Origin of the sequence: Frigoribacterium sp. PhB24 (genome assembly GCF_003755185.1) — a bacterium.
Classification (GTDB): Bacteria; Actinomycetota; Actinomycetes; order Actinomycetales; family Microbacteriaceae; genus Frigoribacterium.
The window spans coordinates 55149-169807 of record NZ_RKIC01000014.1 but is presented as its reverse complement, the minus strand read 5'-3'; the positions used below and the strand labels follow the sequence as shown (position 1 = coordinate 169807).

99 protein-coding genes, 3 tRNA genes and 1 pseudogene (1 of these 103 only partly in view) are annotated in these 114659 nt (G+C 70.4%); 57 read left to right on the top strand and 46 right to left on the bottom strand.

All coding sequences use genetic code 11. From position 1 onward, the window contains the following. Positions 1 to 185 precede the first annotated feature (185 nt). Positions 186 to 455 (bottom strand): GlsB/YeaQ/YmgE family stress response membrane protein, encoded by a 270-nt coding sequence (locus EDF50_RS13845; protein ID WP_123520097.1) that lies wholly within the window; start codon positions 453 to 455, stop codon positions 186 to 188. A gap of 148 nt (positions 456 to 603) precedes the next feature. Further along, positions 604 to 816: a hypothetical protein gene (locus EDF50_RS13840; protein WP_056049364.1), complete on the bottom strand. Its 213-nt coding sequence runs from the start codon at positions 814 to 816 to the stop codon at positions 604 to 606. Positions 817 to 1048: 232 nt separating this feature from the next. Between EDF50_RS13840 and EDF50_RS13835 the strand changes: the two are divergent. The 3 genes and pseudogenes from EDF50_RS13835 (at position 1049) to EDF50_RS13825 (ending at position 4575) form a co-directional block, all read left to right on the top strand. Further along, positions 1049 to 2813, top strand: a pseudogene (locus tag EDF50_RS13835) (circularly permuted type 2 ATP-grasp protein). Further along, positions 2807 to 3733, top strand: coding sequence for an alpha-E domain-containing protein (locus tag EDF50_RS13830; RefSeq protein ID WP_123520096.1), 927 nt, complete (start codon positions 2807 to 2809; stop codon positions 3731 to 3733). Before EDF50_RS13835 ends, EDF50_RS13830 begins: the two are co-directional and overlap by 7 nt. Beyond that, the gene (locus EDF50_RS13825; protein WP_123520171.1) at positions 3730 to 4575 is read left to right on the top strand and encodes a transglutaminase family protein; all 846 of its coding nucleotides are present in this window, start codon (positions 3730 to 3732) and stop codon (positions 4573 to 4575) included. The genes EDF50_RS13830 and EDF50_RS13825 overlap by 4 nt, the downstream gene beginning before the upstream one ends. 96 nt (positions 4576 to 4671) lie before the next feature. Here the strand turns inward: EDF50_RS13825 and EDF50_RS13820 are convergent, their stop codons facing one another. Together EDF50_RS13820 and EDF50_RS17075 are read right to left on the bottom strand one after the other, a co-directional pair. Beyond that, positions 4672 to 5550 carry an endo alpha-1,4 polygalactosaminidase gene (locus EDF50_RS13820; RefSeq protein ID WP_123520095.1) on the bottom strand — a complete coding sequence of 293 codons (879 nt, stop codon included), beginning with the start codon at positions 5548 to 5550 and terminating at the stop codon, positions 4672 to 4674. A 38-nt stretch (positions 5551 to 5588) separates the two neighbouring features. After that, positions 5589 to 6653 carry a hypothetical protein gene (locus tag EDF50_RS17075; protein WP_123520094.1) on the bottom strand — a complete coding sequence of 355 codons (1065 nt, stop codon included), beginning with the start codon at positions 6651 to 6653 and terminating at the stop codon, positions 5589 to 5591. A gap of 176 nt (positions 6654 to 6829) precedes the next feature. Here EDF50_RS17075 and EDF50_RS13810 point away from each other — a divergent pair, with 176 nt between their 5' ends. Next, positions 6830 to 7717, top strand: coding sequence for a cation-transporting ATPase (locus tag EDF50_RS13810; RefSeq protein WP_123520093.1), 888 nt, complete (start codon positions 6830 to 6832; stop codon positions 7715 to 7717). A gap of 103 nt (positions 7718 to 7820) precedes the next feature. Next, complete coding sequence (locus tag EDF50_RS13805; protein ID WP_123520092.1) at positions 7821 to 8855, top strand: YdcF family protein; 1035 nt, start codon at positions 7821 to 7823, stop codon at positions 8853 to 8855. Positions 8856 to 8892: 37 nt separating this feature from the next. Here EDF50_RS13805 and EDF50_RS13800 read toward each other — a convergent pair whose 3' ends face one another. Both EDF50_RS13800 and EDF50_RS13795 read right to left on the bottom strand, forming a co-directional pair. Beyond that, positions 8893 to 10275, bottom strand: a complete 1383-nt coding sequence (locus EDF50_RS13800; protein WP_123520091.1) for an MFS transporter — start codon at positions 10273 to 10275, stop codon at positions 8893 to 8895. Continuing rightward, positions 10272 to 10733: a MarR family winged helix-turn-helix transcriptional regulator gene (locus EDF50_RS13795; RefSeq protein WP_123520090.1), complete on the bottom strand. Its 462-nt coding sequence runs from the start codon at positions 10731 to 10733 to the stop codon at positions 10272 to 10274. Before EDF50_RS13795 ends, EDF50_RS13800 begins: the two co-directional genes overlap by 4 nt. Positions 10734 to 10840: 107 nt before the next feature. Between EDF50_RS13795 and EDF50_RS13790 the strand changes: the two genes are divergently transcribed. The 8 genes from EDF50_RS13790 to EDF50_RS13755 all read left to right on the top strand — a co-directional run bounded on the left by EDF50_RS13790 (position 10841) and on the right by EDF50_RS13755 (position 19024). Continuing rightward, the gene (locus EDF50_RS13790; protein ID WP_123520089.1) at positions 10841 to 12067 is read left to right on the top strand and encodes a multidrug effflux MFS transporter; all 1227 of its coding nucleotides are present in this window, start codon (positions 10841 to 10843) and stop codon (positions 12065 to 12067) included. A gap of 112 nt (positions 12068 to 12179) precedes the next feature. Continuing rightward, a complete protein-coding gene (locus tag EDF50_RS13785) occupies positions 12180 to 12599 on the top strand; it encodes a glyoxalase/bleomycin resistance/extradiol dioxygenase family protein (protein WP_123520088.1) in 420 nt (139 codons plus the stop codon). 219 nt (positions 12600 to 12818) lie between these two features. Further along, positions 12819 to 13571 carry an SDR family NAD(P)-dependent oxidoreductase gene (locus tag EDF50_RS13780; protein ID WP_123520087.1) on the top strand — a complete coding sequence of 251 codons (753 nt, stop codon included), beginning with the start codon at positions 12819 to 12821 and terminating at the stop codon, positions 13569 to 13571. A 206-nt stretch (positions 13572 to 13777) separates the two neighbouring features. Beyond that, on the top strand, positions 13778 to 14455 hold the full coding sequence (locus EDF50_RS13775; protein ID WP_123520086.1) for a response regulator transcription factor: 678 nt from the start codon (positions 13778 to 13780) through the stop codon (positions 14453 to 14455). Then, positions 14448 to 16070 carry a cell wall metabolism sensor histidine kinase WalK gene (locus EDF50_RS13770; RefSeq protein WP_148076845.1) on the top strand — a complete coding sequence of 541 codons (1623 nt, stop codon included), beginning with the start codon at positions 14448 to 14450 and terminating at the stop codon, positions 16068 to 16070. Before EDF50_RS13775 ends, EDF50_RS13770 begins: the two co-directional genes overlap by 8 nt. 229 nt (positions 16071 to 16299) lie before the next feature. Then, entirely contained in the window at positions 16300 to 16962 is a 663-nt protein-coding gene (locus EDF50_RS13765) for a PepSY domain-containing protein (protein ID WP_123520084.1), read from the top strand. 127 nt (positions 16963 to 17089) lie between these two features. After that, entirely contained in the window at positions 17090 to 17965 is an 876-nt protein-coding gene (locus EDF50_RS13760; protein WP_123520083.1) for an alpha/beta fold hydrolase, read from the top strand. Between the two features lie 9 nt (positions 17966 to 17974). Then, positions 17975 to 19024 carry a biotin/lipoate A/B protein ligase family protein gene (locus EDF50_RS13755; RefSeq protein WP_123520082.1) on the top strand — a complete coding sequence of 350 codons (1050 nt, stop codon included), beginning with the start codon at positions 17975 to 17977 and terminating at the stop codon, positions 19022 to 19024. 69 nt (positions 19025 to 19093) lie between these two features. On the opposite strand, the gene EDF50_RS13750 is transcribed toward EDF50_RS13755, so the two are convergent. Further along, positions 19094 to 19378, bottom strand: a complete 285-nt coding sequence (locus EDF50_RS13750; protein ID WP_123520081.1) for a GNAT family N-acetyltransferase — start codon at positions 19376 to 19378, stop codon at positions 19094 to 19096. A 71-nt stretch (positions 19379 to 19449) separates the two neighbouring features. Here EDF50_RS13750 and EDF50_RS13745 point away from each other — a divergent pair, with 71 nt between their 5' ends. After that, positions 19450 to 20310: a site-specific DNA-methyltransferase gene (locus EDF50_RS13745; protein WP_123520080.1), complete on the top strand. Its 861-nt coding sequence runs from the start codon at positions 19450 to 19452 to the stop codon at positions 20308 to 20310. A gap of 114 nt (positions 20311 to 20424) precedes the next feature. Here EDF50_RS13745 and EDF50_RS16715 read toward each other — a convergent pair whose 3' ends face one another. The 3 genes from EDF50_RS16715 to EDF50_RS13735 form a co-directional block, all read right to left on the bottom strand. After that, positions 20425 to 20598: a hypothetical protein gene (locus EDF50_RS16715; protein WP_158612730.1), complete on the bottom strand. Its 174-nt coding sequence runs from the start codon at positions 20596 to 20598 to the stop codon at positions 20425 to 20427. A gap of 191 nt (positions 20599 to 20789) precedes the next feature. After that, positions 20790 to 21347 carry a MarR family winged helix-turn-helix transcriptional regulator gene (locus tag EDF50_RS13740; protein WP_123520079.1) on the bottom strand — a complete coding sequence of 186 codons (558 nt, stop codon included), beginning with the start codon at positions 21345 to 21347 and terminating at the stop codon, positions 20790 to 20792. A gap of 388 nt (positions 21348 to 21735) precedes the next feature. After that, positions 21736 to 23577, bottom strand: coding sequence for an MDR family MFS transporter (locus tag EDF50_RS13735; RefSeq protein WP_233570644.1), 1842 nt, complete (start codon positions 23575 to 23577; stop codon positions 21736 to 21738). A 161-nt stretch (positions 23578 to 23738) separates the two neighbouring features. Between EDF50_RS13735 and EDF50_RS13730 the strand changes: the two genes are divergently transcribed. Further along, the gene (locus EDF50_RS13730; RefSeq protein ID WP_123520078.1) at positions 23739 to 24548 is read left to right on the top strand and encodes a M15 family metallopeptidase; all 810 of its coding nucleotides are present in this window, start codon (positions 23739 to 23741) and stop codon (positions 24546 to 24548) included. A 172-nt stretch (positions 24549 to 24720) separates the two neighbouring features. Here the strand turns inward: EDF50_RS13730 and pgm are convergent, their stop codons facing one another. Next, positions 24721 to 26340: a phosphoglucomutase (alpha-D-glucose-1,6-bisphosphate-dependent) gene (pgm, locus tag EDF50_RS13725; RefSeq protein WP_123520077.1), complete on the bottom strand. Its 1620-nt coding sequence runs from the start codon at positions 26338 to 26340 to the stop codon at positions 24721 to 24723. A gap of 69 nt (positions 26341 to 26409) precedes the next feature. On the opposite strand from pgm, the gene pheA reads away from it, so the two are divergent. Beyond that, positions 26410 to 27363: a prephenate dehydratase gene (gene pheA, locus EDF50_RS13720; RefSeq protein WP_123520076.1), complete on the top strand. Its 954-nt coding sequence runs from the start codon at positions 26410 to 26412 to the stop codon at positions 27361 to 27363. Here the strand turns inward: pheA and EDF50_RS13715 are convergent, their stop codons facing one another. Next, the gene (locus EDF50_RS13715) at positions 27364 to 28389 is read right to left on the bottom strand and encodes a diacylglycerol kinase family protein (RefSeq protein WP_123520075.1); all 1026 of its coding nucleotides are present in this window, start codon (positions 28387 to 28389) and stop codon (positions 27364 to 27366) included. It abuts the gene before it with no gap. Between the two features lie 98 nt (positions 28390 to 28487). On the opposite strand from EDF50_RS13715, the gene serS reads away from it, so the two are divergent. The 3 genes from serS to EDF50_RS13700 all read left to right on the top strand — a co-directional run bounded on the left by serS (position 28488) and on the right by EDF50_RS13700 (position 30825). Further along, positions 28488 to 29753 carry a serine--tRNA ligase gene (gene serS / locus EDF50_RS13710; protein ID WP_123520074.1) on the top strand — a complete coding sequence of 422 codons (1266 nt, stop codon included), beginning with the start codon at positions 28488 to 28490 and terminating at the stop codon, positions 29751 to 29753. Further along, positions 29750 to 30604: an HAD family hydrolase gene (locus tag EDF50_RS13705; RefSeq protein WP_199738796.1), complete on the top strand. Its 855-nt coding sequence runs from the start codon at positions 29750 to 29752 to the stop codon at positions 30602 to 30604. Before serS ends, EDF50_RS13705 begins: the two co-directional genes overlap by 4 nt. Before the next feature lie 133 nt (positions 30605 to 30737). Further along, positions 30738 to 30825 (top strand) — tRNA-Ser (locus tag EDF50_RS13700). Positions 30826 to 30895: 70 nt separating this feature from the next. On the opposite strand, the gene EDF50_RS13695 is transcribed toward EDF50_RS13700, so the two are convergent. Then, positions 30896 to 31195, bottom strand: coding sequence for a hypothetical protein (locus EDF50_RS13695; protein WP_148076844.1), 300 nt, complete (start codon positions 31193 to 31195; stop codon positions 30896 to 30898). Between the two features lie 248 nt (positions 31196 to 31443). On the opposite strand from EDF50_RS13695, the gene EDF50_RS13690 reads away from it, so the two are divergent. From EDF50_RS13690 to EDF50_RS13660, 7 genes are all read left to right on the top strand, one after another. Beyond that, positions 31444 to 32646: a glycoside hydrolase family 6 protein gene (locus tag EDF50_RS13690; protein WP_123520072.1), complete on the top strand. Its 1203-nt coding sequence runs from the start codon at positions 31444 to 31446 to the stop codon at positions 32644 to 32646. Positions 32647 to 32787: 141 nt separating this feature from the next. Then, positions 32788 to 34152 carry an LCP family protein gene (locus EDF50_RS13685; RefSeq protein ID WP_123520071.1) on the top strand — a complete coding sequence of 455 codons (1365 nt, stop codon included), beginning with the start codon at positions 32788 to 32790 and terminating at the stop codon, positions 34150 to 34152. Positions 34153 to 34677: 525 nt separating this feature from the next. Then, positions 34678 to 34767 (top strand) — tRNA-Ser (locus EDF50_RS13680). 165 nt (positions 34768 to 34932) lie between these two features. Continuing rightward, positions 34933 to 35265 (top strand): hypothetical protein, encoded by a 333-nt coding sequence (locus tag EDF50_RS13675; RefSeq protein WP_148076843.1) that lies wholly within the window; start codon positions 34933 to 34935, stop codon positions 35263 to 35265. Positions 35266 to 35348: 83 nt separating this feature from the next. Continuing rightward, a complete protein-coding gene (locus EDF50_RS13670) occupies positions 35349 to 36533 on the top strand; it encodes an acyl-CoA dehydrogenase family protein (RefSeq protein WP_123520069.1) in 1185 nt (394 codons plus the stop codon). Then, positions 36527 to 37900: a PIG-L family deacetylase gene (locus tag EDF50_RS13665; protein ID WP_123520068.1), complete on the top strand. Its 1374-nt coding sequence runs from the start codon at positions 36527 to 36529 to the stop codon at positions 37898 to 37900. Before EDF50_RS13670 ends, EDF50_RS13665 begins: the two co-directional genes overlap by 7 nt. Beyond that, positions 37897 to 38640: a glycosyltransferase family 2 protein gene (locus EDF50_RS13660; protein ID WP_123520067.1), complete on the top strand. Its 744-nt coding sequence runs from the start codon at positions 37897 to 37899 to the stop codon at positions 38638 to 38640. Before EDF50_RS13665 ends, EDF50_RS13660 begins: the two co-directional genes overlap by 4 nt. Positions 38641 to 38754: 114 nt before the next feature. Here the strand turns inward: EDF50_RS13660 and EDF50_RS13655 are convergent, their stop codons facing one another. Beyond that, positions 38755 to 39420 carry a TetR family transcriptional regulator gene (locus EDF50_RS13655; protein ID WP_158612729.1) on the bottom strand — a complete coding sequence of 222 codons (666 nt, stop codon included), beginning with the start codon at positions 39418 to 39420 and terminating at the stop codon, positions 38755 to 38757. A gap of 563 nt (positions 39421 to 39983) precedes the next feature. Between EDF50_RS13655 and kdpF the strand changes: the two genes are divergently transcribed. From kdpF to EDF50_RS13620, 7 genes are all read left to right on the top strand, one after another. Next, positions 39984 to 40073 carry a K(+)-transporting ATPase subunit F gene (kdpF, locus tag EDF50_RS13650; RefSeq protein ID WP_123520065.1) on the top strand — a complete coding sequence of 30 codons (90 nt, stop codon included), beginning with the start codon at positions 39984 to 39986 and terminating at the stop codon, positions 40071 to 40073. Beyond that, a complete protein-coding gene (gene kdpA, locus EDF50_RS13645; RefSeq protein ID WP_123520064.1) occupies positions 40073 to 41749 on the top strand; it encodes a potassium-transporting ATPase subunit KdpA in 1677 nt (558 codons plus the stop codon). Before kdpF ends, kdpA begins: the two co-directional genes overlap by 1 nt. 2 nt (positions 41750 to 41751) lie before the next feature. After that, positions 41752 to 43929, top strand: coding sequence for a potassium-transporting ATPase subunit KdpB (gene kdpB, locus EDF50_RS13640; protein ID WP_123520063.1), 2178 nt, complete (start codon positions 41752 to 41754; stop codon positions 43927 to 43929). Positions 43930 to 44068: 139 nt separating this feature from the next. Further along, positions 44069 to 44674 carry a potassium-transporting ATPase subunit KdpC gene (kdpC, locus tag EDF50_RS13635; protein ID WP_123520062.1) on the top strand — a complete coding sequence of 202 codons (606 nt, stop codon included), beginning with the start codon at positions 44069 to 44071 and terminating at the stop codon, positions 44672 to 44674. 12 nt (positions 44675 to 44686) lie between these two features. Then, positions 44687 to 47293, top strand: a complete 2607-nt coding sequence (locus EDF50_RS13630; protein ID WP_123520061.1) for an ATP-binding protein — start codon at positions 44687 to 44689, stop codon at positions 47291 to 47293. 5 nt (positions 47294 to 47298) lie between these two features. After that, positions 47299 to 48012 (top strand): response regulator, encoded by a 714-nt coding sequence (locus EDF50_RS13625; RefSeq protein WP_123520168.1) that lies wholly within the window; start codon positions 47299 to 47301, stop codon positions 48010 to 48012. A 296-nt stretch (positions 48013 to 48308) separates the two neighbouring features. Further along, positions 48309 to 50123 (top strand): amino acid transporter, encoded by a 1815-nt coding sequence (locus EDF50_RS13620; protein ID WP_233570654.1) that lies wholly within the window; start codon positions 48309 to 48311, stop codon positions 50121 to 50123. A 152-nt stretch (positions 50124 to 50275) separates the two neighbouring features. Here EDF50_RS13620 and EDF50_RS13615 read toward each other — a convergent pair whose 3' ends face one another. Further along, a complete protein-coding gene (locus tag EDF50_RS13615) occupies positions 50276 to 51322 on the bottom strand; it encodes a hypothetical protein (RefSeq protein ID WP_123520059.1) in 1047 nt (348 codons plus the stop codon). A 305-nt stretch (positions 51323 to 51627) separates the two neighbouring features. Here EDF50_RS13615 and glgX point away from each other — a divergent pair, with 305 nt between their 5' ends. Further along, a complete protein-coding gene (gene glgX / locus EDF50_RS13610) occupies positions 51628 to 53703 on the top strand; it encodes a glycogen debranching protein GlgX (protein WP_123520058.1) in 2076 nt (691 codons plus the stop codon). Between the two features lie 138 nt (positions 53704 to 53841). Here the strand turns inward: glgX and EDF50_RS13605 are convergent, their stop codons facing one another. From EDF50_RS13605 to EDF50_RS13595, 3 genes are all read right to left on the bottom strand, one after another. Continuing rightward, positions 53842 to 54111, bottom strand: a complete 270-nt coding sequence (locus EDF50_RS13605) for a hypothetical protein (RefSeq protein ID WP_123520057.1) — start codon at positions 54109 to 54111, stop codon at positions 53842 to 53844. Between the two features lie 304 nt (positions 54112 to 54415). Then, on the bottom strand, positions 54416 to 55348 hold the full coding sequence (locus tag EDF50_RS13600; protein WP_233570643.1) for an aminotransferase class IV: 933 nt from the start codon (positions 55346 to 55348) through the stop codon (positions 54416 to 54418). A gap of 374 nt (positions 55349 to 55722) precedes the next feature. After that, positions 55723 to 56040: a hypothetical protein gene (locus tag EDF50_RS13595; protein WP_123520055.1), complete on the bottom strand. Its 318-nt coding sequence runs from the start codon at positions 56038 to 56040 to the stop codon at positions 55723 to 55725. A gap of 58 nt (positions 56041 to 56098) precedes the next feature. On the opposite strand from EDF50_RS13595, the gene EDF50_RS13590 reads away from it, so the two are divergent. Further along, the gene (locus tag EDF50_RS13590; RefSeq protein ID WP_123520054.1) at positions 56099 to 56752 is read left to right on the top strand and encodes an HAD-IA family hydrolase; all 654 of its coding nucleotides are present in this window, start codon (positions 56099 to 56101) and stop codon (positions 56750 to 56752) included. 21 nt (positions 56753 to 56773) lie between these two features. On the opposite strand, the gene EDF50_RS13585 is transcribed toward EDF50_RS13590, so the two are convergent. From EDF50_RS13585 to EDF50_RS13575, 3 genes are all read right to left on the bottom strand, one after another. Beyond that, complete coding sequence (locus EDF50_RS13585) at positions 56774 to 57790, bottom strand: NAD-dependent epimerase/dehydratase family protein (RefSeq protein WP_123520053.1); 1017 nt, start codon at positions 57788 to 57790, stop codon at positions 56774 to 56776. 95 nt (positions 57791 to 57885) lie between these two features. Next, positions 57886 to 58752 (bottom strand): metallophosphoesterase, encoded by an 867-nt coding sequence (locus EDF50_RS13580; protein WP_123520052.1) that lies wholly within the window; start codon positions 58750 to 58752, stop codon positions 57886 to 57888. 190 nt (positions 58753 to 58942) lie between these two features. Next, positions 58943 to 59338: a hypothetical protein gene (locus EDF50_RS13575; RefSeq protein WP_123520051.1), complete on the bottom strand. Its 396-nt coding sequence runs from the start codon at positions 59336 to 59338 to the stop codon at positions 58943 to 58945. Positions 59339 to 59760: 422 nt separating this feature from the next. Here EDF50_RS13575 and EDF50_RS13570 point away from each other — a divergent pair, with 422 nt between their 5' ends. Then, positions 59761 to 60219 carry a YchJ family protein gene (locus tag EDF50_RS13570; RefSeq protein WP_158612728.1) on the top strand — a complete coding sequence of 153 codons (459 nt, stop codon included), beginning with the start codon at positions 59761 to 59763 and terminating at the stop codon, positions 60217 to 60219. A 281-nt stretch (positions 60220 to 60500) separates the two neighbouring features. Here EDF50_RS13570 and EDF50_RS13565 read toward each other — a convergent pair whose 3' ends face one another. From EDF50_RS13565 to EDF50_RS13555, 3 genes are all read right to left on the bottom strand, one after another. Beyond that, positions 60501 to 60860, bottom strand: coding sequence for a hypothetical protein (locus tag EDF50_RS13565; protein ID WP_123520050.1), 360 nt, complete (start codon positions 60858 to 60860; stop codon positions 60501 to 60503). A 15-nt stretch (positions 60861 to 60875) separates the two neighbouring features. Then, entirely contained in the window at positions 60876 to 61388 is a 513-nt protein-coding gene (locus EDF50_RS13560; RefSeq protein ID WP_123520166.1) for a GNAT family N-acetyltransferase, read from the bottom strand. An 87-nt stretch (positions 61389 to 61475) separates the two neighbouring features. Beyond that, entirely contained in the window at positions 61476 to 62348 is an 873-nt protein-coding gene (locus EDF50_RS13555) for a DUF429 domain-containing protein (RefSeq protein ID WP_123520049.1), read from the bottom strand. 33 nt (positions 62349 to 62381) lie between these two features. Between EDF50_RS13555 and EDF50_RS13550 the strand changes: the two genes are divergently transcribed. Further along, the gene (locus EDF50_RS13550) at positions 62382 to 63545 is read left to right on the top strand and encodes a VIT1/CCC1 family protein (protein ID WP_123520048.1); all 1164 of its coding nucleotides are present in this window, start codon (positions 62382 to 62384) and stop codon (positions 63543 to 63545) included. Positions 63546 to 63648: 103 nt separating this feature from the next. Here EDF50_RS13550 and EDF50_RS13545 read toward each other — a convergent pair whose 3' ends face one another. The 3 genes from EDF50_RS13545 to EDF50_RS13535 all read right to left on the bottom strand — a co-directional run bounded on the left by EDF50_RS13545 (position 63649) and on the right by EDF50_RS13535 (position 66566). Continuing rightward, positions 63649 to 64509, bottom strand: a complete 861-nt coding sequence (locus tag EDF50_RS13545; protein WP_123520047.1) for a phosphatase PAP2 family protein — start codon at positions 64507 to 64509, stop codon at positions 63649 to 63651. Between the two features lie 72 nt (positions 64510 to 64581). Further along, entirely contained in the window at positions 64582 to 65970 is a 1389-nt protein-coding gene (locus EDF50_RS13540; RefSeq protein WP_123520046.1) for an MFS transporter, read from the bottom strand. A gap of 8 nt (positions 65971 to 65978) precedes the next feature. Then, positions 65979 to 66566: a helix-turn-helix domain-containing protein gene (locus EDF50_RS13535; RefSeq protein WP_158612727.1), complete on the bottom strand. Its 588-nt coding sequence runs from the start codon at positions 66564 to 66566 to the stop codon at positions 65979 to 65981. 195 nt (positions 66567 to 66761) lie between these two features. On the opposite strand from EDF50_RS13535, the gene EDF50_RS13530 reads away from it, so the two are divergent. Together EDF50_RS13530 and EDF50_RS13525 are read left to right on the top strand one after the other, a co-directional pair. Further along, positions 66762 to 67052 (top strand): hypothetical protein, encoded by a 291-nt coding sequence (locus EDF50_RS13530; RefSeq protein WP_123520044.1) that lies wholly within the window; start codon positions 66762 to 66764, stop codon positions 67050 to 67052. A gap of 88 nt (positions 67053 to 67140) precedes the next feature. Beyond that, positions 67141 to 67213 (top strand) — tRNA-Arg (locus tag EDF50_RS13525). Positions 67214 to 67477: 264 nt separating this feature from the next. On the opposite strand, the gene EDF50_RS13520 is transcribed toward EDF50_RS13525, so the two are convergent. The 3 genes from EDF50_RS13520 to EDF50_RS13510 all read right to left on the bottom strand — a co-directional run bounded on the left by EDF50_RS13520 (position 67478) and on the right by EDF50_RS13510 (position 71657). Further along, entirely contained in the window at positions 67478 to 68620 is a 1143-nt protein-coding gene (locus EDF50_RS13520; protein WP_123520043.1) for a UvrD-helicase domain-containing protein, read from the bottom strand. Continuing rightward, positions 68610 to 70229 (bottom strand): ATP-dependent endonuclease, encoded by a 1620-nt coding sequence (locus EDF50_RS13515; RefSeq protein WP_123520042.1) that lies wholly within the window; start codon positions 70227 to 70229, stop codon positions 68610 to 68612. The genes EDF50_RS13520 and EDF50_RS13515 overlap by 11 nt, the downstream gene beginning before the upstream one ends. 243 nt (positions 70230 to 70472) lie before the next feature. Then, the gene (locus EDF50_RS13510) at positions 70473 to 71657 is read right to left on the bottom strand and encodes a site-specific integrase (protein ID WP_158612726.1); all 1185 of its coding nucleotides are present in this window, start codon (positions 71655 to 71657) and stop codon (positions 70473 to 70475) included. Positions 71658 to 72064: 407 nt separating this feature from the next. Here EDF50_RS13510 and EDF50_RS13500 point away from each other — a divergent pair, with 407 nt between their 5' ends. Beyond that, the gene (locus tag EDF50_RS13500) at positions 72065 to 72511 is read left to right on the top strand and encodes a hypothetical protein (protein WP_123520039.1); all 447 of its coding nucleotides are present in this window, start codon (positions 72065 to 72067) and stop codon (positions 72509 to 72511) included. A 19-nt stretch (positions 72512 to 72530) separates the two neighbouring features. Here the strand turns inward: EDF50_RS13500 and EDF50_RS13495 are convergent, their stop codons facing one another. After that, positions 72531 to 72803, bottom strand: coding sequence for a hypothetical protein (locus tag EDF50_RS13495; protein WP_123520038.1), 273 nt, complete (start codon positions 72801 to 72803; stop codon positions 72531 to 72533). A gap of 490 nt (positions 72804 to 73293) precedes the next feature. Between EDF50_RS13495 and EDF50_RS13490 the strand changes: the two genes are divergently transcribed. The 4 genes from EDF50_RS13490 to EDF50_RS13475 all read left to right on the top strand — a co-directional run bounded on the left by EDF50_RS13490 (position 73294) and on the right by EDF50_RS13475 (position 78178). Further along, positions 73294 to 76608 (top strand): hypothetical protein, encoded by a 3315-nt coding sequence (locus EDF50_RS13490; RefSeq protein WP_123520037.1) that lies wholly within the window; start codon positions 73294 to 73296, stop codon positions 76606 to 76608. Positions 76609 to 76833: 225 nt separating this feature from the next. Continuing rightward, positions 76834 to 77520 carry a sigma-70 family RNA polymerase sigma factor gene (locus tag EDF50_RS13485; RefSeq protein WP_123520036.1) on the top strand — a complete coding sequence of 229 codons (687 nt, stop codon included), beginning with the start codon at positions 76834 to 76836 and terminating at the stop codon, positions 77518 to 77520. A 95-nt stretch (positions 77521 to 77615) separates the two neighbouring features. Next, on the top strand, positions 77616 to 77834 hold the full coding sequence (locus tag EDF50_RS13480; protein WP_123520035.1) for a hypothetical protein: 219 nt from the start codon (positions 77616 to 77618) through the stop codon (positions 77832 to 77834). A 128-nt stretch (positions 77835 to 77962) separates the two neighbouring features. Continuing rightward, positions 77963 to 78178 (top strand): hypothetical protein, encoded by a 216-nt coding sequence (locus EDF50_RS13475; protein ID WP_123520034.1) that lies wholly within the window; start codon positions 77963 to 77965, stop codon positions 78176 to 78178. Positions 78179 to 78444: 266 nt separating this feature from the next. Here EDF50_RS13475 and EDF50_RS13470 read toward each other — a convergent pair whose 3' ends face one another. Then, positions 78445 to 78936, bottom strand: a complete 492-nt coding sequence (locus EDF50_RS13470; protein WP_148076842.1) for a hypothetical protein — start codon at positions 78934 to 78936, stop codon at positions 78445 to 78447. A gap of 564 nt (positions 78937 to 79500) precedes the next feature. Here EDF50_RS13470 and EDF50_RS13460 point away from each other — a divergent pair. The 5 genes from EDF50_RS13460 (at position 79501) to EDF50_RS13440 (ending at position 84969) form a co-directional block, all read left to right on the top strand. Next, positions 79501 to 79788 (top strand): hypothetical protein, encoded by a 288-nt coding sequence (locus tag EDF50_RS13460; protein ID WP_148050059.1) that lies wholly within the window; start codon positions 79501 to 79503, stop codon positions 79786 to 79788. A gap of 2 nt (positions 79789 to 79790) precedes the next feature. Continuing rightward, positions 79791 to 80306 (top strand): response regulator, encoded by a 516-nt coding sequence (locus EDF50_RS13455; protein ID WP_123520031.1) that lies wholly within the window; start codon positions 79791 to 79793, stop codon positions 80304 to 80306. Between the two features lie 468 nt (positions 80307 to 80774). Next, positions 80775 to 82997, top strand: a complete 2223-nt coding sequence (locus tag EDF50_RS13450) for an MMPL family transporter (protein ID WP_123520030.1) — start codon at positions 80775 to 80777, stop codon at positions 82995 to 82997. A 101-nt stretch (positions 82998 to 83098) separates the two neighbouring features. Next, a complete protein-coding gene (locus tag EDF50_RS13445; protein WP_233570653.1) occupies positions 83099 to 84277 on the top strand; it encodes a sensor histidine kinase in 1179 nt (392 codons plus the stop codon). After that, positions 84274 to 84969 carry a response regulator transcription factor gene (locus tag EDF50_RS13440; RefSeq protein WP_233569020.1) on the top strand — a complete coding sequence of 232 codons (696 nt, stop codon included), beginning with the start codon at positions 84274 to 84276 and terminating at the stop codon, positions 84967 to 84969. The genes EDF50_RS13445 and EDF50_RS13440 overlap by 4 nt, the downstream gene beginning before the upstream one ends. Before the next feature lie 85 nt (positions 84970 to 85054). Here EDF50_RS13440 and EDF50_RS13435 read toward each other — a convergent pair whose 3' ends face one another. Continuing rightward, entirely contained in the window at positions 85055 to 86017 is a 963-nt protein-coding gene (locus EDF50_RS13435; protein WP_123520028.1) for a LacI family DNA-binding transcriptional regulator, read from the bottom strand. Positions 86018 to 86145: 128 nt separating this feature from the next. Between EDF50_RS13435 and EDF50_RS13430 the strand changes: the two genes are divergently transcribed. The 5 genes from EDF50_RS13430 (at position 86146) to EDF50_RS13410 (ending at position 95952) form a co-directional block, all read left to right on the top strand. Then, on the top strand, positions 86146 to 88587 hold the full coding sequence (locus tag EDF50_RS13430) for a glycoside hydrolase family 2 TIM barrel-domain containing protein (RefSeq protein ID WP_123520027.1): 2442 nt from the start codon (positions 86146 to 86148) through the stop codon (positions 88585 to 88587). Positions 88588 to 88619: 32 nt separating this feature from the next. Beyond that, positions 88620 to 91106 carry an alpha-L-rhamnosidase gene (locus EDF50_RS13425; RefSeq protein ID WP_123520164.1) on the top strand — a complete coding sequence of 829 codons (2487 nt, stop codon included), beginning with the start codon at positions 88620 to 88622 and terminating at the stop codon, positions 91104 to 91106. 170 nt (positions 91107 to 91276) lie between these two features. Next, positions 91277 to 92674 (top strand): MFS transporter, encoded by a 1398-nt coding sequence (locus EDF50_RS13420; protein WP_123353552.1) that lies wholly within the window; start codon positions 91277 to 91279, stop codon positions 92672 to 92674. A 27-nt stretch (positions 92675 to 92701) separates the two neighbouring features. After that, on the top strand, positions 92702 to 94705 hold the full coding sequence (locus EDF50_RS13415; RefSeq protein WP_123520163.1) for a hypothetical protein: 2004 nt from the start codon (positions 92702 to 92704) through the stop codon (positions 94703 to 94705). Continuing rightward, on the top strand, positions 94702 to 95952 hold the full coding sequence (locus tag EDF50_RS13410) for a glycoside hydrolase family 1 protein (RefSeq protein WP_123520026.1): 1251 nt from the start codon (positions 94702 to 94704) through the stop codon (positions 95950 to 95952). The genes EDF50_RS13415 and EDF50_RS13410 overlap by 4 nt, the downstream gene beginning before the upstream one ends. A gap of 16 nt (positions 95953 to 95968) precedes the next feature. On the opposite strand, the gene EDF50_RS13405 is transcribed toward EDF50_RS13410, so the two are convergent. Both EDF50_RS13405 and EDF50_RS13400 read right to left on the bottom strand, forming a co-directional pair. Next, a complete protein-coding gene (locus EDF50_RS13405; protein WP_123520025.1) occupies positions 95969 to 98275 on the bottom strand; it encodes a glycoside hydrolase family 3 C-terminal domain-containing protein in 2307 nt (768 codons plus the stop codon). Positions 98276 to 98325: 50 nt separating this feature from the next. Continuing rightward, positions 98326 to 99639, bottom strand: coding sequence for an MFS transporter (locus EDF50_RS13400; RefSeq protein WP_123520024.1), 1314 nt, complete (start codon positions 99637 to 99639; stop codon positions 98326 to 98328). Positions 99640 to 99754: 115 nt separating this feature from the next. On the opposite strand from EDF50_RS13400, the gene EDF50_RS13395 reads away from it, so the two are divergent. Continuing rightward, positions 99755 to 100435, top strand: coding sequence for a TetR/AcrR family transcriptional regulator C-terminal domain-containing protein (locus EDF50_RS13395; RefSeq protein WP_158612724.1), 681 nt, complete (start codon positions 99755 to 99757; stop codon positions 100433 to 100435). A 3-nt stretch (positions 100436 to 100438) separates the two neighbouring features. On the opposite strand, the gene EDF50_RS16710 is transcribed toward EDF50_RS13395, so the two are convergent. The 6 genes from EDF50_RS16710 to EDF50_RS13370 form a co-directional block, all read right to left on the bottom strand. After that, positions 100439 to 100585 (bottom strand): hypothetical protein, encoded by a 147-nt coding sequence (locus EDF50_RS16710; RefSeq protein WP_158612723.1) that lies wholly within the window; start codon positions 100583 to 100585, stop codon positions 100439 to 100441. Positions 100586 to 100749: 164 nt separating this feature from the next. After that, positions 100750 to 101259: a DUF1269 domain-containing protein gene (locus EDF50_RS13390; protein WP_123520023.1), complete on the bottom strand. Its 510-nt coding sequence runs from the start codon at positions 101257 to 101259 to the stop codon at positions 100750 to 100752. A gap of 146 nt (positions 101260 to 101405) precedes the next feature. Beyond that, positions 101406 to 102707: an MFS transporter gene (locus EDF50_RS13385; RefSeq protein WP_148076841.1), complete on the bottom strand. Its 1302-nt coding sequence runs from the start codon at positions 102705 to 102707 to the stop codon at positions 101406 to 101408. Between the two features lie 158 nt (positions 102708 to 102865). After that, the gene (gene fbaA / locus EDF50_RS13380; protein WP_123353555.1) at positions 102866 to 103894 is read right to left on the bottom strand and encodes a class II fructose-bisphosphate aldolase; all 1029 of its coding nucleotides are present in this window, start codon (positions 103892 to 103894) and stop codon (positions 102866 to 102868) included. Positions 103895 to 103967: 73 nt separating this feature from the next. After that, complete coding sequence (glpX, locus tag EDF50_RS13375; RefSeq protein WP_123353556.1) at positions 103968 to 104912, bottom strand: class II fructose-bisphosphatase; 945 nt, start codon at positions 104910 to 104912, stop codon at positions 103968 to 103970. A 44-nt stretch (positions 104913 to 104956) separates the two neighbouring features. Continuing rightward, positions 104957 to 105970: a zinc-binding dehydrogenase gene (locus tag EDF50_RS13370; protein ID WP_158612722.1), complete on the bottom strand. Its 1014-nt coding sequence runs from the start codon at positions 105968 to 105970 to the stop codon at positions 104957 to 104959. A 263-nt stretch (positions 105971 to 106233) separates the two neighbouring features. Here EDF50_RS13370 and EDF50_RS13365 point away from each other — a divergent pair, with 263 nt between their 5' ends. After that, positions 106234 to 106980, top strand: coding sequence for a GntR family transcriptional regulator (locus EDF50_RS13365; RefSeq protein ID WP_158612721.1), 747 nt, complete (start codon positions 106234 to 106236; stop codon positions 106978 to 106980). Here the strand turns inward: EDF50_RS13365 and EDF50_RS13360 are convergent. The 5 genes from EDF50_RS13360 to EDF50_RS13340 all read right to left on the bottom strand — a co-directional run bounded on the left by EDF50_RS13360 (position 106977) and on the right by EDF50_RS13340 (position 113888). Then, complete coding sequence (locus EDF50_RS13360; RefSeq protein WP_123520021.1) at positions 106977 to 108344, bottom strand: FGGY family carbohydrate kinase; 1368 nt, start codon at positions 108342 to 108344, stop codon at positions 106977 to 106979. The two genes, EDF50_RS13365 and EDF50_RS13360, sit on opposite strands and share 4 nt — an antisense overlap. Positions 108345 to 108480: 136 nt before the next feature. Beyond that, positions 108481 to 109896, bottom strand: coding sequence for an FGGY family carbohydrate kinase (locus EDF50_RS13355; protein ID WP_123353560.1), 1416 nt, complete (start codon positions 109894 to 109896; stop codon positions 108481 to 108483). Between the two features lie 61 nt (positions 109897 to 109957). Continuing rightward, positions 109958 to 111403, bottom strand: a complete 1446-nt coding sequence (locus tag EDF50_RS13350; RefSeq protein ID WP_123520020.1) for an L-fuculokinase — start codon at positions 111401 to 111403, stop codon at positions 109958 to 109960. Between the two features lie 14 nt (positions 111404 to 111417). Then, on the bottom strand, positions 111418 to 112257 hold the full coding sequence (locus EDF50_RS13345; RefSeq protein WP_123520019.1) for a class II fructose-bisphosphate aldolase: 840 nt from the start codon (positions 112255 to 112257) through the stop codon (positions 111418 to 111420). A gap of 269 nt (positions 112258 to 112526) precedes the next feature. Continuing rightward, complete coding sequence (locus EDF50_RS13340) at positions 112527 to 113888, bottom strand: MFS transporter (RefSeq protein ID WP_123520018.1); 1362 nt, start codon at positions 113886 to 113888, stop codon at positions 112527 to 112529. 307 nt (positions 113889 to 114195) lie between these two features. Here EDF50_RS13340 and EDF50_RS13335 point away from each other — a divergent pair, with 307 nt between their 5' ends. Beyond that, positions 114196 to 114659 carry the 5' end (the start) of an NADP-dependent oxidoreductase gene (locus EDF50_RS13335; RefSeq protein ID WP_123520161.1) on the top strand. Its footprint extends 532 nt past the window's final position, so 464 of the gene's 996 nt are visible here — the first part of the coding sequence; its start codon is at positions 114196 to 114198; its stop codon lies off the right edge, out of view.

The following is a 114659-nucleotide window of genomic DNA, read 5'->3' as shown; positions in this document are numbered from 1 at the left end:
CGGGTCGGGTTCGGTACGCGGGGTGCGGGGCGCGGAGGTGCGGGTCGGGTTCGGCACGCGGGGTGCGGGGCGCGGAGGTGCGGGTCGGGTTCGGCACGCCGGTAACGGCAGGGCGACATGTCGGGAACGACGGAACGGGCCGCCCCCGGAGGGACGGCCCGCTCTGTCGTGCTGTGGGGAGCTGCTTACGCGCGGCTGCCCTTGCGGCCGGTGATGAAGCCCCAGATGACGAGGACGACGAGCGCGCCGAGGATCGCGATGATCCAGCTCTGGATGCTGAAGAAGCCGTCGTAGCCGACGTTGAAGACGGCTCCGCCGATCCAGCCACCGATGAGGGCGCCGATGACACCGAGGATCAGGGTGGCGATCCAGCCGCCGCCCTGCTTGCCGGGGAGGATGAGCTTGGCGATGGCGCCGGCGATGAGGCCGAGGAGGATGAAGGCGAGGAAGCCCATGATGTGTTCCTTTTCGTTTGGTGCGCTGTGTGCGCTGGTGCTGCTGAGACGGTCGGGATCGGGTGCGTGCCAGCGGGGTCTGTGTGACGGCCGCATGCGAAGAGGCCCGTGAGAAGGTCGTCCTCTCGGGCCCCTGCGGCTGAGAGGGCTAGTGCGCGGCCTTGCGGGCCTTCTTCACCGCGGCCTTGCGGGCCTTGGTGACGTCCTTCTTGGCCTGGGCACGCGCCTTCTTCACCTTGGGGTCGTTCCAGAACGAGCCGAAGAAGTTGCTGATCTCCTTGTAGCGGCCCTTTCCGGCCTTGGCGCCGTAGGTGTACGCGAGGAACGCGATGAGGGCGATGACGAGGTACTTGAAGCGCATGTGGTGGTCCTCCCAGTGGGACGTTCTTGTCGTTCAGGGATCACGCTATTCCTCCTGGGAGTTCTCTGTTACAAACCGGATTCGCGGGAAGCACTCGGTGTTCGCTTCTGTCCTCTCGCCCCGCGGGTGTTTCCCTGGGCGACAGGTGTCGGACAGCCTCGTCCGAGACCCCGACACACCCCCGCCGCACGGCCGAAACACCCCGGCAACACCCCCTGGCTAGCGTCGAGCCATGGGAGAGCTCTTCGAGGGATACGCGACCGTCACGGCTGGCGCGACCCGACGGCCCGGGCCGGGCGGAGCCCGCGCGTCGGCCGCGGCGTGGGACGAGATGTTCGAGCCCGACGGCACACCCCGTCGGGCGTACCACGAGATCCACGCGACCCTCGAGGGCATGACGCAGGACGACCTGCGCGGCCGCACCGCGGCGCTGGCCGACTCGTACCTGGCGCAGGGCGTCACCTTCGACTTCGCCGGCGAGGAGCGGCCGTTCCCGCTCGACGCCGTGCCTCGCGTCGTCGAACACGCCGAGTGGACGACCGTCGAGCGGGGCGTGAAGCAGCGCGTCAAGGCGCTCGAGGCGTTCCTCGCCGACGTCTACGGGCCGCAGACCGCCATCGCCGACGGAGTCATCCCGGCGAGCCTGATCACGAGTTCGAGCCATTTCCACCGGCAGGCGAGCGGCATCGACCCCGCGAACGGCGTGCGCATCCAGGTGAGCGGCATCGACCTGATCCGTGACGAGGCCGGAGCCTGGCGTGTGCTCGAGGACAACGTGCGGGTGCCGAGCGGCGTCAGCTACGTCATCTCGAACCGCCGCGTGATGGCGCAGACGCTGCCCGAGCTGTTCGTCTCGATGCGGGTGCGCCCGGTCGGCGACTACCCGAACCGCCTGCTCGCCGCCCTGAAGAAGAGCGCTCCGTCGGGCGTCGACGAGCCGACCGTCGTCGTCCTGACCCCCGGGGTGTTCAACTCGGCCTACTACGAGAACACCCTGCTGGCCCGCTTGATGGGTGTCGAGCTGGTCGAGGGGTCGCGACCTCTACTGCTCGGGCGGTCGCGTCTTCATGCGGACCACCGGCGGGCCCGAACGCGTCGACGTGATCTACCGTCGCGTCGACGACGAGTTCCTCGACCCGCTGCAGTTCCGCGCCGACTCGGTGCTCGGTTCGCCCGGCCTGCTGATGGCCGCCCGTCTCGGGACGGTGACGATCGCCAACGCGGTGGGCAACGGCGTCGCCGACGACAAGCTCGTCTACACCTACCTGCCCGAGCTGATCCGCTACTACCTGGGCGAGGAGGCGCTGCTGGCGAACGTGCGCACGTGGCGTCTCGAGGACCCCGGCGCCCTCGACGAGGTGCTCGACCGCCTCGACGAGCTCGTCGTGAAGCCGGTCGACGGCTCGGGAGGCAAGGGCCTCGTCGTCGGCCCGGCCGCCAGCCGACGCGAGCTCGACGAGCTGCGCACGCAGCTGCGACGTGACCCACGCGGGTGGATCGCGCAGCCCGTCGTGCAGCTCAGCACGATCCCGACCCTGGTCGACGACGGCCTGCGCCCGAGGCACGCCGACCTGAGGCCGTTCGCCGTGCACGACGGCGACGACGTGTGGGTGCTGCCCGGCGGTCTCACCCGGGTCGCGCTGCCCGAGGGGCAGCTCGTCGTCAACAGCAGTCAGGGCGGCGGTTCGAAGGACACCTGGATCGTCGGCGGCGACGTCAACGCCTGGGCCGGTCACGACGTGAGCGCGCTGATCGCCGAGCAGACGACCCCGACCGAGTCGATCCCGGTGATCACCCCCGAGCAGGCCGCCGAGGCCGCGGCCGCCGCGTCCGACCACAGCCCCGACCACGCGCCCCAGGACGACCCCCGCAACGACCAGCAGGCGCAACAGCAACAGACGAAGGAGGCGCGGGCCGGGGCACGAAGCCGACCCGCGCCTCCTGCGTCCCCGGTCCACGACCACGGAGCCACCCCGACCGAAGGGCCATCATGCTGAGCCGCATCGCCGAGAGCCTGTTCTGGATCGGGCGCTACATCGAGCGGTCGGACGGCACGGCGCGCATCCTCGACGTGCACCTGCAGCTGCTGCTCGAGGACCCCTGGATCGAGGAGGACGTCGCCTGCCGCAGCCTGCTCGCCGTGATGGGCAGCGACGCCCCCGAGGGCGACCTGGCCCGCGGGGACGTGCTGTCGATGCTCGCGGTCGACCGGCACAACCCGGCCTCGATCGCCTACTCGCTCGGCGCCGCGCGCGAGAACGCCCGCAGGGCCCGCGAGATCGTCTCGACCGAGCTCTGGGAATGCCTGAACACCACGCGGGCCCGCATGCCGCGGAAGGTCGCCGACGACAAGGTGCACGAGTTCTTTGCCTGGGTGCGGGAGCGCAGCGCGCTGGCCGTCGGCATCATCGAGAGCGCGACGAGCCGCGACGAGGTGTGGCAGTTCTTCACCCTCGGCCGGTCGATCGAGCGGGCCGACATGACGGCGCGCCTGCTCGCGACCCGCACGCTGACCGAGGCGTCGGGCCCGTCGTGGACGACGATCCTGCGGTCGTGCGGCGCGTACGAGGCCTACCTGCGCACCTACCGGGGCGTGCCGAGCGCCCGCAACGCCGCCGAGTTCCTGCTGCTCGACCGGCTGTTCCCGCGCAGTGTGCTCTTCGCGATCAGCCGGGCCGAGGCCTGTCTGCGCGAGGTCGAGCCGACCACGCACCGGGTCGCGGCGTCCGACAGCGGGGTGCGCATCCTCGGGCAGATGCGCAGCGAGCTCGAGTTCCGGCCGATCGGCGACATCCTCGACGACCTGCCCGGGCAGATGGACACCGTGCAGGCCGCGACGAGCGCCGCGTCCGAGGCGATCCGCCAGCGGTACTTCCCGACGAGCGCGGCGCCGACGTGGGTGGGGGAGCGGTCGTGAGCCGGCTGCGGATCCGGCACGTGACGGGCTTCTCGTACCAGGGCGAGGCGGTCGCCAGCTACAACGAGGCGCGCATGCTGCCCGCGCACACCGAAGGCCAGTTCGTGCTCTCGTCGCACCTGCGCATCGAGCCGGTGGCCGCCTCGCACGAGTACGTGGACTACTGGGGCACGCGGGTGTCGTCGTTCGAGGTGCTGCTGCCGCACCGGCAGCTCTCGCTGACCGCGACCTCGCTCGTCGAGGTGCGCCCACAGGCGCATCCGTCCGAGACGATCTCGTGGGCCGACCTGGCCTCGGTCGCCGGGGCCAGCACGTCGTTCGTCGAGCACCTCGAGCAGACGCTCCTCACCGCGCCTCCGGCCGACCTGGCCGCGGTCGGCGCCGAGGCTCGGGCGACGCACGCCGACCCGTGCGCCGCGGCGATGGCGATCTGCGAGACGGTCGGAGGCGCGGTGCAGTACCTGCCCGGCGTCACGAACGTCAAGACCACGGCCGCCGAGTCGTGGGCCGCGCGGGCCGGCGTCTGCCAGGACATCGCCCACGTCACGGTCGGCGCCCTGCGGGCGGCGGGCATCCCGGCGCGCTACGTCAGCGGCTACCTGCACCCGAAGCCTTCGGCCGAGCTGCGCGAGACCGTCACGGGCGAGTCACACGCCTGGGTCGAGTTCTTCTGCGGCACCTGGCACGGCTACGACCCGACCAACCTGATCGACATCGGTGAACGGCACGTGGTGGTCGGTCAGGGGCGCGACTACCGCGACGTGCCGCCGCTGCGCGGGGTCTACGCCGGCTCGTCGAACAGCGAGCTCTTCGTCACCGTCGAGATCACCCGCGAGGCCTAGGCCCGCCCGGCCGAGATGTCACGACGTGCCGCTCACCTCCGAAAGTGAGCGGCACGTCGTGACATCTCGCCACAGCGTGGGATGAGGAGGCGCGGGTCAGCAGGCCGTGTAGGCGTGGGCCGGGTCGTCGGCCGGCACCAGGTCGTGATCGCGCACGATGGTCGAGGGGGCCGGGTCGAGCCCGGTGACGCGGGCGCACACCTCGGCGACCGAGCCGCGCAGGTCGTCGGTGTACTCGACGTCGAACACGAGCCCGCCGTACACGCCTGTGTAGGCGTCGCACTCGTCGTAGCGGTCGCACTCCTCGGTGACGACGAAGTCGTAGCCGACCTCGTCGCGGCCCCGGGTGCCGAGGTCGGCGGTGTTCTTCTGCGCCGTCGCCAGCCCGGCGGCATGGGCCCGGGCCACGAGCAGGGTCGCGAAGGCGACCGCGTCGTCCTCGCCGAAGGCACCGTCCGAGCGCGTCCACGAGTCGAGGTTGTCGAACTCGACCGCCTGGTAGCCCGAGGCGGCGCAGCCGTCGATCGTCGAGGCCTCACGCTCGGCCACGGCCCGTCGGTTCGCCTCGGTGGACAGGTCGAACAGGTGCTCGTCGGGCCACCCCGGGTCGACCAGCGGTTCGCCGTCGGCGCTCCGCACGAGCAGCTCGTCCGGCCACTCGACGCCCGGTTGGGTCTGGAACCCGTTCACGTAGCAGATGCCGTAGGCGCCCTCGGCGGGGTCGTCGGTGCTGTCGCGGGCGACGACGGTCGCTCCGTCGGGGACCGGCGACGCGCCTCCCAATTGGTAGTCGAAGCGGGCACCCTCGGGTGGCAGCACGATGCCGTCGGCGGTCGCGGCCCCGGCCGCCACCGCCGACGAGGAGGGGCGCTCCGGGCGTCCACCGGCCCCGCCGTCGACGGTCGTGCAGCCGGTCACGGTGAGGGCGACGACGACGAGTCCGACGAGTCCGACGAGTCCGAGCGGTGCGCGCATGCGGCGAGCCTAGGGGAGTCGAGCGGCGGGGCCGACCGTCAGGCGGTGTGCGAGAGCGGCGCGGACTCGCGCTCGCCGACCGCGGCCTCTGCGGGGGTGGCCCCAGAGGTGACCGCCGTGGCAGTGGCCGGCGTGGCCGGCGTGGCAGGCGTGGCCGGGGTGCGGCGCGAGGTCAGGAAGTCGAGGCGCGCCGCTTCGCGGGCCAGTTCGCGGTCGTGCTCGGCCTGTCGGGCGGCGGCGCGGGCGTCCGCCAGGCTGCGCGCGTTCTCGCGGGCCCTGGCTGCGGCGGCGGAGGAGGCGCGGCGTGCGGTCGCCCCCGTGGCCCGGGCGGCGACGACGGCTCCGGCCGCCGTGGCCCGGCTGCCGTGACGCACGCCGTCCCAGGTCGAGCGGGCGGCCGGTCGGGTGCGCGTCGCGACGGTGCCGCCGGTCGTGCGGAACCAGGTGACGACGACCGGCGTGGTGCGCCGGACCCAGGCCACCACGGCCTGCGCGGCTCGGCGGGTGCCCCGGGCGGTGGCGCGACCGGCCCGGGCGAGGGCGTCGCCGGTGGCGCGGACGGCCGCGACGACATGGGTGGCGGCGGACGAGAGGACGGGACGCAGGCGATCGGCGAGGGCCGGCCCGGCGGGAGCCGGTTCGGGCGCGACCGGGGGCGCGGTCGCGGTCGCGACGGGCGTGCCCGCGGCGGGGGCGACGGCCGGGGTCCGCGTGGCGGCGACCACGGGGGCGGACGCGAGCGCGGCGGCGGCCGCCGGTCGTCCTGCGGACAGGACCCGCGCCTCCTGGACCGTCGAGGGAACGGTGACCGGTGCCGTCGCGCGGACGGTCGGGCCCTCGAGCGCAGGGTCTGCCTCGTCGCGCGGCAGGGCACCGAGCACCCGGTCGGCCAGCCCGACGAGTGCGAGGGCGACGCCACCGACGGCGAGGGCGGCGCCCAGCAGCCAGATGGCGATGGTGACGAAGTCGAGGTCGCCGAGGGGCATGAAGCCGCCCGCGAAGAGCCCCACGCTGGCCAGGCGGAAGGTGGCCGCCATGACGAGCGCCGCGCCCGAGACGAGCATCGCCAACGCGACCCAGCCCGTGACTGCTGCCTTGCCCATGCGACACCTCCCTGGTGGTGGGGCGCGCGTCGCGGGTCGGGCCCGCGCGGACGTCCCCTGCGAATGTAACCCGGACCAGGGCTCGACCGTAACCCGGGGTGTCGGACGCGCCGCTCCCGGACGATGCTCGGCTTCTGCGGGGGCTTCTCGCATCCGGGGCCGGGAGGATCGGGGACATGGCCAACTTCGACCGTCTCCTGGGTGCCGCCGCGCGTGCGCTCGGCAACTCCTCTTCTTCGTCAGCCGCCGGGCGCGGTGGTGCGTCCGGCGGCTCGACCGACTGGCGCGACATGGTGCGCAAGGTCTCCGACAAGGTCACCGGCGACGACCGGCAGGACGCCCCGCAGCACGGCGCCCGACAGCACGGCACCCGGCAGCCGCAGCACGGCGGGTACGGGGCGCCTCGGCAGGGCGTCGGACGGCCGACCTCCGGCGGCCACGCCCCGCAGGGCTCCGCCGCCGACCGCGCCGCCCTCGCCAAGTACGACTACCTGCTGCAGACGGCGCCGCCGCAGCAGCTCGAGCAGGTGCACCGCGACGCGTTCGAGCGGCTCACGCCCGAGCAGCGCCAGCAGGTGCTGGCGCGCCTCAGCGCCGAGGTGCCCGTGGGCGAGCGCCCGGCGTCGAGCGCTCCGGCCGATCTCGCCCGGGCGGCGACCCGGGGCGAGACCGCGCACCCTGGCCTGATGAAGCGGGTGCTGGGCAGCACGGGGGGCAAGGTGGCGGCGGGCGCCGCGGTCGGCGCGGGCGTGGCCGGGGTCGCGGGTCTCGCGGTGGCCGTCGCCGGGGCGGCCGCCGTCAGCAGCGTCGCCCTGCCCCTGCTGTCCGACGCCGTGACCTCGGGCATCGACTTCGACCAGCTGACGAACGGGTTCGGCTTCGAGGGCCTCGGCGGCCTGACCGCCGGCGGCGAGGAGTACCTCGGTGGCTTGGGCGACCAGGTCGGCGGTCTGGGTGACCAGGTCGGCGGTCTGGGCGACCAGGTCGGTGGGTTCGGCGAACAGCTCGGCAACCTCGGTGAGGGCTTCCAGATCCCCGGTCTGGGCAACCTCTTCGACCGCTGACCCCGCGGCTCGCCTCGTGAGACCCCACGTCGTCGCCGAGGCCACCCTGCGCGCGCAGGGGGCCGGGCGATTTCCTGGGGTCTCACGCTTGTAACCTCGGGGCATGACCGTGATCTCGGCCGGCATCGCCGTCGTCTTCCTGCTCCTCTTCGCCGCCTCGCGCCGGCGCGACGCCCGTCGCTTCCGCAACGGGGTGTTCCTCTTGACGGCCGGCGGGTTCGGGTTCGTCGCCCTGTCGGACGTCCTGGTCACCGCGTTCCCCCCGCTCTTCTTCGTGTTCGTCCTCGCGGGGGTCCTGGTCCCGGTGCTGGTGCTCGCGCTCGCCGTCTTCGCGATCGCGAACGGGGTCACGATGCTGAGGTCCGAAGGGCGCAGCCTGGGCAACCTGCTGTCGTTGCTCGTCGGCATCGCCTTGATCGGCGTGCCCGTCGTCGTGGTGTTCCTGGTCGAGGCGGGCCGACGCTCGGACGTCGCCGCCCTGCAGGACGTGACCTTCGGCCTCGGCGTCGTGGTCGTCTTCGTCACCGGATACGCCGCGCTCACCTTCGCCGCGTTCACCCTGTGGTCGCTCGTCTACGCACGCCCCCGGGTGCGCCCGCAACCCGACGCCCTGATCGTGCTCGGCTCGGGGCTGATCCGTGGTGAGGTGCCGCCACTCCTCCGCAGCCGGCTCGACCGGGCGCTGGCGATCTACCGGTCGACCCCCGAGAGGGTGCGTCGGCCCGTGCTCGTGCCGTCGGGTGGCCAGGGCGCCGACGAGCCGCGGCCCGAGGGCGAGGCGATGGCCGAGTACCTCGTCGCCCAGGGGGCCGACCCCGCCGACGTGCTGCCCGAGACGGCGTCGCGGTCCACCCGCGAGAACCTCGTGCTGTCGGGGCGGGTGCTCGCCGACGCCGGACGCACCGGCTCGACCCTCGTCGTCACCAACAACTACCACGTGCTGCGGGCCGCGCTGCTGGCGCGAGACACCGGCAGCAGCGCCGACGTCGTCGGGTCGCCCACCGCCGCGTACTACGTGCCGAGCGCCTTCCTGCGCGAGTGGGTGGCCGTCATGGTCGAGCACAAGGTGCTGAACCTGCTGCTGATCGCCCCGTTCGTGGTGCTGCTGGCGTCGCTGTTGGTCTACACGCGCTTCTGATCAGGTGAGCGGCGGGCGGGCCGGCGCCGCCCGGCAGCTAGGACGGCCGCGAGGCCGTCCCCTCGTCGACGGCGAGCTCGGTCGCGGCCTCGTCGCGCGCGGCGTCCGCCGCCCCGTCGCCGTCGTGCTGCAGGCGGTAGTGGAACCGCCCCGCACCGAGCACGGGCAGTGCGCCCGTCACGGGGTCGGGTTCGCCCACCCGGACGCGACGGACCCGCAGGTGCTGCCCGCGCACCAGCCAGGCGATCGCGACGCCGGCCGCCACGAATCCCGACGCGGCCGCGACGCCGATCGCCCAGCGCGGCCCCGCCACGTTCGCGACCCAGCCGACCACGGGGGCGCCGAGTGGCGTGCCGCCGGTGAAGACGGCCATGTAGAGCGCCATCACGCGGCCGCGCATGCGGGGTGCGGTGGTCAGCTGCACGGTGGCGTTCGCCGTCGTCATCAGGGTGATCGACGCGAGTCCCACGGTGACGAGGACGGCGGCGAAGCTCCAGTAGGTCGGCATGACGGCGGCGACGAGGCAGGTCACGCCGAAGGCCAGGGCCGCCGTGACGAGCACCCGCCAGCGGGGCTTCTCGCGTCGGGCGGACAGCAGGGCGCCGACCAGGGACCCCACGGCGATGGCGGAGGACAGCAGGCCGAAGCCGCTGGCGTCGACGCCGAACTCGACGCTGGCCATGGTCGAGGTGAAGATGGCGAAGTTCAGGCCGAAGGTGCCGATGACGAAGACCATGACGAACACGACGACGAGGTCGGGTCGTTCGCGCACGTACCGGAACCCCTCGCGGATCTGCCCCTTGGCCCGTGACACGGCGGGTTTCAGTTCGAGCTGGGCGACCCGGATGAACCGCAGCGACAACAGGACGGCGGCGAACGAGCCGGCGTTGATCAAGAACACCCAGCCGGTGCCGATCGTCGCGATGAGCACGCCGGCGACCGCGGGACCGATCAGCCGGGCGCCGTTGAAGGACGCCGAGTTGAGGCTCACGGCGTTCGTCAGGTGGCCGGGGGGCACGAGCTCGGAGACGAAGCTCTGTCGCACCGGGGCGTCGATCGCGGCCACGACACCCAGCAACAGGGCGAAGAGGTAGACCATCCAGAGCTGCACGCTGTCGGTCAGCACGAGCACGCCCAGCCCGAGTCCGAGCAGGCCCATGCCCAGCTGGGTCACCATCAACAGTCGTCGCCGGTCGAACCGGTCGGCGATGAGCCCGGTGATCGGCACCATCAGGATCGGCGGCGCGAACTGCAGCGCCATGGTGATGCCGAGCGCCGTGGCGTCGTTGTCGGTCAGGTCGGTGAGGACGAGCCAGTCCTGCGCCGTGCGCTGCATCCAGGTGCCGACGTTCGACACGAGGGCGCCGGCGAACCAGAGGCGGTAGTTGAACAGCGAGAGGCTGCGGAACATCGCGTTCACGAGCGGGTCAGCTTGCGGAGGATCTCGGTGGCCTCGGCCAGGGTGCGACGCTCGTCGGCGGTCAGCGCCGAGAGGCGGGGCACGAGCCACTCGTCGCGACGTCGACGGGTCTCGAAGACGAACGCGGCCCCGGCCTCGGTCGTCTCGAGCAGCACGCGACGCTTGTCGTCGTCGTCGACCGTGCGACGCAGCAGCCCGGCCTCGACGAGTTTGCCGACGGTGCGGTTCATCGACGGGGGAGTGACGCCCTCGTGCGCCGTCAGCGCCCCGATGGTCAGCGGCTGGTTCTGCACGACGTAGCCGAGGGCGGCCATCTGGGCGTCGGTCACGTCGGCGTCGGCCTTCTGCTGGCGCAGTCGACGGGCGAGCCGCAGCACGGAGCCGCGCACGTCGGTCGCGAGGTGCGCGTGCGGCACGGCCCGGGTGGCGGAGGGGGCGGGAGGCGCGGAGTCGGTCATCGCCGAGCCACGATACTCGTTTAGTTCGGCTAAGTAAATGTCTGGACGGCAGCGCGGGCGCGCGGGAGCGCGGGAGCGCGGGGAAGCGTGCGCCTAGGCTCGGGCCGATGAGAGACGACGACGTCCCGGGCGACGCGAGCCGCCCCTCCTGGTTGTCCGGGCGCGGGGCCGTGCTGACGGTGGCTCTCATCGTGGGCATCTCGCCGTTCGCGACCGACATGTACATCCCGGCGTTGCCGGCCATCGCGCGCGACCTCGGGGCGACGACGGCCGAGGTGCAGCTGAGCCTGACGGCGTTCCTCGTCGCGTTCGCGGTCGGCCAGATCGTGATCGGGCCGATCAGCGACGGTCGGGGCAGGAGGCGCGTCCTGCTGGGCGGGACCCTCCTGTTCGCCCTCGCCTCGATCGCCTGCGCCGTGGCCCCCGACGCCGCCACCCTCGTCGTCGCGCGCGTCGCGCAGGGCCTCGGCGGCGCCGCGGGCTCGGTCGCCGCCCGGGCCATGGTCGGGGACTCGACGACGGGTCTCGTGCGCAGCAGGCTGTTCGCGACGCTCGCCGCGATCAACGCCGTCGGCCCGGTCGTGGCACCGCTCGTCGGCGGCGTGGTGCTCTCGGTGTCGAGCTGGCGGGCGACCTTCGTCGTGCTGGCCGTGCTCGGGATCGCGTTGACCTGGGCGGCCGCGCGTCGCCTGCCCGAGACGCTCGTCGACCCCGAGCCCGGTGCGGGGTCGCTGCTCGCGTCCCTGCGGCGGATGGGCACGCTGCTCGCGATGCCGCGCTTCCGCTGGTACCTCGTGACGGGCTGTGCCGCGACGATCGGATTCTTCTCGTACATCGCCACGTCGTCGTTCGTCTTCCAGGAGCAGTACGGCTTCGGCGAGGGCCTCTACACGCTCGTCTTCGCCTCGAACGCGTCGTGCATGATCGCGTCGACCCTGGTGTTCCGTCGCCTGGTCGGGCGCTTCTCCGAAGACCACCTCTTCACCGTGGGGCTCGTCACCTGCACCGTGGGCTCGGCTCTCGTGCTGGTCGGTGCGCTGAGCGGTCTCGGCCCGGTGATGATCTGGCCGGCGCTGGCGCTCGTCACGGCGGGCTGGGGCTGGGTCATCCCCGGGTCGATCACGCTGACGCAGGCGCTGGGGCATCGTGCGCCCGGCACGGCCGCCGCGCTCGCGGGCGGCCTGCAGTTCGGGCTCGGCGGGGCGGCGACGCCGCTCGCCGGCGCGCTCGGCGGCACGGCGGTCGTGATGGGCGCGCTGATGCTGGGATTCATCGCGGCCGGCCTCGCCGTGCAGGTGTGGGCGTCGTCGCGAGGCGGCACCCCGGCGACCTGACCCCGGGGGCGCGACCCGCGCCTCCTGCCGTCGATCCGGGGCTGGTGCGCGGTGCCCGGCGGTGTCACCCTGGGCTCGACGCCGTCCGGCGCCGCGACCCGAGGAGGACATCGTGACCGTACAGCTCACCCCGTACCTGGCGTTCCGAGACGAGACGCGCGAGGCGTTCGACTTCTACGCCTCCGTCTTCGGCGGCAGCCCCACCTTCAGCACGTTCGGCGAGTTCGGCGTGGGCTCGCCCAACGAGGCCGAGAAGGTCATGCACGGCCAGTTGCGGACCCCGTCGGGGCTGCTGCTGATGGGCGCCGACCGTCCCGACTCGTACCCGCTCGAGGGGGCGAGCAGCGTGTCGCTCTCTCTCTTCGGCGGGCCCAACGACGCCGACGCCCTGACGGGGTGGTTCGAGGCGCTCGCCGAGGGCGGCACCGTGCACGAGGCCCTGTCCCAGGCGCCGTGGGGCGATTCGTTCGGCATGCTCGACGACCGGTACGGCCAGCACTGGATGGTCAACATCGGCGGCGCGGCGGCCTGAGCCCGGTGCGTACCGCCGTCGGACCAGGAGGCGCGGTGTCCGTCGGCGAGGACGCCGCCCCCGACCCGCCCCCGGCTCAGTCGCGCCCGAGCCGCCCGAGCCGCTGAATCAAAGCGACACCCGTTGCCTGCATGTCCATGCAGGCGTATGTTCGCACTGGGCTCGTCGACGAGCCCGACCGGCCCCGGCGGTCGGCCCCGATCGAGAAAGGCACGCACCATGGCACGATTCAGCGACAAGACGGCCCTCGTCACCGGCGGGGGGAGCGGCATCGGCGCCGCGATCTCGCGCTCCCTCGCGGCCGAGGGAGCCTCGGTGGTCGCCACCGACATCAAGCTCGAGTCGGCGCAGGCCGTCGTCGACCAGATCGTCGCCGCGGGTGGTACGGCCGTGGCGTTCGAGCAGAACACCGCGAAGCCCGAGCAGTCCGAGGCGGCCGTCGAGTTCGCGAAGGCCACTTACGGCGCGCTGCACCTCGCCGTCAACAACGCGGGCATCGGCGCCCCGGCCGCCGACATCGGCGAGTACGACATCGCCGCCTGGGATCGCGTCCGCTCGGTCGACCTCGACGGCGTCTTCTACGGGCTGCGCTACCAGCTGCCCGCCATGGTCGAGGCCGGAGGCGGTTCGATCGTGAACATGAGCTCGGTGCTCGGCTCGGTCGGCATCGCCCAGAACGCGGCCTACGTCGCGAGCAAGCACGCCCTGGTCGGCCTGACCAAGGTCGCCGCCCTCGAGTACTCGAAGCGCGGCGTCCGCACGAACGCGGTCGGCCCCGGCTTCATCGACACGCCCCTCGTGCGCGCCTCCCTCGACGGCGACGCGCTCTCGTACCTCGAGTCGCAGCACGCCACCGGCCGCCTCGGCACCGACGCCGAGGTGTCGGCGCTCGTGCTGTTCCTGCTGAGCGACGAGGCGTCGTTCGTCACGGGCAGCTACCACCTGGTCGACGGCGGCTACTCGGCGCACTGACCCGCGCCTCCTCGGCCCCGCCCCCTCGGCCCGCCCCCTCGGCCCCGCCCCCTCGGCCCGCCGAGATGTCACGACGTGCCGCTCGTCTCCGGACGTGAGCGGCACGTCGTGACTTCTCGTCCGGGCCGCACGCGCTTCAGCCCCGCTTCAGCGCGCGCCCGCCATGATGGGCACGACGCGCACCCGGCGCGACCGAGGGAGGCCCCGTGCGCGTGCTCGTCGTCGAGGACCAGGCGACGCTCGCCGATGGCCTGCGGCTCGGGCTCGAGGCCGAGGGCATCGCGGTCGACGTCGCCCCCACCGGGACCGACGGCCTCTGGCGCACCCGCGAGGGCCGCTACGACGTGGTCGTCCTCGACATCATGCTGCCCGGCATGAGCGGCTACGCCGTCTGCCGGGCCATGCGTGAAGGGGGCGACTGGACGCCCGTCATCATGCTGACCGCCAAGGACGGCGAATGGGACCAGGTCGAGGCCCTCGACACCGGGGCCGACGACTACCTGACCAAGCCGTTCTCGTTCGCCGTGCTGCTCGCCCGGCTGCGCGCCCTCGTCCGCCGGGGGGCCCGCGAACGACCGGTCGTGCTCGAGGCGGGCGACCTCCGCGTCGACCCGGCGTCGCGCAGCGTCCACCGGGGCGACGTCGCGGTCGAGCTCACCAGCCGCGAGTTCGCGGTGCTCGAGTTCCTCATGCGCCACGCCGGCAGCGTCGTCACCAAGCGCGAGGTGCTCGACGGCGTCTGGAACGACGACTTCGAGGGCGACCCCAACATCGTCGAGGTCTACGTGCGACACCTGCGCAACAAGGTGGACCGGCCCTTCGGCCGCGAAGCCATCGTCACACTGCGCGGAGCGGGCTACCGGCTGGAGGCGCGGGGTGGCTGAGCGGGCCCCTCGCGTACCCGTCGCCGGGCGCGTCCCGTCCGCCGGCGCCGGGTCGGGCCGGCCCCGACGGGCGTCGCTGCGGTCCCGCATCACCGTGGCCGCCGTGCTCGCCGTCGCGCTGACCCTCGGGGTGTTCACGCTCGTCTTCGCGCTCGTGCAACAGGCCGTGCTGGCCGACGCCCCCCGCCAGGCCGCCTCGGCCGACGTGGACCGCGCCGTGTCGGCCCTGGCGATCGGTTCGACGCCCGACGTCGCCGTCGCGGGCGAGGCGGACGGTGCCCTGGTCGTGGTGACCGACGCGTCGGGGAGGGTGCTCGCCTCGGGCGGTGACGACGACCTCGTCGACCTCGCCTCGTCGATCGCGTCGTCCGGCTCGGGCGACCGTGTCAGGCTCGACGGCGACGAGTTCGTCGTCGAACGCCAGGACGTCGGGGTCGAGAGCACGCCGACGCCGACGCCCACCGAGTCGGCGTCGGGCGCGACGCCGACGCCGACGCCGACGCCACCGGCCTCGGGGGAGGACGACGACGACTCCGGCGGAGGCTCGGGCTCGGACGACCCGTCGGGCTCCGACGACGACGACGCGGGCGACGACGTCTCGTCCTCCGACGACGCCACGCCCGCGCCCCTCGAGATCGTCTCGACCGAGTACGGCGTCGTGGCCGCGCGCTCCCTCGACGAAGCGAGCGCCGCCTCCTCGGCCAGTCTCGTGACGCTGGGCATCGCGATCCCCGTCGCGTTGCTGGTGCTCGGTGTGACCACCTGGCTCGTCGTGGGCCGTGCCCTGCGACCGGTCGAGTCGATGCGCCGCGAGGTCGACTCGGTCACGGCGCAGAGCCTGTCGCACCGGCTGCCCGACCCCGGCGGCAGCGACGAGATCGCCCGCCTCGCCCGCACGCTGAACGGCATGCTCGACCGGCTCGACTCGTCGGCGACGGCCCAACGGCGCTTCGTCGGCGACGCCTCGCACGAGCTGAAGACGCCGCTCGCGACGATCCGCCAGCACGCCGAGGTCGCCCTGCTGCACCCCGGCAGCATCGACGGCGCCGCCCTGGCCGGCACCGTCCTCGGCGAGGAGGCACGACTGACGGCGCTCGTCCAGGGCCTGCTGGTCCTCGCCCGGGCGGACGAGGGCGCCCTCGGCGTGACGCGGCGCCCGGTCGACCTCGACGACCTCGTGGTGGCCGAGACCGCCCGGCTGCGTGGCCTCGCCCGACCCGACGGTCACGCCCCGTTGTCCGTCGACGCCACGGCCGTCGGACCCGCGCGCGTCGACGGTGACGAGGGGCTGCTCGGTCAGGTCGTGCACAACCTCGTGGCGAACGCGGCCCGGCACGCCGACGCCCGCGTCGCCGTCGCCCTCGACGAGCGTGACGGAGGCGTCGTGCTCACCGTCGACGACGACGGGGCCGGCGTCGCCGAGGCCGACCGCGAGCGGGTGTTCGACCGGTTCGTGCGGCTGGACGAGGCCCGCGCCCGCGACTCGGGCGGCAGCGGCCTGGGGCTCGCCATCGTGCGCGAGATCGTCCGCGTCCACGGAGGCGCGGTGTCGGTCACCACGTCGCCGCTCGGCGGTGCCCGATTCGTGGTCGACCTCCCCGCCGGCCCCGACTGACCCGCGCGCCGCACCGGGTGTGCGGCGGGTTCCCGTCCCTCTCGGCGGGTGAGCGCTGACCCGCCGAGAGGGACGGGAACCCGCCCTGCTCGGGTGACGCGAGCCGCGCCTCCTGAACGGTTCTTCAGCGGACTTCAGCACGGCTTCAGTGCCCGCTCGCGAGAGTGGGGTCCATCAGCTCGAGAGAGCGACAGACCCGGCCGACACGGCCTCACGAACGGAGCGGATCATGCTGAAGAACACCCTCACCACGAAGAAGTCCCTGCTCATCGCCGGCGGCATCGCCGGGGTGCTCGTCCTCGGTGGCGGAGGGGTCGCCCTCGCGTCGGGTCTCGACGACGACGGCGTGCCCGCGCAGACCCGCGACCGGGCCCAGGAGGCGGCGCTCGCCGAGACCGGCGGCGGCACCGTCACCGAGGTGGACACCCTCGACGACGGGCTCGTCGGCTACGAGGTCGAGGTCGTCCTGCCGGACGGGCGCGAGGCCAAGGTGATGCTCGACGGCGACTACGCCGTGACCTCGAGCCGCGTCGACGACGACTCACGAGGGTCCGGTGCCACCCCGACGCCCGTCGCGGGTTCGGGGCGAGACGACTCGGTCGACGACTCGACCCGCGACGACGACTCGACCCGCGACGACGACTCGACCCGCGACGACGACTCGACCCGCGACGACTCGACCCGCGCCGACCTGACCGGCGCCGACTACGACCGGGCCGCGGCCGCCGCCCTCGCCGCCGCCGGTGGGGGCACGGTGACCGATGCCGACCGCAGCGACGACGCCGGCGTGGCCTACGAGGTCGACGTGCGCCTCGACGACGGCACCGAGGTCGACGTCGACCTGGACCAGGCGTTCGGTGTCGTGCGCACCGACGTCGACGCCCGCCGCTGACGGCACTGCCCCGTCCTGCCCCGCCCCAGTACGCCGAGATGACACGACGTGCCGCTCACGCCAGGAGGTGAGCGGCACGTCGTGACGTCTCGACCCGGGGGCGGGCCGGTGATGGGAGACTGGTTCCGTGCCCACCTTCTCCGCCGCCCGAGGCGATTACGAGTTCACCGACGCCCACGGCGTGACCGTGCACTACTACGTCTGGAAGGCCGCGGCGCCCAAGGCCGTGGTGCAGATCGCGCACGGCCTGGGCGAGTACGCCCTGCGCTACGACGACCTCGCGCAAGACCTCGTGCGAGCCGGCTACACGGTCTACGCGAACGACCACCTCGGCCACGGCGAGACCGGCCTCGGCCAGTGGGGCGGCGACCACACGAAGCTCGGCCGCCTCGGCCCGTCGGGGCTGCGCGGGGCGATGGAGGCGGTGGTCCGGTTGACGGGCATCGCGCGCTCCGAGAACCCCGGCTCGCCGCTCGTGCTGCTCGGGCACTCGTGGGGTTCGTTGATGGCGCAGAAGCTCGTCGACGAGGGGTCGAACCGGTTCGACGCCGTCGTGCTGAGCGGCACGGCGTACCGCATGCCCGGCAGCATGAACGCGGGCGACCTGAACGCCCGGCACGCCCGCCTCGGCGACACCGGCTACGAGTGGCTCAGCCGTGACCAGGCCGTGGTGGACGCCATGGCCGCCGATCCCCTGTCGGTGCAGGCGACGGCCCGGCAGCTGTTCGGCACGGCCGACACGCTGCGCCTGATGGGCCGCCCGTCGACCCGGCTCGCGAGCGACCTGCCCGTGCTCGTCCTCGTCGGCGACGACGACCCGCTCGGCGGCGAGGCCAGCGCCCGCAAGCTCGCCGACGCGTACGTCAACCGCAGCCGGCTCAGCGACGTCGAGCTCGTGGTCTACCGGGGCGCCCGGCACGAGGTGTTCCGCGAGACCAACCGCGACGAGGTGGTGGCCGACCTGGTGCGGTGGCTCGACGACCGTGTGGGGCACCAGGCATAGGCTGCGTCCATGCACGGTGAGTACAAGGTCCCAGGCGGAAAGCTCGTGGTCGTCGACCTCGACGTCAGAGAGGGGCGCATCGCCGGGTTCCGGCTCGCCGGCGACTTCTTCCTCGAGCCCGACACCGCCCTCGACGCCATCGACCGGGCCGTGAACGGTCTGCCGGTCGAGTCCGACGCGTCGACGATCGCGTCGACGATCCGGCAGGGGCTGCCGCCCGACGCCGTGCTGCTGGGCTTCTCGCCCGAGGCGATCGCCGTGGCGATCCGGCGCAGCCTCTCGAAGGCGACGGACTGGCGTGACTACGACTGGCAGATCATCCACGACGCCCCGGTGTCGCCCAACGTGCACCTCGCCCTCGACCAGGTGCTCACCGAAGAGGTGGGTGCGGGTCGTCGCGGGCCGACGCTGCGCTTCTGGGAGTGGGACCAGCCGGCCGTGGTCATCGGCAGCTTCCAGTCGCTGAAGAACGAGGTCGACCTCGAGAACGCATCCCGGTACGGCTTCGAGGTCGTCCGGCGGATCAGCGGCGGCGGTGCCATGTTCATGGACGCCCAGTCGATCGTCACCTACTCGCTCTACGCCCCGGGTGAGCTCGTGCAGGGCATGAGCTTCGCCGACTCGTACGCGTACCTCGACGAATGGGTCATCACCGCCCTCAAGTCGCTCGGCATCGACGCGTTCTACCAACCGCTGAACGACATCACGAGTGCCAAGGGCAAGATCGGCGGGGCAGCGCAGAAGCGACTCGGCAACGGGGCCCTGCTGCACCACGCCACCATGTCGTACGACATGGACGGCGACAAGATGGTGCAGGTCCTGCGCATCGGCCGCGAGAAGATGAGCGACAAGGGCACCACCAGCGCCGCCAAGCGGGTCGACCCGTTGCGCAGCCAGACCGGCCTGGCGCGATCCGAGATCATCGAGCGACTCAAGCAGACGTTCACCGGGCTCTACGGCGCGACCGAGGGCCACGTCACCGAGGCCGAGCTCGACAAGGCCGAGCAGCTCGTCACCTCGAAGTTCGCCACGCCCGAGTGGCTGGCACGCGTGCCCTGAGCACGCGACGGGCGTCGTCGAAGCGACCCGCGCCTCCTGCCCGGCGTCCACCTCGGCGGGCGGGTCGTGTCAGCGGTCGAGCAGCTCGCGGTAGTCGACGTGGTCCTCGACGAAGTCGACCACGAACGGGCAGAGCGGCACGACGCGCAGGTCGGTGTTCGCCCGGACGTCGTCGAGGGCGCCCTGGACGAGCCGGGCGCCGAGACCCGTGGAGCGCCGGCTGGGCTCGATCTCGGTGTGGGTGAAGCGGATGTCGTGGCCGACGACGTCGTAGGCCGCGAAGCCGACGGTCTCGCCGTCCTCGACGAGGGCGTACTGGTTCTGGGTGGGGCGGTTCTCTACCTCGATGGTCATCCCGACACGCTACGCGCCCTCGGCCGGGAGTCGGGCACCGGTCGACGCCCGGCAGGCAGCAGAATGGTCGGATGCCTCTCGACTGGACCACCGCCTCCCCGAGCCTCGTGGTCCACGGCGACAACCTCGACGTCACGGCGCAGCTGCCCGACGGCGGCTTCACGATCGTCTACCTCGACCCTCCGTTCAACACGGGACGGCAGCAACGACGCCGGTCGACGACGTCGGTGCGCAGCGCCGAGGACTCGGTCACCTCGGTCACGGGCTTCAAGGGCGTGCGGTACGAACGCATCCGCGGCGACCTGATGGGGTACGACGACCGGTTCGAGGACTACTGGTCGTTCCTCGAGCCGCGCCTGGCCGAGGCCTGGCGACTGCTCGCCCGGGACGGCACGCTCTACCTGCACCTGGACTACCGCGAGGCGCACTACGCGAAGGTGCTGCTCGACGCTCTCTTCGGGCGCGACTGCTTCCTCAACGAGATCATCTGGGCCTACGACTACGGCGCCAAGAGCCGCAACCGGTGGCCGACCAAGCACGACACGATCCTGGTCTACGTCAAGGACCCCACGAGGTACCACTTCGACTCCACCGCCGTCGACCGCGAGCCCTACATGGCGCCGGGTCTGGTGACGCCCGAGAAGGTTGCGCGCGGAAAGCTGCCGACCGACGTCTGGTGGCACACCATCGTGTCGCCGACGGGCCGGGAGAAGACCGGCTACCCGACGCAGAAGCCCGAAGGCGTGCTGCGGCGCATCGTCCAGGCCTCGAGCCGAGAGGGCGACTGGGTCCTCGACTTCTTCGCCGGCAGCGGCACGACCGGTGCCGTGGCCGAGGCCCTCGGTCGACGCTACCTGCTCGTCGACAGCAACGAGGAGGCGGTGGCCGTCATGCGCAAGCGGCTCCCGACGGCACGGGTCGCGACGGCCTGAGCTCGCGCAGTTCGGTCGTCGGGACGGCCGTCGTCACCGATCCCCGGACGAACGACACGAGCCGCTCGTGGGTGAGGCCCTGCATCCGCCGGGTGGAGAGAACCGACGAGTCGGTCATCGGATCACGCCGAGCGCGAGCAGCAGGGCGGCGACGAGGCTGGCGCTCGCCCCGGTGGCGGCCGTCGCGATGACGGCGAGCGTGCGCTGTCGGGCCGTGTCGCGCACCTCCGAGAAGGCACTGCGGGCGGAGGCGGAACGGTCGCTGCGAGCGACGTCGATCGTGGTCATGTTCGGCTCGTCTCTGGCACCCCTGCGATGCCTGGCGGAACGACGGGATTTCTTCGGACTGTCGCGACACCGCCGTGAATCGGTGCCGTTCCGTGAGCATGTCACGGTGGTGACTAGTCCATCTAGTCAGTTCACCAGCTGTTCGCACAGCGGCTAGGAGAGGCCTGCGGGGTGGGCGCGGGTGTCGAGCGTCAGGAGGCCGGGTCGACGGTGGCGGCGGAGCTGGGCCCGCCGTCGACGTGGTGGTCGTCGATCTCGATCGCCGCGGTCATCCGCTGCAGGAACCCCACGACCACGGCGGCCTGGTCGGCGTCAAGCGACTCGGCGGTCGAGATCATGCGGGCGTGCATGGCGGCCATGGTGTCGCGCACCTCGGAGTTCGAGTCGCCCGTGGCGGTCAGCAGGACCGCGCGCTTGTCGGACGGGTGCGAGTGTCGCAGCATGTGCCCGCTCGCGACGAGTCGGTTGATGAGGACCGAGGTCGAGGCCGAGGTGATCTTCAGCTGGGCGGCGAGTTCTTTCGCGCTGACGGGCTCGCCACGGCGTTGGGCCCGCAACAGGAAGCGCAGGGCGGCGAGGTCGGTGTCGTTCATCTTCATCGACTTGCGGGTGCGGGCCCGCATCGCGACCTCGGCGGCGCGGTACGCACGCAGCGTGTTCAGCACGGTGACACCACGCTCTTCGGTGCTGCTGCTGTACCAATAGCCGGACGCGTCGAAGGGCGCGGCGGTGGCGTGCTGATCGGGCATGATCGGAGTCTAGCCCCCATTGCTAGGTCGTCTAGCTAAAAAGTGGTGGGTGACCAGGCGTTTCCTCCGTTGTCAACCCCTGTGCCGCTCGGCACGCCCGTTCTAGGTTGGAGGAGTCCGCCTCGAGTGGGCAGAGGCGTCCCGCCGTGTCGACCAGAGCTTCACGCAGGGAATCGATCCGGTGGGGCGTCCCGTGACGGAGAAAGGCCGCACACCCGAGGGGCGTGCGGCCTTCGGTCGTCTCGCCTCCCGCGTGAGCTTCACGGGCAGGGAACGCCGGACACGTGACGAACCGTTCGGCACCGAAGCGCCGTCGAGGGAACGTTACCCGACACGTGCCGTGTCGCGACACCAGCTCGGGCGCATCCGGTGGTCCGCCCGCCCCGGGTCAGGGGCGGGGTGACTCGTCCCCGCGTCGCTCGTCCGCGCGTCGCTCGTCCGCCGGCACGACACCGACCGCTCCCGTGTCGGGTGCGACGAGCGAACCGGTCCGAGCCGCGGCGGCCTGGGCCGAGAGCGCGGCGTCGGCGGCGACGGCCCGGGCGTCGTCGGCCGCCTCGTCGATGGCCGACTTCTGGCGCAGGGGCGTGGCCTTGAGGAAGAAGCTCAGCGCGAAGGCCACGAGCACGACCGCGAGGGCGACCCAGAACACGGTCACGGCCGCGTTCGCGAATCCGTCGAGGAACGGCGCGGCGAGGCGGCGGTCGGCCGTGTTCAGGAAGGACGTGTTGCCGTCGAGCGCACCGCCGACCTGCGACGTGTCACCGCTGCCGGCCGCTTGGTAGAGCTTGAGGATCGCCGCGTTGGCGGGGTCGGTCAGCACCGACTGGTCGGCGAGGGCGGCTTGGGCTCGGCCCTGCAGGCTCGAGTCGGTGAACGCGGCGGCGATCGTCTGCGGGATGCGGCTGAAGAGCACGGAGAACAGCACGGCCGTGCCGAGGGTGCCGCCGATCTGGCGGAAGAACGTCGACGCCGAGGTCGCCACGCCGATGTCGCGGGCGCCGACCGAGTTCTGCGACGCGATGGTCAGGGTCTGCATCAGCTGCCCGAGACCCAGGCCGACGAGCAGCATGCCGACCATCATGAACCAGTACGGCTTGTCGAACGAGAGGTTCGTGAACCAGAAGAACCCGGCGGCCATGAACGCCGTGCCCGTGATCGGGAAGATCTTGTACTTGCCCGTGCGGGAGATGAGCTGGCCGGCGACGATGGACGAGATCATCAGGCCCGCGATCATCGGCAGCATCTGGAAGCCGCTCTCGGTCGGCGTCGCGCCGTTCACGAGCTGGAGGTAGAGCGGCACCGTCAGCAGGGCGCCGAACATGCCGAAGCCGACCAGCACGCCGAGCACGGTCGCCATCGAGAAGGTGGGGTTGCGGAACAGCTTGAGCGGGATCAGCGCGTCGTCGCCCATCGACCGCTCGATCACGACGAAGGCGACGATGCCGACGGCCCCGATCGCGTAGCAGGCGAAGGCCCCGGGTGAACTCCACCCCCAGGTGCGGCCCTGCTCGGCCACCAGCAGCAGCGGCACGGCGGCGACGATGACGGCCGCGGCGCCGAACCAGTCGATGCGCACGTTCTCGCGTCGTTTCTGGCCCGGGATGTGCAGGAAGCGCACGACGATGAACAGCGCCACGATGCCGATGGGGACGTTGATCAGGAAGACCCAGCGCCACCCGGTGACGAAGAGGATCTGGTCGGCTCCGGCGAACAGCCCGCCGACGAGCGGGCCGATGACGCTCGAGATGCCGAACACGGCCAGGAAGTAGCCCTGGTACTTGGCGCGCTCGCGCGGGGCGAGGATGTCACCCATGATCGTGAGCGGCAGGGCCATGAGGCCACCGGCGCCCATGCCCTGGATCGCGCGGAAGATGGCGAGCTGGTACATGCTCTCGGAGAACCCCGCCGCGATCGACCCCAGCAGGAAGATCGTGATGGCGATCAAGAACAACGGCCGACGCCCGAAGATGTCGCTGAGCTTGCCGTAGATCGGCGTCGAGATGGTCGACACGATCAGGTACGCGGTCGTCACCCAGGCCTGCAGGCTGAGCCCGTCGAGGTCGTCGGCGATCGTCCGCATCGAGGTGCCCACGATCGTCTGGTCGAGGGCCGAGAGGAACATGCCCGCCATGAGGCCGAAGATCACGTACAGGATCTGGCGGTGGGTCATCAGGCCCTCGCGCTCGGCGGGGGCCGTGGTCGTGGGGGCGGGGGCAGCGCTCGACATGGTGTCTCTTCTGTCTGGTGGGGGAGGCGCGACGGGACCTTGCGCGGTACGCAAAGTTACTTCACGGGCAAGATTTCGACAACACGAAGGATCGGGGCGTTCTCGACGTTCCCGCGCCGCCCGACGATGCCCGGCCGACGCTCGTGACTAGGCTCGACGCGATGTCCCGACGCCGCCCTCCGCCCCGCCCCGCGACGACCGTCCTGGCCGTCGTCCTGACGACCGGTCTGCTGGCCGCGTGCTCGGGGGGCGCGCCCGAGCCGAGCCCGAGCACGTCGGCCGCGACCGTCTCGCCGACGCTCACGCCCACCCCGACCCCGACCGAGGAGGCGCCTCCTACGTCCCCCACGACACCCGCGTTCGACAAGGCGGCCATGTCGGTCGACGACCCCGCCAGCCTCTGGGTGGTCAGCGACAAGCTGCGGCCGCTGGACCCGGTCGACTACGTCCCCGCCGACCTCGTCACGCCCGACGTGACCCACCAGAACCCGCCGACCCTGCGGGCCGAGGCCGCCGCCGCGGTCGTCGCGATGTTCCAGGCGGGCGAGGCCGAGGGGGCCGGGTCGTTCCAGGTGCAGAGCGCGTACCGCTCGTACGACACCCAGGTCAGCGTGTACGCCGGCTGGGTGCAGCGCCTCGGGCAGGCACAGGCCGACGCCCAGAGCGCCCGCCCCGGCTTCAGCGAGCACCAGACCGGGCTCGCCCTCGACATCAGCCCCGTGCCGCTGAGCTGCGCGCTGCAGGCCTGCTTCGGCGACACGCCCCAGGGGAAGTGGCTGGCGGCCAACGCGTGGCGCTTCGGATTCTTGCTGCGCTACCCGGCCGACAAGGTCGCCGTGACCGGCTTCACGTTCGAGCCGTGGCACTTCCGGTACGTCGGCGTGCCGCTCGCCACCGAGATGCACGACACGGGCGTCACCACGCTCGAGGAGTTCTTCGGCCTGCCCGCCGCCCCCGACTACGCCGGCTGACGCCCGTGTTCGTCCGACGCCCGCCCACCGACGAGAAGCCCGCCACGGGCTGGCAGCTCGTCGTCATCGGCCTGGTCTGCGGACAGCAGAACGGGCGTGTTCGTGGAGAACGGGCGACCCTGATCGCCCGCTCTCCACGAACACGCCCGTCGGGCGATGCAGGAGGCGCGGGTCAGGCGCCGAGCGCGGCGTCGACGATCGTCTTGGCCTCGGCCTGCACCCGGGCGAGGTGCTCAGGGCCCTCGAACGACTCGGCGTAGATCTTGTAGACGTCCTCGGTGCCGCTCGGGCGGGCCGCGAACCAGGCCTTGTCGGTGACCACCTTGACGCCGCCGACCGCCGCGTCGTTGCCCGGAGCCTTGCTGAGTTTCGCCGTGATGGGGTCGCCGGCGAGCTCGGTGGCCTCGATGGCGTCGCCGTCGAGCTTGCCCAGGCGGGTCTTCTGCTCTTTGGTCGCCGCCGCGTCGACCCGCTGGTAGACCGGGTCGCCGAACTTCTCGACGAGCTCGGCGTAGAGCTGCGAGGGGGTCTTGCCGGTGACGGCGATGATCTCGCTGGCGAGCAGGGCGAGCAGGATGCCGTCCTTGTCGGTCGTCCAGACGGTGCCGTCCTTACGGAGGAACGACGCCCCGGCGCTCTCTTCCCCGCCGAAGGCGACCGAGCCGTCGACCAGGCCGGGCACGAACCACTTGAACCCGACCGGGACCTCCCACAGGCGACGACCGTGCGACTCGGCGACCTTGTCGATGATGCTCGACGAGACGAGGGTCTTGCCGATCGCGGCGTCGTCGCGCCACTCGGGGCGGTGCGTGTAGAGGTAGTCGATGGCCACGGCGAGGTAGTGGTTCGGGTTCATCAGGCCGCCGTCGGGCGTGACGATGCCGTGGCGGTCGGCGTCCGCGTCGTTGCCGGTCAGCACGTCGAACTCGTCCTTGCGGTGCACGACGCTGGCCATGGCCGAGGGGCTCGACGGGTCCATGCGGATCTTGCCGTCCCAGTCGAGCGTCATGAAGCGCCAGGTGGGGTCGACGCCCGGGTTCGTGACGGTCAGGTCGAGGCCGTACACGTCGCGGATCGCGCCCCAGTACTCGACGCTGGCGCCGCCGAGCGGGTCGGCGCCGATCTTCACGCCGGCCTTCTTGATGGCGTCGATGTCGATGATGTTGACGAGGTCGCCCACGTAGCCGCGGAGGAAGTCGTGGCGGCCGGGGGTGCCGACGCCGCGCTTCACGTCGACGTTGCCGGCGGCGATGATCTCGTTGGCGCGGTTCGCGATCCAGTTCGTGGCGTCGCTGTCGGCCGGTCCACCGTGCGGCGGGTTGTACTTGAAGCCGCCGTCGCGGGGCGGGTTGTGGCTGGGGGTGACGACGATGCCGTCGGCCTTGTCGGTGTTCGCCGGGTCGTTGTTGTAGACCAGGATCGCGTGGCTGAGCGCGGGCGTCGGGACGTAGCCGCCCTCGGCGTCGGCCAGCACCGTCACGTCGTTGCCGGTGAGCACCTCGACCGCGGTGCGCTCGGCCGGGCCGCTGAGGATGTGCGTGTCGCGCCCGATGAACAGCGGGCCGGTGATGCCCTGGCCCGCGCGGTACTCGACGATCGCCTGCGTGATGGCGGCGATGTGGGTCTCGTTGAACGCGGCGTCGAGGGACGAGCCGCGGTGGCCCGACGTGCCGAAGACGACCTTCTGCTCGACCTTGCTGACGTCGGGCACGAGCTCGTAGTACGCGGCCGACACCTCTTCGGGGTCGATCAGGTCACTGGCTTCTGCGGGGGTTCCGGCACGGTCGGTCATGGGGACATCCTGGCACCCGGCGCCGACCTTCGTCGCGGTGCCCGGGCGGCTCTCAGTAGGCTCCTCGTCATGCCGACCCGCGCCTCCTCGACGACCTACAGCTACCTCGGGCCCGCGGGCACCTTCACCGAGGCGGCGCTCAAGCAGGTGCCCGAGGCCGTCGGCGCCGACTGGAAGAGCGTCAACAACGTCGGCGAGGCCCTGGCCGACGTCGTCTCGGGCGTCAGCACCGCCGCGATGATCGCCATCGAGAACAGCGTCGAGGGCGGCGTCAGCGCCACGCAGGACGCCCTCGCGACCGTGCCCGGTCTGCGCATCGTCGGCGAGTACCTCGTGCGGGTCAACTTCGTGCTCGTCGCCCGGCCGGGCACCCGCGTCGAGGAGGTGCGGGTCGTCAACGCGCACCCGGTCGCCTACGCCCAGACCCACCGCTGGCTCGAACGGAACCTGCCGGGCCACGGGCACCTGCCTGCGTCGTCGAACGTGGCCGCCGCCGCGTCGCTGCTCGAGTCGGGCGGGGCCGGGGGCTCCGCGGACGCCGCGGTCGCGCCTCCCGGGATCACCGACCACCACGACCTCGAGGTGCTGGCCCGCGACATCGGCGACAACGACCAGGCCGTCACCCGGTTCGTGCTGGTCAGCCGCACGGTGCCCGTGCCGCCCGCGACCGGGGCCGACAAGACCAGCCTGATCGTCGAGCTGCCGACCGACGGCTCGGGGGCCCTGGTCGACATGCTCGAGCAGTTCGCCACCCGCGGCATCAACCTCAGCCTCATCCAGTCGAGGCCGATCGGCGACTCCCTCGGCCGCTACCGGTTCGTGATCGACCTCGAGGGGCACGTGCTCGACGAACGCGTCGCCGACGCCCTGCTCGGGCTCAAACGGTTCAGCCCGAACGTGACGTTCCTCGGGTCGTACCCGCGCGCCGACGGGGCCTCGGCCGAGGTGTCGCCGCGCCACGACGACGAGGCGTTCGTCGACGCCCGCGACTGGTTGCGCGGATTGATCAGCGGCCTCCGCTGATCAGGAGTCGGCGGGCACGCGGACGGTCAGGCCGCCCGGGTCGACGACCGCGCGCAGGGCGACGGCCTTGCCGACCGAGTCGCCGTCGATTTCGAAGTCCTGGGGGGAGTCGAGTCGCACGACGAGCTTCTTGCCCTTGTTGTAGCGCAGGGTGCGCACTTCGCGGCTGTTCGCGGCGAGGATGCGGCGACCGACCTGGGTGCGGCGCAGCACGCCGTTCTCCCACACGATCTTGACCCAGATCTGCACCCAGCCGAAGAACCCTTCGGGGCGCAGCGCCACGATGTCGAAGATGCCGTCGTCGATCGCGGCGTCGGGCAGCAGCATGATGTTCGCGGGCAGCAGGCCGCAGTTGCCGACGATGATCGTGTGGGCGCGCATGGTCTTGCGGCCGCCGTCGTCGAGCTCGTAGCGGACGTCGATCTTGTTGTCGTCGCGCAGCGCCCGGGCGATGGCGTCGACGTAGGCGAGCCAGCCGACGCGCTTCTTCAGCTCGTCGTTGGTGTTCGCGAGCATCTTCGCGTCGAGCCCGACGCCGGCCATGACGACGAACGCCTTGGTCTCGCGCGAGCCGTCCTCACGCTCGATGTCGACCACGCCGAGGTCGATGTCGCGGTCGCGACCGCTGAACGCCGTGGCGATCGAGTCGTCGAGGTTGTCGAGCGAGAGCTCGAGGTTGCGGGCCAGCAGGTTGCCCGTGCCCGAGGGCAGCAGCGCGAGCGAGGCGTCGGTGCCCTGCAGGGCCTCGGCCACCGCACGCACGGTGCCGTCGCCGCCCGCGGCGATGACCATGTCGACGCCCTCGGCCAGGGCCTGCTTGGTGACCTCGCCGCCCGGGTCCTCTTTGCTGGTCTCGTAGAACTTCGTGGGAGCCCAGCCGTTCGAGAACTCGTGGCGCTCGACGGCCGTCTTGATGGCGTCGAGGTCGACCTTGATCGGGTTGTAGACGACCGCGGCGGTCTGGCGAGCCGTCTCGGGCTCGGGCGCCGAGGCGCGCTCGGCGGGGGCGGGGGAGGTTGCGGTCATGGGGCGAGCGTATTGGACGCGCCGCGGCGAGGTAACGAGAAGGCGAAGGCTCTGTGCGGAACGTCGGCCGAGCACGTGCCGTTGCCTAGGATGGGCGGGTGATCGATCCCCAGTTGCTTCGTGAATCCCCCGACCTCGTCAAGCAGAGCCAGCGGGCCCGGGGCGACTCCGAGTCGCTGGTCGACGACGCGGTGGCGGCCGACCAGGCCCGCCGTGCCGCGATCGCCGCCTTCGAAGACCTGCGCGCCGAGCAGAACGCCTTCGGCAAGACGGTGGCCAAGGCCCCGAAAGACGAGAAGAAGGCCCTCGTCGCGCAGGCCCAGCAGCTCGCCGCCCGCGTGAAGGAGGCGCAGGTCGCCTCGAACGAGGCCGACGCGGTCTACGACACGGCCGCGCGCGGCATCGGCAACCTGATCGTCGAGGGCGTGCCCTCGGGCGGCGAAGAGAACTTCGTGACGCTCCGCGAGCACGGCACCCGCCCCTCCTTCGATTTCGAACCGCTCGACCACGCCGACCTCGGCGAGAAGCTCGGCGCCATCGACATCAAGCGCGGCACCAAGGTCTCGGGCTCGCGCTTCTACTTCTTGCGGGGCATCGGCGCCCGCCTCGAGCTCGGCCTGATGAACATGGCCCTCGACCTCGCGCTGAAGAACGACTTCACACCGCTGATCACGCCGACGCTCGTGCGGCCCGAGGTCATGGCGGGCACGGGATTCCTGGGCTCGCACGCCGACGAGGTCTACCACCTGCCCGCCGACGACCTGTACCTGACCGGCACGAGCGAGGTCGCGCTCGCCGGGTACCACTCGGACGAGATCCTCGACGTCGAGGCGGGCCCGATCCGCTACGCCGGCTGGTCGACCTGCTACCGCCGCGAGGCCGGGGCCGCCGGCAAAGACAACCGTGGCATCCTGCGCGTCCACCAGTTCAACAAGCTCGAGATGTTCAGCTACGTGCACCCCGACCAGGCCGAGGCGGAGCACGACGCGCTCGTGGGCTTCCAAGAGAGCATGCTGCAGGCGCTGGGCCTGACCTACCGCGTCATCGACGTCGCGGCCGGCGACCTCGGCTCGAGCGCCGCCCGCAAGTTCGACATCGAGGCCTGGGTGCCGACCCAGGGCACCTACCGCGAGCTGAGCAGCACCTCGAACTGCACCACGTTCCAGGCGCGTCGACTCGACACCCGGTACCGCACCGAGAGCGGCAAGACCGCACCGGTCGCGACCCTCAACGGCACCCTGGCGACCACGCGGTGGCTGGTCGCGATCCTCGAGACGCACCAGCAGGCCGACGGCTCGGTGGTCGTGCCCGAGGCGTTGCGCGGCTACCTCGGCGGCCTCGAGGTCATCGAGCCGGTCGCATGAGCCAGGCCTCCGCCGTACCCCGGCCCGACGACGAGCCCGTGGCCGCCGCCGACCGGTGGCTCGTCGCGCTCGACGTCGACGGCACGATCATGCCCGAGGACGGCACGATCTCCGAGGCCGTCCTGGGTGAGATCACGCGCCTCCACGACCAGGGGCACCAGGTCATGATCGCGACCGGGCGCTCGGTGTCGATGACGCTGCCGGTGATGGAGCGTCTCGGTCTCGTCTCGGACTACGTCGTCTGCGCGAACGGGGCGATCACGTTGGGCCGCGACGAGTCGGCCCCGACCGGGTACCGCCGCGTGCACGTCGAGGAGTTCGACCCGACCCAGGTGCTGTCGACGATCCGCGAGGCACTGGCCGACGCCGGAGCCGGCTACGCCGTCGAAGACCAGGAGGGACTGCTGCGGTACTGCGGGTCGTTCCCGGCCGCGGCCGCCGCCCTGAACGCCGAGAAGGTCGACTTCGACGACCTCGTCGGCCGGCCGGCCACCCGCGTGGTCGTCGTCTCGCCCGACCACGACACCGAGGACTTCCTCACGGTCGTCGAGCGCATGGGCCTGCAGCACGTCAACTACAACGTCGGCTGGACGGCCTGGCTCGACATCGCCCCGGACGGCGTCACCAAGGCGACCGCGCTCGAACGGGTGCGACGGTGGCTCGACGTGCCGCGGTCGCAGGTGCTGGCCGCCGGCGACGGACGCAACGACATCGACATGCTGCGCTGGGCAGCAGGCGAGGGCCGAGGGGTCGCCATGGGACAGGCGCCCGACGACGTCGCCGCGGTGGCCAACGAACGGACGTCCAGCGATCTCGACGACGGGCTCGCCGAGGTGCTCGCCACGCTCTGAGCCGACGGCGCTGCTGAGTTGCTAGGCTCGTGCCCGGTTGCCGGGTGCGCATCCCGCCACGAAATGGACACGACGCCACGTTTAAACGTGGCGGGTTGTCCACATCGTGGCGGCGTAGCTCGCCGGGCCACCGGGAGGGCTGTCCGAGCGGCCGATGGAGCTTGTCTTGAAAACAAGTGGGCAGAGATGTCTCGTGGGTTCGAATCCCACGCCCTCCGCCACACGGGTCACGCCCTCCGCCAGGTGAGGCGAGGCCGGTGACGCGGCCCGCGCCTCCTCGGGGGGACGGGGCTAGTGCTTGGCGGCGGCGTAGGTCGCGAAGGCCTCGCCGATCAGGGTGCTGAGCTCGCGCCAGGTGGTGTCGTCGACCGAGACCGCGGAGTCGCCGTCGACGAACCCGGCGTGCTTGTGCAGCACGTCCGAGCCGACGGCGGGCAGCACGAAGAAGTCGCGGGTCCAGTCGTCGGTGTCGGCCATCACGGGGGCGCGGTACCAGTCGAGGTAGCCGTCGAAGACGTCGTTGCGCTCGTCGCCCTTGAGCCAGGTCTCGACCGAGTCCCGCCACGCGTCTCGGTTGGTCTCGCCGTTCATGTGGTCCTCCGGGGCCTGGTGCGTGCGGGAGCGTCCGCGACCGCCGGTCCAGTGTCCCAGGTCGGTCGACGCGAGGGCCGTCACGGCGGCTGCCCCCCGAAGTGGAACGCCCCGTCCCCCCGAACAGGGACTGAACGCCGCCGTGCCTCCGTGTTGCACTGTTCGAGCCTCCCGCTGCGGCCCCGCACCGACCGGCACCCGGGCGGGCCGAACACCGCCCGGGCCCCCGACCCCCAGGACCGACACCCATGACCCACCTGACCCCGACGACCCGCGCCGCCGTCGTCATCGGCGTCGCCGTCGCCCTGGCGGCAGGCCTCGTGGTCGCGCCTGCTCGGGCTGACGCCGTCCCCGTCGAGCCGCGCTCCGCCTCGGCCACGGCATCACCCCCGACCTCGGCCACGACCGCGTCCGGCCCGACCGTCCGGCCGACGAAGTCGGCCGAGCGCGCCATCGCCGCGTTCACCTCGCGCGGTGAGCGCGGAGCGACCGGGTCGCCCGACCCTGCCTCGTCGACGGTCCCGACGGCGACGACGCCGGCCGCCGCCCCCCAGAGCATCCGCACCGCCCCCAGCACGACCCTCTACCGGGGCGGGCTCTACGTCGACCCCAGCGGTGAGGCGGCTCGTGCCGCGAACGCCCTGTCGTCCCAGGGTCGGACGGCCGAGGCGGCGGCGGCGCGCACGATCGCACAGCAGTCCGTCGCGACCTGGCTCGGGGGCTGGTTCACCGACGCCCAGCTCGTGAAGAAGATCGACGGCACGGTCGCCGCCGCCGAGAAGGTCGGAGCGACGCCCGTCTTCGTCACGTACAACATCCCCAATCGCGACTGCGGCAGCCACTCGGCCGGTGGTTCCGCCGACAACGCGGCCTACCTCCGCTGGAACCAGCTCGTCGCCTCACGCCTGGCCGGCCACCGTGCGTCCGTGATCGTCGAACCCGACGCCCTCGCCCTCATCAGCACCTGCCCCACCCAGACGAACGGCCGGGAGGCGACCATCGCCGCGGCCGTGGCGGCACTCGCCGACGCCGGGGTGCCCGCGTACATCGACGCCGGCAACTCGAACTGGGTGCCGCCGCAGACCATGGCCGCCCGCCTCGAGGCCGCGGGCGTCGACCGCGCCCGTGGCTTCGCGACCAACGTCTCGAACTACTACCCGGTCGAGAACGAACGTGCCTACGCCGAGAAGGTCTCGCAGGCGACGGGAGGCGCGCGCTACGTGATCGACACGTCGCGCAACGGTCGCGGCTGGAAGGGCACGTGGTGCAACGCCCCCGGGGCCGGCCTGGGGTCGGTGCCCGCCGTGCAGGCCGGCACGACGAAGCTCGACGCCCTGCTCTGGATCAAGACGCCCGGGGCCAGCGACGGGCAGTGCAACGGGGGACCGGCGGCCGGCCAGTGGCATGCGTCGTACGCCGTGCAGCTCGTCGCGAACCGCGCGGTCGGCTGAGTCCCGGCGGCGGCTCAGGGCCGCCTGCGTAGAATCTCCATCTGCCCGTACACCGAACGGCGCCCGTCTGCCCGCTCGATCCGCGAGACATCTCGAGGCCGAGTGACCGACGACCGTCGTCGATGACCGAGAGGACACCGCGTGAGCGACCTTCGCGACCGATCCGGCCGTGGCCGCCGAGCTGCCCGACCCGAGACGACCGGTTCCGGCCGTCGTTCCGCCCCGGCGTCGACGGGAGTCGCCCGTCACGGCCGACTCAAGAGCGGAGGCGCGGTGCGGGCCGTCACGAAGATGGTCGCGGGCACGGTGGCCGTGTTGCTCGTCAGCGGCGCCTCGGTCGGCGCGATCGCGGCGTACCAGGTGCGCAGCGACCTCGGCACGGGGGTCGAGCTGCAGGCGGCGCAGGGCCAGACCACCAAGCCCGCGCCTCCGTCGATCAGCGAATACGAGGGCGGCTTCAACATCCTGGTCGTCGGGACGGACAACGACGCCAGCCAAGACCAGGGAGCCTTCGGCGAACGCGACGCCACCCTGAACGACGTCAACATCCTGCTGCACGTCTCGGCCGACCACACCAACGCGACGGCCGTCAGCATCCCGCGAGACATGGTCGTGCCCATCCCGTCGTGCGCGAAAGAGGACGGCTCGGGGTACTACTCGGCGATGTCGGCCCGGCCCATCAACGAGGCCTACTCGTACGGCGGTCTGAGCTGCGTCGCCTCGACCGTGTCGAGCCTGACCGGTCTCGACATCCCCTTCGCGGGCATGATCTCGTTCAACGGCGTCATCGAGATGTCGAACGCCATCGGCGGGGTGCCCGTCTGCGCCGCCACCCCCATCAAGGACCGCTACACGGGTCTCGACATCCCGGCCGGCGAGACCGTGCTGTCCGGGGCCGACGCCCTGGCCTTCCTGCGCACCCGCCACGGCGTGGGCGACGGGTCGGACCTCGGCCGCATCAGCAGCCAGCAGGTCTACCTCTCGTCGTTGTTGCGGACGGTGAAGAGCGCCGACACGCTCAGCAACCCCACCAAGCTCTACTCGCTGGCCCGCGCCGCGGCCAGCAACATGACCCTCTCCGACCAGCTGACGAAGATCGACACCATGGTGCAGATCGGCCTCGCCCTGCGTGACCTGCCGCTCGACGACGTCAACTTCGTGCAGTACCCCGGCACGACCGGCGGCTCGGGAGTGTACGAGGGCAAGGTGCAGCCGGACAAGGCCGTCGCGACCCGCCTGTTCGACGCGATCGCCGCCGACGTGCCGTTCTCGATCCCCGAGGGAAGCACCGGCATCGGCTCGCAGAGCACGGCCACGGGTGACGGCTCCGCGGCGGGCCAGGCACCGGGCGCTCCGGCCGACACGACCGCTCCGGCCGACACGGCGGCGCCCACCGACCCGGGCGCGGGAGCGGCGACCACGGCGCCGACGACCGAGGTGATCGAGGGCCTCACCGGCCAGACGGCCGCCGACCAGACCTGCTCGGTGGCGTTCGGCTCGAACTAGCGGCAGGCGTTCGGCTCGAACCAGCGGCGGACGGCCGAAGAGCCGTCCCGGCGAGTAACCAGCTCGCCGGGACGACCGGTGACCTCAAGCGGCGGCCCGAACCGGCACGCATGAGAACCCCGCGGTGCCGGGATCAGGGGTGCGGCACCGAGGGGGGTGTGGGAGCCGGCGTCGGTGCCGGCGGCGAACCCCTCGGACGCAGCCGTTCGGGTGCGGCGCTCGATGATGGGGTACGTGACGGAGCGACTGTCGGGGGGCGTGTTCGGCAAGGGTGAACGGGCTCGTGCTGTCGGGCCCCGGCCCCTCGGTCGTCGTCGGCGTCAGGGGTACTCTATGTGTCCGCACAAATGCCGACAAGCCGACGGTGCCCCCCAGAGCGGGTGGCGCACGGGTGGTTCTGTGCACGCCCCTGCATGCCCCTGCACGCCCCTCCGTGCGCGACGTCCGACCGACCCCGGGGCCCGTTTCGGCATCTGGCCCTCGGGCAGCTATGCTTGTCCCTGCGCGTTCGCTCGCGAGCCGCATGGAGCCGTCGCATAGTTCGGCCTAGTGCACCACCCTGCTAAGGTGGAGTTCCCTTTGTGGGAACCGTGGGTTCAAATCCCACCGGCTCCGCGGAAAGCCACGTCGGTTCTCTCTCTCGCCAGAGATGTTCCGGGGTGGCTTTTCTTCTGCCCGCTTCCGGCGCGCGGACGTCCCCCGACGACGTGTTCTCCCAGATGCCTGCGGCGTAGCGTGATCCGCGACGACGAGTCGTCTCGACTGCAGGGAGAACCACCGGTGAAACGCATCCACTACGCCGACGAATACCTGGTCACCGGTGACGGCATCGCGGCCGCCATCGTCGAGTACGCGCGGGCGCTGGCGCTGCAGAACAAGTCCGACATGGTCGACCTGCCGGGCATGGATCGCGGTGGAGTCCGCCAGCGGTTCCAGATCCTGCTCGGCCCGGCGAGCCAGATGCTCGTCTCCGAAGAGCAGACCGACGAGGCCGAGATCGCCGACGACCGCCTGGTCGACGAGATCGAGGCCCGCATCGACCGGCTGCGGGGCGTCGAACCCCAGGCCGGCGAGCCGGCCGAGGGCATCCCCCTCGACGCCGACGAGTTCTGACGCTCCGACGATCCGCGACACCTGTCGACCGGTTCGGTGTCAAGGCCCCGCGCCTGCACCGCTGACCGACTAGCGTCAGCAGGATGACCCCCACCGCGCCTCCGCAACCGACCGAGGCCGTGACCGCGGTCGGCCTGGGAGGCGCGGGTCCGGTCGTCGGCACGGCCACCGCTCTCGTCGTCGAGCGGCTGCGAGCCCGGCCGGCACCGTCGGTCGGCGAGGCCCTCGAGCTGGCGGTCGAACTCGGTCGTCACGGCGCCCTGCCCGGGCTGGGATCGACGGCCGACCTCTGGCAGGCCCTGGCCACGCTCGCCGCCCACGACGTCGGCGCGGCCCGAGCCGCCGAGCCGCACCTCGACGCCCTCGCGATCCTCGATCAGCACGCCGAGGAGCTCGCCGCGAACTCGTCCGAGACCCTGCCGGACGAGGACGGTGCCGACCGCTCCGCGCTCCCCGCCCGTGCCCGGTCCGACCGGTCGTTCACCTGGGGCGTGTTCGCCGCCGAAGGCCCCGGCGTCCGCTTGAGCGGTGCCCGTCGCCCGGACGCGGCGAACTCCTGGTCGCTCAGCGGAACCAAGCCCTGGTGCTCGCTCGCGGGCACCGTCGACGGTGCCCTCGTCACCGCCTGGGTCGGCGACGAGCGGCGGTTGTTCTCGGTCGACCTCCGTCAGGACGGTGTCGCGGTCACGGCCGACGCCTGGCACGCCCGAGGACTCGTCGAGATCCCGTCGGGTCCGGTGGAGTTCGACGAGGTCGAGGCGCACGAGGTCGGTGCGCCGGGTTGGTACCTCGAACGTCCCGGCTTCTCGTGGGGCGGCATCGGCGTCGCGGCGTGCTGGTACGGCGGCGCGGTCGGGGTGGCCCGCACGCTGCTCGCCGCGGCGGTGACCGCCTCGTCGCGCGCGCCGGAGCGCCCTGCCGACCCGCACCTCCTGCAGGCCCTCGGCCTCGTGGACACGCGACTGGCCGACGCCCGCCGTGCGCTGGTCGAGGCCGCCGACCTCGTCGACGCCGGAGAGGCGACCGGTGAGGCCGGGCGCCTGCTGGCCAAGCGCGTCCGCGGCACGGTCGCGCACGCCTGCGACGAGGTCGTCGCACGGGCGTCCCGTGCGCTCGGTCCCGCCCCGCTGGCCACCGACCCGGAGCACGCCAAGCGTGTCGCCGACCTCGGGCTCTACCTGCGTCAGCACCACGGCGAACGCGACGACGCCTCGCTCGGCCAGACGCTCCTCCGTGACGCCGTGGCCGAGGGGCGCCCCGCGTGGTGAGCTTCGACGGTCGCGCGCCGGGGACCCCGGTCGAGACCTGGGAGGCCGACCCGCGCCTCCTCGCCCTGCCGCCGCTGACCGACTCGGTCGACCCGACCGGCGTGACGCGGCTGGTCGTGCTGGCCGCGCACCCGGACGACGAGACCCTCGGCGCCGGTGGCCTGATCGCCGACGCCGCCGCCCGCGGCGTGCCCGTCACGGTGGTCGTCGTCACCGACGGGGCCGCCTCCCACCCCGGTTCGACCACGAGCGCCGAGAGCCTCGTCGCGACGAGGGCCGAGGAGGCGCGGGTCGCGGTCGACCTGCTGGGTCACGACGTCGAGCTGGTGCGGTGGGGCATCCCCGACGGGACGGTGCGCGAGGCCCGGGCCGAGATCACCGAGCGAGTGCGGCCTCTGCTGCCCGGGCCCGGTGGCCTGCTCGTCGCGCCCTGGCGTGGGGACGGCCATCGCGACCACCGCGTGCTCGGCGAGATCGCCGCCCAGCTGCTCGGCGAGGCGGAGCAGGCCGGCACCACGATGCTCGAGTACCCGATCTGGCTGTGGCACTGGGGGTCGCCCGACCACCCGGACGTCCCGTGGCCGTCCCTGCGGCTGTCACCCCTGGACGCCGTCGCCGACGCGGCCAAACGCTCGGCCCTCGCGGCCTACGTCTCGCAGCGTCGACCGCTCTCGTCCGCACCCGAGGACACCCCCGTGTTGCACCCGGTGTTCGAGCGGCACTTCGCCCGCGGTCGCGAGGTGTTCGTGGTCGGCGACGCCGGGACGATCGTCGCGACCGAGGCCACGTTCGACCGGACGCACGCTCGCCGGGCGGACCCCTGGCGGGTCACGACGCGCTGGTACGAACGGCGCAAACGGGCCCTCACCGTCGCGTCGCTGCCGCGTGAGCGCTACGGCCGCGTGCTCGAGGTGGGCTGCTCGATCGGCGTGCTGACCGGCGACCTGGCCCCCGCGGCCGACCGTCTGCTTGCCCTCGACGTGTCGTCGGTCGCCGTCCAGGCCGCCCGCGAACGACTGGCCCACCTGCCGCATGTCACGGTCGAGCAGGCCGACGCCGCCGCCGACTACCCGTCGGGCACGTTCGACCTCGTCGTCCTCAGCGAGGTCGGCTACTACCTGGCCCCCGACGCGTTCGGTCGGCTCGTGGACGCGATCGTCGACGGGCTCGCCGACGACGGCGACGTGGTCGCCTGCCACTGGACCCAGCCCGAGGGTGACTTCCGCCAGGACGCGGTCGACGTCCATGCCCGGCTGGGGGCCGACCCGCGCCTCCACCGGGTCTCGCACCACGTCGAGGACGACTTCGTGCTCGACGTGTTCTCGCGTGACCCCCGGTCGGTCGCCCGACGGACGGGACTGCGATGACCCCGGCACCCGAGCGCCCGACATCGACGCTCCCCGTGCGGGCCGTCGCGGTCGTCGTGCCCGCACACGACGAGGAAGAGCTCGTCTCGCGCGCCCTGGACGGCCTCGACGTGGCGCGGCGGCACACGGCCCGGACCCACCCGGAGGTGCGGGTCGTCGTCGTCTTCGTGGCCGACGCCTGCACCGACGGCACTGTCGCGGCCGCTCGTGCGCACCCGCGCGTCACCGTCGTCGAGATCGACGCCCGCGGCGTCGGCGTCGCCCGGGCCGTCGGCGTCGACGTCGCCCTCGACGAGCTCGCCGCCCCGTCGGACGACCTGCCGCTCGACGCCGTGTGGCTCGCCTGCACCGACGCCGACTCGGTCGTGCCGCCGGGCTGGATCGACGACCAGCTCGACCGCGCCACGGCCGGGGCCGACGTCGTGATCGGCACCGTGCGACCCGACTTCGCCGACCTCACACCGCGCCAGATCGCGGCCTGGACCGCCCGGCACACGCCCGGACGCCCGAACGGCCACGTGCACGGCGCCAACCTCGGCGTGCGGGCCTCGTCGTACCGGGCGGTCGGCGGGTTCGCCCCGGTCGACCTGCACGAGGACAACGTCCTCGTCGACCGGTTGCGGGACGCGGGCGCGACGCTCGTCGCCTCGGACGTCGGCGAGGTGCTGACCTCGGGACGACGGGACGGACGCACGTCGGGCGGCTACGCGGGCTACCTCGCCGTCGACCTGCTCGCCTGACGGAGCCGACCCGCGCCTCCTGGCCTCGTGCTCACCGCGTCTCGTGCACCGCACCCCGTCTCGACCCGGTGCCGTGCACGAAAGGCGGTGCGGTGCGGACCGGACCGGACCGGGTCAGGCCACGGGGCCGAAGCCCGTGCGGAAGCGGTCGAAGGTCGTCGCCCAGTAGGCCCGCAGGGCGTCGACCCGGTCGTCGTCGGTGGTCGAGTCGACCCACGGATCGTAGACGCCGCGCAGCACGGCGATGACGGCACCCCAGGTCGAGTGGATCAGCAGGGAGGTGGTCAAGGGGTCGCGCGAGGGCCCGACCGCGAGGGCGATGACGTCGCCGACGCGTTCGGTCATGGGGACGCCGACCGCGAGCACGTAGGGCAGCAGGGGCTCGTGCGTGCGCAGCAGGTGGCGGAGGCTGGTCATGTAGTCGACGAGCTGGATGTCGACCGCCGAGAGCAACAGCAGCTCGAGCAGGTCGATGTCGGTGCCCTCGAAGGACGCCAGCACCGACAGGTCGGAGGCGTCGACCGCCGCGCCCGCCTTGTTGAGCAGGACCGAGGCCACGGCGTCTTCTTTGCACGAGTAGTGGTTGGCGAACGTGCGACGGGAGTAACCGGCGAGGGCGGTGACGTCCTCGACCACGAAGCCGTCGAAACCCTTCTCGGTCGCCAGTCGGAAGGCCGCGTCCGCGAGTCCGCGGCTCGTCGCCCGGCGCTTCTCGTCGCGTCCGCCCACGGCCTCGGTGAGGAATCGAGGCTGTCCGCCGCCTGCCGAGGTCTGGTGCATCCGCCCATGGTGCCGAAACTTCCTGAGAATTTGCATGCCCATTAGGCAACGGTGCGTCAGGATCGCGTACCCTCAAGGAGTCCGATTCGGGTCGGACGGCCTCGAGAGACACCAGGCACACAACCCTTGCGAGATCGCGCAGGGTCGCGTCGGGTGCGACCCTCCAGCTGAACCGCGGTGGGGGCCCGGTCCTCTCGAGACATACGCCTCGTGGCCCCCGTGGTCACGGGGCGTTCCCGCGTGCCCCGACGGACGCCCGGCATCCGCGCCGTTCCCGCACCGCGTGAGGCCGCCGTTCCCGCACCGCGTGAGCCCGCCCGCGCCCGCCGTGAGGAATCCGTGAGCATGCGGCCCCGCGCCGTAGGGAGTCCGTGAGGACGCCCGGCCGAGACGTGCGAGAGGTGTCTACTGACTCGCTGTGCCGCACCCGGCACGGCGACCGGCGAGGCCGGCCGCACCGCACCTCCCGATCCTGGAGTCATCGTGCTCGACATCCTCTCCGTCGCCCTCGCGGCGGCCGCCTTCGCGGTCGTCGCCCTGATCGCCCGGGGGGTCGAGAAGCTGTGATCGTGTTCGACGTGATCGCCGCGGCGCTCGCCGTGGCCGCCCTGGTCTACCTCGTGGTGGCCCTCGTGAAACCCGAGCGGTTCTGATGGGCGACACCGCGGCCGGTCTGCTGCAGATCGGCACCGTCGTCGTCGTGCTCGTGGTGCTCCACCGCCCCCTCGGCGACCACATGGCCCGTGTCTTCACCAGCCCCCGCCACCTGGCCGTCGAACGCGGCCTCTACCGCGTGATCGGCGTCGACGGTTCGGCCGAACAGACCTGGCGGGCCTACCTGCGCGGGGTGCTGGCCTTCTCGCTGGTCGGCTTCGCGTTCGTCTACCTGCTGCAGCGGACGCAGGCGCTGCTGCCCGCCAGCCTGGGATTCCCCGCCGTGCCGCCCGGACTGGCCTTCAACACGGCCGCCAGCTTCGTGACGAACACGAACTGGCAGTCGTACTCGCCCGACGTGACGCTCGGTTACGCCGTGCAGCTGGGCGGCCTGGTCGTGCAGAACTTCGTCTCGGCCGCCGTCGGCAGCGCCATCGCGATCGCCCTGGTGCGGGGCCTCGCCCGCAGCCGCACGACGACCCTGGGCAACTTCTGGGTCGACCTGACTCGTTCGCTGACCCGCATCCTGCTGCCCGGCGCCGTGGTCGCCGCGGTCGTGCTGCTGCTCGGCGGAGTGATACAGAACGTCGCCGGATTCACCGACGTCACCACCCTCACCGGCGGCAGCGCCACGATCCCCGGCGGACCGGTCGCCTCGCAGGAGGCGATCAAGCTGCTCGGCACGAACGGCGGCGGATTCTTCAACGCGAACTCGGCGCATCCGTTCGAGAACCCGACGGCGTGGACCAACCTCGTCGAGGTCGTGCTGATGCTCGCGATCCCGTTCTCGCTCCCGCGCACCTTCGGTCGGATGGTCGGCTCGACGAAGCAAGGGGTCGCCATCGCCTCGGTCATGGCGATCTTCTTCGCCGTCTCGCTGACGGCGATGACCTGGTTCGAGCTGCGCGGCGCCGGCACGGCGACGCAGCTCGCCGGCGGCGCCCTCGAGGGCAAGGAGGCGCGGTTCGGCATCTGGGGGTCCACCCTGTTCGGAACGACCTCGACCCTGACGTCGACGGGGGCCGTCAACTCGATGCACGATTCGTACACGGCGCTCGGCGGCATGATGGCGATGATCAACATGATGCTCGGCGAGATCGCCCCCGGCGGGGTCGGCTCGGGGCTGTACGGCATGCTCGTGCTGGCCGTCATCACCGTGTTCGTCGCCGGCCTGCTCGTGGGGCGCACGCCCGAGTACCTGGGCAAGAAGGTGGGGCCGCGCGAGATCAAGCTCGCCAGCCTGTACATCCTCGTCACGCCGACCATCGTGCTCGCGGGCACGGCGCTGAGCTTCGCGATCCCGGCGGTGCGCGCCGACGTCGAGGGCACGTCGATCTGGAACGCCGGGCTGCACGGGTTCAGCGAGGTGCTCTACGCGTTCACCTCGGCCGCCAACAACAACGGCTCGGCGTTCGCCGGCCTGACCGCGAACACGCCCTGGTTCAACACGGCGTTGGGCGTCGCGATGCTGTTCGGCCGGTTCGTGCCGATCGTGCTCGTGCTCGCCCTCGCCGGCTCGTTCGCCGGCCAGGTGCAGACCCCCTCGACCTCGGGCACCCTGCCCACCCACCGGCCGCAGTTCGTGGGCCTGCTCACGAGCGTGGCCTTCATCATCTCGGCACTGACCTACTTCCCGGTGCTCGCACTGGGCCCGCTCGCTGAAGGGCTGAACTGACCATGTCCACACCGACCATCACCCCGACCACCCCGTCCGGGTCACCCGCCCCGACGACCGCGTCGTCCGTCGACGCCGGTCGTGCCGGTGCCTTCGGGCCGGCCCAGGTGGTCGCCGCCCTCCCCGGCGCCGTGCGCAAGCTCGACCCTCGCGAGATGTGGCGCAACCCCGTCATGTTCATCGTCGAGGTCGGCGCGGCCTACACGACGGTGCTCGCCGTGGCCGGCCTGTTCACCGGCCCCCAGACCTCGGGCGGCTCGATCGTCCCCGGGTCGTTCACCTGGGCCATCGCGATCTGGCTCTGGCTGACGGTCGTCTTCGCGAACCTGGCCGAGTCCGTCGCCGAAGGGCGCGGCAAGGCACAGGCCGAGACGCTCCGCGCGACCCGCACGAGCACGACGGCCCGACGTGTGGTGTCGTACGACGCGACGGGCGACGCGTCGGCCGAGCGCGCCTCCTTCGAGGACGTGTCGTCGGCCGACCTGGCCCTCGGCGACGTCGTCGTCGTGGTCGCCGGCGGGCTGGTCCCGGGCGACGGCGACATCGTCCAGGGCATCGCCTCGGTCGACGAGTCGGCCATCACGGGCGAGTCCGCCCCGGTGATCCGCGAGTCGGGCGGCGACCGCAGCGCGGTGACGGGTGGCACGCGCGTCCTGTCGGACCGCATCGTCGTCCGCATCACGAGCAAGCCGGGCGAGACCTTCGTCGATCGGATGATCGCGCTCGTCGAGGGTGCCTCTCGGCAGAAGACCCCGAACGAGATCGCGCTGAACATCCTGCTGGCCAGCTTGTCGATCGTCTTCGTCGTCGTCACGCTGACCCTGAACCCGATCGCGGGCTACAGCGACGCCGCGGTCAGCGTGCCCGTGTTGATCGCCCTGCTGGTCTGCCTGATCCCGACCACCATCGGGGCCCTGCTGAGCGCGATCGGCATCGCCGGCATGGACCGCCTGGTCCAGCGCAACGTGCTCGCCATGTCGGGCCGTGCGGTCGAGGCCGCCGGCGACGTGACGACGCTGCTGCTCGACAAGACCGGCACGATCACCTACGGCAACCGTCAGGCCGCCGAGTTCACCCCGCTCGACGGGGTGGCCGAGGCCGAGCTGGTCGACGCCGCCGCGGCGTCCTCGCTCAGCGACCCCACCCCCGAGGGCACGTCGATCGTCGACCTCGCCCTCACGAAGGGCTGGCACCAGGCCGCCGAGCAGCGTGGCGAGATCGTCCCGTTCACCGCGCAGACGCGCATGAGCGGCCTCGACCTGCCCGACGGCACGCGCATCCGCAAGGGCGCCGGCGGTTCGGTGATCGCCTGGATCGAGCAGGACCGCCGCCTCGCGTCGAGCGAGCACGACGAACTGCGGGCCCGCATCGACGAGATCTCGACCGCCGGCGGCACGCCGCTCGTCGTCGCGGTGAAGACGGGCGACTCGGCGGCCGCGGCTCGCGTGCTCGGCGTCGTGTACCTGAAGGACGTCGTGAAGACCGGCCTGCGCGAACGCTTCGCCGAGCTGCGCAGCATGGGCATCCGCACGGTGATGGTGACGGGCGACAACCCGCTCACCGCCGCGGCGATCGCGGACGAGGCGGGCGTCGACGACTTCCTGGCCGAGGCGACCCCCGAGGACAAGCTCGCGCTGATCCGTCGCGAACAGGAAGGAGGCGCGCTCGTCGCGATGACCGGCGACGGCACGAACGACGCCCCGGCCCTCGCGCAGGCCGACGTGGGCATGGCCATGAACACGGGCACGTCGGCCGCGAAGGAGGCCGGCAACATGGTCGACCTCGACAGCGATCCGACCAAGCTGATCGACGTGGTGCGCATCGGCAAGCAGCTGTTGATCACCCGCGGTGCCCTGACGACGTTCTCGATCGCCAACGACGTCGCGAAGTACTTCGCGATCATCCCCGCCATGTTCGCCGGGGTGTTCCCCGGGCTGGGGCTGCTCAACGTCATGCAGTTGCACTCGCCCGCCTCGGCGATCCTGTCGGCGATCGTCTTCAACGCGCTCGTCATCGTCGTGCTGATCCCGTTGGCCCTCCGCGGGGTGCGGTACCGCCCGGCGTCGGCGTCGCAGATCCTGTCGCGCAACCTGCTGGTCTACGGCCTCGGCGGCGTCGTCGCGCCCTTCGTCGGCATCAAGCTCATCGACCTCGTCGTCAGTCTGCTGCCCGGCTTCTGACCCGTCCCCGCCCGGTCGGCGGGTTCCCGTCCGCGGCGGCGGGTCAGCGCTGGCCCGCCCTCGAGGACGGGAACCCGCCGACCGACGAACACCGCACCTCCTTGGCTTCTCGCGCCACCGTCCCGAAAGAAGAACCGACATGAACATCCGCTCCACGCTCCGCCAGTACGGCGTCGCCCTCCGGGCCATGGTGGTCGCCACCGTCGTGCTCGGCCTCGCCTACACGGCCGTGATCACCGGCATCGGGCAGCTCGTCGTGCCGGGCCGGGCGAACGGCTCGCTCGTGACCGTCGACGGCCAGACCGTCGGCTCGACGCTGATCGGGCAGTCCTTCACCGACGCCGACGGCGCCGCCCTGCCCGAATGGTTCCGGTCACGCCCGTCGGCCGCCGGCGACGGCTACGACGCGTCCGCGTCGAGCGGCAGCAACCTCGGCCCCGAGAACGACGACCTCGTCGCCGCGATCGAGCAGCGCCGGGCCGACGTGGCGACCCTCGACGGGGTCGACCCGGCCTCGGTGCCGGTCGACGCCCTGACCGCCTCGGGGTCGGGCCTCGACCCGCACGTCTCGCCGGAGTACGCGCTCGAGCAGGTCGCACGGGTGGCCGAGGCCCGGTCGCTGCCCGAGGCCACGGTGCGCACGCTCGTCGAGCAGCACGTGCAGGGACGCGACCTCGGCTACCTCGGCGAGCCGACCGTGAACGTGCTCGAGCTCAACGTGGCGCTGGCCGGGCTCGGTCGGTGACAGGCTGAGCGCATGAAGCGAGGGCGGTTGCGGGTGCTGCTGGGGGCCGCGCCCGGCGTGGGCAAGACGTACACGATGCTCGAAGAGGGAGCACGGCTGCGGTCGGAGGGGGTCGACGTCGTCGTGGCCGTCGTCGAGACGCACGGGCGACGGGCGACCTCCGCCCTGGTCGGCGACCTCGAGGTGGTGCCCCGCCGGGCGGTCAGCCATCGCGGCATCGCGCTGGACGAACTCGACCTGGAGGCGGTGCTCGCGCGGTCACCGCAGCTCGCGCTCGTCGACGAGCTCGCCCACACGAACGCCCCCGGCTCCACCCACGAGAAGCGCTGGCAGGACGTCGAGACGCTGCTCGACGCCGGCATCGACGTCGTCTCGACCGTCAACGTGCAGCACGTCGACTCGCTCACCGACGTGGTCGAGCGCATCACCGGGGCGACCCAGCGTGAGACCGTGCCCGACGCCGTGCTGCGCGGGGCCGACCAGGTCGAACTCGTCGACCTCGCCCCCCAGGCCCTGCGGGACCGCCTGGCCGAGGGCGTCGTCTACCCGGCCGACCGGGTCGACGCGGCGCTCTCGAACTACTTCCGTCTGGGCAACCTGACGGCCCTCCGCGAGCTGGCGCTGCTCTGGCTGGCCGACGAGGTCGACAGCGCGCTCAAGGCGTACCGCGACGAGCACGGCATCGACAGCACGTGGGAGGCCCGCGAGCGCGTCGTCGTCGCGCTGACCGGCGGGCCGGAGGGCGAGACGCTGATCCGCCGGGGCGCGCGCATCGCCGCGCGGTCGTCGGGTGGAGAGCTCGTCGCCGTCCACGTCAGCGCCCAGGACGGCCTGCGGCAGGGAGCGCCAGGGGCCCTCGCGGCGCAACGGGCCCTGGTCGAGAAGCTCGGCGGCACCTACCACCAGGTCGTCGGCTCGGACGTGCCCCGCGCGCTCGTCGACTTCGCCCGGGGGGTGAACGCCTCGCAGCTCGTGATCGGCGTCAGCCGGCGCGGGCGCCTGGCCGCGGCGTTGACCGGCCCCGGCATCGGCTCGACGGTGATCCGCGAGTCGGGCCGCATCGACGTGCACATCGTCACCCACGCCTCGGCCGGCCGCGACCGGGTGCTGCCGCGACTCGGCGGGGCCCTCTCACGACGCCGCGTGGTCGCAGGCTTCGTCCTCGCCCTCGTGGCGGGACCGCTGCTCACCGCGCTGATGACCGGACACCGCTCCGAGGACGGCATCGCGGGCACGGTGCTGGTCTTCCAGCTGCTGGTCGTGGTGGTGGCCGTCACGGGTGGCATCTGGCCGGCCCTGCTCGCGGCGCTCCTGTCCGGCGTGACTCTCGACCTCTTCTTCATCGCGCCGATCTACCAGCTGACCATCGCCGAGCCGCTGCACCTGGCGGCGCTCGTCCTGTACGTGCTGAACGCCGCCATCGTCAGCTACGTCGTCGACCAGGCCGCTCGCCGCAGTCGCGCCGCCGCCCGGGCGCTCGCCGAGACCGAGCTGCTCGCCACGGTCGCCGGCAGCGTGCTGCGCGGGCAGGACGCCCTGCAGGCCCTGATCGGCCGCACCCGCGAGGCCCTGGGCATGACCCGGGTGCGCGTCGTCCAGGGCGGGGTCGAGCGGGGGGAGGCGCGGCTCGCCGACGACGGACGCCCGGCGCCCGGGTCCCCCGCTCAGACCACCACGACCATCGCCGCGGGCACCGACGCGACCCTCGAGCTGACCGGCCCCGAGCTCCAGGCAGCCGACCGGCGCCTCCTGGACGTCGTCGCCGCCCAGGTCGAGGCGGCCCTCGAGCACTCCGAGCTGAGCCGGGCCGCGGGCCAGGTCGCCCCGCTCGCCGAGGTCGACCGCATGCGGAGCGCCCTGCTGGCCGCCGTCGGTCACGACCTGCGTCGCCCGCTCGCCGCCGCGACGGCGGCCGTCAGCGGGCTGCGGCAGACCGACGTCGCCTGGAGCGACGCCGACCGCGACGAGCTGCTGTCCACCGCCCACGAGAGCCTCGACTCGCTCTCGACCCTCGTCACCGACCTGCTCGACGTCAGCCGGGTGCAGGCCGGGGCGCTCGCGGTGACGACGGCGGACGTCGACCTCGACGAGGTCGTGCTCGGCGCCCTCGACGAACTCGGCCTGGGGCCGGCCGACGTCGAGCTGGCGCTGCGTGCGACCGTGCCGCCCGTGCGGGCCGACGCCGTCCTGCTGCAGCGCGTGGTCGTCAACCTGCTCGACAACGCCCTGCGTCACTCGCCGCCCGGGGCGAGCGTCCGCATCTCGACGAGCGCCTTCGGCGACCGCGTCGAGTTGCGCGTCGTGGACCGCGGGCCAGGGGTCCCCGTCGAACGACGCGACGAGATCATGGTGGCGTTCCAACGACTGGGCGACACCGACAACGGCACCGGTCTCGGCCTGGGGCTCGCGCTCAGCAAGGGGTTCGTCGAGGCGATGGGGGGCACCCTCGCGCTCGACGACACCCCCGGTGGCGGGCTGACCATGGTGGTGGGGCTGCCCGTGGGCGGGCCTCCGGCGGGCGGGCCTGCCGTGGGCGGGCCTCCGGCGGGCGGGCCTGCGGCGGGCGGGCCTGCCGTGGGCGGGTCGACCGACGCCGATCGGGTACGGTCGGCGACGTGAGCGCCGTGAAGATCCTGATCGCCGACGACGACCCGCAGATCCTGCGGGCGCTCAAGGTGACCCTCGGGGCGCGCGGCTACGACGTCGTCACGGCCGCCGACGGGCGTGAGGCACTCGACCTGGCCGCGACCCGGCACCCCGACCTCGTCATGCTCGACCTCGGCATGCCGCACCTCGACGGGGTCGAGGTGATCCAGGGGTTGCGCGGCTGGTCCACCGTCCCGATCCTCGTCGTGTCGGGCCGCACCGACGCCGCCGACAAGGTCGAGGCGCTGGACGCGGGCGCCGACGACTACGTCACGAAACCGTTCTCGATGGACGAGCTGCTCGCCCGCATCCGCGCGCAGACGCGCCGGCTGCCGTCGGGCACCGACGACGAGCAGCCCGTGGTGGCGTTCGGAGACGTGCAGGTCGACCTCGCGGCGAAGACCGTGCTGCGGCAGCCGGCGGGCGAGTCGATCCGCTTGACGCCGACCGAGTGGAAGATCCTCGAGCTGCTGCTGCACAGCCCCGACAAGCTGATCTCGCGCGAGACCATCCTGACCGAGGTCTGGGGGCCGTTCCACGCGAAGGACACGGGGTACCTCAGGCTCTACTTCGCCCAGTTGCGCAAGAAGCTCGAACCGGTGCCGTCCGCGCCCCGACACCTCGTCACGGTGCTCGGCATGGGCTACCGCTTCGTGCCCGACGGCGACGCGGACGCCGCCGCGGGCCCGTGACCCCGGCCGCCCGCGACATCCTCACGGTTCCCTAACGCCGGACGCCGCCACGAGGAGGCGAGCGCGGCCTAACGTGAGAGGGCGCGTGCCTGCACCGAGGGCCGTGCGCCCCGCACGTCCGAGAGGAACCCGTGTCCGCGCAGCCCGAGTCACCCGCCAGGGTCGTCCCGCCGACCCCTCACGAGACCAAGCGACGGCTGCGCGGCTGGCTGCTGCACGGACTCGCCGAGACCGCGGGCACGCACCAGGGCCCGCACGCCCAGGTGCCCGCGAAGACCCACTCGTGGTGGCGGGTGATGTGCCTGACCGGCGTCGACTACTTCTCGACCCTGGGGTACCAGCCGGCCATCGCCGCGGTCGCGGCCGGGCTGCTCTCGCCGCTCGCGACCATCGTGCTCGTGCTCCTGACCCTGTTCGGCGCGCTGCCGGTGTACCGCCGGGTCGCCCGCGAGAGCCCCCGCGGCGAGGGGTCGATCGCGATGCTCGAACGACTGCTGCCCTGGTGGGGCGGCAAGCTCTTCGTCCTCGTGCTGCTCGGCTTCGCCGCCACCGACTTCATGATCACCATCACCCTGTCGGCCGCAGACGCCACGGCGCACGCGGTCGAGAACCCGTTCGCTCCGGCGTGGTTCCACGGGGCCGAGGTGCCGTTGACCCTCGTCCTCGTCGCGCTGCTCGCCGCGGTCTTCCTCCGGGGGTTCCGTGAGGCGATCGGCATCGCCGTCGTCCTCGTCGCGATCTTCCTGACGCTCAACCTCGTGGTGATCGCCGTCTCGCTGTTCCACATCGGCGAGAACCCGGTCGTCATCGGCGATTGGTGGGAGGCCCTGACGGTCCAGCACGGCAACCCGTTCGTCATGGTCGGCATCGCGCTGATCGTGTTCCCGAAGCTCGCCCTCGGGCTGTCGGGCTTCGAGACCGGCGTGGCCGTCATGCCGCAGATCACCGGTGACGCCACCGACACCCCGGCCAAGCCGGTCGGACGCATCCGCGGGGCCCGGCGCCTGCTCGCCACGGCCGCCGTCATCATGAGCTCGTTCCTGATCCTGTCGAGCTTCGTCACGACCCTGCTGATCCCGCAGGCCGAGTTCCAGGCCGGCGGGTCGGCCAACGGCCGCGCCCTGGCTTACTTGGCGCACCAGTACCTCGGGGACGGTTTCGGCACGCTGTACGACGTCAGCACGATCTGCATCCTGTGGTTCGCCGGAGCGTCGGCCATGGCCGGACTGCTCAACCTCGTGCCGCGCTACCTGCCGCGCTACGGCATGGCACCACAGTGGGCCCGGGCCGTCCGACCGCTCGTGCTCGTCTTCACGGTCATCGCCTTCGTCATCACCATCGTGTTCGAGGCGGATGTGGACGCCCAGGGCGGGGCCTACGCGACGGGGGTGCTCGTGTTGATCACCAGCGCCTCCGTGGCCGTGACGTTGTCGGCGCGCCGGGCGCGTCAGCGCAAGCGCACGATCGGCTTCGGCGTCGTGGCCCTGGTGTTCGTCTACACGACGATCACCAACGTCGTCGAGCGGCCCGACGGCGTGCGCATCGCCGCGATCTTCATCATCGGCATCATCGCGGTGTCGCTCGTCTCGCGCGTGCAGCGGTCGTTCCAGCTGAGGGCGACCTCGGTCACCCTCGACGACACCGCCCTCGCGTACGTGCGCGAGGACGCCGACGAGTACGGCACGATCCGCGTCATCGCCCACGAACCGGGGCGCGAGGTCGCCGAGATCTACAAGAAGAAGCTGACGGCCGAACGCAAGTACAGCGGCATCCCGCAGCGCTCGCCCGTGATCTTCCTCGAGGTGCACAAGGGGGACTCCTCGAACTTCGAGGAGGACCTCGTCGTGACGGGGCATGCACTGCACGGTTACCGGGTGCTGCGCACGACGAGCGGCGCCGTGCCGAACGCCGTGGCCAGCGTGCTGCTGGCGATCCGTGACGAGACCGGCGTCGTGCCCGACATCTACTTCGAGTGGACCGAGGGCAACCCACTGTCGAACATGGGGCGGTTCTTCCTGACCGGGGTGGGCGAGGTCGCACCCGTGACCCGCGAGGTGCTGCGCCGGGCCGAGCCGTCCCGCGGGCGCCGCCCCGACGTGCACGTCAGCTAGCCCCCCGCCCCTGCCCCCCCCCTGCCCGCCCTGCCCGCCCTGCCCGCCCTGCCCGCCCTGCCCGCCCTGCCCGCCCTGCCTCGAACCCAGCCTCGAACCCGGTTTCGAACCATGCACCCAGAAGCTTTCGGGTGCATGGTTCGAAACCGGGTTTACGGGCCATCGCCGCGGAACCGACGAGCTGCTTCGCGGGCAGCAGCCGTGACCCGGCGTCGGTCGAGGTCGACGTCGGCGTCTCGAAGCAGTCCGCCGAGTCGTTCGGGGAACACGAGATCGAGGTAGTCGCAGTTGACGACGGCCCGCACCTCGGGGAGTCGGCACAACGCCCGATCACGTCGGGTACGGTCGCGGACGACCTCTGCGGGCGTCCGGCCCGCCAGCATGCGGGGATCGGTCGACTTCACGAGACCGTTGAGCTCGACGGCGACACCGTGGGAGGCGAGGTACGTGTCGCAGCGTGCGACGCGGCCGTCGGCGAGACGGAACTCCCGCTGCAGCTCGACGTTCGAGAGGCCGAGCTCGAAGAGGACCACGCGGAGGAGCGATTCGCCGCCGTTCTCGGCGAAGGGCGACGAGAACTGCACCGCACGGCGTGCTGCGCGATTGCCCGGACGGGTGGTGGGGCCGAGCCTGCCGAGCAATCCTTCGCGTTCGCGCCGGACGGCAGCGGTCACCGATGGCCCCGTCCGGTGTCCGTTCGGCAGCACGAGCCGGCGGAGGACCGCGTCGGCGCACAGGACGGCATCGGCGAAGGGAGCTGTCCGGGCGACGTCGACCGCCGTCCGTCGCAGCGCGGTGACCGACAAGTCGCCAAGACGCAGGACGTCGTCGGTCGGGACTTCGCCTGGGCGACGGAGGAGGTGCGTCGACGTCTTGGTCGAGGTCCGGCGGGGGTCCGTGACGGTGACGGTGTCGTCGAAACGGTCGTGAACCCGGGGGAGGCCGAGTGCCGCGACGGCTGAGACATGGGAGACCACGCAGTTCCGTGCCGCGCCGGCCGCCATGCCCCTCGTCAAGAGGACGTGGCGCTCGCGGGAGTCCAGCCCCTCCCAGTCCGAGGTCGCCGCGTAGACGCCCCGGTGGATGCGCACGAGGGAGCCGTCCGCCACGCCGGAACGGAGGGCGATCGTCTCGGGGGCGCCGTCGCCGTGCGTCGCCGTGAATCGCAACTCGCATCTCATGGGGTCCGTGTGTTCCACGGGGTCATGGTGCCCGGTGTCGTCCACGGGGAGGTCCCGCGCCTCGTGCCTTGTGCGGGAACGGGCCTGGGGTGGGGCGGGGGAGGAGACGAGTCGATCGCTGAAGAACCCGGTTTCGAACGATGAACCCGGGAGGATTCGGGTTCGTCGTTCGAAACCGGGTTCACGGGGGCAGTGAGGAGGGGCGGGGTGGGGCGGGGCGGGACGAGGGGAGGCGCGGGGCGGGGCGGGGCGGGGCGGACGATCCGACGGGGTACGGCGCTCAGCTTGGCCGCCGGAACCGCCCGTCCTGTACTGCTGGGAGCATGACCGACTCCCGTTCCCTGCCCTACCCCCTCGGCGTCACGCCCCTGCCCGGCGGCGGCGCCCACGTCGCGGTGTACTCCGAGACCGCCGACCACGTCTGGTTCTGCCTGTTCGACGACGAGGCCGACGAGGCCGACGAGACCGGCGGCGGCACCGAGCGCCGATTCGAGCTGACGAACCGCACCGGCCACGTCTTCCACTCCGTCATCGAGGAGGCGCGGGTCGGCTCCCGCTACGGCCTGCGGGTCGCAGGCCCCTGGGACCCGGCGAACGGCCTCCGTCACAACGAGCACAAGCTGTTGCTCGACCCCTACGCCACGGCCCTCGACGGCACGTTCGACTGGGGTCAGGCCGTCTTCGGCCACGACATGGACGAGCCCGAGCAGCGCGACGACACGGACTCGGCCGCGGCCATGCCCCGCAACGTCATCGCCGACCGCGACTTCGACTGGGGTGACGACCAGCGCCCGCTCACGGCCATGGAGGACACCGTCGTCTACGAGGTGCACGTCAAGGGCTTCACGCAGACTCACCCGGACGTGCCCGAGGACATCCGTGGCACGTACGCCGGCATGGGCCACCCGGCCGCCATCAAGCACTTCACCGACCTCGGCGTCACGGCCGTCGAACTGCTGCCGACGCACCAGTTCGTGCAGGACAGCCACCTCGAGGAGAAGGGCCTGCGCAACTACTGGGGCTACAACTCGATCGGCTTCTTCGCCCCCCACGACGAGTACGCGTCGAAGGCCGCGGGCACGAAGGGCGGCCAGGTCGCCGAGTTCAAGCAGATGGTCAAGGACCTGCACGCCGCCGGTCTCGAGGTGTGGATGGACGTCGTCTACAACCACACGGCCGAGGGCAACCACATGGGCCCGACCATCTCGTTCAAGGGCATCGACAACGCCGCCTACTACCGCCTGGTCGAGGGCGACGAGGGCAACTACTTCGACACGACCGGCACGGGCAACAGCCTGAACGTCAGCCACCCCGCGGCCCTCGCCCTGATCATGGACAGCCTGCGCTACTGGGTCACCGAGATGCACGTCGACGGCTTCCGCTTCGACCTGGCCACGACGCTCACGCGTCAGGGCGGCGAGGCGAGCGAGCACAGCGCGTTCCTCACGCTGATCCACCAGGACCCCGTGTTGCAGAGCGTGAAGATGATCGCCGAGCCGTGGGACACCGCCGGCTACCAGGTCGGCGGCTTCCCGGCCGACTGGTCCGAGTGGAACGGCAAGTTCCGCGACGACGTCCGCGAGTTCTGGAACGGCGAGCCCGGAGTGCTCTCGACCTTCTCCGACCGCGTGCTCGGCAGCCCCGACGTCTACGAGGCAGACCGTCGCTCGCCCCTGTCGAGCGTCAACTTCGTCACCGCTCACGACGGCTTCACCCTCGCCGACCTGACGAGCTACGCCGAGAAGCACAACGAGGAGAACGGCGAGGACAGCCAGGACGGCGAGAGCGACAACAAGTCCTTCAACGGCGGCGCCGAGGGCCCGACCGACGACCCCGCGGTCAACGAGTACCGCGACCGTCAGCGCCGGAACTTCCTCGGCACGTTGCTGCTCAGCGCCGGCGTGCCGATGATCCTCGGTGGTGACGAGATCGCCCGCAGCCAGGGCGGCAACAACAACGCCTACTGCCAGGACAGCGAGATCTCGTGGTTCGACTGGGAGCGCGCCGACCGCGACCTGCTCGCCTTCACGACCGAGCTGATCACGCTGCGTCGTGAGAACCCGGCCCTGCGCCCCGACTGGTTCCGTTACGCCCCCGAGGTCGAGAGCGACGACCACGTGCAGGTGCGCCGTGCCGACGACCACTCGTTCTCGAGCGGCGACTGGCAGCAGGGCGAGAACAAGGCGATCACCTTCGTCCTGACGCACAAGGACGCCGACGCGTTCGCCTACCTCGTCAACGGCTCGACGTCGGTCGTCGAGTTCAACGTGCCCGACGCGCCCCACGGCGAGTGGGAGCTCGCCTCGTCGAGCGACCCCGGCCAGCAGGTCGAGGGCGCCGTCACGACGCTGCTCGTGCGCGACGCGAGCTTCACGCTGCTGCGGAGCCGCGCCTCCTAGTCGGCGACGACGCGAGCGCAGGAGGCGCGGTGCGGGTCCTCGGGACCGGCACCGCGCCTCCTGCGCCGGCTGACGACATGCAGAGACCGCCGCCCCGAGGGGGCGGCGGTCGTCGCGTCGGCCAGGGCCGAGCCGGGGTCAGGCGGTGGCGAGCTGCTGCGCCGAGGGGGCGAAGAAGTCGGCGTAGCTGGGGCCCGGAGTGATGTCGAGGACGGTGCCGCAGACGACGGGCTCGCGCTCGGGCTGCGACCGTCGTACTCGGCCGGTGGGTCGACGCTTGGCGTAGACCTCGATGCGGGCGGCGGGCACCCGCTGGTCGGCCACGTAGTGACCGGTCACGTCGACGGAGCGACGGACGTGTGCCACGAGCTGGTCGTGGCTGAGACGGGCGAGGTCGGCGGCGTTCATGCCGAGGCCTCGGCCAGGAGGAGTGCGCTGATGTCGATCGGCTCGGTGGGAGCCAGGTCGTGCGCGAGGGGGTGGTGCCCGGAGGCGTGGACGATGTTCATTGTTCTGCTCATCTCTGCGGCCCTGCGACCGCGTGCGGAACGGGGTGGTGCGGGTCGCGTCGCCGTGAATCGACGCGTTCCCGACTCTCGCAGGTCGCCGATCGATCGCCACCATCGGCCGACGCATCGTTCGCAACGTGGACATTCGTTCGAACGACGGGCGTCGCCGCGCGGTGTCCGCCCCTCCGAGCCGTGAGCAGAGCTCAGTCGCGACGGGCCCAGAGTGCCTCGACGAGTGACGAGGTCAGCTCGTGGTCGATCGCGAACGACCGGCCGTCGAGGTCCGACACGGGGGCGATCTGACGGCCGCTCGAGAACAGCCACAGGGCGTCGGCCTCGTGCACACGCTCGATCGTCACGAGCTCGTACGCCGTCTCGTGTCCGAGGTCGGCCAGGGCGTCGAACACAGCCGCCTGCGTGGTGCCCTCGAGGATGCCCTGGTCGGTGCGGGGGGTGACGAAGCGGTCGCCGAATCGGGCGACGAGCGAGGCCGACGGCCCCTCGAGCGCGAAACCGTCGCTGCTGACGAAGAGCACGTCGTCGGCACCACGGCGGGCCGCCTCGCGCAGCACGCTCTTGTTCACGGCGTACGAGAGGGTCTTCGCGCCCTGCAGCAGCCACGGCGAGGTCTGCGCGACGTCGTGCCGGTAGCCGCGGTCGAGCGACACCACGCGGATGCCGTCGCGTCGCTCCGCGGCGTGGTCCTCGTAGACCTCGGTGCGGGCCCACGCGGTCGGCTCGCTGTCGGGCAGGCCCTCGAGGCCGCGGGTCACGATCAGCTTGGTCAACGCGAACGGGACGGGCTCGTGGGCGGCAGCCGAGGCGAGGACGGCCTCGCGGATCAGGTCGAGGTCGAGGTCGGGCAGGTCGAGCAGGGCCGCCGACCGGGCCAGTCGGCGCAGGTGCGGTTCGAGCGCCTGCACCGCTCCGTCGACGACGCCGAACGCCTCGAAGATGCCGTCACCGCGCGTCACGCCCAGGTCGACGACGTTCACGGTCGGCTCGGCGGCGTCGGCCACGTGCCACCCGGGGCCGTCGCCGCGGGCGCCGACCCGGGCCCGGTCGATGACCACGAGCACGGGGACAGGAGGTGCGGTGTCGGTCGTGGGGGAGGCGTCGGCAGCGAGGTCGGTCACGCCTCCGACCGTACCTCGGGTCGAGGTTTTCGCTTTGTGGACAGGCTGTGGACGATCGCTCGTCACCGAGAGGTTAGACGGTCTCGCGATCGCACCCTGCGGAACGGTCGACATCGGGTGGGCAGACGGTGGCCCCTGGTGCCGATCGCTAGTTCGTCTAGCCTTTATCGGCTCCTGATCAGGTCTTTCTCTGATGGTCCACCCCTTGTGCGCCCAGAATGCGGAGGTACCGTGAACGAGCCCGCCCACGGTGGGCGCGTGGTGCCCGGCGGTCCGAGAGCTTCTTCACGGGGCGGCTCGCCCGGCACCACACCACTCGCGCCGAAGGGCCGCACCGTCGAGACGGTGCGGCCCTTCGTGGTCGGTGCGGGAGGTCAGCCTCGGGGCTTCGGCGGTCCGGGCTTCGGGTGCGACGGTGCGGCGTGGTCCGTGCCGTCGTCGGCGGGATCGGCCTCGCCGGGCTTGGGGTGCCCGGGGATCGAGTCGCCCGAGAGGTTGAGATCGTCGGGGTCGACCTCGATGTCGCCACCGTCGTCGGGCCCGCCCTCACCGGGCAGGGCCTGGACGGCGTCCAGGTCGGTGTCGGCGTCGACGGCGGGGGAGTCCTCGGTGGTCGACCGCTGCATCTCGGCGGTGGTGCGCTCGCTTCCAGGGATCGAACCGGTCTGGGTGTCGTGCTCGTCTTCGTGCATGGGCGCACGGTACGCCGCGGGGGTGCGTGCCGCATGTGCGCCCGGGCAGACTGTCGCCATGACGACTCTCACCTGCCGCGCGATCGTGTTCGACATGGACGGCACCCTGGTCGACTCGACGGCCGTGGTCGAACGCATCTGGGGAGACTTCGCCGCCGAGCACGAGCTGGACGTCGTCGAGCTGCTGGCGTTCGCGCACGGCCGGCAGACCCACGACACCGTCAGACGGTTCCTTCCCCGTCTGCCCGAGGGCGAGGCACGTGCGCTCACCGACGGGCTGCAGGCCGTCGAGGCCGGCGCCCGGGACGGCACCGTCGAGATCCCGGGAGCCGCCGCGTTCCTGGCGACCCTGCCGGGCGACCGGGTGGCCCTGGTGACGAGTGCCAACCACGACCTCGCACGGTCGCGGATGGCCGAGGCGGGCGTGCCCTGGCCGGCCCTCGTGCTGGCGTCCGAGCAGGTGGCCGTGGGCAAACCCGCCCCCGACGGTTACCTGCTGGCCGCCGAGCTGCTCGGCGTCGACCCCGCGGACGTCGTCGTCTTCGAGGACGCCGCGGCGGGACTCGAGGCCGCCCGCGCCTCCGGAGCCTCGGTCGTCGTCGTGGGCGACCACGACGGACCGGCCGCCGACGGCCTGCCGCGCGTCTCGGGCTACGAGGACGTGTCGGTGAGCGTGCGCGACGACGGCACGCTCGAACTCACGCTGCCGTAGGGCCTCGCCGGTCGCGTCGGATCACCCGTGCAGCGGGTGCGAGCCCTCGTGGTTCGTGCGGTGGGCCAGCGCGTGGGCGAACTCGCGCAGGGTCTCGTCCGAGGTGTGGCCGGGCGTCCAGCCGAGCACGTCACGGGCCTTGTCGGTCGACATGACGGGGATCTTGGCCGCGATGTCGAGCCAGCCCGGCTCGGTCGGCTGCAGGCGGGCGAGCCAGGTGAGCTGCACGACGGCGCGCAGCAGGCGGTAGGGCACCGGAAGCAGGCGGGACCCGAAGGCCTTCGCGATGCGCTCGGGGTCGACCACGGGTTCGGCGGCCAGGTTGAACGCGCCACCGGCACGCCGGTCGATCGCCCGCCAGAACGCGTCCGCGACGTCGCTCGCGTGCACGACCTGCGACACGAAGCGCGGGGCGAGAGGGATGAAGAGGGGCCGCACGCGTTGCATCCAGCGGGTGGGCACCCATCGCCCGGCGAAGAGTCCGACGATCTCGCTCGCCGCGGCGGCCTGGAAGACCAGGCCCGGGCGCATGCGGGTCAGCGTGACCTCGGGGTGCTGCTCGACGAAGGCGTCCATGACGCGTTCGTTGATCGCCTTGTGCTTCGAGTAGCTCGACCGGCGGACGCCCTTGGTCTTGTACGTCTCGTCGACCCGGCGCCCCTTGGGGCCGCGTGAGTAGGCCCCGACCGACGACGCGATCAGCACGTGCGGCACCCCGGCCCGGGCGGCGGCGTCGAGGACGTGCGACGTGCCGAGCACGTTCGTGCGGTACATGACGGCCTTGTGGTGGCTCGGCTGCAGGGCCCAGCCGAGGTGCACGACGGCGTCGGCCCCGGCGAAGGCACGCTCGAGCGAGACGGGCGAGTCGTCGGCACCGACGTCGATCGAGAACCAGGTGACCTCGCCGTAGGGCGGCGTCGCCATCCGGGGGCCGCGGCGGGCGACGCCGACGAGCGACGTGACCTCGGGCTCGGCCTGCAGGCGGGTGAGCAGGGCGGTACCCAGGTTGCCCGTGGCTCCGACGACGACCACGCGCATGGGGTCTCACTTTCAGTACTCGACGATCGGCCTCGCGCCGACCCCGGGTGGGCGGCAGACCTGGGACGAGCCTACGCGCGGCCCCTGGGCGCGGGTCAGGAGGCGCGGGGACGCCCGGCCTCGGCGGCGATGCGGGCGACGGCGACCTCGTCGAGCACGAACACCTCGTCGCCGTCGCGGGCGTCGGGCACGCGCACCTGGGTCGAGCGCACCGATCCCTCGGCCGCGATCTCGACGACGGTGAAGCCCGAGCCGCGCACGGCTCGCTCGGTGCCGACGGCGGCCAGCACGTCCGTGTCGTTCGCCACCCCGGGCGCGACCACCACGGGCACGCCCGCCAGGTGGCCGACCATGTGGTGGTGGTAGTGCCCGGCGAGGACGACGCGGACGTCCGACGCCTCGAGGACCGCGGCCAGCGCCTCCGGGTCCTGCAGGGCGAGCGACTCGTGCAGGGTGGTCGGCGCGGCGATCGGCGGGTGGTGCAGCACGACCACGGAGCCGCGCCCGGCGGGCGTCGCGAGCTCGTCGCGCAGCCAGGCGAGCTGCTCGGCCCGCAGCAGGCCGTAGCCCGCCCCGGGCACGGACGTGTCGAGCCCGACCACCCGCCACCCGTCGACGTCACGCACGACGTCGAGCGGACGGGCCGGGTCGCCGCCGAGCACCCCGGCGAAGCCCTCGCGCACGTCGTGGTTGCCCGGCACGAGGACGACCTCGGCGCCGGCCGAGCGCGCCCACGCGTCGGTGCGCTCGCGCAGGTGACGGTAGGAGGCGCGGGTCCCGTCGTCCGACAGGTCACCCGACCCCACCAGCAGCCGCACCCCCTCGACCCGCGCGGCCTCGGTCAGGACGAGGTCGAGGGCCTCGGTCGTGTCGACGACGCCCTGGTGCAGGGCTCCGTCGGCCAGCAGGTGCGCGTCGCTCAGGTGGACGATGCGGAGGGCTCCGGGAGGCAGGGCGTGCATGCCGCGACGCTACCCCGTGCGGGGTGGCGTGCGCGCGAGGTGTGGGGGCCGGAGGCAGGGCGGCGGGCAGGTGCGGGGCCGGGTCGCACCATCGTCGTGTCGTCGAACCACGCTCCCGGGTGGTTCGACGACGCGGGGGTGGTGCGACCTCGGACGCGGCGGGACGCGACCTCGGACGCGGCGGGACCTCTCAGCCGCGGAACTGGTCGGCGGGGGCGAGACGGCCGTACACGCGGCGTCCGAGCTCGGCGAACATGTCGGTGATCGTCGCCCAGTCCTCGTGGGTCGGCGAGGTCGGTTCGACGAACAGGCCGTAGAAGCGTCGCCCCCGGTTGAGCGACTCGACCAGGACGGTCTCGGAGCGGTCGAGGAACTGCGTCCCGTCCTGCTTCAGTGCGGACGCCCGGACGGGCTCGCCGGTCAGGTTGCAGAAGCCGGCCGACGCCAGGGCGCGGGCGGTCTTGCGACGGGACAGCCGGGGCAGCACGGGACTGGCCTCGGCCGCGCCCAGGACCGCGCGCACGTGGGCGAACACGAGCTCTTGCTCGTGGACGGGGTGCGAGGCGGAGGTCGGCGAGATCGTCACCGCATCACCGTGACAGGTCGGGACCCCCAGGGCGATGCCCAGTGCGGGGGCGGCCTGTTGGGGTGCGACCCGGACTGGGGAGCCGTCCGGCCGGACCCGGCGCCCGTCCACGGTGTACCGACGGCCGCGGGCCGCGGGCCGCGGGCCGCGGGCAGCCGGCCGCCGGGCCGCAGGGCCGCGGGCAGCCGGCCGCGGGCCGCAGGGCCGCGGGCAGCCGGCCGCGGGCCGCAGGGCCGCAGGCCGCAGGCCGCGGGCCGCAGGGCGTGGCCGGTGTCGGCAACTCCGGGCTGGTGCTGCGTCGGGGTGCCGGGACGCGCCGGGCGCGGGCCGGCGGTGACGCGAGGCAGGAGTTGCCGGCGAGGGCGAGGGCGGGGGCGAGGGTGCGAACGTCAGGGCGCCGGGACGTGCCGGAGAATGGCCCGATGCCTCCTGCTGATCCCGCCGCCGCCGCCGTCGCCGTCGCCGCCGACGCCGCCGCCGGACCCGGCCGCGACCTCGACGACTCGGCCCGGTGCCCCTGCCTCAGCGGCGAGACCTACGGGTCGTGCTGCGGGCCGCTGCACCAGGGCACGACGCCCGCCCCGACGGCGGAACGGTTGATGCGCTCGCGGTACTCGGCGTTCGTGCTCGTGCGCGCCTCCTACCTGCTCGAGACCTGGCACCCGTCGACGCGGCCGGCGACGCTCGAGGTCGACCCGGGCACGCGGTGGTTCCGGCTCGACGTCGTGCGGAAGCACGCGGGCGGACCGTTCGACACCGAGGGCACGGTCGAGTTCGAGGCGCACTTCCGTGACGCCGAGGGGGTGGGGTCCCAGCACGAGGTCAGTCGGTTCGCCAGGGTCGACGGGCACTGGCTCTACGTCGACGGCGTGGCGGGCTGACGCCGGTTCGGCACGACGGGGCGTCACGAAGAGGACGGCGGGCCGTCGGGCCCGGCATCCTCTCCGTGACGCCGCCGGGCCGCAGGGAGAGCTTCACGGGCAGGGACCCACGGTCCGGACGACACCGATGCAGGACTCGCGCCCTCCATCTCGCCGAACGCTAGGCCGCACGACATGGTGCGGTTCAGACGTGGACGCTCCTCACAGGGACGGGCGACGGGCCTCGTGTTTCGGGGGACAGGACGGGTGACGTCCGGCCGCGGACGCGGTTCGTCCCCTCGTCACGGCGCGCCGCGTCGGAGGGCGACCGTCTCGAGCGCCCGCACGACCTCGCCGACGGCCCGCTGCGCCCGGACGACGCCGACCGGCCCGCCGAGCACCGACAGGGCCGGTTCGTGCACGATGCGCGCCACGAGCCGCCCGCGGTCGTCGACGAACCACTGCACGGCCACGGTCAGCAACTGCGCCCGGCCGGCGAAGGCCCGCAGCGCCAGGGTGGAGGCCAGGGTGCCCCGGGTGGCCCGGGTGCTGCCGTCGGATGCGAGCGACAGGGTGAACCCGTGCTCGACCAGGGTGCGTTCGACGAGCCGTCGCGACTCGTCGTGCGGACCCTCGAGGAACACGTCGTGCGTGCTGGACACCGCCGGACGCCGCGCTCAGCGCAGCGGCGCGAGCATCTCGAGCTCGCGTGCCGTCGGGTCGAGGGCGTAGGCGTTGGTGTGGCCCGTCGGCTCGTAGCCGCGCCGACGGTAGAACGCGACGGCCCGCTCGTTCTGCTCGTGGACGTGCAGTCGCAGGACGTCGCCCTCGGTCGCGGCCCAGGCCTCGACGCCGTCGAGCAGCAGGTCGGTGACGCCGGCCGCGCGCCCTCGGTGGGTCGGGGCGACGTACACGCCGACCAGCAGGGGTTGCCCCGGCGCCTGGAGGAAGCCGCCCATGGCGCCGACCCACGCGCCCGTCTCGTCGTCGATGGCGACGAGCGAGGTGCCGTGTTCGGCTTCGCCCCGGGCCGCACGCATCCGCCACTCGGCCTCGGTGTGGCGCCGGGCGACGGCGAGTGTCTCGCCGTACGCGATGGGGGTGTCGGCGAGCATCGCGAGGCGCAGGTCGCGGACGTGCTGCCAGTCGTCGGCGGTCGTGCGGCGGACGGTCACGGGTCGTGCGGGCATGCCGTCACCCTGCCACACGGCGGCACGAGCCGAGGTCAGGAGGCGCGGGTCGCGTCACGACGCCGGGTCGCGCCCCGGGGCGTCAGGTCAGGAGGCGCGGCGCGCGTCCCGGCCGACCCTCGCCACGGGCGCGGGGCCGAGGCGCTGCTCGGGGCGGGCCGGCGAGATCAGCGTCGCGCGCCTCCCGCGGTCGTCCGCCTCGGTGTCGACGCCGAGCACCTGCAGGCGTGCCGGCGTGCGGTCGCGCAACGCCGCCGTCCAGGCGCAGACCAGGGCGTCGAGCAGGTCCTCACGGTGCTTGTAGGCCCGGTCGACGAGCGGCGACGGCTCGTCGAGGAGCATCGCCGACACGGGGTGCGAGTCGAGACGCAGCGGCACCTCGGCCCTGGCCAGTCCGGCCACCCGACGCAGCAGATCGTCGCAGGCCGCCGCTCGGGCCTCGCGCCGCGCCTCCTTCGGCAGGGTGAGGTCGGGTCGCTTGTAGCGCGGACGCTTGTCGTCGTAGCCGAGCTCGGCCATGCCGACGAGCGTCGTGTACGGGTAGCACTCGAAATGCCCCACGGCCTCGGCAGGCAGGGGCACGACACCGTCGTCGTAGACGCCGCCGGCACGCTCGAGGCGTTCGCCGAGGGTGCGCCCGCCGAGCCAGGGCAAGGAGGCGCTGCTGGCGTTGGCCGAGACGTGCCAGCGACCGTAGGCGCGCGCCACGAGCCTTTCGCTCGCCCGCATCCCCGTCGCGTTCGGCACGAGCACGGGGGCGTCCACCGCGACCACGGAGCCGGGCGTCGACCAGCGCAGGACCCAGGCCTCGACCTCGTCGACCCCACGGGCCCAGCCGACGTCGAGGACCGTGCCGTCGGCGTCGATCACGGCGAGGCCGGTCTCGTTCGCCGGACGCTCGGGCGTCGAGTCGCGCCAGGCGAGGTCGACGCCGAGGTAGCGGGGTCGGGGTGTGCTCACCGCTCGACCGTACTCGCGCCGGATACTGTCCCCATGCCCACCCGCACGCCCGCCACCACCCCGACCCCGGCCGACCTCCGCCGCTGGCGTCGCTACCTCGCCGACGAACGGGCCGAGGCGTCGACCTACCGCGATCTCGCCCGCCGCCGCGACGGCGAGGAGCGTGCGATCCTGCTCGCCCTGGCCGACGCCGAGGGCCGCCATGCCCAGCACTGGGTCGACCTGCTCGGCACCGACGTCGGGCGTCCGGCCCGCACCGACCTGCGCACCCGTGTGCTCGGGGTGCTGGCCAGGCGCTTCGGCTCGATCTTCGTGCTCGCGCTGGTGCAGAGTGCCGAGGCGCGGTCGCCCTATGCGACCGACGTCGACGCCACCGACGCGATGGCCGCCGACGAACGCATCCACGGTGAGGTCGTGCGCGGTCTGGCCGAACGGGGTCGCAATCGTCTGTCGGGGTCGTTCCGTGCCGCGGTGTTCGGTGCCAACGACGGGCTCGTCAGCAACCTCGCGCTCGTGCTCGGCATCAGCGCCTCCGGCGTCGCGAACCACGTCGTGCTGCTCACCGGGCTCTCGGGGCTGCTGGCAGGGGCCCTGTCGATGGGTGCCGGCGAGTACGTCTCGGTGCGGTCGCAGCGCGAGTTGCTCGACGCCTCGACGCCCGACCCGACGGCGCGGCAGGTGCTGCCCGACCTCGACGTCGACGCGAACGAGCTGGCCCTCGTTTACCGGGCGCGAGGCATGTCGCCGGACGAGGCCGAGGCCCATGCGCGGCAGGTGCTCGCGGGGGCGGGGCGAGGTGTCTCGTCGCCGGGCGCGCCTCCTGCGGGGGCCGCGCCGGGTGCCGCCACGGCCGGCTGGGCGGACGCCCCGGACCAGGAGGCGCGCCCGGCCGACGAGCCCGCCACCCACGAGACCCTGGGCACGGCGTTCGGCGCTGCCGCCTCGAGCTTCTGCTTCTTCGCGTCCGGGGCCGTGATCGCCGTGCTGCCGTACCTGTTCGGCCTGTCCGGGCTCGCGGCCGTCGTCGTGGCCTCGGCCCTGGTCGGCGTCGCGCTGCTCGGCACGGGTGCCGTGGTCGGGCTGCTGTCGGGGGCGAGCCCGGTCAGGCGGGCCCTGCGACAGCTCGGCATCGGGTTCGGGGCGGCCGCCGTGACCTACCTGCTCGGGCTGCTGTTCGGGACGGGCGCCGCGGGCTGAGCCGGTCGGGCGGCACAGGGCATCGGCACGGGGCACCGGCACGGAACTCGCGATCGAGGGCGCGGGCCGTGCGATCGAGGGCGCGGGCCGTGCGATCGAGGGTTCAGGCCTTGCGGTCGAGCTTCCAGGCGATCCAGCACGTGACGAGCACGACGCCCGCCGCGGCCAGGCGCGCCCCCATCAGCACCCCTTGCCCGGTCGACGTCGTGAGGCTCATGTCGGCACCGATGCCGATGCTCCAGATCGCGCCCGACAGGGTGAGGCAGACGACCAGCGCGAGGCCGAGCACCACCGAGGTCGCGCCGTGCGACCGCGGACCGACGTCGTCACGGCCGCGGGGGTCTCGCGAGAGGCGGGCGGCGGCGATGCGCACGAGACCGAGCCAGAGGAGCGCCACGGCGCAGGCCCCGACGACGTCGCTGCAGCGGTGCCAGCCGAAGGCGACCGTCTGTTCGGCGACGACGGCCGCGAAGGCCGCACCGACCATGTAGAAGAGCGGTCGGGCGTGCCGGCCGAAGGTGGTCATGATCGCCAGGACCGCGGCGACGGCGACCGTGACGTGCCCGCTGGGGAAGCTGTTGCCGTAGAGCTCGCCCGTGAGCTCGGGGCGCGGGGCGAGCTGTTTGAGCACCTGCGTCGTGACCGTGGCGCCCACGATCAGCACGCCCGCCTGCACGGCCGAACCGGGTCGGCGCCGGAGGAACGCGACGACCATCGTGAGGGCGACGACCAGCAGCACGGCCGGCGGTGAGATGGCGTCCAGCGCGACGCCCGACTGCAACAGGGTCGTGCCGTCGACCGAGCGCAGGATGCTGTCCTCGATGGACTGGCCGGTCTCGGTGAGGACGGCGATCGTGTAGACGCCCGCCAGCACGACGAGCGAGGCCGACGAGGCGACCACCCAGCGACCCGTGACCCGTCGGCGGACGGCCGGGGTCGTCGAGAGGGTCGGGTGAGCGGTCACCGGACGAGCTAACTACACGCCGCCTGGAAACCGGCTCGGTCCGACCTGCCGATGCGCCGGGGTCGGCCGGACTCACAGCGAGGGTGCAGGTGGCCGGTCGTCGAGGGGCCGTGGACGCTCCATCAGCCGCCAGTCGCCGCCGGTGAGCGGGGCGAGCGTGACGGTCGTGTAGACCGCGGCGACGATGCCGAACGCGACCGCCAGCCCGATCGTGTCGGCGGCGACGCCGCCGAGCAGGGCGCCGAACGGGATGCCGGCCCAGGCTCCCGCGTTGACGAGCCCGAAGACCCGCCCACGGAGGTGCTCGGGGGTGCGTTCGAGCTGCACCGTGCCGAGGATGGGGTTGAGGGCTCCGGCGGCCAGTCCCGAGAGCGCCGTCGCGGCGACCAGCGCCGGCAGTGGTGCCCCGAGGGCGAACGCGAGGCTCGAGGGTCCGCCGGCGAGGGTGAAGCAGACCGCGAAGGTGACGCGCCGCGGCACCCGGTGCGCGACGAAGCCGAAGGCCACGTTGCCGGCGAGGGCGCACCCGCCCATGGTGGCGACGAGCAGCCCCAATGCGGCCGCGCCTCCCAGTCGGTCGTTCGCGTAGAGCGGCAGCAGGGTGGACCCGCGGGCGGCGTCGAGCAGGTTCGTGACCAGCACGAGCGCGACGATCAGTCGCATCAGCGGATCGCTCACGACGAACCGGGCGCCCTCGGCCAGGTCGGCCAGGTAGGAGGCGCGGGCAGGCTCGGCATCGTCGCTCGGCTCTGTCGGGTGGTCGTCTCTCGGATTCGGTGATCCGGTACGTACCGGATCGGGCGCGGGGACGAGCGCCCTGGTCAGAGCGGCCGAGACGGCGAAGGTGGCGGCGTTCACGAACAGGGACGCGACCGGACCGACGGCGGCGACGAGCAGCCCTGCGATCGAGGCTCCGATCATCTTGGCGAAGCGCTCGGACCCGTCGAGCAGGCCGACGCTGCGTTCGATCCGCACCCCGGCCCGCTCGGTCAGCCCGGGCAGCATCACCCGGCGCGCCGTCTGCCCCGGGGTGTCGAGCAGCCCGCCGACGAAGACGAGCGCGAGCAGGGCCCAGAACGGCAACCCGACGGTGAGGGCGAGCACGGGCATCGCGAGGACGGAGGCGCCGCTCACCAGGTCGGCGACGATCGCCGCCCGCCGGTGCCCGACCCGGTCGACGACGACGCCGCCGAGCGGGCCGCCGATGATCACCGGTGCCGTCGCGAAGGCCGCCGCGAGCCCGACCTCGGCCCCCGATCCGCCGAGGCCCAGGACGTAGAAGGGCACCGCGAACGCCGTCACGACGTTGCCGGTCTGCGAGATCGCGTGGGCCGCGACCAGGGACGACAGGGCGACGCGGTCGGTGCGGCCTGGGCGCCCGTCGCGGGGCCGGTCGGTGCGGGCGAGGTGAGGGGCGCTGTCGATGCCCCGCGCCTCCTCGGCTCGTCTGCTCTCGCTCATGACGGGCCTCAGGGGCGGCGGTAGGCCTGGTAGACCAGCGCGACCGGCTCGGCGCCGTCGTCGGCCGCCGGGTCGTGAGCGGCGCTGGCGTCGAGCCAGCGGTCGACGACGGCCTCGAGGTCGCCGCGCAGGGCGGCGAGCTCGGTGGCGGTGAGGCGGAGGCTGCGGTCGCCGCTGGCACCGGCCTCGACCCACTCGCGGGGCAGGGTGGGCGTCGCGTCGACGTACTCGCCGAAGCGCGCGGCGTAGGCCTGGCCGATCGACTTCTGCAGGGCGGACGACGCGGCGAGGCGGTCGGGGTCGTCGAGCAGTTCGGCGGGCTCCCAACTGGTGAGCTGCGCGGTGGCCTGCCACCAGCGCTCGCGTCGGTCGGCCGTCCGCGGCTCGGCCGGGCCGATCAGGTCGATCGAGGCGAGCTTCGACAGGTGGTAGCTGATCGTGCCCGGGGCCTCGTCGACGGCATCGCCGAGCTGGGCGGCCGTCTGCGCGCCGCGTTCGCGCAGCAACCCCAGGAGGCGCAATCGCGTCGGGTGGGCGAGCACGCGCATCGAGGCGGCGTCGGTGAGGGTGCTGCGGGAGGTCTCGCGCGGGGTCATGCGGTCGACCCTAGATGCGCAAGAGATGTTGCGCAAGAGATGTTGTGGAGTCGCGGGCTCGTGCGACCGGCTCATGCCGGGCCGCGCGTCGGTCCGTCGAGCCGTGAGTGTGGTGGGTGTCGTGGGCGGACGGCGGGTCCGCGGCGCAAGCTCGAACCACGACGGCCGGACAGCCCGGCACGCAGGAGGAACCCGATGACGAAGACCCCGGACGACCCGCACGGCACCGACGAGACCGAACTCGAGCGCAGCGGCAACAGCAGCGGCGAAGGGCACGGCGACCACACCGTCGGCGAGCGGGACGACCGTCCCGTCGAGATCACCAGCGAGAACCACCCCGACGGCGACACCGGATCGCGCACGCTCGACGACGGACCGGCCGACGACGCCGGCCCCACCCGCCGGCCCGGCCAGGCCGAGGCCGGCCAGGTCGACGAGCTGATCGGCGACTACAAGGGCGACGGCGAAGGCAAGCACACCTACTGACGACACCCGAGGAGGCGCGGGTCGGCCTCGATTCGCGCCCCGCGCCTCCCTCGTGTAGTGTTTCCTCTGGCCAATCGGCCAGCGAAACGCGCCTGTAGCTCAACGGATAGAGCATCTGACTACGGATCAGAAGGTTGGGGGTTCGAGTCCCTCCAGGCGCACAGAACACAAGGAAGGGCCCGGTCGGAGACCGGGCCTTTTGCTTTTCTGCCAGCCACTCGTTGAAAACTCCACTTATACGCTTCTCCTGCATTCTCGACTTGCCAGAGTGCTCAGCCGCACGGCCGGCCGGGCCGGACACGCATGCTCAAGACGATGCCACTGCGTGGAGTGGCGCCGATATCCAGTCGGACTGCTTGCGTCGACCTGCGGGCCGCGACACCCACGCATCTTCGCGGTGGTCAACCGATCTGTTTCCGAGGCGCTCATTCGGACGCAGTGACTACGGCTGTGGCGACATGTTCTGGCGAGTCTGGCTCGGCGGGAGCACTTGTCGCCGCCCAGTATGGATGCACGCACTCGCCTGGCCTGTCCAGAACGAACGCGACACTTTGCTCAGCACGGGTCACACCGACGTAGAGCTTTGCAGCGGCTAAGTCCTCGAGCGGTTCACCCTTCTGCAGCAACTTCCGCATCTTCTCCGTCGGAAAAATCAGTATCCGTTGCCGGGTTAGGCCCTTCGAAGTGCCGAACGTGAGGAAGTCGATGTGGTCAAACGCTTTCGCTGACTTGCTGTCCCAGCGCAGCGGCTGCGGAGCGAACTCCGTCATGTAGGAGTCGACGTCTTCGGTGCGCACCAGGAACAAGCCATCATGATCGGTGCGCCGGGTGTTCCGCGATACCGTCCGTTCGAAGCCCCACGTGTCCGGAAAGAGGTCGTCGGCAAACGCAGCGACTTCGGGATGGCACCGCCACGTTTCGTGCCGTTGCGTGATGGTCAATTGGTTCTTGCGTTCCTGTTCTTGAAACCAGCGCCAAACGTTCATGTTCTTGAACTGCTTGTGCTTGCGTTCTTCGGGACTAGTTGAGATCACGGCCTGCCGAACATCGCCGACCATTGTCAGCGGGACGGTGCCTCCGAGCAGTAAGTCCAGCACTTCTAGGTCGTACCCGCCGAGGTCCTGTACCTCGTCGATGTAGATGTGGTCGTACAACGCTTCCAACCGGCGCAGCGGCAGGGCATGAGCACGCTGCAGTAGCAGCACCGCCAGGTTCGCAAGATGAACACGGCGCGCAGAACCGGTGGACGTGAAGTAGCGGCGGCGCTCCTCCCTACCTACGTACTGCTGGTATGGACTGTCATTGTCCATGCCAGTGACGCGTTGCCCAGGGAACATGAAGGGCATGTATGGGCGAACGACATTGAGTAGTAGGAACATGAACCAGCCGGAGACATCGACGGTTGCAGCGGGTCGGGCCGCGGCCAACCGGCGCCGTAGTTCCAACTGGTTGTTCACGGTGTAGGTGACTACGAGTATCCGGCTCCCCGCTGGCGCGTCAGCGCAGGCGTCGACAATGCCTTGCGTCTTACGCGACCCGGCGACCGCAAGGACGAGCTCACCGCTCATTGATGAACTCCATCGCCTCGACGAAGTACGACGGTGCCGTCAGCGTCACTGCAGAGTCTGCGATCCGCAACGCTGCTTCGGTCTTGTTGTTGCCCATCCACTTTTGGATGTCGACATGAGCTGCTTTTGCGAGAACCTCGCGGAGCGTGTCGACGTCGTTCACGTGCAGGATCTGCGGCTCCAATGTTGTGCCGTGTCCGACGGTGCCGAAGAGCAGCCGCCGGTCGTCACTGATTAGGTCGCCCAGCCCAGCGACGACAAGGTCCAGATCCGTCTGCTCGCGGTCGTCGTTGTCGCTGAGGATCACGCACCGTTTACCGGCGAGTGCAGCTAGCTGCAAGAAACGCTTCTGTGACAAGCCGCGCATCGAGAACACGTCAATGCCGTCATCGATGGGGCGATGACCATACTGGTCGGAGTAGAACCGGTCGAAGAGCAGCTCATCCGAGGGCCCTTCAACGAGGGCGAGCCGATCGGCAAGAACGAGGCGGAGTGTGTCAAAACCGGGCAACTTCCGGAAGTAGCCGACGGTGTCGGCCGGCAGCGCGCCGAACGGTTGCACGGTGCCATCGGACACCAGCCGGAGTCGATCAATCCCGAGTCGGTTCAGCACGAACGAACTATGGGTAGTGACGAATACCTGCTGATCTGCATGGGAGAGCGTGTCAATGCGGTCAAGCAGCACGTTCAAGTTGGCGTGCGACAAGTGGTTCTCAGGTTCCTCAATCATCACCGCGGCGGCAGCTTCCGCGTGGCGGCGCATCGCGAGAACGATCTTCGCCACCGCCTGCTGCCCCTGCCCGGCCAACGCGAACGGCACTTCGTCCACGTGGGGAACGACGCTGCTGTCCCACGACGTTCTTGAGGAGTGATCCATCGCCAGCGACACTCGACCACCGTCCAGGAGCTCGTCGCCGTCGGCGAGCTTTGTGTTCACGCCGGCGAGGTGATCCGTGGCGAGTGTTTCCTTGACTTGCCGGAAGGCTGCAGAGATGGTGATCTGCTCGTCCGCGCTGAGGTGCTCGCCGACGATCTGCCTCAGGTGGTAGTCGACGCCGGCACCGGATCGCACGGTGCGGGCGTCGATCATCGCGAGCCGCATCGCGCGAGGCCGCTGCGCGAGAACAACGTTCTGGAATGAGCTCCACTCAACCGTGTAGTAGTCCGTAGGCAGTAGCGCAGTCTTGGGGTCCTTGACGTACGCGTCGAACTCCGCCTGATACTCCTTGTTGAGTCGGACAACGAGCCGGACGCCTGGTGCGTGTCCAGTCGGTTGTAGTAGATCGTTCGCACCGACCAGTTCGGCGAATTCCGGCTTGGACCGCAACGTCACTTCAATGCTGATCGTCGGCGGTGCTGGATTTGCTCCGGCAGCCCGATCGGCGAAGAACTCGGCGACGACACCACGATTGAACCAATACGGGTGGAGCTCTTCGCTCGCTGGGCGGCCGTTGACGCGGCCCGTGACCGCGAGACTGATCGCTTCAAGCAGAGTGGACTTCCCCGACTGATTGTTCCCCACCAACACGTTGAACGTCGGATGCGGCTGAAAGTCCAGGTTGCGGAACTTTCGGAAACCGCGGATCTTGACTCGTTCGATCATGCTCATCCCCCAAGCAAGCGGCGTCACATCGGTCAGGACGCGTCATCGGCAGCCTCGCACAAGTCCCCGACACCACCAGACAGGGTCGCACGAAGACGTCCAGCAATTGGTTGCCGTATATCCAATCCGGCACCCGGGCAGCTGCTGCTACGAACGGTCAGTGGCACCAGTACTCACACGTAGGGCCATGTCTCCTGCTGGGCTGGCTCGAGTTGCTGAAGCCCAACAAGCAAGCTTGCTTCGCTGCTTCTACCGAGGTGCGAAAGCATCGAGGGTGGCTCGGACGTCGGCCTTGAGCTCGGCTCGCTCGACGTATGAGGCCTGGGTGATGACCGTGTTGGAGTGACCCAGGATGCTGCTGGCGGCGGCGAGACCCTCGTACTTGTCCACAGCCGTTGCGACGGTCTTGCGCAGGTCGTGGAGGACGAAGTGCTCGATGCCGGCATCGTCCAGAGCTTTCTTCAGTGCTCGATAGACGTTGCTGCGAGAAAGAGGCTTGCCCGACTTGGTACAGAAGACGAGGTCACTGTTCGGGTTTCGAGGCGCTTCTGCGAGCCGGGTACGCAGCCACTCCGGCACGCGGACGGCGCGCATGCTCGACTTCGTCTTCGTGCGTGGCTGTCGGTGCAGGCCCGTTCCGTTGTTCTGGTCGTTCCTCACCTCGACGGTCGTTCCGAGCACCCGCAGGGTCGGCTCTTCACCCTCAAGGTCGAGGTCGGTCCAGCGCAGAGCGAGCGCCTCGCCGATGCGCAGTCCTCCGCCGCCCAACATGGTGTCGATGATGAGGTCGACGGGCACGCTAGGCGTGGGGCCTCCACGCCCAGGTTCAGGTCGCATGTAGCGGGCGACCGCATCTCGGATGCTCTCAAGCTCGACGCCAGTGAGGGCAGTCGGGGTACTCGTCTTGGGCTTGATGGAATCCGTGGCTCGGGCTGGGTTGAAGGGGACGAACTGCTTCTTGTGCGCGTAGCCGAAGACGTTCATGAGCAGGCTGCGGAGAGAGCGCGCCTGAGAAATCTGCCCGCGTTCGACGAACTCCTGAAGGAAGTCGTCGAGCTGCACGATGTCGATGGCCGAGATGTCTTCGTCCCCGAAAGCTGGCTCTAAATGGAGCCGCAATAGGTCCTGGTATCGCACGAGACTCGACAGAGCCATGCCCTTCGAGCGTGCCGCCTTCAGCCATCGGTGTGCCACATAGGCGAAGGTTCGCCGATTGAGCGCACGCTTCGCCTCGTCCGCCGCCTGGCGCTCGTCCTCGGCACGCTTGAGACCCAACACCGCCTGTGCTTCGTTGTCCTCCTTGCGGGCCTCGAGCTTCAGCTTGAGGAGCCGTTTTGCCTCAGAAGGGGAGGAACCCTGCGCCGAGATTCGCCTCGTGGCCGTCTCGGAGTCCCGCATCGTGGCAGTCGCTGTCCATTTGCTCTTGGCCAGCATCTCCGTTCGGATGTGACCGTAGTGACCGACCTCGAGTGGCTTCCTGCCCATCAGCGCGTTCCCGAGTTGGTGGCGATGCAAGCGTCGACATCGGAGCGCCGGTAAAGGACGCGGCGCCCTACCGTGAATCCGACGGGACCGTAGCCAGGCTTGCCCTCGAGTCCCTTGAGGCGCCAAGACCGGACCGTCGAGAGGGTGACGTGGAATTCACGGGCGAGGTCGGCTGCGGTGAGGAGAGTCGTTGGCCGGGGGGCTTCGAGGATGGCGGGCATGGCTTCGTTCCTGGTCAGGTTCCGCCGGCGGGCGCCGGCTCGCCAGCACCATGCGCGGCAGGTCGCAACTCGTGGTCCAGCAGCGTTGCTACGGCTTTCCGGGGCGCCAGGCAGCTCGCCGCGCATGGCGCAAGCATGCAGAAGTCATTCCTCCATGCCAGTGGTCCTGGCTCTCGTGGTGAGGTTCTCACCGGTACGTCCGACCAGATCATCGAGGCGCTCATCGACCTGCACTTCGGTGAAGGCGTCGACCGTCCGACCGCGATGCGAGCGATCGCTGTCGTAGCTGCGACTGAGTTTCAGGCGGAATCGATGCAGCGGGCGACGACAGCTGGCACGTTCTCGCTTGACGGCTGCACGATGGCAGAGATCGACCGACTGACCAGAGACCGGACCATCACTGACCGGGATTCGGCTCCGTGGCTCCGCCGCGACGTACCGCTCGTTCTCGTCCACCCGGGCACCGAAGGGTGGCAGCCTCCCCGGGGCAATGTCATGACTCTTCAGCATCAGACGGCTTCTGGCTTGTTGTTGAGCCTCGCCCGCAGTGGCTACCTGCGGGTGGGCGCCATCTCGATCTAAGGTCTGGCGCCCACCTGGCTCAGCCGCGCGTGCTGGCCTGACGGCGCCGGGCTGCGCGCTCCGCTCGGGCAGCCTCCTCGCGGTCCGCCCTCCGGTCTGCCCGGATCCGGTTGATGCTCGTAGTTCCGAGTTCGAGACCGTTGCTGCTGAGGGTGAGCTGCAGGTCAGCGGCCGTGAGGTCGTCGTCGTCGAGGAGCCGGGCGAGGTTCTGGCGCGACACCGGGTCCAAGGTCCTGACGAACTCCTGGAACTTGCCGGCGTAGCGGGGGCGGCGGATGGGCTGTTCGAACATGCTGTTCTCTTCCTACGTGTTGCGCCCTCGATGGGGCGCAGGTGAGTCTCTTGCGGAGACGAGGGGCTTCTTCTCCCTCACCCATCAGATGGGTCACGATCGGGCAGAAGTTAAGCCGCCACTCGAGATTCCTTGGCTTGCATGAGATCAGGCCAGCGGTCCAGGGCTGGGACACGACTTGGCCAGCACCTGGGGCAGCGCCAAACCCCCGAGGATGCAGGCCTGTTAGCTCTTCTCTTCTCTCCAGACCAGCAGATCTAGAAGCAAGAGCCGGCTCCACGGTTCGCAGGTTCCTGCCCGCCAGCCGACGTTGTTCCGGTCACCTGCCCCAGGCCCTCGACAGCTGGCTGCCCACCCCCCGTCTGCCGTGTTGGGTTCGGCCCCCAGAGAAAGATGAGTCCGGCACTTAACTTTCCGTCGTTCCTGCCCCCTTTCCCCTGTGTGCCGCCGAGTGGCGGTGCCCCGGAGACGGGATCACAAGGGATCGACCATGGGGGAAACCACCACCGAGAGCATCGCTCTCGACCAGCAGGACTGGGCAGCGCAGCACGCTGCGATCTGGGGCAGTCACGAGTGGCCCACAGGCACGGTCATGAGCATCTGCAGCCAGGCCGTCGACAAGGTCACCGGCCGCAGGGGGGCCTTCCGAGGAATCGCGGCCGTCCCCATCAGTGACGCATCAGCTGCCTGGGACGTCCTGGCGACGGCCGCGAGCAAGGGCGACAACGTCTGGGTGGGAGTCGGGGGACTCCGCCCCAGCTTCGGGCCGGGACGGGGCAGGAAGGCCGACGTTGTCGCCTTGCCTGCGTTGTTCGTTGACATCGACTTCAACTCGGGCAGCCACTCCGCCGGCGACAGGAACCCGACGAAGGAACAGGCGCAGCGATGGATCGATGCTGCTCCGCCGGCAACCGTCAAGGTCTTCACCGGAGGCGGCGTCCACCTTTACTTCGTCCTCGACGACCTCCTCGACCCGCACACCCCCGACGGCGCCGCCCTGCTCGAGGCCCACAAGAAGTTCTGGATGCAGCTCGCAGGCGAGGACGTCCTCAACATCGACGCGGGAGTCCTGGCCGATGCCGCCCGCATCCTGCGCCCCGCCGGGACCTGGAACGCGAACCAGGGCCGGCGCACCCGGCTCGAGTTCGCGGACGGCCCCCGCTACTCCACGACCGAGCTTCTGACCCGCTATCCAGAGGCGTCACCGCTGAAACCCCGACGGACGAAGACCCGGGGCACTGAGCCGCTGCCCGCGGCGGCCGGTTCGACTCCCGGGACGTCCGAGCGTGTCGGTGACCGCTTCGCGCTGACCGTGCCAGTGAGCGTCTTCGCCGAAGCGGTCTTCGGTGCCGACGAGCGCCCCCAGAACGGACTGACGTTCCCCGGCCCCGACGGGGATCTCGGGCCGCTGGACTCAGCCCGCATCTACCGGGCCAGGAACGGTGAGCCGGAGCGGCTGACCATCTTCGACACCGCGATCCAGAGCGTCTTCGGGCTCAATGGGCAGAATCACTCCTGGTCGTCCTTCGACCTCCTCGCCCACGCCCTCGGCGGCCCCACGGGGTACCGGAGGGCTGCTCGCCTGGTCGCGGACGGCGAACGCGGCGGGACCTGGCCGCTGCCGTTCTTCACCAGCCTGCCCGCCGTGCTCGCCCCTGACGTGCTCCGCGCGTTCGGCATCACGCCAGCGCCGCAGACAGTCTCGCTGGCGCCAGCGCCAGTGACGCCCGTGGCGACCGTCACCGGGCCGCAGGCCGTTGTTCTGGCACCCGTGGGGGCGTGGGCTGACGACGCTGCCGAAGCCGCCGACGAGGCTGCGCTGCTGGACCTCCTCGGCCCGACCTCCACGTCGACCCCGGCCGCGGCGGAGGCGCCTCTGACCATCGCTCGTGCCGTGGCCGACCGTGTACCCGCCCGGTTCGAACTCGAGGACGGACTACGCGCCTACGTCTGGGACGACACCGCCTCAGGGGAGACCCGGCACGGCATCTACAAGACCGTCCGCTTCCAACTGCCCGACCTGACGCACGGGGAACGCCTCGAGCGCATCAGCAGCTGGGTCGCGTTCAAGAGCCGCAAGACCGAGCAGCTCACCGTCGACACACAGGGCCGGAAGGTCATCGCCGCCGAGGCCAAGGTCACCGTCACCCTCGCGAGGTCCGACGGACGGGTGCGCACCCAGGCGGGCTTCACCACTGCGGAAGCGCACTCCGCGAAGACAGTCGTCGACCGCCTCGACGTCGGCGTGAGCCTCCCCATCAGCACCGTCGCCCGCGAGCAAGTCGGCAACGCCCTGCGTGAGCTCGGCACCGACGGTGGCACCGACGTCGTCGAGGCCTACGGCACTCTCGGCTGGCTGAAGCCCGACGGCGGGGGATGGACCTACCTCGCGCCTGCCGGATCGGTCGACGCCCAGGGAACCGTCCCGGGCTTCACCGTCGGCAGCCCACCCCGAAGCGAAGAGGACTCCCTCCTCGAAGCGCAGCTCGCCTACGGCTTCCCCGACCTCCCCTCGGACGCCGCGGCCATCCGGACGGCGGCGTCGGTGATCCCGGCGTTCCTCGCCATCACGCCCACGAGCCACGCAGCGTTCGCGATGCTGGGCCTTGCCTTCGCTGCCCCGCTGGCGCTCTCGGAGCGGACCAGCGTGTTCCTGGTCAGCCCGCCGGACGCGGGCAAGACGCAGCTGCTCCGCGCCTTCCAGGCGTTCCTTACGGGCAACGCCTACCTCTCCTCGTGGACGGGTTCTTCCCTGCCGAGCGCTACTGCGCTCGGGGCCTCGATCACCGCCAAGTGGGCTCGGCACGCTGTCAGCATTCACGACGATTTCAGGGTCCCCCAGGACCGCCGGAAGGCCGACGTCGTCAACCTCGCCGTCGCGAACGTCGTCCAGGCCAGCTACGGAGGTGCCGGCTCCGGGGCCAAATCCACCGTCGACGGCGGACTCAAGACCGCCTCCGAAGCCGAGACCTGCGCCATCATCTCCGGGGAAGCCCTCCCCGGCGGGGGAGTCGGTGTCCTCTCCCGCATCCTGGCCATCGATCTCCCTCCGGGCGCCGTCGCGATGACGCCCCGAGACGCATCCCCCTTCGACACCTTCCGCGAGGCGCACCCGGCTGCTGCACAGGCGATCTACGGCGCCTACATCCGCTTCCTCGCCAGCCGCCTCGACGACGCCGGCACCCTCCGGCAGTTCCGGACCAGCAACGAGCGTCTCCGAACAGAGAACGCACCCAGGGCGGGCCGCTCCGCGAGCAACGCCTCCGTGATCGGTGCCGGCTGGGCGATGCTCCGCCTCTTCGCGGAGACCGCCGGCTTCGCTGACCTCATCCCCACCCAGGAGGACGTCGTCAAGGCGCTCGACGACCTCGCCGGGGCGAACGCAGCCCTCGTGCTGGAAGCGAACCCCGCGCAGGCCATCGTCAACGCCGCCCGCGACACCATCGCCTCGAAGACCGGTCACATCGCCCTGCACGACGGCAGCATGCCCACCGGCGAGGAAGCGACGCGCCTCGGATGGCAGTGGACGGCCCGCACCGCGACCGCCGGCGTCTACGAGCCCACCCGCTTCGAAGTCGGCGTGCTCTCCGAGGACCGCCAGTACGTCGTCCTCCGCAACCAGGCCGTCACAGACCTCAAGCGGCGAAACCTCGCCCTGGAAGGCCTCCCGATGGGGCAGCTCAACGCAGGCTTCCTCAGCCTCGTCAAGGACGGCACGACCCCGGGAGGCAAGGCCCCCCGCGCCATCGCGGGCGAGACCCGACCCCGCGGCTACGTCCTGCCCGCCAGCGCCTTCGACCTCTGACACCCAACCTGCCGCATGCCCAATCGGTAGGAGCACCCGCGTCCTACCGACGAAAGGAACACCTCATGACCTGTCACCTGAACTGGGGTCAGCCCCGTTCCCGACCTCCTCCGGGAACCGCCTTTTTCGCCTCATGTCTCTGTTGTGAACCTGCCACTCAAGCGACCGCCATCCGGCGCATCGTCCGGCCGGTTGAGCAAACGCTTACTCACCTCAGGACACACCGTGGCCATCACTTTCCTCCGCACCACCCGGGCGCTCACGCGCCAGCGCGAACTCGACCTCGCGCGCCGTATCGCCGCTGGTTCGAAGCAGGCGACCTTCGAGCTGGCCAACGCGGTCGGCCCTCTCGTCCTCGCACAGGCGGCCACCGTCTCGAGGACGCATCCGACCGTCGAGTGGGACGACCTCGTTGCCAGCGGTTGGCTCGGCGCCGCCAAGGCGGCGACAGCCTTCGCCCCGGACGCGTCCTCGGAAGCGTCAGAGGCACCCCAGTTCCCGGCCTACGCGGCCTCGTACGTGCGGGCCGAGATGATGCATGAGGTCCGCCTCTTCGTCTCGCAGGTCTCCATTCCCGAGCATGTCTTCAAGGGAAGAGGGGGCAAGAGCGAAGCCAGGACTGCGATGCAGCCGTGGCGGGAGGCGTTGTCCCTCGACGTCCTCGGCTGGGAACGAGAGCCAGCATCTCGTGACCGGGGCATGGCCCGGGCAGAGGTCGCCCTCGATGTGCACCGGGCCATCAACCAGCTGCCGGCCCCGCAACGCCACATCGTCCTCCAGGGCCTCGCGGACGTCGCCGGCAAAGACACGGCAGCGGAACTACGAGTCAGTTCCGCCCGAGTGTCTCAGCTGCGACGCGCAGCTCACGAGACCCTGCGCAACTCGCTGCGGGACCTCAGGACCGCGGCCTAAACAAACTGCGCTCTCTGCCCCACATCCACTCCAGGGGCCACCAACGGCCATCCACTTATCCCGGCGCACGCCCGTGCAAACAAGAAGGAACAACCATGAACACCCACCGCAAGACCTGCATCTACTGCGACGTCATCCTCGCCACCGTCGAGTACGACGACGAGCTCCGCGCCGCTGGCCTCCGCCCGCAGCTGGGAGGCGCCGAAGGCGACGAGGTCCGAGCAGCAGCCGTCACCATCGTCACCGCCCGGAGCTACAGGCACACCGACCACGACTACGAGACCTGCCGCTTCGCCGAGCTCATCGGCGAATGACCACCATGAGTACCCGCTCATGCGGCCCACCTGGCAAGTCCATGGCCGCACCTGCAGCCGCATCCCGACCAGTTCCAAGCACCTCATCCGTCGCAACGCACCACACCAACAACACCAAGGAGAACCACATGTCCCGCAACCGCATCGACCCGTCGTCCCTCATGACCCCGAACGAGATGGACGACTACGAGAGGTACCGCTGGGCGATCGTGGTCGAGGTGACCGGTACCGACGAGCTCACCCCCGAGCAGTTCGCAGACCACACCGACACCATGAACAGGGGCCGCGCGATCGAGCGCACGGTCGCTCGACGGCGCGCGCGCCAGACGCCGAAGATCCTGTAGATCGGTGAGGCAGGCCGGTTCAGCGCCATCTGCAAGCCAGCAGGTGGCAGAGAACCGGCCTGGGGGTCACCCATGCGCGAACTGCCCCGGGACCCGGCTGAAACTCATACGTCGACCGCACGCTGCGTGCTCGATCGGCAGCCGGATTCTCGCGGGTAGGGTCATGCTCTGCTGACCACCTCGGGGACGTGAGAAAGGCCCACGACGTGCCACGGCGACTTCGCCAGCCCTACTGCTCCCCTCAGGCCTCGCCTCTGTGCGCGGCATCAGGGAGCGGGCAGCTTGTAACCGTCCACTGGCCGCATCACGAAGCCCGCGGGTAGGCGTCCCCAGGTGAGCCACGAGAAGAACACGTCTACGCACGTCGCAGGGTCCAACAGCACGTTCGGGTCGGCAACCGAAGCGTGCGGCCAGACGTCACCCGCACGCGTAACGACAACCGGTTCGGCGGTCCGTGCGCCAGCCGGGGCGACGATCCCCACACCGCTGTCGAAGCCGACCTCGACGAGGAGCGGCGTGCGGCTGCCCCCGGTGCATTGCGCCCAGCGGTACGTGTCGCCGGGCTTTACGGCGGGCTCCACGAGGAGGAATCCGGCTCGCGCCGAACCGACAAGGTCGACGAGTCGACGCACGCCTGGCCATCGCGTGACGCCGTCTGAGGCCGGGAACCGCCATTCGACCTCAGTCTCCGCCGCCTCGCCGACAGCCACAAGCTCGAGGTCGCGGAGATTCGATTGAAAGGTGAGGTGCATCTCCATCCATGCGCGGCTAGTCATCTCCCGATTGGCTTGACACCAAGTGCTCATCGACGTTCGACGCTGAACTCCAGAAACGTCCCATGGCCTTCAGGGCCCTGAACTCGGAGACGTGGGTCCGTCCCACCGGGCTGCACGGATCTCAGTTCTCCCTCGGCGACCGCCGAATCCAGGCTCGTGAAGCACTGCCGGCGCTTGTGCTTCTGGGCCTGCAGGGGATGGCAGCGGTCGACTTGAGGCGCTCTTTCTCAGGTCCTGTGCCGAGGACGGTGGCTATCCGAGGCATGCGGTGAAACGTCACTCGCCCTCGTCCCGACGACCGGCACGGCTGACGACACGCCAGCCGCAGGGACAACCCCCGTATCGCTGTAGAAGCCGACGCTCGACGAGGGCCGAGCGTCGTCGCTGCCGCAGGGCGAGGGATCCCGTGCCCGAGGCGTCCGACACCGAGCTCGAGACGTACTCCGAACGGAGTACGTGTTCCTGGTCTCATGGCACGACGCGGAGGCGAGCCAAGTCCGCGAACCTTGGACGAACCAGAAGCCGCAGCCACTCGAGGAGACATCGATGACCACCATCAGCCACACGTCCGCCTACTTCGCCCCCGTCGCAGCCCGCACCGCGGCTCAGCAGATCACGACCACCCCTCGCCGAGCCCGCCGCGACCGCTGGCGCATCATGCGGACTGCGCTGACCCCGGCACGCTGGGCCCTGATCGTCGTCTGGGTCCTCTCGCTCGTCGTCGGTCACGTGGTCTACGCGATCGGCCTGGCGGTGCTCGCTCTCGTTGCCGCCATGACGAATCAGCCCAGCCAGGTGCACTCGACTGCGTCCGGCGAGCGAACGGCTTCCTGACGATGATCGCCGAACACGGTGATCTGATGGCACGTGTGTCGGTTCCCAGCGGAGACCGACTTCGTGAGTCTGGGTGGGGCACGCGTGCTCTGCGCATCCTCGTCGTCGATGAAGAAGAACCGATCACGCGCCTGCTGGAGATCGCGCTGCAGCTCGAGGGCTGGTCGGTCGAGTCGGCTGCGTCCGTAGAGTCGGCCATCGCGATGCTCGAGGAGCAGCGTCCTGACGCTGTCGTGCTCGACATGATGCTGCCGGACGGGAGTGGCGTCGAGGTCGTCCTCGAGATGCGTCGACAGGGGCTTGAAACCCCCGTGGTGTTCCTCACTGGTCGGTCCGACCTCGACGATCGTCTCGATGCATTCGGGGCCGGTGCTGACGACTACATCACCAAACCATTTGCGCTCGAGGGCGTCGTCGACAAGCTTCGCGGCCTGTTCCGGAGTCAGGGCAGGGCAGGTGCCTCGACGATCGGCAAAGACTCGTCAACAGGCTGGCGGAAGAGGGAGGGGACTTCGTGACGCCCAGGTCGCTGTGGGGGCTTGCCTCGAGCTGCCGCGACGGGGTGGGAGCAGACCAATGGTCCGTGCGCATCGAGGGACCAGAGCTCGTTCTGGTCGCGGCGATCTGATGGCCCCCGTCAGTCATTCTCCAGGTACCGACGGCAGGCCTGCACCGCATGTGGACGCCACCGGGGAAACGCCGACCGAGCCGATCGACATGATCCAGCTCCTTGCCGAGTGACGGCCGCTCTCCGCTTCGAGCACGGGCGATGGCCCGACACCACGAGCCTCCACCGCGCCGGTGGGGGCTCTTGATGTTTCGAGGGGCGGGACGGCTCCATCCGCCAGCGCCAGGACCTACTCCATCTGGAGTACACGGGTCGATCCCGACAGACGACGGCCGGGTCATCGGATCGAGAAACGATGGGGTCATCCCGGGGTGAGCAGACCCTGGCCCCCCACCTCTCTCGCTCTCAAGGAGTCCGCATGTCCCTGTTCCTCTCCCGGATCGGGCGCTTCAGCGCCCGGCACCGGTTCATCGTCACCGGCATCTGGCTGGTCTTGTTCGCCGCTCTGATCGGAGCGTTCGCCATCGGTTCGACTCGCGACAAGCCGGAGGCAGCGGCACAGACAGCATCATCGTCGACCGCGGCCTCGGAGACCCTCGACCGGCTCGCGACCGAGTTCCCCTCCATGGGTGGCGCGCAGGACCCTGCGGCGGACTCGCTGCAGCTGGTGTTCGAGGCACCCGCCGGCAGTTCCGTCGCCGACCCTGCCACCTCGGCCGTCGTCACCGACACCCTCTCCGACGCCGCGAAGCTGCCCGGTGTCGCTGCGGTCACGAACCCCCTGGACCCCGCTGCGCCGTACATCTCCTCCGACGGTTCCGTCGCCGTCGCGACCCTGTCCTATGGGGGCCTCGGCGACACCGCCGACAAGGAGGCCGACTACGCCGCCGCGCTCGACCTGCAGGAGTCGGCCACCGGCGACGTACGCGTCGAACTCGGCGGCAACCTCCTCGAGACCCAGGCTCCCGAAGCAGGCATCGGCGAGGCCGTCGGCGTGATCGCCGCCCTGCTCGTGCTCGTGCTCACGTTCGGGTCGCTCTTGGCAGCCGGCGCCAACCTGCTCGTCGCGGCCTTCGGTGTCGGTCTCGGCACGGTCGGCATCCTCACCTACGGCGCGTTCTTCCCCATGGGCGACAACACCCTCATCCTCGCTGCCATGCTCGGCCTCGCCGTCGGCATCGACTACAGCCTGTTCATCCTCAGCCGGTTCCGCTCCGAACTGCGCGACGGACGCAACGTCGAGGACGCCGTTGCTCGCTCCGTCGGCACGGCTGGTACCGCGGTCGTCTTCGCCGGGCTCACCGTGATCGTCGCCCTGGTCGGGCTCGTCGTGGTGAACATGCGGGCGATCACCGAGATGGGAGTCGCCGCAGCGGTCGCCGTCGCGATCTCCGTCCTGATCGCCCTGACCCTCCTGCCCGTGCTCATGCGCACCCTCGGACGCCGTGCCCTCCCTCGACGCGAGCGCCACCTCCGTGAGACTGCACGACTCGCGGACGAGCCCGCCCGCCGTGGTTTCCTCGCCGGCTGGGCCCGCACGGTCGTGACGCACCCGGTCCTGGCCGTGGTCGCCGGCGTCGTCGTCCTCGTCGTCGTCGCCCTGCCCACGCTGAGCATGAAGACGGCGTACAACGTGCCCGGCGGCACCGATCCAGAGTCCACCGAACGTGCCGCGTACAACCTGGTCCTCGACGAGTTCGGTGGCGTCCAGAGCCCCCTGATCGTCCTCGCCGAGGGCACGGACATCGCCCAGGACGCCGCAGCCACGGCCGCAGAACTGAGCAGCCTCGACGGGGTCCAGTCAGTCACCCCTGGTCAGATCGCCGACAGCGGCGACGCCGTGATGTACACGGTCATCCCGACGGGCAGCCCGATCGACGACGACACCATCGACCTCGTCTCGGCGATCCGCGACGACACCTCCGTGAGCGGCGTCACCCTCGAGGTGACCGGTGAGGCAGCCATCTACATCGACGAGTCGGCCGCCCTCAACCAGGCCTTGATCAAGTACGTCATCGTGATCGCGGTGCTCTCGCTCGTCCTGCTGACCGTCATGTTCCGCTCGTTGCTGATCCCGATCGTCGCCACCCTGGGCTACCTCCTGTCGCTCCTGGCGTCCTTCGGCGGCAGCGTCGCGGTCTTCCAGTGGGGCTGGCTCGATGCCATCATCCCCGCCCCCCAGGGCGACCCGATGCTCAGCCTGCTGCCCATCCTGCTGGTCGGCGTGCTGTTCGGCCTCGCGATGGACTATCAGGTGTTCCTCGTGTCCCGCATCCAGGAGATGCACTCGAAGGGCATGACCCCGAAGGAGGCGGTGGTAGCCGGGTTCAGCAAGTCGGCCCCCGTTCTCGTGGCGGCTGGCACGATCATGACCGTGGTCTTCGCCGGGTTCGCGTCGAGCACCATGGCGATCGCCGCCTCCATCGCGTTCGGCCTCGTCGTCGGAGTGCTGGCCGACGTGTTCATCGTCCGACTCGTGCTCATGCCGGCAGTGCTCTCTCTGCTCGGAAAGGCCGCGTGGTGGCTCCCGGCCTGGTTGGACCGCATCATCCCGCGTCTCGACATCGAGGGCCACGCCCTCGACGCTCACGACGCGGAGAGCCCGGCCCGCACGCCGGATCGCGAGCTCGTGGACGCCTGACCCCGCTGGCCCAGGGCACGCCGGACCTCTCCACCGAGGCCCGGCGTGCCTCGCGCATGACGACAGATCCGACCGAGACAGGACAGGATGACACCGTGACGATGGACAGTGCTGAGCAGTACCTCCGGCCCGAGCCCTGGTACCGCCGACCTGCGACCCTGGACAGGACCGCGTTCGTCGTGTCGCTGGCCGCCCTGGCGGGAGAGACCGTGCACTTGCTGGGCACGTCCTCAGCGGCTCCCGTGGGCGCCTGGTTCGCGTTCGCGCTCGCGGGGGTCGGGGTCATCGTCGCGCGCCGATCCGCCTGGGCAGGGCTCGTCTTCGTCCTCGGCGGGGCGTTGACCAGCGGTCTCGCCGGGTGGGACCCGATCACCTTGTGGACCATCGCGGTCTTCACCGTGTTCTCCGCCACCGTCCGCGGTGTCTCGGCCGTCAGGAGTGGTCTCGTGACCGCGCTGGTGACCGCACTGTCCGAGGCTCTCGCGCTCTCGTTCCAGATCGCCCAGCCCGAGGTCACGCTGGCGGCCGCGACGTCGATCGCCGGCGCGGCCGCAGGCAGCGCCCTGCTCAGCCAACACCGCTACTGGCGCTCGCTCGAAGAACGCACCAGGGACGCCCTGCTCACGCGTGAGGCCGAGGCCGACCGCCGGGTCGCGGAGGAGAGGCTCCGGATCGCGCGGGACCTGCACGACGTCGTCGGCCACGAGGTCGCCATCGTGAGCATGCACCTCGGCGTCGCCGAGGTCAGCCTGCCCTCGGGGGCGGACGCCGCCCGACGAGCTCTCGCAGACGCACGCATCGGGGTGCAAGCCGTTCTCCGCGAGACGCAGGAGATCCTGTCGCTGCTCCGCGCCTCCGGCCCGTCGTCGGACGACGACACCCGACCGGCTCCCGGCACCGCGGGACTGGAGGCGCTCGTCGCGTCGTTCGAGGGCACGGGCCTCGACGTCCGGGCACGACTGGCATGCCTGCCTCCTGGTCTCGACGCGACCATCGACACCGCCGTGTACCGGATCGTGCAAGAAGCACTGACGAACGCGCTCAAGTACGGCAGGGGCACGGTCGACCTAGACGTCCTCCTGGTGAACGCGACCATCACCATCCGTGCGCGGAACGACCGGCGGACCGACGTCGTCGTCGCCGGGAGGCGTGCCGGGCTGGGCCTGGTGGGCATGACCGAGCGGGCTCGCAGTGCGGGCGGAGATGTGGACGTCGCCGCCGACGAGGCGACCTTCACGGTGACCGTGACCCTGGACATCGACGGAAGGCACGACTCATGATCGACCACCCCATGCCGGGCGGCAGCAAGGCTCCCGTGCGCGTGCTCATCGTCGACGACCAGCTGATGATCCGACTCGGGCTGCGGGGGATGCTCGAGGCGAGCGACGGCACGGAGGTCGTGGCCGACCTGGAGGACGGCCTGCAGGCAGTCGACTACGTCAAGGAGCATCCTGTCGACCTCGTGCTGATGGACATCCGCATGCCGGGCATCGACGGCGTGGAGGCGACCCGACGCATCCGTGCCGACGAGACGACCGCCGATGTCAAGATCCTCGTCCTGACCACGTTCGACAACGACTCCGTCGTCATAGCGGCCCTGCGCGCCGGAGCGAACGGCTTCCTCAGCAAGGGCGTCGGTCCGACGGAGCTGATCGCCGGGATCGTCGACGTCGCCCAGGGCGGCGGCGTGCTGTCGGCCAGGGCATCCGCGGCCCTGATCGAGCAGGTCGCACAGACGGCATCGGCTCCCGTCGACGAGGCTCTTGCAGCGACCTTCGCCCAGTTGACGCCCCGCGAGCGCGACGTCGTGATCGCGGCGGCCTCAGGCCGAGACAACCAACAGATCGCCCAGCAGCTGTTCGTCTCGCCCTTCACCGTCAAGACCCACGTCTCGCGAGCCATGATGAAGGTAGGCGCACGAGACCGGGCCCAACTCGTCGCTCTCACCTACCAAGCCGGGTTGATCCGCTGAGTCGTGGTACGACGAGTCTGTGTCCGAGGATGCCAGCTCTTCGCCGAGGGCTGCGTCTCTGGTGCTGGCCTGGGGTCCGGAGACGTCACGTCGTCCCGCCAGCGATGAGCTCGAGCGAGAGTTCGACCGAGCTGCCCGGAGAGCCGCGCTCGGCCCGGTCGATCGTCGCCAGGATCGACGCCACAGCTCCCCGAGCGGCTGCTGCCATGTCGTACTGGACCGTCGCGAGCGCTGGCTGCGTCAGACGCGACAGGGGCGTGGCGTCCATGCCGATGACGGCGAGGTCGCCGGGGACGGACCAGCCCTGGGACGTCGCGACCGAGAGGAGCGCGGTCGCGACGTCGTCGTTGTAGCACCCCACGGCGACGCCTCGGTCACCGAGGTCGTCGAGGGCTCGAGCCGCCGACCCAGGGTCGATGTCGAGATGGACGATGATCGGCTGGGGCAGTCCCCGAGACACTGCGACCTCGGCGAACGCCGCTTCACGATCGGCACCGAACGGGTCGCGGCGGGCGTCCTCGAGGTGGGCGTAGGCGAGGCGTCGGTGACCGCGAGAGACGAGATGTTCGGCCTGCAGCGTCCCGATCTCCCGGTTCAGCGGGCTGCGACTCGTCGTGCCGGGATCGATGGCGTCGACGCCCCGTGCGGCCAGCAACGCGCGTTCGGCCTCGGAGAAGGAGGTCAGCGACAGCACGGCACGTGGCTGCAGGCTCGAGACGAGGCTGTCGAGCACCTCGGTCGAGGGCGTCGAGAGACGCAGGACCAAGGTGAGGCCGCGACGGGCCAGCTCATCGGTCAGCGACTCGAAGACCGTCTGCAGGTTGCCGCCGAACGTGGTGTCGGGGATGAGCGCGACCACCACGTCGCTCGAGCCCCGAGCCAGGGCTCGGCCGGCAGCCGAAGGGCGGTACCCGAGGTCTGTGACGGCTCGGAGAACGCGGTCGCGCGTCTCTGCGGTGAAGCGAGCGCCTCGCCCGTTGAGGATCTGGCTGACCACCGCTCGCGAGACGCCCGCGTCTCTGGCGACGTCTTCACTGGTGACCGGCACGCCTGCTCCTCCGTCTCGGCTGTGACGATGTTACCGAGAGTTGACAGGCCCGGAGAGCCGTGGTTGAGTCGGTAACGCGCGATACCTCGCGATGACGACGATGTTCTTGGAGGCTCCCCGTGGCTGTCATGGTTCTCAACGACGGCTGGTCGTTCCGGCGCAAGGTCAGTGCGTTCGCCGAACTGGGCGGGGCGGGAGGCGCGTGGACGGACGTGACGCTGCCGCACGACGCGCAGATCGCCACCACCCGCGAACCCGATCTGGCGAACGGGGCCGCGCCCGGCTACTTCGCCGGAGGCGCATGGGAGTACCGCAGGCAGCTCGAGGTGCCGGAAGAGGCTGCGGGCCAGCTGTGGGCTCTCGAGTTCGACGGCGTCCACCGCGATGCCATGGTCTACGTGAACGGTGCCCTGGCCGGACAACACGCGTTCGGCTATTCGCGGTTCGTGGTCCGGATCGACCCCTGGCTCCGACACGGTGAGGTCAACACGATCGCGGTGCACTGCCGCACCCACCAGGACAGTCGTTGGTACACAGGGGCCGGCATCTACCGCGACGTGCGCCTCATCGTCAAGGACGCCGTTCACCTGGCCGTCGACGGTGTCACGGTCACGACGCCCGACGTCGATGCTGATCGCGCCCTGGTCGAGATCGCCGCTGTCGTCGAGAACTCCAGCACGACCACACGCACGGTGCGGCTGTCGTCCTCCCTCGATGAGGCGGGTCTGGCCGAGGTCGCCTCTGACAGCTCTCCGGTGACCCTCCTGCCGGGAGAGCGCGCCACGGTCCGTCACCGGCTTCTCGTGTCCGACCCCGCCCTGTGGAGCGTCGAGCAGCCCTCCCTGTACACCGCGCGCCTGGCTCTGACTGACGGCGATCGTCGCCTCGACGACGAGGTCGTCCCTGTCGGCATCCGCACGCTGCAGGTCGACGCCCGCCGCGGCCTCCGGATCAACGGCGAGCCTCTCGTGCTCCGAGGCGCGTGCATCCACCACGACAACGGGCCTCTCGGTGCGGCGTCCATCGCACGCGCTGAGGAGCGCCGGATCGAGCTCCTCAAGGCAGCCGGCTTCAACGCCGTCCGCAGCGCACACAACCCGATCAGCACCGCCCTCCTCGAGGCCTGCGACCGGCTCGGCATGCTCGTCATGGACGAGACCTTCGACATGTGGACCTCGAGCAAGAGCGACTTCGACTACGCCTCCGACTTCACGCAGTGGTGGGAGCGAGACGTGGAGGCACTCGTGGCCAAGGACCGCAACCACCCGAGCGTCGTGATGTACTCGATCGGGAACGAGATCCCCGAGACCGGGGCGATCAGCGGAGGCGTCTGGAGCAGGCGGCTCGCCGAGAAGGTCCGGTCGCTCGACCCCACCCGCTTCGTCACCAACGGGATCAACGGCTTCGTCTCGGTGCTCGACATGGTGACGGCAGGCATGGCACAGCAGCGCGAGGCGATGGCCTCGGCCGAACCCCAGGCCGGAGGCGGGGTGAACGCCATGATGACCCAGGTCGGCGACATGATGAACCAGATCTCGGCGTCACCACAAGTCAGCGAGCGGACCGAGGAGTCGTTCTCGGTCCTCGACATCGCAGGGATGAACTACGGCGACGGTCGCTACGAGCTCGACGCACAGCGGTTCCCGAACCGCGTCATCGTCGGCAGCGAGACGTTCCCCTCCCGCATCGCCCGCAACTGGGAGCTCGTCGAGCAGCATGAGCACGTCATCGGTGACTTCACCTGGGTGGGCTGGGACTACCTGGGCGAGGCCGGCCTCGGCGGGGTCAGCTACCCCGACGGTGCCACGGCGCACGCCGCGGCCAAGGCGTACCCCTGGCTCGCGGCCTCCAGTGGCGATCTCGACATCACCGGCCACCGGCGCCCCGTCTCGTACTACCGCGAGACCGTGTTCGGTCTCCGGTCCGAGCCGTACGTCGCCGTGCAGCGGCCGGAGCGGCACGGGCAGCCGGTCCAGGGGACGCCGTGGTCGTGGAGCGACGCCCTGCCCAGCTGGAGCTGGGAGGGGCACGAGGGGGCACCCGTCACCATCGAGGTCTACAGCGACGCCGACGAGGTCGAGCTCGTGCTGGACGGAAAGTCGCTCGGCAGGTCGTCGGTCGGTGACGAGCTGGCTTTCCGGGCGACGTTCGAGACCACGTACAGCCCGGGACAGCTGGTCGCCGTCGCCCGGCGTGGCGGCGTCGAGACCGGGAGGACGACCCTGAGGTCGGCCGCGCACGAGCTCCGCCTCCAGGTGACAGCGGACCGGAGCCAGCTGGAGCAGGGCACGACCGACCTCGCGTTCATCGACGTGTCCCTCACCGACGAGAGCGGAGTGCTCCGCCCGCTGGCCGACCGTGAGATCTCCGTCGTCGTGGAGGGAGCGGCTGTGCTCCAGGCGCTCGGCAGTGGCGACCCCGCACCCCATGAGCTGTTCTCGGGCTCGACCCGCGGCACCTACGACGGCCGCGCTCTCGCGATCGTCCGCCCGACCGGCGTCGGCCCCGTCTCCGTCGCCGTGTCCGCAGACGGGTGCGAGCCCGTCGGCCTCACGCTCACCGTCGCTTGACCGACATCCCCGTCACCGCCGAAGGGACCACCATGACCGACACCGGACGCCCCGCATTCATCAGCGCCGCCGAGCCGAGCGAGGAGGGAAGCCCCGCGCCATATTTCCGTCGTGGCTTCGAGGTGGGCGACGGCCTCGTCCGGGCCACGCTCACCGCGACCGCCCTGGGCATCGCAGAGATCTGGGTCAACGGTCGCCGAGTCGGGGATGAGGTCCTCTTCCCCGGCTGGACCTCTTACTCGCACCGCATCGTCGCGCGCACCCACGACGTCACGGACCTGGTGGCCGTGGGCGACAACGCGGTCGGCGCCATCGTCGGTGAGGGCTGGGCCGTCGGCCCCCTGACATGGGAGAACAACCGCCACAACTACGCCGACCGCCCAGCCCTGCACGCGCGACTGGAGCTCGAATACGCCGACCGGACCGACGTCGTCACGACCGATGCGTCCTTCCGCGTCGGCACGGGCGCCGTCCGGTCGAGCGGCATCTACGCGGGCGAGGTGCACGACGCCCGGGCCGAGCCGGTCGGGTGGGCCTCAGCCGGCTTCGACGACTCCTCCTGGGTCCCGGCAGCGGCCTACGACGCCGAGGTCGGACGCGTCGAGGTCGACGGGGCCCCGCCCATCCGTCGCATCGAGGAGCTGACGCCCATCTCGATCACGGAGCGCGCCTCCGGACGTTTCATCGTCGACTTCGGCCAGAACATCTCGGGCTGGGTGCGCCTCACCGTCTCCGGCGACGCGGGGGACACGATCGTGCTGCGGCATGCCGAGCTGCTCACCCCGGAGGGCGACCTCGAGCTCGAGACGCTCCGCAGTGCCGCGGCGACCGACCGCTACACGCTGCGCGGCGGAGGCGAAGAGACCTGGGAGCCCGCATTCACCTTCCATGGCTTCCGGTACGCCGAGGTCGCAGGATGGCCCGGGACGCTCGGCTCCGACGACCTCCGCGCCGTCGTCGTGCACAGCGACATGGAGCGCACTGGCTGGTTCGAGACGTCCGACCCGCTCGTGACGAAGCTGCACGAGAACACGGTGTGGTCGATGCGCGACAACTTCGTGGGCGTCCCGACGGACTGCCCGCAGCGCGACGAGCGCCTCGGCTGGACCGGCGACCTCAACGCCTTCTCGCCGACGGCCACCTATCTCTACGACGTGCGGGGCGTGCTCGGGTCGTGGCTCCAGGACCTCGCAGCCGAGCAGGAGGCGGCGGGCACCGTGCCGTGGAGCGTTCCGGACGTGCTGCCCACCCCCTCCACCGCGACCGCGCTCTGGAGCGACGTCGCGGTGAGCTTGCCGTGGCAGCTCTACCAGGAGTACGGGGACCCTGAGATCCTCCGTTCCAGTTGGACGTCCATGACCTCGTTCATGGGCGAGGTCGAGGCCGCACTCGACGACGACGGGCTCTGGGGCCACGGCTTCCAGTTCGGCGACTGGCTCGACCCCGATGCCCCCTCCGACAACCCTGCCGGCGGCAAGACGGACCGATACCTCGTCGCGCAGGCCTACCTCTGCAGGACCACGCGCGAGCTCGCATCGGCGGCCGAGGTCCTCGGCAAGCGCGACGACGCCCGGCACTACGGCGCGCTCGCCGATCGCGTGCGTACAGCCTTCCGGCGGCACTTCGTGACCGAGGTCGGCCGTGTCGTGAGCGAGTCCGCGACGGGCTACGCGCTCCCCATCATGTTCGGCCTGCTCGACGACGACCAGCGGCAGGTGGCCGGAGACCGGCTGCGCGAGATCGTCACCGCCGTCGGCGGCACCATCTCGACGGGCTTCGCGGGCACGCCCCTCATCACGGACGCGCTGAGCAGCACGGGGCACGTCGACGTCGCCTACGACATGCTCCTGCAGAAGAAGAGCCCGTCCTTCCTCTATCCGGTCACCATGGGAGCGACGACCATCTGGGAGCGCTGGGACTCCGTACTGCCGGACGGCACGATCAACGCCACGGGCATGACGTCGCTGAACCACTACGCTCTCGGGGCCGTCGCCGACTGGCTGCACCGCGTCGTGGGCGGGCTCACCAGGACCTCGCCCGGCTGGGAGACCTTCACGGTCGCCCCTCTGCCCGGAGGTGGGCTCACCTCGGCCAGGACCGCGCACGAGACGGTACGCGGTCGCGCGGAGAGCAACTGGTACGTCGACGGCGAGGAGCTCGTGCTCGACGTGGTCGTGCCCGAGGGCGCGACCGCGACGGTCGTGCCGCCGCTCCACCCGGAGGCGCTCGTGGTGGAGGTGGGCGCGGGCCGTCACTCGTGGCGCTGGCCCCGGCCGGCCGGGTTCGGCGAGGACGTCGTGCTGACGCTCGAGTCACCCGTCAAGGACGTCATGAAGGACGACACGGCGTGGGCGGCCGTCTTGGACGTGCTCCGCACCTACTTCCCGGGGGTTCCTGTGGAGGCGGCGGGGAGCCAGCTCGGCGACGCCCCTCTCGGGATGCTCGCACAGCGCCATCCCTCGGCCTCCGAGGACATGGCACGCGACCTGCTCGCCGCCCTCGCGACCGGCACCTCATGACCAGCTGATCTGTCGAGCGAGGGGATCGAATGGACGACGGCCCTCGTCTAGGGCCCTCGACCAGATCTCCGCTGAAACGATTCATTCTTACCATTGACGCACGCCTCGCGGTGTGATTTCCTCTTGGTTACGCGCGTTACCCACCCGCACTCGAACAATGGAGTTCCGTCATGACCGACGCACCCGGCAAGCACCCCGCCCCTCGTCCGGCGACGGACCATCCCGTTCCCGAGTTGCCGCTCTCGGCAGCAGGGAACCTCGAGATCGGCGCCGAGCAGATCAGTGAGGGCCTCCGCGAGTCCGGTGAGAGCGAACGGCCGAAGTTCCGGAAGGGCTATCTCGCTCTCCTCTTCTTGGCGCAGTTCACCCTCTACCTGGCATTCGTCGCCCCGATCGCTTACTCGCTGGCCGTTCGCATCGACCAGATCGCGCCGGACTCCCGCAACTCGCTCCTCGCGCTCGCCGCGGGCATTCCCGGCATCCTGGTGGTCGTCCTGATGCCGCTCGTCGGCATGCTCAGCGACCGGACGCGGTCCCGCTTCGGCCGGCGACGCCCCTGGCTGGTGGGAGGTGTGCTCCTCGGACTCATCGGGTCGATCGCGATCGGATTCACCGACACTCCCTTCGCGCTCATCGCCGGCTGGTCGATCGCCTACGTCGGCTACTCCACCTCGGCAGCCATGATCGTCAACCACCTCGCAGACAAGCTGCCCGAGCAGCAGCGTGGACGCGTCACGGGCATCATCGGGGCCATCAACCAGATCGCGCCGTTGTTCGGCGTCGTCCTCGGCGGAGTCCTCGCCAGCACCGGAGCCGGCCTCTTCCTGTATCCCGGAATCATCGCCTTCGTCGGCATGACGATCTTCGCCATCGCGATGCGGGACCCCCGCGTGACTGCGCCTCGTGTGACCTCGAGCCCGAAGCAGATCCTCCGGGGGTTCTACTTCAACCCGAAGCGCTACCCCAACTTGGCGTGGGTGTTCCTCAGCCGGGCCTTCGTCTTCCTCGCGCTGTCCTTCTCGCTCTACAACGTCTACCTCCTCCAAGATCGGCTCGGTCTGAGCCCCGCCGAGGTGGCGCAGCTCGTCTCGCTCTCCGGCATCCTGAGCATCGTCGGCGGCATCGGCGGCGCCATGGGGTCCGGGTGGCTCTCGGACAAGCTCAAGACGCGGAAGCCCTTCCTCCTCGTCAGCGGCATCGTCATCGGGATCGGTCTCGTCGGGACAGGTACGACAGCCAGCATCCCGCAGTACGTCGTCGCGAGCCTCCTCACCGCGTTCGGCATCGGTGTCTACGGTGCCGTCGATCAGGCCCTGGCTCTCGACGTGCTGCCCAAGGACGAGGACGAGAACGGGCGCTACCTCTCGCTCCTGCAGTTGGCGAGCTCGATCCCTCAGGCCGCTGGAGCGTTTCTGGCGGGTGGCATCCTGGCGCTCTTCAGCGGCGAGTACACCGCAGTGTTCATCGCAGGAGCGATCTGTGCCGTCCTCGGCGCCCTGGCCATCTTGCCCATCAGCGTGGGGCGGCGGGCCGAGCTCTCGACCACGAGCGTCACCGTTCCTCGCTGAAACGTGGCAGACGTGGCAGACGATCGGATGAGTGACGTGACTGAGCAGGCCGACGAATTCGCCGAGCCCTTCGTCGACGTCGATGAGTGGCGTGAACGCCCTGCGCCTCATCGTTACGTCCACGGGGGATTCGTGGGCACCGACACCCGGTTCTCGTTCCACCTGCCTCCGGCCGAGCAGTACGAGGGTCGTTTCTTCCAGTACATCACCCCGGTCCCCGACAGCGAGCACTTCTCCGAGGGTCTGACGGGGGAGGAGGACAAGATCTCGTTCGCCCTCGAGAGCGGTGGTTGCTTCGTCGAGACGAACGGCGGCGGACAAGCGTCGGGCGACCCGTTCTCCGGCGCCGACCCCACCATCGCCGCCTATCGCGCGAACGCGGCAGCGGCGAAGCACGCGCGCGTCGTCGCGTCGGAGATGTACGGCGAACATCGCGCCTGGGGCTTTGCGTTCGGAGGCAGCGGCGGCGCGTTCCGCACGATCGGCGGAGCTGAGAACACGACGGGTGTCTGGGACGGTGTCGTGCCGTTCGTGATCGGCTCGCCGTTGTCGATCCCCAACTGCTTCACGGCGCGCATGCACGCGCTGCGCGTGCTTCGGGGTCGATGGGGAGGCATCGTCGACGCCCTGGACGCCGGAGGCAGCGGCGACCCGTACGTCGATCTCGACGCCGAGCAGGCCGACGCCCTCCGGGAGGTCACCAGCATGGGCTTCCCGCCGCGTTCCTGGTTCGGCCACGCGACGATGGGCATGCACGCCCTGGCCGTCCTGTATCCCGGGCTCCGCGCGGTCGACCCCGGGTACTTCGACGACTTCTGGACCGTCCCCGGCTACCTGGGCGCCGACTCCGGCAGCTCCGTGCACCGCGATCGCGTTCAGCTCCCGACGCGGATCACCGGTCTGCTCACCGCAGGGGACCTCGCTGGTGCCGGAGTCGGCGATGTCCCGCACCCGGGCGAGTCGACGGGTGCCGCCGACGACGCCTGGTTGGGTCTCGGTGCTGGAGGGGCCACCGTGGCCGTCCGTCTCGCCGACGTCCCCGAGGTCGACCCGCAGGCCGCCGAGCTCATCGTCACCACCGGTGCATCGGCGGGGTCCCGCCTCGTCGTGCTCCAGCTCGTCGGCGACGTGGCCGTCTTCGGGCCGCTGGACCCTCGAGAGGCTGCCGCACTCGGGGAGGGCGACGAGGTCCTACTCGACAACAGCGGGTTCCTCGCGGTCCAGACCTACCACCGCCATCAGGTGCCCGGCCCTGAGTTCACCGTGTGGGACCAGTTCCGTGACGAGAAGGGTCGACCGCGGTACCCTCAGCGCCCGATGCTCGTGGGTCCGATGTTCGCCGCCGGAGCCGCGGGCACGGTGCAGACAGGACGATTCGGCGGTCGCATGATCGTGGTCGAGTCGTTGCTCGACCGGGAGGCGTACCCGTGGCAGGCGGACTGGTACCGATCTCAGGTCGAGGCACACCTCGGACACTCCGTCGACGACCGCTTCCGGTTGTGGATGATCGACCATGCGCTGCACGGCGACTTCACTGACCAGGAGCACCCCAGTCGAACGGTCAGCTACCTCGGCGTCGTGCACCAGGCACTTCGCGACCTGAGCGCGTGGGTCGAGCGGGGGATCGAACCCCCGGCGACGACACGCTACGAGATCGTCGACGGCCAGGTCGTAGTACCCGACACGGCCGAACAGCGGCGGGGTGTCCAGCCCCTCGTCCACCTCACCGCTGACGGGTCGGAGCACGCCGAGGTGAGCGTTGGGCAGGAGATCGTGCTGCGAGCCGAGGCCACGACCCCCGGCACGGGCACGATCGTCGCGATCGAGTGGGGCGAGGAGGCGCGGGGCATCGTCACAGCGCAGCCGGACATCGCCTCGGGCCCCGCCGTCGAGGTCGAGCGCCGTGTCTCATTCGCCTCTGCCGGGACGTACTTCCCGACCGTGCGCGTCACGGCACATCGTGACGGCAACCGGGACGACCGTTTCGCGAGGTTGCAGAACCTCGCTCGAGTGAGGGTGACCGTTCGATGACCGCATTCCCCGACGACTTCCTCTGGGGCGCCTCCTCGGCTCCCCACCAGAACGAGGGAAACAACACGAACAGCGACATGTGGGCCCTCGAGCAGCTGCCCGGATCATCGTTCGCCGAGCGCAGCGGCGACGGGCTCGATTTCTACCATCGGTGGAGAGAGGACATCGACCTGCTGAAGTCCTTGGGCTTGTCCGCGTTCCGCTTCGGGATCGAATGGGCCCGGGTCGAACCCGTCAGGGGCCATGTCGCGAGAGCTGAGCTCGGGCACTACCGGCGCATCATCGAGTACTGCCTCGAGGTCGGTGTCGAGCCGGTCGTGACGTTGCACCACTTCTCGAGCCCACTCTGGTTCGTACAGGCGGGCGGGTGGGCATCAGAGGAGGCCGTCGACCGGTTCGGGGACTACGTCACGGCGGTCGCGCCCATCCTCGACGGGGTCACCTGGGTCGCGACGATCAACGAGCCGAACATGTTCGCCGTCATGCACCAGATGAGCACGCCGCTGCAGTACGACGATCCTCAGGCGGTGCTGGCCCGCATGCGCGAAGCGGCGTCACCCGTGAGCGGGGAAGCCGGCATCAACGCCTTCACCATGCCAGAGCCGAAGCCGGCAGCGACGGCAGTCATGATCCGAGCCCATGAGCGAGCCCGGGAGATCCTGCACGACCTCACGTCGGTCGAGGTGGGTTGGACCATCGCCGTGCAGGGCCTCGTGGCTCGATCTGGCCATGAGGAGGATCTCGCCCGGTACCGACACACGTGGGAGGGCGCCTATCTCGAGGTCAGCCGAGAGGACGACTGGGTGGGGGTCCAGTCGTACACAAGTCAACTCGTCGGCCCGGACGGACTCGAAGGGGCTCCCGACGGGGCGGAACTGACGCAGGTCGGCTGGGCGTACCGCCCTGACGCCCTGGAGATGGCCCTCCGGCAGACGTGGCAGGCCACCGGCGGCACCCCCATGCTCATCACGGAGAACGGCATCGCCACGACCGACGACGCCCGCCGGATCGACTACACGACGGGCGCCCTCGAGGGAGTCGCCAGCGCCATCGCGGACGGGCTGGACGTGAGGGGCTACCTGCACTGGACCTTCGTCGACAACTTCGAATGGGTGCACGGGTACGACGTCACCTTCGGTCTCGTCGCCGTCGACCTCGTCACCTTCGACAGGACCCCTAAGCCCAGTGCCCGGTGGCTGGGACGCGTAGCTCGGGCCAACGCCCTCCCCGCTGTCGCGGGGTCCTAGATTCGCTGTTGCGTCCTCAGCTGGATCCAGTCGTGACCCTGCCTGAGTTCGCCTCCTCGAGGATCGCCTCTGCCTGCTCTCGTGTCATCCGGTCCCCCAGAGATGACACGAAGCGGCCGACGGGCGTGGAACCGATCATGCGGACGATGTCGAAGCCTCCGGTGTCGGAGGAGCGTGCGTCACTCTCAGGAGCGGGGAACATCGCTGCGAGCACAGTTCCGAACACTTGTCCGGCGACGGGGTCGGCGAGCACCTCCGCCAGGGACGACGAGAGGGTCAGGGGGCGGCTGACGTCGTCCCCCACCACTCGCACTGCGACCGTGACGCGCAGGTCTCGGCTCGAGGAGCCCACGGACACCGTGTAATCGCCGCCCTCGACGCGCCAGCCGTCGATGCCGACGTCCCAGAAGGCGAGGTCCTGTCGGCCGATGGTCATGGTCACATCGGCGCTCTCGCCCGCGTCCAGCTCGACGGGGCTGAAGGCCATCAGTTCGCGCGGAGCCCTCGGCACGGTCGACGTCGAGAGGCCGACGTATGCCTGGACGATCTCGCGACCCGCCCGAGTGCCCGTGTTCACGACCGTGAGGTCGAGGTCGAGGTCGCCGCTGGCTGTGGTGGTGACGCGCAGGCCGGAGTAGCCGAACGTCGTGTAGGAGAGGCCGTGGCCGAACGGGAACGTCACGGCCAACCCGCGCGCGTCGTACCCCCGGTAGCCGACGAAGATCCCTTCGCCGTAGCGGACGTGCAGGGCCGTCCCCGGGAAGTCGAGATACGAGGGGGCATCCTCCAGTCGTTCCGGCACGGTCTCAGCGATCCGACCTGAGGGGTTGACCGCGCCCGTCAGGACATCCGCGACGGCGCCACCGGCCGCCTGGCCCAGGAGCGACGCGTCGACGATCGCGGCGGCGAACGGCACGACGGGGGCGAGGCGCACGAGACCGCCGTGCATCACGACGGCCACGGTGCGCGGCTGGACCGCGGCGACGTCACGCACGAGCGCGACGTGCTCGTCGGACAGCTCGATGTGGTCCCGGTCGAAGCCCTCTGCCTCCTCGGCACCGGTCGGACCGATGAACACGACGGCGACGTCGGCGTCCCGGGCAGCTTCGAGGCCCCGTGTGCGAGCCGCGGCACCGTTCCCGTCGGCCTCAGCGACGGTGGTCCGCTCCACGACGATGTGGGCGTCGGGAAGCGCGGAAGCGAGCTCGTCGGCAGGGACGTCGACCCGCGTGGCCCAGACGTGCGAGCTGCCGCCCGCCTGGAAACGAGGCTCCACGGCGAAGTCTCCGAGCAGGGCCACGCGCGCGTCCGGTCGGAGCGGCAGCGTCCCCTGGTCGTTCTTCAACAACACGATGGAGCGACCGGCGATCTCACGTGCGAGGGCGTGGTGCTCAGCCTGGTCCCAGACGGTGTCCGGGCGGGCGGCGGTCGCTGCGGTCGCCGCGAGTCGCGCCACCCGACCGGCGGCATCCTCGAGGTCCGCGGCCGTGAGTTCGCCGTGTTCGACTGCGGACCGCACCAGGGCCTCCTGACGGCCGCTCCCCGCGGGCATGTCCAGGTCCAGGCCCGCCCGGATCGAGACGACGCGGTCGTCAACGGCACCCCAATCGCTGATGACCGCTCCCTCGAACTGCCACTCTTCTCGGAGGACTCGCGTGAGGAGCCACCGGTTCTCGCTGTTGGGAACGCCGTTGAGACGGTTGTAAGAGCACATGACGGACCACGGCCGCGCCTCCTGCACGACCCTCTGGAAGGCTCGGAGGTAGATCTCGCGCAGGGGTCGCGGGTCGACGTCGGAGCTGGACCGGAAGCGTTCGTGCTCGGCGTTGTTGGCGGCGAAGTGCTTCAACGACGCTCCCACCCCGCGGCTCTGCAGCCCCTGCACGTAGCTCGTCGCCAGGACGCCCGTGAGCAGCGGGTCTTCGGAGAAGTACTCGAAGTTGCGACCCGCACGAGGGTCGCGCTTGATGTTGATGCCGGGACCCAGCAAGACTCCCACCCCGGCGGCCTGTGCCTCGGTTCCGAGGGCCTCGCCCAGCCGCCGGACGAGCGCGGAGTCCCACGTCTGCGCGACCGCGACGGGGAGGGGGAAAGCCGTCGCGGGGATGCTGGGTCGGAGCCCGAGGTGGTCCGCGCCGGCGTCCAGGTCTTGCATGCGGAGGCCGGCAGGCCCGTCGACGAGGGTGACGGAGGGCACGTCGCCGACGGCGTGAGTGGAAAGGAAGTCGGCCCCGCCGGTGAGGGAGACCTGCTGTTCCAGGGTGAGGTCGCCAACGAGGGCAGCGTCCGGGCGGCCGGCGGAGCTGTCAGCAGCGGGCGTCATGGGATGTCCTGTCTCGGAGAGCGGGGGGCCGGGGAAGAACACGGGCGAGGTCAACGGACGCGTCGGACGAACAGGACCGAGACGGCCCCGAGCACCGAGAAGAGGGCCATCGCTACGAAGAGCGGCGGGTAGCCGAGGTTTGCGATCACGATGCCGCCGAGGAGCGGCGTGATGACCTGGGGCGCACCTTGGGTCACGCTCATGATCCCTAGGTCGCGGCCGGCGTTCTCGATGTCGGGGATGACCCGGGTGATGAGCACTTGGTCGACCGAGAGGTAGGCGCCGAAGCCGAAGCCCACGATGCTCATGCCGACGAGCAGCCCCGTGAAGGTGGGGACGAACAGGGGGACGAGTGCTCCGGGTACGAACAGGAGCGATGCTGCGACGACGAACACCTTGACGCGTCCGACCTTGTCGGCGATCACGCCGCCGAGGAGGGCCGCGATCATGGTGAAGACGATGCCGGTGCCGCTCACCTGGACGATGGCTGCTGCCGCTGCCGTCGTGCTGCCGTCACCGACCCCGATGAAGTCACGGAGGACGTAGAGCAGCATGCCGGTGCCCATGAAGTAGCCGAAGAAGGTACAGAAGCGGCCCAGGAACGTCCACCAGTAGTCGGCCTGGGTGCGGAAGCTGGGCAGGCGGGCGGCACCTGCGCCGCGACCGGAAGAGCGCGCCGACGAGGGGAGGTCGCGAGTGAAGAAGGCGAAGGTCCCTCCGAGGACGACCAACTGAACGGCGATCGCCACGTAAGCGACAACTGGAGACGCTGTCAGCCCGGCGACGGCGACACCGATGAAGGTGCCGGCCAGCCCCGAGAAGCCGCTGATGCCAGACATCGTCCCGCGGACCCGAACCGGCACCCGTTCCGGCAGGACCGCCGTCATCATCGCCTGGTATCCGTTCAGCGGCCAGATCGCGATGGCCCAGACGATGCCCAGCACGAGGGTGGACGGCGACAGCCCGGTGACGACCAAGCCTGCTGCCCCGAGGACAGCGAAGGTGAGCACCCAGAAATTGCGGCGGCCCAGGAACGGGGCGCGGGCGCGGTCGGAGAGGAGACCGAGGAGCGGCGCGGCGACCAGACCGAACACGGCGGCGATGCTCACGACGACCCCGAGCGTGCCGGCATCGTCGGAGCTGCCGCCGCTGAAGGCCGACACCTGCCGGGCGAGCAGCACCTGGAGGGCCGCGCCGAAGGCCACTGCCAGGCTCAGCGTCGCCAGCGGGTAGAGCACCCAGAGCCGCCTCGGCATGGTCGGCGGCCCCGAGTCCGGCTCGAGCGCCGCCGCGCCGACGGAGAACGGGTCGGCGGGAGCACCGACCAAGGGCGTGCGGTTCGCTGCAGGAACGTCTTCGGTCATGTCGTCTTCTCCGTCGAAGGTAGAGGCTGCCTCGGGCTGGCGGACTCCGATAATTCAAGTGCATGAGAAAATAACTCAGGCAGGACGATACAGTCAAGTCCGAATGGGAGGTGCCATGTCGACGGAGTACACAGCGCGGCGCCGAGGTCGCCCGCCTCGCATCGATCGCGAGCAGATCCTCGCGGTCGCCCGGCACATGGATCCCGAGGTGCTGACGATGCGCGCCGTCGCCGGGGCGCTCGGGGTCGACCCGTCGGCCCTCAACTACCACGTCGTCGACCGCGAGGGGCTGCTCGATCTCCTGGCGGCCGACAGGCTACGGGTGGTCATGTCGGGGCTGTCCCTGCCCTCGGACGCCGACTGGGAGATCACGTGTCGCGCCTACGCGGACCAGGCGAGGGCAGGGATCCTGCGAGCCGGGACCCTCAGCTTCCGGCTTCGCCTCCCCGCCCTCGGAGGGGTGCAGACGTTCGAGGCCGTCGAGACGGTCTTGCAGCGCCTCTCCGCGGCAGGGCTCTCGACAACCGCCTCTGGACGGATCCTCCTGCTCCTGAACCAGGTCGTCTTCGCCTCTGCGCGCGACGCGGCGCTCGGCGTCCAGTCGAAGGACTCCGACACGGGATCCCCGGACCTCGCCCGACTGCTCGACGACCTGCCGACGGACGGCCTCGCGCTGTCGAGGCAGGCCCTGGCCACGTGGGACCCGGCCTCCGACGAACAGTTCCAGTTCGGCGTCGACATCGTCGTCGACGGTGTGGCGCAGGCGATCCGACGAGCCGCGACCCGAGGCGCGTGACCGTCAGGTCATGTGCGGCAGAGGAGAAGGAGGCCGTCCTTCGCGCTCGACCAGTCGGGTGCCGTGAGCGCTGCGCCGAGCAGGTGATTCGTCGGCGATGATCACGCTGACGACCAGCGCGCCGAAGGAACTCCGGACCTGGAGTGCCACGATGGGTGCCTCGACGAGGAGGATGCCGACGACGACGACGACGAGGAGGCACCCGGTCCCCGCCGCAGCAGCTCGCTCATGCTGGTGGAGGCGACGACGTACGAGGCGGTCTCGTTCTCGAAGAGCCTGCCGATCACGAGGTCAGCGGGTGGGCTCGCGTCGGGTCAGTCGCGGTCGGCGTCGGGAGCCGGGACGGATGCGAAGAGGTCGGCGACGCTCGTGTCGACGGGGACGGCGACGATCCGCTCGGCGTCGAGGGACTCGAGCACTCGGCGTGCGCTGGCGACGGTGTCCGTCGCGAGCTCGAACACGACGACGGATTCACGGGCCCCCAGGGAGGCGCCGAGCTCACGCAGCTCCGCGTCCTTGAACCCGACGTCGCGGAGCTTCGAGGCCAGAACGCCGATGCCGCTGCCTGCGAGCACGCCGAGGGGTCCTCCGATGAGGCCGATCGCTCCGCCTACGAGTGCTCCCCGCCCGGCTCCCCAGTCCTTGGTCTCCATGAAGCGGGGTGTCCCGTCCGACTTGACGGAGAGGATTGCTGTGTTCCCGATCTTGCCTGGGTGCGCGACCGTGACGGCAGCGCCTGCACGGGAGCCGCCATCGGGCGTGCTGAACGACGCGGCGAGGATCTGGCGGGTGGTGGCTCGGTCGTGTTCCGTGGTGGTGCTCATGATGGGCTCCTTCTCGTGGCGCCGGCACCTGCCGGCTCATGGGACCACTCTGATGGAGTTTGCGTCGGTCGACGTCGTCCCGAGGAACGGTCTCCGGGTAGTCCTGTGGCAGTACGTCTCGCGAGACGTACTGGCCGATCCGTACCTCAGCTGCTCGAGGTGCCCGCTGGGACGGACTCGCGTGCTGGTTCCTGTCCCGGGTCCTGCGGTGTCTTCAACACGAGCGTAGCCACGGCAGCGAGGAGGTAGAGGGCCACGAAGACCCAGATGATCACGGCCATGTTGCTCACACCGCCGAGGAGTCCGACGAGGACAGGGCCCACGAAGGCCGACAGGCCCGCAGCGAGCGTGTAGACGGCGAGAGCGCTGCCCTTGTCTTCTGTCTTCACCATGGAGGGAACGAGAGCCGTGAGCGGGACGAAGCCCGCCAAGCCGATGCCGAAGACGGCCCAGCAGAGCACAGCGACCGCGAAGTTCGGGCCGACGGCAAGGGGCACGTAGTAGAGCAGCAGTGCCCCTACGGCGCAGGTGACGCAGCCGAACCAGGTCACGGTCCGCTTCCAGCCGAATCGGTCTCCGATGAGGCCGAATGCGAGATTCGCGAAGATGTTGGCCGTGTAGACGATGGTCACGATCTGCAGGTACTCGCCCTGTGAGAAGCCCACTTCGTTCGTGAAGAAGAACGGAGCGACGATGAACAGGGCGAAGTTGGGTGCCGTGTTCACGAGACGGGCGAAGGCGCCGGCGCTCACTCGTGGCTCGCGCCACAGGATCGAGAGGCCCTTGTCCATCTCGTGGAGGGGGCTGGTGCCGGGCGCCCCGAGCGGGCCTGCGAATGTGCGTTCCCGGACGCCTAGCAGGGCCACGACGGCGCCTATGGCAACCAGTCCGGCAGACAGCCACAGGGTTCCGAACTCACCGAAGACAGGAATCGACGCCGAGGCAACGAGCGAGCCCAGCGTGGGGAGGCCTGCTCCGAAGACGAACCAGAACCACCCGACGGAGCTTCCACGCTGATGCGCCGGCGTCGCGGCGTTGATCCAGACCAAGAACGCGTAGGCGAAGAAGGGATACCCGATTCCCCGGATCGAGTAAGCAACGACGGCCACCCAATGGACGTCCATCCCCACCCCGACCCCGAGGAACAACGCCTCGAAGACGACCCAGTTCAGGGCTCCGATGAACATGACCCGGCGCGGTCCGAGAATGCTCGAGAGCGTGCCGGCGAGCCACGAGCCGATCGTGACGAAGATGCCGTAAAGGCTGATCGTGATGGCGGCGGCAGACTCGGAGAAGCCCTCCGAATCGACCAGGAACGGCGACAGGTAGTTCGATTCGACGCCGTCACCCACCATGAAGAGCAAGACTCCGACGAATCCCCAGAAGAGGGGCGCGGGGATGCCGGCTCGATCAACGAGGCGCGCAGGGGCAGACAAGGTTGTGGTCACGTGATGTTCCCTTTCGTCAACGGCGACGGGACCACGCTAAGCCAAAAAGTACGGACTGTACAGACAATACGAACAACACGGACGGACGTTTCACTGCAGAGAGAAGACCCCGCAGCGAACGACTGCGGGGCCTCTCGTGTCGGACCGGGAGGTGCGGGTCAGCTGCCCGACTGGCCGAACGAGCCGAGCTGCCGGGTGGCCTCGACCACGCGCGCGGCCATGGCGGACTCGGCGACCTTGCCCCAGGCGCGGGGGTCGTACTGCTTCTTGTTGCCGACCTCGCCGTCGGCCTTGATGAAGCCGTCGTAGTTCTTCAGGACCGTGTCGGCGATCGAGCGGCTGAAGGCGTACTGCGTGTCGGTGTCGAGGTTCATCTTGACGACGCCGTTCGAGACGGCCTCGCGGATCTCGGCGTCGGACGAGCCTGACCCGCCGTGGAACACGAGTTCGAGGGGCTTCTCGGCCGTGCCGAAGCGTTCCTGGATGCCCTGCTGGATCTCGCCGAGCAGCTCGGGGCGGAGCTTGACGTTGCCGGGCTTGTAGACGCCGTGGACGTTGCCGAAGGTGAGGGCGGCGATGTAGCGGCCGTTCTCGCCGAGGCCGAGGGTCTCGACGGCGCGGGTCACGTCGCCGACGGTCGTGTAGAGCGCCTCGTTCGAGCCCTCGTGCTGGACGCCGTCCTCCTCGCCGCCGACGACGCCGATCTCGACCTCGAGGATGGCGTTGATCGCGGCGGTGCGCTTGAGCATCTGCTGCGCGATCTCGAGGTTCTCGTCGAGGGGGATGGCCGAGCCGTCCCACATGTGCGACTGGAACAGCGGGTTGCGGCCGGCCTTGACCTCTTCCTCGCTGGCGGCGATGAGGGGCAGGACGAAGCCGTCGAGGGCGTCCTTCGGGCAGTGGTCGGTGTGCAGCGCGACCGTGACGGGGTAGTTCTTGGCGACCTCGGTCGCGAACTTCGCGAACGCGATGGCGCCCGCGGCACGGTTCTTGACCGTCTGGCCCGCGAAGTAGTCAGCGCCGCCCGTCGTGACCTGGATGATGCCGTCGCTGCCGGCCTCGGTGAGGCCCTGGAGCACGGCGTTGATCGTCTGCGACGACGACACGTTGACCGCGGGGTAGGCGAACCCCTTGTTCTTCGCCTTGTCCAGCATCTCGGCGTACTGCTCGGGGGTTGCGACGGGCATGCGTTCTTCTTTCTGATCGTCGTGCAGCAGCGGGGACGCAGCCCCTGCCTCGTTTGTCTCTGGTTGCTGTTGCTTATTCCGTGTCGCTGTACCACTTCGAGACGAGGTGGTCGGCCTCGACGCGGCGGATCGTGCCCGAGTGCGAGCGGAGCACGATGCTCGACGTGCGGATCATGCCCTGCTTGCGCTTGACGCCGGCGACGAGCGCGCCGTCGGTGACACCAGTGGCGACGAAGTAGGCGTTGTCGCCCTTGACGAGGTCGTCCTGGTCGAGCACGCGGTCGAGGTCGTGACCGGCGTCGATCGCCTTCTGGCGCTCCGCGTCGTCCTTCGGGGCGAGGCGCGTGAGGATGAGGCCGCCGAGCGCCTTGACGGCGCAGGCCGTGATGATGCCCTCGGGAGTGCCGCCGATCCCGACGCACATGTCGATGCGCGAGTCGGGGCGGGCCGCGTTGATGCCGCCGGCGACGTCGCCGTCGAGCAGCAGGCGGGTGCCCGCGCCGGCGGCGTGGATCTGCTGGATCAGGTCGGCGTGACGCGGACGGTCGAGCACGGCCACCTGGATGTCCTCGACGGCGAGGCCCTTGGCGTCGGCGAGGGCGCGGATGTTGTCGCCGACCGGCTTGTCGAGGTCGATGACGCCGATGCCCTCGGGGCCCGTGACGATCTTGTCCATGTAGAAGACGGCGCTGGGGTCGAACATGCTGCCGCGGTCGCTCACGGCGATCACCGACAGGGCGTTCATGCGGCCCGCGGCGGTGAGGCTGGTGCCGTCGATCGGGTCGACGGCGATGTCGCAGGCCGGGCCGAAGCCGTTGCCCACGTGCTCGCCGTTGAAGAGCATCGGCGCCTCGTCCTTCTCGCCCTCGCCGATCACGACGACGCCGTCGAAGGCGACCGTGCCCAGGAACTTCCGCATCGCGTCGACCGCGGCGCCGTCGGCGGCGTTCTTATCGCCCTTGCCGATGAACGGGGCGCTGCGGATCGCGGCGGCCTCGGTCGCCCTCACCAGCTCCATGCCGAGGTTGCGATCAGGGTGCGTGTATGACTCCGGCTGTTCGCTCACGCGGTCACCTGCACCTTGATCTGGTCGGGGCTCTTCGCTGCGGTCAGTGCCTCTGCGTAGTCCTCGAGCGTGAACGTCGCAGTGACGAGGCTCTTGAGCTCGTCCTGAAGATCGACCATGCGTTCGGCCGATTCGCCGTACTTCTCGGCCAATGAGTTCGAACCGATGATGCTCAGTTCCTTTGCGAACACCTCGTAGGGGTTCAAAGCGACTGTCGCGGTGGGGGAAGCCACGCCCATCTGGACGAGCCGGCCGCGGGGACCGAGGGAGGAGATCGCCTGTGAGATCGCGACGGGATGTCCACTCGCGTCGAGGGCCAGATCGAAGACCTTGTTGTCGAGGTCGTCGGCCGACGCCACTGCCTGAACAGCTCCGAGTTCGAGCGCGGCGTTGCGGCGGGCCTCGTTGGGCTCGACGACTCGGATGCCCGTTGCCCCCTCGGCGCGGCCGAGGATCACAGCCATCAGCCCGATCGACCCAGCTCCGAAGATGACGAGCTCCTGCTCCTTCCAGTCCGGCACTCGCTCAAGGGCGTGGAGGACGCACGCGAAGGGCTCGATCAGGGGTGCCGCACCGTGACTGATGGAGGTGTTCAAGGGGAAGACGATCTCGCTGGGAACGGCGACGAACTCAGCGACAGAACCGTTGATGGCCACGCCGACGGGAAGGATGTTCTGGCAAAGGTTGGTTGCCCCTCGGAGGCACCACGTGCACTTGCCGCACGACACGTTCGGGTTCACGCCCACGTAGTCGCCCTCTTGGACGGAGGTGACGCCCGCGCCGACTTCCGTCACATAGCCGGCGAATTCGTGGCCGGGAACGACGGGGAACCGCCCGTGCGGGTAGTCACCGGAGATGAGGTGGAGATCGGTGCCGCACACGCCCGTGCCGACAGGGGCGATGACGACCCATCCTTCTTGCGCCGTAGGCACGGGCAGGTCCTGGATCTCGATCCCACCTGCGCCATCGGCCACCGCGGCTCGCATCGTCTTGCTCATGTTGATCTCCAAACTTGATCTGAGACAGAGGGGCCGCCGAGTTCGATGCGCGTCACGACGCTGGGATGCCGGGGCCGCGCTTTCTCGGGGCTTGTTCCGCATGCTTCTGACTGTCCTGCGAGGACATCGCTGTTCTCGTGAAGATGTGCCTGCACACTCGCTTCCGCGTGATCCCAAAATAGCCGATCTTGTCCGCCTTGTCGATGCTGTACGTACAGTTCCGCCGTCGTGGGCGATTGATGGCCCTGTACGCTTCCAGGCAAAGGAGAGTGGCCGTGACGCAGACCATCGATCGCCAGTCCCCAGTTCCGTACTGGGAGCAACTATTCGGCATTCTTCGGGACGACATCGTCAGTGGAAGGTATCCGGCCGAGGAACGACTCCCGAGTGAGCTCGAGTTGGGTCGGCAGTTCGCTCTGTCACGAGCAACGATCCGCCAGACGTTGTCCAACCTCGAAGCCGAGGGCTTCGCGAAGCGTGTCCCGCGTCGAGGTGTCTTCGCCTCGCTCCCGACTGAGCCCTCGGGGTGGACTGTCGAGCAGGGCTTCCTGGAGTCCCAGATCCATCACGGCAGAACTGGCATCGAGACCAAGGTCGTCGACGCCGCGTTCGTGGTTCCTGCTCAGCACGTCGCCGAGGCCCTCGGCATCGACGCCGGGGCGAAGGTCTTCGCCCTCCAGCGTGTTCGTTCCCTGGACGGGCGCGTGACCATGTTCAGCACCAACTGGTTCCCGGAGGAACCGGCACGAGTCATGTCGACGGCGCCCCAGGTGCTCGATGGTTCGGGATCGGTGAACGAGACTCTTGCCGCTGCGGGCTTCACGGTGCACGGCGGGCATCGCGTCCTCAGGGCGATGAGGGCTCCCGAGAACGTCGCGAAGCACTTGGGCGTCACGTCCAGCGACCCGGTCCTTCGTGTGCGGTCATCGTCGTGGGCTCAGGGCGACAAACGATTCGACTACTACGAGACGTGGGTGTTGACCGACATCGTTCCCCTCGAGGTGCACATCTCAGCCAGCTAGTTCTCCTGACGGCCAGCAGCGGCGCCAGCGGAACCTTGCAAGGCCTCCTGAGCGTCGGGGGTCCAGCCGATCCCCGTGGCGGCCAAGAGCGCAGCGCTCACCCCCGTGAGTTCTGGTTCGGTGATGAGTCTCGGGCTGAACCCGTTCACGGCGGTCTTGATGGCGACCCAACCAGGCGACCGAGCCCACCCGCCGGCTAGCCAGACATCGGAGCGCGCTGTTCGATCCGTGTCAGCACTTGGTCGGATGTCCCTGACGGCCTCTCGGCCGGCCACTGCGAGTGCTCCGAGCACGGCTGTTGCTCGAGAGCGGGAATCGCTGGGGGCATCTAGCGCGTAGGCAGGCGTCCCGCCGCCACGTCGGCCCGGAATGAAGTGCCCGGCTTCCAGGATCGAGTCGATGGGAGCGGCGCCGTGGAGAAGGCGCTGGATCTGCCCCGCCACCTCGGGGTCTTGCGACGCCCACTGGACGTTCCTCGCTAGTTCTTCTACCCGCAGGAAGGTGAATCCTGGGGTGTCGATGCTGGGGGCGATGTCGAAGTGACGGCGCGCGGGGTGAGTCGAGTGAGTGGGCCGAGCAACGATCACTTCTGCTGTCCCCATGGAATCGAGGACAGCGCCTGCGCTCAGCTGTTCTGCGCCCCAACCGGCGATGAGATGATCGTGTCCACCCACGACGACGACGGCGTCGCGTCCGAGGACTCCCTCGTCACGCAGCCGCTGAGAAAACAGCGGTCCCGCCAGGTGTCCTGTGGGGCGGACGGGGGGAAGAAGATCTACTGACCCGAGCGTGAAGCCGATCCTGGACGACGACCACACGTGTTCTCGGGAACGCCGTGCACCGGTCCGCGACGCGAGGGACTCGCTCATGAACGGGCGACCCGTCCAGCGAACCGCGGGAAGATCCGTGAGCGCGACCCAGTGGGCGGCGTCCTCGGCACCTGCCTCACTGCGGGCCCATGCCCACCCGACCATCGTGCGAGCCGGATCGCTGTCGACGTCGAAGCTCTCGTCGGACCCTAGGAGCGGCGAGAGCTCGCGGAAGATCGACTGTCGTCGCGGGTCGAACCACGCGAGCGGGGCCGAGACTCCGTGACCATCGTGGTCGACGAGGATGCCGTCCTCACCGATGCCGGCAGTGCACACCCCGACGACCGAGAAGTGGCTGCTGCACGCCTCGATGATCATGTCCTCGATGCACCTCAGGAGACCGTCGACGTCGACGGACAACCCCAGTTCATCGCGGGGCGTCGTGCGGACCACCCGAGCTACGACAGCGCCGTGACGATCCAGGACGATCACCTTGACGTTGCTCGTGCCGACGTCCACTCCGCAGACGACGTCCGTGCGCGCCCCATGGGTCATCAGCGCACCTTCCTCGGGTCCTCGTTCGTCGCCGAGAAGTGCTTCGGGCGTGAGGGTCGAGGGCTGATGACAAGGATACCGATCAGGCGTCTGCCGCCCACGGAGACTCTTCGGTCATCGAGGTGGGTCAGTGGCGTCAGTACCCCAACGCGGCTTTCGCCTTCTCGTGTTGCTCGTTGATCTGCTCCTCCAGGGGCCGAGGGACGAGTTCGGAGATGGAGATGGGCCAGGCGGGGAAGTCGCCGGTGAGCGCTGCGGCGGCTTGCATGGCTGCACCTTTGGTGACGTACTCGTCGAGCAGTGGCACGTAGACCGGGATGTCCACCATCTCGCTCAGGATGGCTTGGACTGCGACGCTCTGGGCTGCGCCGCCGATGAGGAGGAGTCGTTCAGGTTCGACGCCGCAGGAGCGCAGCGCTGTGAGCATCTCGACTTGGCTTGCCAGGGTGCCCTCGATCACTGCTCGAGCGAAGTTCGCTCGCGTGAAGTTCGTGAGGGACGCTTCGTGGAGCGAGCCGCGGGCGTGGGGAAGGTCGGGAGTCCGCTCGCCTTCGAAGTACGGCAGGAGGGTGAGTCCTTCGGCGCCTGGGGGTGCGGAGAGGGCCAGCTGTGCGAGCTCGTCGTACGTGCAGCCGAGGAGGGCTGCGCCGAGGTCGAAGTTGCGGGCGGCGTTCAGGGTGGCCACGAGGGGGAGATGGTGCCCGGTGGCGTCGGCGTAGCTGCATACGTAGCCGGCAAAGTCGTGGACCGGTGTCGCGGTCTTGGCGTAGACGACTCCCGAGGTGCCGAGGGACAGCACGGCGTCGCCTTCGTCGAGGCCGAGAGCGAGAGAGGCCGCAGCGTTGTCTCCACTGCCGACGCCGATGGGGATGCCCGCAGGGATGCCGGGAATGTCGGTCCCTGTCACTCCTGCTCGGTCGAGCGGGCCGAGAACTCGGGGGAGAAGAGCTGGTTTCCCCAAGGCAATCTCGAAGAGGTCCATGCAGTACTCGTTGGTCTCTCCCGACCAGTAGCCCGTGCCGCTCGCCTCGGAGCGGTCGGTCGTCAGGTGTTCGAGCCCACCGTCGCCGACGCCGAATCCCATGAGCCGCCACGTCAGCCAGTCATGCACGATCGCCACTGCCTCGGTACGGAGGGCTGCCTCGGGGTGCAGATCGCGGAGCCAACGCAGCTTCGTCACGGTGTCGGACAACGTCAGAGGCAGGCCGGTGCGCCTGATCCACTCGTCCTTGCCCAACTCGTCGTTCAGATCGCCCATGTGGGAGTGGGAGCCTGTGTCGTTCCAGAGGGGTGAGTCACAGACGACCGCTCCCTGGCCGTCGAGGAAGATCGGGGTGTGCTGTTGACCGCTGACGGCTATCGCAGCGACGTCGTCCAGACCGCCCGCACGGCGAACGGCAGTGAGCAGGGCCGTCCACCAGGACTCCGGGTCGATGATCGTGCCTGGGGGGTGCGATGCCTTGCCCTCCCTGACGGTCTCTCCGCTGTGGAGGTCCCTGACCGTCACCTTGCATGCTTGCGTCGATGAATCGACTCCTGCGACGAGCACCATTGCGTCCCCTTGTGTGTGCGGCTTCATGAGATCTCGTTGATCGGGCAGAACGGGCGGCGGCTCATGAGGGCACGCCCTTGAGGTAGTCCCACCGCTCACGGACTCGGTCTGCCCATGCCTGGATGCGAAGGCTGCGTTGCTGATCATCTGCCACCTCGAACGGGTCACACGAGAGCCAGGCACCCGCTTCCCCGGAAGCCAGCGACTGCGCACCTCGGGAGACGACTTCAGGAAAGGTCGACACGCTCAGGGGTGTCCCGAGGAGGTCGGCCTTGAGCTGCAGCCAGAGGAGGTTCTGGCTCGCGGGCCCGATGACCTTGATGCGCGTCGGAGCGGCCCTGAACAGCTCGAGGACGTCCCGGAACTGCAGCACCATCCCGAGGAAGCACCCGAGGATGATGTCATCCGAGGTCGTCGTCGAAGAAAGCCCCGCGAGGATGCCTCGAGCCGACGCATCCTTCGTAGGAGGCGGGCTGCCCCGGAACTGAGGCAGGAACAGAGGCGCCGCATCCAGATCGACATTCCCAGCGACGTATCGAGCGTGGATGCCAGCGATGCGTCCGGTGATCGTCTCGGCGTCGAGGTCCAGCATGGTCTGCAGGGTCGCGAACGCGGAGCCACCCGTGGGTATGGACGCGAACAGGGTGAAGCCTTCTCCCGTGCAGGAGATGCCGTTCGCGAGCTTGGAAGCGGCGAAATTGTCGTCGAGGCTCGGAGAGTCGCGGAGGAAGAGGAGGCCTTCGGTCGTTCCTGTGGAGTTGAGGAGTTCACCGGGCAGGAGTTCTGCACCGACGGCGCCGACCATGTGGTCGTGCCCGGCCACGTGCACGACGACGTCTGGCGAGAGCCCTGATGCTGCGGCGAAGGCCGGGTCCATGCCCGAGCCGGACGAAGCAGGGCGCAGCTCGGGGAGGACCGACTTCTGCAATCCCAGCTTCTCGAGTACCTCCTCCGACCATGAGCTGCTGGCGAGGTCGAGGGCCATGGTGCGACTGGCGAGGGAGGGCTCGGCCCAGCGCTGTCCCGTCATGCGGGCGGCCAGGTACTCGGCGACGTTCAGCCACTGGGCGTCCCCGAGGCCGCCTGCTGCCTGGTGAACAGCCCATGCGATCTTGGACAGGCCGTAGTTCGCGTTCACCGGCAGGCCCGTCACCTCGTAGATGCGGGCCCGCGCCGACGCGTCGAGCGAGTCCAGATACGGTGCGCCGCGATGGTCGTGCCACAGGACCATCGGTGAGGCCAGCGTGCCGTCTGATCGAACGAGGCCGCCGGATTCGCCGACGGCCGTGACGGCGATGCGGGCGACCGAGGTGCGCTGCGGGTCGCTCAGGTCCCCGGCGAATGCGAGGACAGCGTCGACGACAGCGTCCACGTCATAGATCTCGCCCCATGCGTCTGGCAATGTCGGCGTCGGGACCCGCCCGGATTCGAGGAGGCGACCTCCAGCATCGAAGAAGCAGAGCTTGATGCTGGTGGTCCCTACATCGACGGTGATCGTAGGAAGCACGACGAGATCCTCGCTCAGTTGACGGCGGGGTTGAACGTACGGATGCGGCCCTCGACGACATCGGAGATCGCGGCGACGGCGTCCTTGGACACGCGGATGAGGGATGCTTCTCGCGGGTTGGCCGCGTACGCCTCGCCGAAGGATCGGATCATGGCGTTTCGCAAGTCGCTGGCGACGTTGACCTTGACGACGTTGAACTCGTGGAGACGAGCGAGCTGCTCGTCAGGGAGGCCGGATCCTCCGTGGATGACCAGGGGCACGGGGCTCGCGTCCCTGACCTGGCCGAGGAGCTCGAAGTCGATCTTCGCGTTCGGGACGAATCCGTGCTGGTTGCCGACGGAGACTGCGAGCATGTCGCAGCCGACTGCCTCGACGAACTCCTTGGCCTGGACAGGGTCCGTGTGCGCAGCGAACTCAGGAGCGACGTCGTCCTCCTTGCCGCCGATGCTGCCCAGTTCTGCCTCGAGGGCGAGGTTCCGAGGTGTCATCTCTCGGGCGATGGACGAGGTCTTGACGTTGTCCTCGAACGAGGCCTCGGAGTCGTCGATCATGATCGACGTGAAGCGGGCCATCAGTGCGGCGTGCACGGCCGAGAGGGACTTGCCGTGGTCGAGGTGGAGCGCCACCGGCACCTTCGAGGACTCCAGGCGGCGGGCGACCATGTCGTAGATGTATTCATAGCCGGACAAGGAGACGTTCGTCGGGGCTACCTGGATGAAAGTCGGGACACCGACCTTGTCGACCGCGTCGAGGATGCCGAGGGTCGTCTCGAGGTTGGTCGTGTTGAACGCGCCGGCGACGAGTCCTCGCGAGGAGCACTCCTGGATGACGTCGATGCCGCTTACGAGAGCCATGGAGAGTCCTTTCGATGGTGGGTACCTGGTCACCAGCGATTCTCAGAGCGATGCTCGGCAGTGAGTCAGGATGCCGCCTCGCAGTGAGGTGCGAGGCGCCTGTCCCGTGGGGGCAGCTATCTGCTGCTTTTGACAAGCCTAGGGCGTTCAGTACGCCCCGTCCAGTCTGTACGTACAAAACGAACGATCAGTCACGGAGAGCAGCGACGAGACGACGCACCACCCGGCCCGTGTCGGGCCGGGTGGTGCGTCGTGAGTGGCGGTCGAGATCAGGCGGTCGCAGCGCCCTTGCCGTTGTTCGGAGTCTCGACGATGCCTTCTTCGACGGCGCCCTGCAGCGTCCCGCCTTGTTCGACGACTCGCTGAGCGCTCTCGGGAACGCGAAGCCAGCGGACCGAGATGCCGGCCAGGACGTAGAGGGCCGCGAAGATGATCGTCACGCCACCGGCGCCGAGGGGTGCAAGGAAGATGGCGACGATGGCGGGGCCGACGAAGGTCGCGGCTCCGGCGCCGAGGTTGAGGACGGCGATCGAGTTGCCCTTCTGGTTGGGGGCCATGAGGGACATCAGCACCGAGATCGGCGTGAAGCCGGCGAGCGTGATGCCGAAGAGAGCGGCGCACAGGGCGGCTACCCAGTACTGGTCAGTGACGTACTGGGGGAGGAAGTAGAAGGCCAGCACGGCGACGGCGCTGCCGATGCAGCCGAACCAGCGGAGGGTGCGGTGCCAGCCCATCCGATCGCTCAGGACTCCGAAGAACAGGTTGGCGAAGATGTTCGAGGCGCCCAGGATGAAGACCAGCTGCAGCCAGCCGGACGTGCCGAAGCCGAGGTCGTCGGCGAAGATCGCCGGGAAGAAGACGAACAGGCCGAACTGCGGTGCCGTGTTGACGATGCGGACCAGGCAGCCGAGGCCCACGCGGGGGCTGGTGAAGGCGATGGCGATGCTGTTGACCAAGCTGTGCCCCGTGGAGACGCCGGGTGCTGCCAGGCGGCCGCCGCCCTGGGCCTTCCGCAGCCCTACGAGGGCGAAGATGCCACCCAGGATGACCAGCCCGAGGGACAGCCAGAAGGTGTTGTAGGCGCCGAGCAGCGGAATCGATCCGCTCGCGACGAGCGATCCGAGGGTGGGGAGCCCGCCGGTGAAGGCGAAGTAGAACCAGCCGACAGCCGAGCCCAGGCGGTGTGCAGGACTGGCCCCCAGGATCCACACGAGGAAGCCGTAGGCGAAGAAGGGGTAAGCGATCCCTCGGAGGCCGTAGATGACGAGCATCAGGGGGTAGCTCTCGCTCGGCAGGGCCACAGCGAGGAACAGAACTTGAAGAGCGGCCCACAGGACGAGACCGATGATCATGACCCGCCGCGGGCCCCACACGTCGGACAGGGCGCCGGACAGCCACGACCCGAGGGTGACCATGAGTCCGTAGACGGAGATGATGACGGCTGCGTTCGTCTCCGACCCGGCGCCGTTGTCAGCGAGGTAGGGGGCGATGTAGCCGGACTCGACACCGTCGCCGATCATGAAGAGCAGGAGGCCTACGAAGCCCCAGATCAGCGGTTTCGGTAGGCCCATCCGCTCGATCACGCCGTTGGAGCCGGGACCGCCGGTGCGGATTGTCGTCGTCGTTGACATCGTGACCCTTCAAAGTTTTCTCGTGCGTCATCGGGGGAGCTTTGAGTGCAGCTCGAAGGCGAGGTGCTTCGCGAACGACCTCAGATACGGTCTGTCCATGCTGTACGTACAGAAGGTAGCAAATGCATGTCGTGGGCGCCAGCACCATTTCATTCCGACCGCTTCGGGCCTCGAGAGTCCCCGTCGCCGATCGGGGTCGGCAGTCGCTGCTCGCATGGTTGACACTCAAAGTGACTACGCTCATAATTGAGTTTCCTCGGTAAATCGGTAGATTCTCCGAGAGCCCGACGACCCGGAAGTGACCACCATGCGAGCCTTCGCCTTCGACGCCTACAAGCAGCCCCTGCACGAGACCGACGTCCCCGAGCCCACCATCGGCATCCACGACGTCCTCATCAAGGTCGAGGCCGCCGGCCTCAACCACCTCGACGCGAAGATCCGCGAGGGCGAGTTCAAGCTCATCCTCCCGTACAAGGCACCCCTGACCCTCGGGCACGACCTGGCCGGCACGGTCATCGAGGTGGGCGGCTCGGTCCGCAGCCTGAAGCCCGGCGACGCGGTCTACGCACGCCCCCGCGACCACCGCATCGGCACCTTCGCCGAGCGCATCGCCGTCGACGAGGCCGACGTCGCCCTCGCACCGACCACGATCAGCACCATCGAGGCCGCGTCGCTGCCCCTCGTCGCGCTGACGGCCTGGCAGGCCCTCGTCGAGCGCGGCGACGTGCAGCCCGGCCAGAAGGTGCTGATCCACGCAGGCGCGGGCGGGGT

Excerpts from the sequence above, each read along its gene's own strand:
- EDF50_RS13795 (WP_123520090.1), bottom strand. The coding sequence starts at position 10,733 with ATGACCGACTCCGCGCCTCCCGCCCCCTCCGCCACCCGGGCCGTGCCG.
- EDF50_RS13520 (WP_123520043.1), bottom strand. The coding sequence starts at position 68,620 with ATGAGCGGTGAGCTCGTCCTTGCGGTCGCCGGGTCGCGTAAGACGCAA.
- kdpB (WP_123520063.1), top strand. The coding sequence starts at position 41,752 with ATGTCCACACCGACCATCACCCCGACCACCCCGTCCGGGTCACCCGCC.
- EDF50_RS13830 (WP_123520096.1), top strand. The coding sequence starts at position 2,807 with ATGCTGAGCCGCATCGCCGAGAGCCTGTTCTGGATCGGGCGCTACATC.
- kdpA (WP_123520064.1), top strand. The coding sequence starts at position 40,073 with ATGGGCGACACCGCGGCCGGTCTGCTGCAGATCGGCACCGTCGTCGTC.
- EDF50_RS13355 (WP_123353560.1), bottom strand. The coding sequence starts at position 109,896 with ATGGTGCTCGTCGCAGGAGTCGATTCATCGACGCAAGCATGCAAGGTG.
- EDF50_RS13670 (WP_123520069.1), top strand. The coding sequence starts at position 35,349 with ATGACCCCCACCGCGCCTCCGCAACCGACCGAGGCCGTGACCGCGGTC.
- fbaA (WP_123353555.1), bottom strand. The coding sequence starts at position 103,894 with ATGCCCGTCGCAACCCCCGAGCAGTACGCCGAGATGCTGGACAAGGCG.
- EDF50_RS13445 (WP_233570653.1), top strand. The coding sequence starts at position 83,099 with ATGGACAGTGCTGAGCAGTACCTCCGGCCCGAGCCCTGGTACCGCCGA.
- EDF50_RS13360 (WP_123520021.1), bottom strand. The coding sequence starts at position 108,344 with ATGACCCATGGGGCGCGCACGGACGTCGTCTGCGGAGTGGACGTCGGC.
- EDF50_RS13390 (WP_123520023.1), bottom strand. The coding sequence starts at position 101,259 with ATGAGCACCACCACGGAACACGACCGAGCCACCACCCGCCAGATCCTC.
- EDF50_RS13475 (WP_123520034.1), top strand. The coding sequence starts at position 77,963 with ATGTCCCGCAACCGCATCGACCCGTCGTCCCTCATGACCCCGAACGAG.
- EDF50_RS13450 (WP_123520030.1), top strand. The coding sequence starts at position 80,775 with ATGTCCCTGTTCCTCTCCCGGATCGGGCGCTTCAGCGCCCGGCACCGG.
- EDF50_RS13810 (WP_123520093.1), top strand. The coding sequence starts at position 6,830 with ATGGCCAACTTCGACCGTCTCCTGGGTGCCGCCGCGCGTGCGCTCGGC.
- pheA (WP_123520076.1), top strand. The coding sequence starts at position 26,410 with ATGCCGACCCGCGCCTCCTCGACGACCTACAGCTACCTCGGGCCCGCG.
- EDF50_RS13735 (WP_233570644.1), bottom strand. The coding sequence starts at position 23,577 with ATGTCGAGCGCTGCCCCCGCCCCCACGACCACGGCCCCCGCCGAGCGC.
- EDF50_RS13715 (WP_123520075.1), bottom strand. The coding sequence starts at position 28,389 with ATGACCGCAACCTCCCCCGCCCCCGCCGAGCGCGCCTCGGCGCCCGAG.
- EDF50_RS13405 (WP_123520025.1), bottom strand. The coding sequence starts at position 98,275 with ATGACGCCCGCTGCTGACAGCTCCGCCGGCCGCCCGGACGCTGCCCTC.
- EDF50_RS13500 (WP_123520039.1), top strand. The coding sequence starts at position 72,065 with ATGCAGAAGTCATTCCTCCATGCCAGTGGTCCTGGCTCTCGTGGTGAG.
- EDF50_RS13550 (WP_123520048.1), top strand. The coding sequence starts at position 62,382 with ATGCCCACCCGCACGCCCGCCACCACCCCGACCCCGGCCGACCTCCGC.
- EDF50_RS13590 (WP_123520054.1), top strand. The coding sequence starts at position 56,099 with ATGACGACTCTCACCTGCCGCGCGATCGTGTTCGACATGGACGGCACC.
- EDF50_RS13820 (WP_123520095.1), bottom strand. The coding sequence starts at position 5,550 with ATGCGCGCACCGCTCGGACTCGTCGGACTCGTCGGACTCGTCGTCGTC.
- EDF50_RS13415 (WP_123520163.1), top strand. The coding sequence starts at position 92,702 with ATGAGTGACGTGACTGAGCAGGCCGACGAATTCGCCGAGCCCTTCGTC.
- EDF50_RS13840 (WP_056049364.1), bottom strand. The coding sequence starts at position 816 with ATGCGCTTCAAGTACCTCGTCATCGCCCTCATCGCGTTCCTCGCGTAC.
- EDF50_RS13630 (WP_123520061.1), top strand. The coding sequence starts at position 44,687 with ATGAAGCGAGGGCGGTTGCGGGTGCTGCTGGGGGCCGCGCCCGGCGTG.
- EDF50_RS13340 (WP_123520018.1), bottom strand. The coding sequence starts at position 113,888 with ATGTCAACGACGACGACAATCCGCACCGGCGGTCCCGGCTCCAACGGC.
- EDF50_RS13580 (WP_123520052.1), bottom strand. The coding sequence starts at position 58,752 with ATGCACGCCCTGCCTCCCGGAGCCCTCCGCATCGTCCACCTGAGCGAC.
- EDF50_RS13695 (WP_148076844.1), bottom strand. The coding sequence starts at position 31,195 with ATGAACGGCGAGACCAACCGAGACGCGTGGCGGGACTCGGTCGAGACC.
- EDF50_RS13400 (WP_123520024.1), bottom strand. The coding sequence starts at position 99,639 with ATGACCGAAGACGTTCCTGCAGCGAACCGCACGCCCTTGGTCGGTGCT.
- glgX (WP_123520058.1), top strand. The coding sequence starts at position 51,628 with ATGACCGACTCCCGTTCCCTGCCCTACCCCCTCGGCGTCACGCCCCTG.
- glpX (WP_123353556.1), bottom strand. The coding sequence starts at position 104,912 with ATGGAGCTGGTGAGGGCGACCGAGGCCGCCGCGATCCGCAGCGCCCCG.
- EDF50_RS13510 (WP_158612726.1), bottom strand. The coding sequence starts at position 71,657 with ATGCTGGCCAAGAGCAAATGGACAGCGACTGCCACGATGCGGGACTCC.
- EDF50_RS13345 (WP_123520019.1), bottom strand. The coding sequence starts at position 112,257 with ATGGCTCTCGTAAGCGGCATCGACGTCATCCAGGAGTGCTCCTCGCGA.
- EDF50_RS13705 (WP_199738796.1), top strand. The coding sequence starts at position 29,750 with ATGAGCCAGGCCTCCGCCGTACCCCGGCCCGACGACGAGCCCGTGGCC.
- EDF50_RS13620 (WP_233570654.1), top strand. The coding sequence starts at position 48,309 with ATGTGCCTGACCGGCGTCGACTACTTCTCGACCCTGGGGTACCAGCCG.
- EDF50_RS13585 (WP_123520053.1), bottom strand. The coding sequence starts at position 57,790 with ATGCGCGTGGTCGTCGTCGGAGCCACGGGCAACCTGGGTACCGCCCTG.
- EDF50_RS13560 (WP_123520166.1), bottom strand. The coding sequence starts at position 61,388 with ATGCCCGCACGACCCGTGACCGTCCGCCGCACGACCGCCGACGACTGG.
- EDF50_RS13425 (WP_123520164.1), top strand. The coding sequence starts at position 88,620 with ATGACCGACACCGGACGCCCCGCATTCATCAGCGCCGCCGAGCCGAGC.
- EDF50_RS13535 (WP_158612727.1), bottom strand. The coding sequence starts at position 66,566 with ATGACCCCGCGCGAGACCTCCCGCAGCACCCTCACCGACGCCGCCTCG.
- EDF50_RS13740 (WP_123520079.1), bottom strand. The coding sequence starts at position 21,347 with ATGCCCGATCAGCACGCCACCGCCGCGCCCTTCGACGCGTCCGGCTAT.
- EDF50_RS13755 (WP_123520082.1), top strand. The coding sequence starts at position 17,975 with ATGCACGGTGAGTACAAGGTCCCAGGCGGAAAGCTCGTGGTCGTCGAC.
- EDF50_RS13765 (WP_123520084.1), top strand. The coding sequence starts at position 16,300 with ATGCTGAAGAACACCCTCACCACGAAGAAGTCCCTGCTCATCGCCGGC.
- EDF50_RS13845 (WP_123520097.1), bottom strand. The coding sequence starts at position 455 with ATGGGCTTCCTCGCCTTCATCCTCCTCGGCCTCATCGCCGGCGCCATC.
- kdpC (WP_123520062.1), top strand. The coding sequence starts at position 44,069 with ATGAACATCCGCTCCACGCTCCGCCAGTACGGCGTCGCCCTCCGGGCC.
- EDF50_RS13540 (WP_123520046.1), bottom strand. The coding sequence starts at position 65,970 with ATGAGCGAGAGCAGACGAGCCGAGGAGGCGCGGGGCATCGACAGCGCC.
- EDF50_RS13440 (WP_233569020.1), top strand. The coding sequence starts at position 84,274 with ATGATCGACCACCCCATGCCGGGCGGCAGCAAGGCTCCCGTGCGCGTG.
- EDF50_RS13430 (WP_123520027.1), top strand. The coding sequence starts at position 86,146 with ATGGTTCTCAACGACGGCTGGTCGTTCCGGCGCAAGGTCAGTGCGTTC.
- EDF50_RS13410 (WP_123520026.1), top strand. The coding sequence starts at position 94,702 with ATGACCGCATTCCCCGACGACTTCCTCTGGGGCGCCTCCTCGGCTCCC.
- EDF50_RS13495 (WP_123520038.1), bottom strand. The coding sequence starts at position 72,803 with ATGTTCGAACAGCCCATCCGCCGCCCCCGCTACGCCGGCAAGTTCCAG.
- EDF50_RS13570 (WP_158612728.1), top strand. The coding sequence starts at position 59,761 with ATGCCTCCTGCTGATCCCGCCGCCGCCGCCGTCGCCGTCGCCGCCGAC.
- EDF50_RS13750 (WP_123520081.1), bottom strand. The coding sequence starts at position 19,378 with ATGACCATCGAGGTAGAGAACCGCCCCACCCAGAACCAGTACGCCCTC.
- EDF50_RS13515 (WP_123520042.1), bottom strand. The coding sequence starts at position 70,229 with ATGAGCATGATCGAACGAGTCAAGATCCGCGGTTTCCGAAAGTTCCGC.
- EDF50_RS13530 (WP_123520044.1), top strand. The coding sequence starts at position 66,762 with ATGACGAAGACCCCGGACGACCCGCACGGCACCGACGAGACCGAACTC.
- EDF50_RS13455 (WP_123520031.1), top strand. The coding sequence starts at position 79,791 with ATGATCGCCGAACACGGTGATCTGATGGCACGTGTGTCGGTTCCCAGC.
- EDF50_RS13730 (WP_123520078.1), top strand. The coding sequence starts at position 23,739 with ATGTCCCGACGCCGCCCTCCGCCCCGCCCCGCGACGACCGTCCTGGCC.
- EDF50_RS13480 (WP_123520035.1), top strand. The coding sequence starts at position 77,616 with ATGAACACCCACCGCAAGACCTGCATCTACTGCGACGTCATCCTCGCC.
- EDF50_RS13690 (WP_123520072.1), top strand. The coding sequence starts at position 31,444 with ATGACCCACCTGACCCCGACGACCCGCGCCGCCGTCGTCATCGGCGTC.
- EDF50_RS13595 (WP_123520055.1), bottom strand. The coding sequence starts at position 56,040 with ATGCACGAAGACGAGCACGACACCCAGACCGGTTCGATCCCTGGAAGC.
- EDF50_RS17075 (WP_123520094.1), bottom strand. The coding sequence starts at position 6,653 with ATGGGCAAGGCAGCAGTCACGGGCTGGGTCGCGTTGGCGATGCTCGTC.
- EDF50_RS13470 (WP_148076842.1), bottom strand. The coding sequence starts at position 78,936 with ATGGAGATGCACCTCACCTTTCAATCGAATCTCCGCGACCTCGAGCTT.
- EDF50_RS16715 (WP_158612730.1), bottom strand. The coding sequence starts at position 20,598 with ATGACCACGATCGACGTCGCTCGCAGCGACCGTTCCGCCTCCGCCCGC.
- EDF50_RS13790 (WP_123520089.1), top strand. The coding sequence starts at position 10,841 with ATGAGAGACGACGACGTCCCGGGCGACGCGAGCCGCCCCTCCTGGTTG.
- EDF50_RS13395 (WP_158612724.1), top strand. The coding sequence starts at position 99,755 with ATGTCGACGGAGTACACAGCGCGGCGCCGAGGTCGCCCGCCTCGCATC.
- pgm (WP_123520077.1), bottom strand. The coding sequence starts at position 26,340 with ATGACCGACCGTGCCGGAACCCCCGCAGAAGCCAGTGACCTGATCGAC.
- EDF50_RS13420 (WP_123353552.1), top strand. The coding sequence starts at position 91,277 with ATGACCGACGCACCCGGCAAGCACCCCGCCCCTCGTCCGGCGACGGAC.
- EDF50_RS13655 (WP_158612729.1), bottom strand. The coding sequence starts at position 39,420 with ATGCACCAGACCTCGGCAGGCGGCGGACAGCCTCGATTCCTCACCGAG.
- EDF50_RS13605 (WP_123520057.1), bottom strand. The coding sequence starts at position 54,111 with ATGAACGCCGCCGACCTCGCCCGTCTCAGCCACGACCAGCTCGTGGCA.
- EDF50_RS13745 (WP_123520080.1), top strand. The coding sequence starts at position 19,450 with ATGCCTCTCGACTGGACCACCGCCTCCCCGAGCCTCGTGGTCCACGGC.
- EDF50_RS13780 (WP_123520087.1), top strand. The coding sequence starts at position 12,819 with ATGGCACGATTCAGCGACAAGACGGCCCTCGTCACCGGCGGGGGGAGC.
- EDF50_RS13460 (WP_148050059.1), top strand. The coding sequence starts at position 79,501 with ATGACCACCATCAGCCACACGTCCGCCTACTTCGCCCCCGTCGCAGCC.
- EDF50_RS13660 (WP_123520067.1), top strand. The coding sequence starts at position 37,897 with ATGACCCCGGCACCCGAGCGCCCGACATCGACGCTCCCCGTGCGGGCC.
- EDF50_RS13805 (WP_123520092.1), top strand. The coding sequence starts at position 7,821 with ATGACCGTGATCTCGGCCGGCATCGCCGTCGTCTTCCTGCTCCTCTTC.
- EDF50_RS13490 (WP_123520037.1), top strand. The coding sequence starts at position 73,294 with ATGGGGGAAACCACCACCGAGAGCATCGCTCTCGACCAGCAGGACTGG.